The organism is Bacillus cereus group sp. BceL220 (genome assembly GCF_051776965.1).
GTDB classification, from domain to species: Bacteria; Bacillota; Bacilli; order Bacillales; family Bacillaceae_G; genus Bacillus_A; species Bacillus_A cereus.
On sequence record NZ_JBPWBC010000010.1, the window covers coordinates 57,672 to 173,014 of the forward strand.

Sequence of the window (115,343 nt, forward strand, 5' to 3'; positions counted from 1 at the left end):
TGAGAAAATACAACGTATTATCTCGGGTTAGAAAAAAGAAAAAGATATTTGTGCTCGGTCATGAACCAGTGGTAGCTAAAAATAGAATACAGCGGAAATTTAAAGCTACCAAGCCTAATGAAAAATGGTTCACTGATATCACGTATTTGATGTTCGGTAATAAGACTCTTTATTTTTCATCTATTATAGATGGGTTTAACAATGAAATTGTAAGTTATAAAATAGCTGAGACACAGGATGTTTCTCTTGTATTAGATACTCTAAAAGAGGCTTTAAGAAAGCGAAATGTGATTGATACGATTTTACATTCGGATCAAGGAAAGGTGTATACATCAAAACAATTTCAAACATATGCCAAAGAAAAAGGCATTATCACAAGCATGTCTCGTACAGGAAACTGCCATGATAATGCCCTCATAGAATCCTTTCATTCTCATTTGAAATCCGAAGGATTCTATGCGCAAAATATAAAACAATCGAATAATGATAGTATAATACAAACTGTGGATGAATACATCCACTACTATAATAATGAACGGATTCAGAGAAGATTAGATAATATGTCACCTATAGCTTATAGGAAACATGTTATCTAGGTGTTTTTTCTTTGTCTCACCAAATGGGGTCAGACCACCTATGATTCTACAGAAAGAATAGCGTATTTTTACACTTTAAAGGGGGATTGAGAAAAAAATCCAAAAGAAAAGTCGATTTTCAAAAAGGATTTTGAATACTTGATAAAATACAAACCTAAAAATTGTTATTATTTCTGAATATTACCTAATCCTTTTACTAATTCTTTCTCTAATCCTTTATCTAATTCTTTTACTAATTCTTTCTCTGATCCTTTATCTAATTCTTTTACTAACTCTTTCTCTGATCCTTTATCTAATTCTTTTACTAATTCTTTCTCTGATTCTTTCTCCGATTCTTCACTCTTCTTACTATGCCCCTCTAACATTCCCACTAATATTTCTGTTATTATCGACATAGGTACACCTTTATCCAATAACATTTTAAGAAATTCAAATATAGAGAGACCCTGTGAGCTAATTGAATTATATTTGTTATTAATATGTTGTTCTATATTTTTTTCAGAAAGTTGATTATCCCTAGTCTTATTTTCAGGAATATGTTTTTGATTATTGTTCACTATACGTGAAGTTGTAGTACTTGGAGCTGTATTATTTAAAACTGTATTATTTAAAGGGTAAAGCCTATTATTTATGCTTGAACTGATTTTCATCTCTCATTTTCCTCTTTCTTTTGTGCTACATTTAATATGAAAGTGTAACTCCTAGCTATTACAAACGTATAAACATTTCATATTCTCTTTTTACATATTCTTTATGCCATAGTGTTATATCACATATCTATTTATTATAAGTATAATATACATTACGTTTAAACTAAATAGAACATTATATAAATGTATACTGTTCTATTTTACAATATTTTAAAAATCACTATAGATAGATTAAATTCCATTCTTTTTTGCAGGAAACCTATAAGACTGAAATGCGTTTGAATCTAAAATACAAATGCGTATGGAATCGATATTTATTGGTTCGTTATACAAAACGAAATCTCTAGCAAAATCTCGTAAGATCTATTATGATAAAAAGCTTTAAATATCTCGAGAAAATAATGTAATTTATCAGATACAAATTTAGACATAAAAAATGTGATCTATTCTTATGTTTCTACAGAAAGAATAGATCGCGTTTTTTCATTTTAGGGGGTATTTTATTTTGTTAGCTTGATGGGCATGGGGTACAGCCACATTGCCATCAATTTAAGAAGAATAAACGCCACCAAAACAAAAAAAGCCCCAACTTATTTTTCTTGAAAATAAGTTGGGGCTTTTGAAACAGAAAAGTATATTTTTAACTATGAAAACTACGATAAATTTTTCCTTTTTTCCTACTTGCTAAATTCAGCAAGTAAAATATTTTTAAAAGGATTAGGACTGCCAGTTCTACCCAAACTATTCCAATTGACGACCAACGTATGCTTGCCTCCAAGTTTACCTCCAACTAGAGTTGTAAACCCTAGAATGCCACCTGAGTGTCCCCATATCGAGACACCGCTTGGAAGCTTAGTTTCATAGATTCCAAGACCATATCCATCGATTCCTTCTTTTCCTGTAGGAACTGTAGTAAGCATTTGTTTTAGTTGCTGTTCTTTCAGTAATTTGCCACCGAGCAAGTAAGAGAAAAATTTGTTTAAGTCGTCAGCAGTAGAAATCATATCTCCAGCAGAGCTACCTGCACTTGGGTTATAATAAGTAACGTCTTTTAGCTCACTTGCTCCGTCTGGTTGGACATATCCACGGGCATGGTTAGTGCCTGGAATAACACTTGAGTTGCCTGGTAGGAATGTATTCGACAATTCAAGTGGTTCAATAATTCGATTTTCAACCTCTTCCGCATAGCTGTTTCCAGTTACTTTTTCAATAAGCATACCCAGTAATACGTATCCTGTGTTTGAATAAGACCAGCCCTTTCCTGGAGCAAAGTCTGGGGGAAGAGAAATCCCCATCTTCACTAACTCTTCAGCCGTATACGATTTTTTTGTATCCGTAAAATCAACGTCTTTTGACCTTGAGTATTCAGCGATACCACTTGTATGGTTCAATATCTCCCGGATAGTAATCTTGTTACCATCATATCCATTTCCTTGAATGACACCAGGCAACCATTTTTCGATGTAGTCGTCTAGCTTCAGGCGATTCTCTCCAACTAATTGAAGTACAACTGTTGCGGTGAACGTCTTCGTCACACTCCCAATGCGAAAGCGAAAATCTGTTTTCATTGGTTTCTTGGTTCTCAGATCCGCTATTCCAGCGGCATACCCCCACGTTTTTCCACCCTCAGAAGTTTTAGCAAGTATCCCCGGGTATCCAAGTTGCAATGTATCCCGCATTGCTTGCTTGACAGAAGTACGATCTCGTTGAGTATTTGTTTGTAACGAACTAGATACATTTTGAGTGGGCTCTGCTTTTACAATTGAGGTTGGTGTTGTATATAACAGGGAACTTCCAGCTATTAAAAGGGCCAGACTTGCACAAGTAATTTGACTACGTATTTTCATAAGGCATTCCTCTCCTCTATTCATATTGTATAAGTGTTTGCTTACTGTTCCTTACTTCCTGACAAGACTTAGGGAAAAGCCCTCACGCATATAGATTAAAGCCCCAGTACAAAGGTATCTATCAATACCAACAATTTGAGCCATTTAAATCTCCATCCCTTCTATAACAAAATTATTCAAAGGTATGAAAGCATATTATGTACCCTTAGTTATTGTTAGGATTAACACAACATGAGACATAACCCCAACCCATATTTTACTTTATTTATCCATAATATGTATTGAGAAAGAATGTAAATTCGAATCCTTTCCGTACCCCAGCTATTGATCGTTTTTTTCACCTATTATAATTAGTTATTTAGAATTTCATAATAAAAAACTGTAAAAAAATAACGAGTCCCTTAACGTACAGGAAGCGGTTGAAAAATATGTCTATACGCACAATTTTCTTGTTTTGATATGGTGAACCCATCGCCATCAAGCTAAGGTTTTGAAGTACCTCTAGTTATGCTCCCCTTTATAAATGATCAGCATACGATTGCTGAGCGAGTATACGAACTTGGCGCAGGATTTATGTTAAATATCCAGCAATTATCGGCCGAGGATTTAAAACATGCCGTTAATGAAGTGTTGCAGCATTCGATTTACAAAGAGAATGCCAAAAAAATTAGTCAATCATTCCGTGAGGCAGGTGTTTATATCAAAGCTGTTGATGAGATTATTACATTTACTCGTTAATTCTGCTATGTATGCCACTCAAGGCCTATTAACTTAAGAATTTTATAACACCCTACAACAAGAATATAGAAGATAGAAGAAATGCTGGCAGTATCCCATACTCATCAAGATAAGAAATTAAATACCTCATTACTATCAATTCTTAAGTTGATAGTAATGGGGTCTCGCCACACATCCATCAACTTAAGAATTCAGAATTACCCCAAAACGAAAAAATGAGCTTTTTTGCTACAAGTTAGCACAAAATTTCGTTCTGGGGGCATTTACCTTTCTTAGATTGATAGCAATGTGGCGGTACCCCTACTTGTATATTAATTTAGCGAACCTCCTATTTAGGGGATTTTTATTATGGTGGGGACTGGTAGAATAGGCCCTATTGCAGAATTTGGTTTTACACATCGGATATAGTACGTGAAATTTTTGGTGTAGAGATATAACGATAATCAGGGGTTTCTGTTATAATCAATTGAGCACAAGTGCAAAATCACATGAAACTCACCTACGGAAATAGGTGGGTTATTTTATATTGGTGAGATTGTACTAGTATGATAGAATAAGAACAACTGTATATTGTAGGGTGGGTGGTTACGACTGTCCTTTTCTCATTTGATGGGGAAAGGAGGTGTAGCCAATGGATCTATTTCTTCAAATAGTATTAGAGGTAATTAAGACGATTGTACGAGAACTTGTGGTTTTCGTAGTTAAGAAGATTACTTCTAAAAACAAAAAGAAGAAGACCACCCGTCAGCCTCGCAAGCGTGGGAAGTCTTCTAAATCTAAAAAGTAGTATTTAGTCGCAACCACTCACCTTGCGGTAGCAGTTACTTGAAGAGATGTTGACGCATCTCTTCTTTTATTATATACGTACAGAAACATTGAAATACCTTTAAGGAAATTATAACAAATGTAAAAACAAAAGAAAAGCCCACTGAATTTCCGTAACAGTGGGTTGTTGGTTGGGTATTTCTATCTCATTGCACAAAAGGGAATTTCTATTAAAATTATAGCATGCATTTATAACTCTTATATTGAGAAAAAGAAAAGACACCCATAGGAGAGTGCCTTTTCCGATAGTTTTTTAGCATAAGCAAGAAGCTCCAACAATTATTAACAGTATAAAGAGTACAACGATTAAAGCAAATCCTCCAGCGAAACCGCAGCCTTCGCCGCAACTACCACCATAGCCCATAACAATAGAACCTCCTTTAATAAGAGGAGAAAACAAGGGTGTACGCATGTATTTAACGGATTTAATATACCTTATGTTTTTAGGCATTAATTGAGCAGGTCCTTTTAAAAATAAAGAAAAGACACCCTTAGGTGCCTTCCTCCGACTTGAACCACTTTAATTTTAATAATATGTATTGGAATCCCATCCAATATTATTTTACCACATTAAGTTATTTTAGACATTGAGAAAGATGATTCAAATCTATATTTTGTTAGGTAACTACTTTTAAAGTTAATTCTTTATTTCAGCTTGTAGGGGTCACCATACATGCCCATCAAGCTAAGATTTTAAAGTATCCCCTAAACGGAAATTCTACATTTTTTATAGTACAAAAGTTTAATTTTATCGTTTTGGGGAAGAATGTGTTTCTTAAGTTGATAGCGATGGGGACGACCCCTCTAACCCTTTAACTGAAAGAAAACTTGTTCAATATTGCCTCAGTACCAAGTATGACCGTGTTAAGCTCATTCCCTCGGCTATCTTGTCCCCTTCTGAAATAGAGACTGCGTAAAAAATTCTTGCTGTTCACGCGAGCAATCACCTGACTGCGACTTCTCGGCAAATTGCAGCATTGCGCTAAGCCGCTAATCCAATCAGCGAATTCTTGATGTGGAAGTAACTCTTTGTCAATCATCGTATCCACGATGTTTACCAACCGCTCATCATCCTCATCGCTAAAAATGTGTCTACCATTATGAAGCATGCCAGAAATAGCGACAAGAACCTCACGCAGCATTGCGACGCTGCTCTCCTCGCACTGCACTAGCTCAACAAAAACATCCGCACCATGAGACGCGCTGTGAGCCCAGCCTCCTACTGAAAGGTAACCTCGCAGATCCTTCTCCTCTTTATAATAACGTAGCATCGCATGCATTAATTGCTCAATTTCCGCTTGATTAAAAAATGGATTCTGTCTGTGGCGTTGCACAATCAAAGCGATAGGTAAGGCAGAGAACGTCCTTGTAAAAACTGACTGATCATCCTCGCTACCAATACTATAGAACAAATGGTTCTCATCAGTCAGAACAGTTAAGAGGCTTCGTAACTCCTCTTCACTGAATCTATTCTCTTCCTTAATCCACATATAAAACATCGAATAAATCAAGTTATCCCGTAATTCTGGCTGAGGATCGCCAATATATTGAAGTAACAAAGGTAAGAAATCTTGATGCTGCTCACCTTCGCGTAACTGATACTCATCCTTCTCAATTCTTTGTAAATCCAGCATCAATTTAATCCTTGTATCGCTCATTTCCCCATCTCCTTCAACATTAACATAATCTCCTCTATAACAACTTCTGGCTCATCATGATGAATATAATGTCCACTTTGACTAGCAATCCGGTACTTGCTTGACGTTGATAGCCATTGGAATTCTGCTTGGAGTCTTTGCTCAATTTCCAATATTTCTTGAGATGGCCATCCCTCTTCAACATTGTCAGGTAAACCTCTTGTAATAATTGCAAGAGGGAGGTTACTTTGCTTTGAATGATCAACGATTTGCTTATAACTTTGTATTTTATCAATCTTCTCATTATTCAACATAGGATTCTCGTAATATTCCCTATTTCTTGCAAGCAGATTTTCGGGTAGAACCTTTTCATAGGCAAGTTCTTTATATTCCGGTGCAGCGTCAACCAAAACCATACCACAGATGTTCAGTGGATAAAGGCTGGCATATAATCTAGCGACCAAACCACCAAAAGAATGCCCCACTAATATATAGGGCTTCTCCACTTCAAGCGCTAGCAACAATTCGTTGAGCTCCTCGACTAGATCATAGCAAGTCGTCGGGACGGATGCGACTTGACTCCTGCCAATACCAGACCTGTTATAGGAAAAGGTTGATGTTTTTTGCGATATTCGGTCTTGGACTTTTTTCCATGTCTCATAGCTATCGCCTAACCCTGCTATGAAGATTACGCTAGGAATACTGTTACGTGAATATTTATTTAATAGTCTGCGGTTATCACAGATATCAATTATCTTTTCATTTTGTATAGTCACTTTTAATCACCCAGTTCAATTATAAGCTTCACACTATCAATATTTCCATAATAATTTGATTATTGTATTTTTTGCGAACTTTCTCGTTTTTCATTTTGTAACTTCAGCTGAAACCACTCCAAAAGAAATCTGTGGAATTCCAATTGATAATTTGCTTACTTCCAAGTTTTTGGTCGTTTTAAACATTTCACACTGAATCGCCGAAATCTATTTGATGTTCTGTACATAAAAATAAACCATCGAAATGATGGTCTTGGAGTTCTCCCCCCATCGCTATCAAGCTAAAATAAATTTGTATCCATATAAACAAAAAAAGCTATTCTTTTTGTAGAAATATACAGAAAGGATGGCATTTTTGTATGAATCTATCGATTCAGGATGAGTTTCATTTATTCGCTGAAGAACTATAGCGATATCTATCCCCACATATTCTTCAACAACTTGCACAAGAGGCAGGTTTTGTAAAACGTAAAAGCAAGTATGGTGCACAAGATTTGACTGCTTTATGTATCTGGATTAGTCAACACGTAGCAAGCGATTCTCTGACTCGATTATGTAGTCAGCTTTATGCAAATACAGCTACACTTATGAGTCCAGAAGGACTTAATCAACGTTTTAACCGTTGTGCTGTTTTATTTCTACAGCGTGTATTTTCCCTTTTAATCCAAAGTAAACTAAATGATTCTTCTCAAATCTCAAACCAATACATTTCTTATTTTCAACGTATACGTATTTTAGATGCTACTATTTTTCAAGTACCCAACCATTTAGCTTCTATTTATCCTGGTTTAGGAGGATGTGCACAGACAGCTGGTATTAAGATTCAACTAGAGTATGATTTACATAGTGGGAAATTCCTCAATTTTCAAATGGAACCAGGTAAAAATAATGATAAAACCTTTGGTACAGAATATTTGGATACCTTACGACCAGGAGATTTATGTATTCGAGATTTAGGATACTTTTCTCTAAAAGATTTAGACCAGATGGATCAGCGAGGGGTATTCTATGTTTCGCGGTTGAAATTAAATAATAGAGTATATGTTAAAAATGAATCTCCAGAATTCTTTCGGGATGGGTCAGTAAAAAAGCAATCTTTATATGCTTTACTTGACCTTGAACATATCATGCATCAGATAAAACCAGGAGATACTTATGAAATCCGAAATGCCTATGTTGGACAACAAAAATTACCCTCACGAGTTGTAATATACAGACTCACATCAGCTCAAGTTCATAAACGTAGGAAACAGCAAACTTATGTTGAAAAGAAAAAAGGGGTTACATACTCTGAAAAAAGTAAACGTTTAACAGAAATCAATGTTTATATTACCAACATCCCATGGGAAATTGTTCCGATGGAACATGTTCACGAGATTTACTCTCTACGTTGGCAAATAGAGATTGTATTTAAAACATGGAAATCTCTTTTTGGTATCAATCATTGTCACAATATTAAGCGAGAGCGTCTAGAATGTCATCTTTATGGACAGTTAATCGCTATTTTTCTTTGTTCTTCCACTATGTTCAAAATGCGACAGCTGTTACTACAGAAAAAACAAAAAGAATTAAGTGAATATAAAGCAATTTATATGATTCAAGATTATCTGCAACTAGTGTATGAATCTATACAAAAAGACACCCAAGAAGTATCAAAAATTTTCCTTCGTCTGTTTGACCTCTTACAGAAAAACGGACGGAAATCGCATCGATATGAGAAAAAGACAGTCTTTGATATTTTAGGTGTCGTTTATCAGTGTACTGTATCCAATCTAAAGCAGAAAACTGCATAAAATTTAAAAATACACCTTATCAAGGTTTATTTGGTATGTGTATTTTTAAGAACAAATAAACAAATTATCAAGCATGTAGGCAACAAGAACGGAAGTTCATGAAAGACCCACCCTTAGCTTGATGGGCATGTATGGTGACCCCTAATAGATGAAACGATAATTTATAAGCTCCATAAATTACATCTGGAAATAAAAGTAAGGCTATGACCTATTTTTATACGTATCTCGGCTGTACCCCCCCTATAAGGAAATTTTCATATGTTTCGTTTTTGGGGATTCAAACTTTTTGTTAAATATTCTGCTTAACAAAATATTTATATTCAAATTATATTTGTAAAACCTCTTCATAAAAGAACATAGGTTCGTGTATAATGTTAGCGAACCTATGTTCTTATTATATTTAAGGGGGAATCACAGTGTATGACTATTCAATCCTACCGAATAGAATCATCTTGTGTGTTGATTTAAGAAGCTTTTATGCTTCAGTGAGTTGCATTAAAATAGGATTAGACCCAATGCATACAAAATTAGCTGTAGTTGGTGATGTGAACAGGAGCGGCTCAATTGTATTGGCTGCCACTCCACCATTAAAAGCATTGGGTGTAAAGAAGATGGCCAGATTATACGAGATTCCTCGCAGAAAAGACATTCTTGTTGTAAATCCAATTATGGGAACATACATTAAATGTTCTAATTACATAACAAAGTTAGCTTTACAGTACGTTCCTATTGAGGATTTTCACCAATATTCCATCGATGAGTTCTTCATGGATATTACGGATAGTATTCATTTATTTGCTAACGATCCCTATGAGTTTGCGTTGAAATTTAAACGTGAAATATATGCGAAAACACGGATCGAATGCACAATAGGAATTGGCCCTAACCCTTTAATGAGCAAAGTAGCTTTAGATATTGAAGCAAAGAAGAATCAAAACGGCATTGCTTATTGGAAATATGAAGATGTCCCAACAAAATTATGGAGCATACGACCGCTTCATACATTTTGGGGCATTTCTTACAAAACGAAAGAAAAGTTGAATCGAAAAGGAATACATTCTATAGGAGATTTAGCCAATTACCCTCTTAAATACTTAAAACAGAGCTTCGGTAAGATTGGAGAAGAATTACACTTACATAGCTACGGAATTGACTTTAGTCGCATTTCAGAAAAATATGTTCCTGCCACAACTTCTGTTGGGAAAAGCCAAATACTCATGCGCGATTACACAATAGAAGAATTTTCGATTATTTTACTGGAACATATTGAAGAAGTTTGTTATCGGCTTAGAAGACAAAATAAATTTGCTCAAACCGTTCATTTTTCAGTCGGTTATAGCAAGAGTTATAACGGTGGTATTAGAAAAACACATACTTTAAGTCGTCCAACTAACCTAACGATGGATATTTATAAGATCTGTACATACTTTTTACATCAACAATATACTGGAGAACCCATTCGCAGCATAAGTATTTCTCTAACGAATCTAATCCAAGAAGGAGAGGAACAAATTTCTCTTTTTGATAACATAACGCAGCGAGAACAAGAAGTAAAATTAACAAAAGTAATGGATGAAATACGCACAAGGTTTGGAAAGAACAGCATATTGCGGGGAATTTCCTACACGCATAGCGCCACAGCTAGATATAGAAACACACTGATAGGAGGACACAAAAAATGAGCAACGCTAATATGCCAAAGGGGCGCGGAATGGTGAAATGGGCTCCGTTCGCCGCATTAACACCCCAATTTGATGGGATACGTGAAATCATTAGGGAACAACACAAAGTTACCCGTCCGATTTTAACAGCTGAAGAAAAAGAACGAATTGAAAATATGTTATTATGTTCCTTAGTATCTGAAGAAGAAATAATGATCACATATTATGAGGATGGCTATTTGCTCTCTAGTTATATGACTGTTGTTGATATTGACCCTTCAAATAGCGCTGTTGTATGTACAGATGCTTTTTATAACAAGATGAAACTGCATTTCTCTAATATAATAGATGTTAAATAGCATAAATTGATGTTATCAAGTTTAGATCATTTAAAGGAGTGTAAAAATGCAAGGGAATCAGATAAGAAAGAACGCCGCAGGAGCAATTATTCATAATAATATTAATAGCTATCCCTTTCTAAATATACCTATGATTATTAATGAGAAAGACGGAGTGATTTACGAGGTATTAAGTGCTGGTTTTCAAGCTAATGATGCAGTACCAATGATAACAACGGATGGTTTTTCTACAACCAGGGTAAATGCACCGATTGTAACAGTAAAAAACAATGATGGTAGTCTTCAAATATACCGCTTACCGTTAGAACTGGCATATTGGGTGCTTTCTTGTATGCATGCTGCTTCAGAAGGAAAAAATCCATTCCCTTGTAAAGTCGCTTTTGGAATTATAGATACAAAATTTTTTGCAGGATTCAAATGAAAAGGTCTGCTTATTCAGCGGCCCCCCAATTATAGTTTTATCCCTTTTTGCGTTATCCTTCTTACATTTTAGATAGAAAGGATTTTATTATCTTGATAGCAATGTGGCTGTACCTCCTGTAGAAGTATTACAGGAATACCTTGTGTTTATAATAAAAGAAGAGATGCTGGTAACATCTCTTCAAGTAACTGCTACCGTCAGGGTGACGGTTATTATAAGCTATTATTTCTTTTGAAAACCACTTCTGTGCTTGCGATAGCCAGGAGTGATTTTTTCATTTCTTATTTATACTATTCCATAGTACGAGCGCCTATATGAATTTTTCCCGTTCCCTTACTTTCACTAACAACTCTGATTTTATACTTACCTTTTTCACGGTAAACTGTTTCCTTACCTATTTCGCCCTTCTTTATATACCCCTGGCTCACCACTCTGTCCTTTGAATTTTTTAGATACCATTTTACATCACCAGTAGAGTTATTCTGGATGCTAATTCTCATCTCTGCACCTTTTTTATGGTTAAGTGTTGGTGTTGTCACTTCGCCATCTTTTAAGGAAAACGACTCGCTAACCATCAAATTGGGGTCCTTTTTTTTACTTTTATTTACTGCTTTTACCGCTTTGTTTTGTGAAATTTTCTCCGGTGTACCGCTTATATTCTCAGTGCTTGCAAATGATGAGCTTGCTCCTATACTTGTTAAGGCTAAAGTGAGTGCAGAAATAACTAACGTTTTCTTCATAATAAAAATCCTCCTTAATATTTTTAAATTTACACAAAAACATGATCAAATTTTATAAAATACTGCATTAATTTAATAAACCAATATTATGGATTAATAAATAGAATTTTGCTTAGCGTACGAAATTCGTATTTTGTTGTTGATCCCCTTGAACAAATATAATAGTATTACAAAATAGTATATTATTTAGGCACAAAACATTGACTCCCTACCATAGTACATCTTTCAAAAGTTGGGATAGTGTTACCATTTTCGTCCCTCTCATAGACCATAACTGTTTTGTTCTTAGCATCAAAAACAATATCATATGCATTTGGGTATTTATTTCTAACCCAAATCTCCCCCGAATCAGCACTTGCAGGCATTGCAGAAATAAATAATGCTGATGTTAAACCTAGTACCCCAATTGTTTTTTTGAATTTTGATTTAAACATAAAATTAACCCCTTCCCTATTTGGTTTGACTATTTAATTTTCAGAAAAAATAGTACAATAAAAACATATCATTTTTTACAAATATTGTTAACCTATTAAATTTGATAAAATAATATTATAATATTCTGTAATTTAAAATTAAAATTATGAAAATAGTAGTATTGATTCTTGAGAATCCCTCAGTATATAAGGGATACCGGCAGCATAAAAAAAACCCACGCTAAGCCAAAAATACAATAAGCTGCCCATGTAGGCAGCTTGTTTACATAATTTTCGAAAGCGGAAGTTAAAAGTTTTTAGTTTCTTGCTTAATTAAAGCACCCTTTTGTTTAAGTATATTTTTTCACAAACTCACATTAAAAAGCATTTATTTACCTATTTTAAATGCGGTTTCACTAATAATTAAACTAAGTTGAAGCCTTCTTAACCACTTTTCAGAATCACTTATAATCCTCGTAATTCCGTTAGTATCTTCGTGGTACTCTAACCCTTCAACTTGAGCGTACTCCACATTCAACTTAGCAATTCTATGAATTATCATTACCCACTCTGCATCTGTCATCTTTTCTTTCGAAAAATTATTGATATTATTCGCACATTCCCTTGAAAAAGAACAAGAACCTGCTGTTATATCAACTTCCTTACCTAGCTCTAAAGAACAGATTTTGTTTGTTATCTTTTCCGTTTCAATCCATTCCAATGGGTGTGTGTTCATTGCACGTTCAGTACGTCCTAAAATAAGGTAATCGTAATTCGGCATATCTGACACCATATTCTTTAATTCATCTAAATGATTCTTACTCCAAGTTAACAAACGGTCAAAGTCACAATAATGGAAATACTGACATTGACCTGTAAGACCAAATTTCACAACTTCTCTTCGTGCCTGAGCCGCTCCCTTCTTCGGAATTATCTTCACATTAAATTGACTTCTTTCCATCTCTTTAACTAATTCAATTGACGACAAATCGCTAATGGTAATGAAAAGTTCCCCATAAATACCCTCAAGATCCTCTTGTAATTGTTGAAAAAGCTCAATGTTTATTCCCTTGGGGTCGTGAGTGACCGTTAAAAGTGCAACTTGCGACACAATATCCACCTCAAATTTTTATCTTTGAATTCTTAAATTCAACAAAAAACACAAACATTCCTGTTTCTTGTGGAACTAAACTGCCATTTAGTTGAATAAGGAAGAGTGTATATCCTATACATGTTCAATTAACATAACGTCTCATTATCGGTAGCGAAGAAAAAAGTGTCCTCTTACTCTTAGAAGGGATTCGCCTTTTTCTTTTTCTATGACTCTATACATCTTTTTATACATTCCTATTTTAGAGCGACTTTTGGCTTACTTATTGTTCCCTATGTCTCCCTATTTTTTGCATAAAACTTTGTATACTCTTAGCGGGTTTTTTTACCAAAATGCTGGAGGTTACCCCTTCTTGAAACAATTTAACTGTTTATAATGCACATAAGTATGTTTGACAAAAATCCCTTTTGAAACGCTTTTTTTAAAAGGGATTTTATTTTTTTATTGTAAAATATAGCAACTCTTAAAAAGAGAGTCTTGCTCTCTATTTAAGTACTCAGCAAAACCTAATTAAGTTTCTAATAAGAATGCACCATTCTTCTCTATTTACTTATACTTGTATTTTTTATAAATTATTACGATATAGATATTGATTTAAAATGTTTTGTTCGAAATATTAAATTAGGATTTTCAGGGGTTAAGACAGTTATTTATTCTCCTATTTTAAATTCACATAATTTTCAAATATTAAAAGTGCATACGTTAAGATTTGGTATATAATAAAATCAACCCGTGGTTATAGTGTTTGCTCTGATTCAAATTATGAGATAGTTTGTTTCACCTTTTATACATTATCTAAAAAAAGAACTTGTAGGATTCCTACAAGTTCTTTTGGTTTTTCTTATTTAGGTATCATCAACACAACGCGAAGTTCGTATGCTAAGCAAAATTTTATAAAGAAAAAGCCGATTTCTGTATAGTAAACTAATAAGGCTAATGATATAAAAAGATTGTTAACTGAAAATTGATTAGCTGTAAATTTTTTGACCGTAGATAATAATGGTTTAAAATTAAGATAGTAGGATAAAGTTAATAAAGAAACCGGAGGATTAAATGTATAAATTATTGATTGTTGAAGATGAAATGAATATTGCAGGTACGCTAAAAAACCACCTTGAAAAATATGGCTATCATTGCCTCATTGTAGAAGATTTTCAAAGAATATTAGAAGTTTTTCAAGATTTTCAACCCCACCTTGTCATAATGGACATTACTCTTCCTGCCTTTGATGGTTATTATTGGTCTCGTAAGATAAGACAGCTATCCAATTGTCCTATTGTGATGCTATCTGCTCGTATAAATGAAGCAGATCAAGTGTATGGCATTGAAAATGGTGCGGATGATTTCATTACCAAACCTTTTTTATTAGGAGTAGTACTTGCAAAAATTAATGGACAAATTCGTCGTATATATGGCGAATATGCAAGAAATATACAGGCGAAAATTTTAAAAATAGGAAATACAATTTTAAACTTAGACACTGTACGATTATGCACACCTAATCAGGAGGAGCCATTAACGGTAAAAGAACTCCAGCTATGTACAATGTTCTTTGAAGCGTATCCTAATGTTGTAACAAGACAGCAACTACTTACAGCCATTTGGGATGAGGAAGAATTTGTCGAGGAAAATACCTTAACAGTAAATATTGCAAGACTACGTAAGAAGTTAGAAGCCATTAATTCGACTTTAGAAATTACAACTATTAGAGGAATTGGCTACCAATTAACGGAGAGACTCACATGAAGTTATTTTTAAAAGACCATTTGAGCTTTATTATCCTTTATATTATTACATTTATTAGCTTACCAATTGTGATTCATCGATTAGATGGTTTTGAAAATCATTATACCTATTTTATATTTCTAGCCTTCTCTCTATTAATTGTACTACTTTTTTGTCGTTATTTACGTCGTAAAAAAATGTATATACATATTGAGAACAAGAACATCCATACGGACAATTTCATGATTTATCAGCCAATTGCTCCATACGAGAAAGCATACGCAACTCAATTGCAATATATTCAATCCTTATTTCTATCAAAAGAAGAGGAGTATAAGAGTTCTTTACATGATCAGCAATTAATGATTTCTAATGCAGTTCATCAAATGAAAACGCCACTTTCTGTCATTCAACTGCTTATACAATCCAATCAGTTTAAGGAACCAAATTCCCTTGCAGAATGGCAAAAAGTAAAAGTTGAATGTGATAAACTGAACTTCTCTTTAAATCAGTTACTAACGTATAGTCGCTCTACTAAATTATTAGCAGATTTAAAAATAGAACCAATTCAGTTAAAACATATCGTGCAGGAAGTTATTAATGATTTAAGGGATTATTTTATTGAGGAAGAAATCTTTCCAAAAAGCACTATAACGGAGGATATATTGCTTTATTCAGATCGTAAATGGTTAAAGGTTGTGGTTTACCAGTTATTAAGTAATGCTGTTAAATATGGCGAAAAATACTCTTCTATTATGATCCATTATGAAAATGGACAGTTATTTATTAAAAATAAAGGAGAAACAATACCTGAAAGTGAAATAAAACGTGTTTTTGAATTATTTTACACGGGAACGAAAGGACGTACAAAAGGAGAAGCAACTGGTATCGGTCTTTATTTAGTAAAAAGTATCCTTACTACATTTAATCATCCATACCACCTACATTCTAAAGATAATGAAACAACATTTACAATAGATTTCTCAAGAAGTATAGAAACGGCTACCAAATAAGGTAGCCGTTTTGAATGTGACAATTTTGTCATATTGCTGTCACATTGAAAGATATTAAGAAGTAAAAGGCCCATCTATAATCAAATACTGAAAGATACAAAGGAGTGAGGTACTGATGTCAGACACCATTTTAAATGTAAAAGAGCTTCAAAAAGTATATACAGGAGAAATTTCCTATCAAGCATTGAAAGGTATTGATTTTAATTTAAACAAGAGTGAGTTTGTTGCGGTAATGGGGCCTTCTGGTAGTGGAAAAACAACTTTTCTTAACTGCATTTCAACAATCGATAGCCCAACTAATGGCTCAGTTACAATTAATTCAAAAAATCCTTATGAATTAAATGATAATGAACTAGCGAAGTTTCGTCGAAAAGAATTAGGGTTTGTCTTTCAAGACTTTAACCTTGTTCATACCTTAACAGTAGAGGAAAATATTTTATTACCTTTGGTACTTGATTCTGTAGATGATAAGGAGATGAGCAAACGTTTAGAGAAAGTTGCAATTTTTTTAGGTATTAAAGAAGTTTTAAAGAAACGTACATTTGAAATTTCAGGTGGACAGAAACAGCGTGTAGCAATTGCTCGAGCTGTTATTCATGAACCAGGGTTATTATTAGCTGATGAACCAACTGGAAACCTAGATTCTAAAGCGGTAAATGATGTTATGACATTGTTTGAGTCAATTAACAAGACCTTTAACACAGCTATTTTAATGGTGACACATGATGCCTATGTTGCTAGTTTTGCACATCGCGTAATCTTTATAAAAGACGGTATTCTTTATAATGAGGTGCATCGAGGCAATAATAAACAGAAGTTTTATCAAGAAATTATGGACACACTTACATTTTTAGGTGGTGGACAGCATGAGTTTTAATCATATTGTCCTTCAAAACATTTTGCGCGATAAATGGACATATATTTCTTATTTTTTAAGCAGTGTATTTTCCATTTTGATATTTTTCTTATTTTCGATTGTAGCATTTCATCCTATGTTAGCGAGCATTCAAACAGGAAGCACACTTAGCCTTGTAATGATACTTACGAGCTTTATTGTGTATATTTTTTCATTCGTTTTCATCATTTATTCGATGTTTTCGTTTTTGAAAAAGAAAACAAAAAGTCTTGGCATTTTTATGATTACTGGAGCATCTATGAAGCAAGTGCGTAAGATGGTGTTCAAAGAAAATATGCTTATTGCTAGTGTAGCAATTATAAAAGCGATTGTGCTTGGTCTTGTAATCGCCCCGTTGTTTTTAATGGTCACCAAAAGGGTGTTACAAGTGAATAGCTTTGGTATGTATATACCAATACAAGCTATCGCATTAACTATTATTTTATTTGCAATTTTATTCTGTATCGTTTCTAAATTTATAACACGTTTTATTAACAAAGAAGAAGCTGTACATCTGTTAAAAGCAGATGTAACACAGGAAAAGTTAATTGTGCCTGCACCATGGAAGTTGTTACTATCAGTAATTACCAGCGTATTCTTAGCACTATCGCTCATATTAGAAATGAATTGGGTTGAATCATCTGGAACCATCCATTACATTTTACTATTTGTTAGTTCGCTATTAGCCATATATTTTATTATCACGCAGGGAATGTTTGTATCGATTCATGTTTTACAAAAACGACCGTCGTATTACAAAAAAACAAATATGCTTTACGTTTCGAACATAAAGGCCAAAGGTCGCTCACATTCCCATCTTATCTATTTATTAACAGTCTTGTTGCTAGGTGTATTTGTATGTACAAATGTACTGTACAGTTCCTATTACAATATAAATACGAGAGCAGAATCAATAGATCCGTACAGCTTTGAATATATCTCACTCTCAGGTAATACACCTGAAGTTGAAAAGAAAGATATTTCATTTATTGAAAATGCATTAGCAAAACAAGGTAAATACGATGCATATTATTCTGCATTTAAAACAGATAAAAATCATAATATTGGCTTTATGTCGGTTTCAAATTATAATGCTCTTGGTTTTCATAAGGCAATTTCACTAAAGGATGATGAATACTATGTTGCAGCAGGAAATAACTATGCTCTTCCAAGTATAGAAATTATTCGTGACTACCCGTTAGGAAAACTTAAATATGCGGGCCTTGAGAAACGAAATATTTTAACTTCAGGTTTCCAAAAGATGTACTATATCGTCCCAGATACTGTTTATGAAACTATTAACTATCCTGTATTTAAAGTATTTGCTTATGAAATTGATAATTGGACAGAAAAGCTCGACTTGTCCGAAACGATTCTTTCCAAAATTTCAACAATACCAAATGAGCGCCTAATTTCTTCTAAAATTAATTTTTACGAGATTGAAAAAACTACAGTGAGTCTTCTATTCTTTATCGGTTTCATGTTGAGCCTTATCTTCTTGAGCGCGGCAATGAGTATTCTTTATTTCTATCTGCAAACGTCATTTGAAGAAGAAAAAGAAAAATATACAGGAATCCGAAAGCTTGGCTTTTCTGTGAAAGAATTAGTTGCTGTTGTGACTAAGGAGTTGGCAACTTTAATTTTTGTCCCGTTTACACTTGCATCTATTCTTCTATGTGGAATAATGCTTGCAATGCGTAACCATTTTTCATCTGCACTTTATGGAGTCACAGCAATAGGTGTAGGAATATTTTTATTGCTATTTGTTATAAGCTTTTTCATCATTCGACGAAGTTATTTGAAAAAACTTATGAATTAAAAATGCATGTTTCTAATAATATAGGTGCTTGATCTAAAAATAACATAGAAAGTATACCTGAAATTATACTTTTCAAGGGGTTCTTTTCATGAAAAAGAACCCCTTGGATAAATAAGAGATGCTCTTACTATAGAAACTTTATATAAGTATATCGTTGATGTAAGAAACAATATAGTTTTCCTAGAGGACTAATTGTATTTGAGTAATATATAAAGTGGAGGTTTTATATTTTTATGAGGTTAAATGCTTTTCAATTAAAGATTTTTGCAATGGTCCTTATGGTCATTGACCACGTGTATACTTACATTCCAGGTATGCCAATGTGGATGCATCATCCAGGACGTATTGTGGCACCAATTTTCTTCTATTTTGTAGTGGAAGGATTTTTCTATACACGAAATCGTAAAAAGTATGCTACGCGTGTGTTTATATGGGCAGAGATTATGTTTGCGGGTTCAGCACTAATTCAGTATATGTTCCCAAGAGAAGGTGAACTCCACAATAATATTTTCTTGTCGCTTGGGTTTGGAATAGTGTTATTATGTGTGATTGATTATATAAAGTGCACAAAAAATTATCTACTAGGAATTCCAGCTATAATTATTGTAGCGTTATTAGGAATGTTTACAGAGGCAAATATTTTTGGAGTGACAATGACTCTAATTTTCTATTTCTTTAGAGAGAAGAAAATGTGGTTAATTATCACATATGTATTACTCTCATTATCAGAAGTTCCGACGTTACTTATGATTGAAGAACTCTTTACAGATATGGGTCTGTTTGGTTACGGTAATCAATGGATGATGGTATTTGCGTTGCCATTCTTCTTTTTATACAATGGAGAACGTGGTGTAAATAATGCATTCACAAAATATATGTTTTATATTTTCTATCCGGCCCACTTATGGATTATCTATACAATTGGATATTTTGTGAGTAAATAAAGACAAAAGCTTTGCATATTATGCAAAGCTTTCTCTTTTATTCTAGTATCCTCATCTTACTAGTAACTTATCCCCCAAGCACAAATACTGATATCAATGGCTTTGGGTATAGATATATAGTAATCAGTCTTACAAATTATTAAAAAACATATGCTCTTAATTTATCTTTCTTGTCCATCTGTTTGATTGGCTTGGAACTCCATTTTTAGCGCAATACTATCCCCTTGGAACACGTTTTGACCTGTTCCGTTGTCCTCAAATATAAACTTTATCCAAAACCAATCCATTTTCCCATAATATACTTATTCAATTATATATAATTAATAATACCATTAAACATTCCTAGAAACATCCAATATATGAATTGCTTTTTTTGTCCCAAAAGGTATAAGTTATAGACTGGAAATTTTATTTGTACTTATATTATAACATGTACATAAGAGTTTGAAATTTTACATATTTTTTAACATGAACCTAATTATGACTTGTAAATTGATAATTAGGCTTTTACTTTACTGGAATAAATTCAACTTTATCTATATAAACTTCCTCGTTAGATTTGAAAGTATCTACACCCACTGTTACGTTATCAACTTTTTTTGAAAATGTAAAAGAGGTTTCAATTGTTCCCAAATTATATGATTCATATTTAACTGGCTGATTTTTCACTCTAGTTTTATTAACAGTAGTTGCATATATACGTTGCCCTGAAACTTTTATATAAATTCGCATGTTTGTAGTAGAGCAATAACGTACTCTTACTTTATATCGTTGTGATAACGACGAATTCACATTCACTTCCAATTGAGCCACTACGCCAGGAGTCTTTCTACTAAGTAGATCTCCTCCGGTAAACCCATTACCACGTATAACTGTAGTGCCAGAATCTTTAGTATACGCCTTTACAAGTGGTATTTGTGTAATTTTATCTGAGGAAATTGCATTGTTAAGATTTGCGCTCATATGCGTCCATGTAAAAACAGGGAATCTGAAATATATACCATTAGCTGGTGAAAAAGAACTGAAAGTTATATGAGATAATCTATGACTAAATACACCTCCATTTTCCCGGGGTATTTCATCGAATGAATTATAGCGTTCTATTGAATTTGAAGAGGTTGTATGTCCTTTCAAATAAACATAGTTACTAAGGAATCCATTGCCTTTTCCCGTATAGAAATTGCCTATTGGAATTCCATAAATAGACCCATAGGCATTTGATAAACATGCTGCATCAAAAAAGGTCCATACAGCATCATTATCATGTAAATCCATCTTATCTTTGTCAGAACTATTGATAAAACCATAATCATATTTATTGGTTGTAGATCCATTTATATTTGTGCATGTTAAAGAATGGCCAGACCAATGATTGATATACTCCTTATCATTAAGGGGTAGTTTCTGCTTAATGGTTGCAATTTCTATTGACTTTAATAGCTCAAATAAATGTGGTGGACGAATAAAATCTTTTTCAAGTCTATCAAATAATGATGTTGTGACAACATTGCTCCAAGGACGACTCCATGAGGAGCCTTCTGCTGGATTATATCCATTTGGACTGGAATATAAGTCCCTGGTAAGTTGAACAGCCGTCGGAATTGGATATGTACGTATGTCATAATAAGGAAACACTGAAATTAGATCTAATAAAATTAGTGTCATTTCTCTACGAAAACGATGGTAAGTTAACCATCCTTTAGCAGTTTTATCCTCACTTAACCTACTTAGTTCACGAGTATACCATTCCAAACAATGATTAATATATTTTCCTGTTGCTTTTAATTGTTCTTCATGGAATAAATTAATTTCCTTTTGTTTCATTCCCCAATCTTCCCCAAAAATCTGAGCATCTTTTATTAAATACAAATGAAGGTTTGCAGCTTGGGCGTATATCGGTAACAATAATACTTCACCATCTTTTACTGCAAATTGAGGTATGGTGGTCTTAAAAATCATATCTAATGCCACAAATCTATCTTTTACTAATAATTTAGTTTGAAAATCTCGAGTATTTCTTTGCCAAGATTCGAGTGCATTCATGTAACTTTCTAATCCTTCTTGCAATCCCTTTAACTTTGATATGGCATCTTTTTTTATATGTTCAGCTATTTTTCTATCAATGAGACTTTCCATTTTTTTCATAAAAGTTTCCCAAATTTCATTTGAATTACTTGATGGCCATAATTTACTAACTACCCATTTGTAGTATTCAGCTATCGCTCCTGTGAACGGAATACCTAAAAATTTTAATATTCCCGCAATAATATCAATTCCAATATTCACCCCATCTTGCGGGCTCAAATATGATTCAGAGGATGAAGTTAAATAATCTTTATAATCAATGTTTTGTTCTGATGTGATTGGATTATTGGCTAAAGGGTGTTTAATATCATTAGTTGATAAGGAAGGATTTATTAAAGTACCCATAGTATTGTTTTTATTATTATTAGAACACATATTTGTTACCTCCATTTTATATATAAATAATGTTAAGATAGATACATACATATATATATCTATGTATGGTTTCAATAAAGTTAGAGAACATACGTTAAATACAGAGGAACTTAAAATTAATTTAATGTATGTAAACTAATTGACAAAGGATGATCCCATATGAATATAGAACAATTAAAATTAATCGTAACCCTCTCCGAAGAAAGAAAGCTTTCGCGTGTAGCGAAAAAATTAAACCTCACCCCGTCTGCTGTGTGTCAAGGTATTAAAAAGTTAGAAAAAGAGTTGAATACATCCCTTTTTAATAGAACTAAAGATGGTACATATCCAACGGTAGAAGGATTACATATTATAAAGAATGCTTATGATGCTTTAGAAAAAATTAATGAAATCTTGGAATATACAAAAGATAAAAGAGTTTATCCCAAATTACACATAAAAATTGCTGTTGTACCAGGCGTTATCCCGCCACTGGTTGAAGCAATTAATAAGTTGAAAAGTGAATTTCCCTTTATAGAAATGGAGATAGTGCAAGAGAAAACTCAACAAATTTTTTCAGCTTTACAAATGGAACAAATTGATTTCGCACTTATAATTGATTCTGATAATATAAAAAAACAAAGTTTTCCTTATAATATTAGGAAAATATGTGAAGGGAAATTTCATATTGCAATGAACAGACATGCAATATTATCATCATATGATCAGATAGATTGTAAAATGCTTATCAAAGAACCTTTAGTGTTATATCAAGATGAATATATCCTTAATTATGTGAGACATATAGAAACCAAGACAGGCGAAAATAGCAATATTCTTTTTCTAACAAATAATACAAGTTCCATCATTTATGCTGTTAAAAACGATTTAGCCAATTCTATAGCGTTAGATTTCACATTTGAGGATAAATACAGAAACTTTTTTAATGAAATAATAAAAATTCCTATCAAAGGTGATGAGAATCAAGAAAAAATCTCATTATGGTTTGCTTCCCCTATAAAAAATGGTTTTGCAGAAATTACAGAGACTTTTTTTCAACTTATTAATTACCATGTAAATGGGCACTAACTGTTTGGTTTCTATAGAGATAACAATTATTTTTAAAGTAATTAAATTTTAAAATGCGAATATAAAGTTAAATAGATTTTTAGTTATTTTGATTAATTGCTAAGTTATAACTCGTTTTGGGTACCCGAAAAAGTTATATACTTATCCTAACAAAAATAAAATGCTGAATAAATTTAATGTTTTTTAACAAATGATTAAGTATAAGTTAATGTTTAAAGGATATAATTAATTACTTAAAAATATAAAGGTTTATCAAATAAATTTTCGGATGAGTTTTACAAAAGATACAAAATGTTAAACTCATAAAGCCCAGTAATATCGGTACGTATGCATGATATTGCTGGGCTTTTATTTGGATATTCAACGGCGTGTTTTACAAATTATATAAATACCTAAACTTAGTTTTACTTTTTACATATGAACATCTAAAAAAACACTTCCAAAAGGTACAACTTTTAAAACATGTTTAATGTTCATTTAGTGAAAACGAGTTTTACAAATGTATGAAAATAGCAAACACCCTTCTAACCACTTTATATTTTTCTACATATACCAAAGCACCTAAACATAAAAAAATCTCTCAGGCAATCCGAGAGATTTTTTAAAATCATCATATTTATATTTTATCAAAACTACAAGAACAACCAATCTTGTTAATTCACATTACTTCTAATTACCCATTCTATTTCTGCTAATTCTTGTTTTAGAGTATTTTGAGTGTGTGGTTTGGTGAAATGAACATTAAGAGCTTCTTCGTTTTCCCAAATCTCCCACAGCATTAATTTTCGTTCTGAGGGTTCAAGAGGGTACACATGAAATTGAATACATCCTTCTTCTTTAATAGTTTCTTTTTCAAGTTTTTTGAACTCCTCTATTATTTCATTAAGGTCTTTATCACTAATAATTTTCAAGCATGCAGTTATGTAATGCATCAGATTGCCCTCTTTCCATTCCTAAATTTTAGTCGGTATCAAAAAATATATTCAATTAATATTTTATAATTCCTTGTTTTTAGATGTGAGGTGATGGCTGGGTGAAGCAAGCCGAGGAGCTAACCCTTCTAATTTCCCTTTCCTTAGACCTAAAACATGAAAGTAAACTTTTGAATAGAAGTTTACTTACGGTTTCATCAATAAGAAAAACCACAACAATTGCTGTGGTTTTTCTTATTGCCCTGACTAAAACTATGTTGTAAATGCTCATGGCATCATATGTTGGATTTCAATTATAAGTTCCAATGGAAACTTTATATTTTCAGTTTCCATTCAGTTCCTTTTAAATATTTACTTCTCCCCGAAATTCTTGATATCCTCAAAATCAACAAAAAAATTATACATTCAAAACAGTATAAATAAAGAGGTCAAAAATCCATGCACAAAAAATTACATTGGAATCAACAAAGAAGAAAAAGATAACGCTCTAGATATATTTTGTATTTAATTATGGACAAATGTATTCTGTCCAGCAGCGACCTGCCACGTTCCGAGTTCTTTGACCATCACATAAATAGCAAGGCTGCCTTGCCCGTTTTCTATTATTGTCCCTTTAGAGGTTGTCGGGTATTGCCTAATATGTGTAATAGCTACATCCGAGCGCACAAAGTTAATGCTTTCAACTGTATAGGAAGCATATGAGTTGCGAAGTGGTCCTGCCAAGATAGTCTTGTGTACTTCATTGATTTGCTTCCAACCTGATAGCCGTTCACCAAGCACATTTACCCATGTAGCGTCTGAAGTAAAGTGACGATCTAATTCATCCGCATCATGTTGATTAAATGCAACCTCAATCTCAGTGATCGTTTGTTGAATGGCGTCAATTTCTTCCTGCTGATTCTCTTTTAAACCGTGAACTTTAGACTTGTTAGACATATTCGTTTCTCCTCCTATGTTAGTTTGATATCTATAGTTTATTCAAATAAAATTATAATAACATCCAACAATAGTAGTATCTTTCTAAAGGGGAATTCATACCACGGTAGGATGGCAAGACATATTTTGTATACCTTTACTTATATTTTTCTGCAAATTCCCCTTGTATATTATATACACGTCATGTTTACATAACTTCACTTATCAATAGTCAATCTATCTAGAAATCTATAAAATTCCCTTCAGAAAACCCTTAGATGTTTTACAGTTCCAAAAGGTATACCTTTAAGGACATAACTTGAATCCTTAAGATAAGGATTCATTTTTTTGTATCAAAAATCCAAAAATAAAAAAAGATAAGATCGGCGAACACGATCTTATCTTTGGCACAAGGAGTAAACAAAAGGATAACCATCATATTTTTATTATAATTTATTTTTTGTTAATTTTGAATATTAAAACCATAATTAACAAGTATATCAATATTGAGAAATTTATTACAAAATTAGTTATAAATGATTCCAAAACCGAATGTAAACTTTTACCCATTAGTTTACTTTCAAATTCACTTAAGGTACACATTTTCTCGTTTCAAAAACCTCATGTTTATAAAGATATACTTTTAAGGACATAACTTTAATCCTTATAAAATCAAGGTTTGTTGCGTTTATAAAGATATTACAAAATATTTATAAACGTTTATTAAATCTCAACAACCTTTATAAATTCCTTAGCGTACAATTTTCTTAAAATGATATGGTGACCCCTATATGGTAACAATCAATATCTACTTATAAATGCTTTTCTTCAAGAAAAGTTCTCTGCATTTTTGTGAAATTCTTCAGCTTCCTCACGAATTACACTCCAATTTTCAAATGCTAATTCAAGCTCTAGTGCAGCAATAATATCAGGAAGACTAACTAAATCCTCACTCATGTTCTCCCCTAATTCTTTTAAATCATAAGAGATAGCACTCCATATTAGATGGATTTTTCGAATTACAGGTAAAATCTTTGTTTCAGAAGGAATTACACTGCTAATTGCACCTAATAAAAAAGTTCCCGTATTATGTACAACGGCATATTCAAGATGATCTCTTATTGCTATACGTGGAATCAGATTTAGGCAACTTTGATGTGTATCTTTACAAGTTCCAATTACTGTATAAAAATCAGATAGATATGTCAGCATCGTTTGAGACTCTAGATGATATTTTAGGGCGTGTTCAGATAAATCCTTACATACATTTATAAACTTAGTTTTAGTACTTGGAGACATATTTCCATTATGTGCTTCCAATAGAACTTGATTAAGATCATCACGGTGTTTAATACAAATCAGATTTGCATAAGCTATAATATTTTGAGCGAGAGCAATTATTGCTGCACGTCCTCCAGTGCCCCAAAATCCAGAGGCTTCTTTTACCCTAGTAGTCATTTCTGTACCTGTTAATACCAATGTAGAATATGCAGTATCTCTTTCTATGAGGTTAAACCAACTTTGTGTTAATTGTCCGTTATTTATATTAGATATTCTCTCCTGTAGAATGCTTTGAGTAGTTGGTAGTGAGATGCATCTTTTCATATAATTAGAAAAATTTCTCCATTCTTCTACTGAGAGGAGAAATGGAGAGCTTTTCCCTCCCAATTCATGTGTTGAAAAGGCTGCAGCATAATTCATATAAAACCCCTCACTATTCATTTTTTGATTAATGGATCATTTTATTTTAAAAATTTATCTGTACATGTTTAATTAAATTAGGGATTTTTTCTTATAATTAGTAACAAGAGAACCTGCTAATTCCATTCTGATTTTTGTCACGTTAGAAAGGTCTGGCCCATCCTGAACTTTAATTGTCCTAGTTGTGTAAGGGTTTGGAATAAAGTAATCGTAAACAAATTCGTCCGCAATGATTCCATCAGTAATAATGGTAGTTCCTTGATAACTAAATCCTCGATTAAAGGATTCCGAATTAAATTGAAACTTTTTCTCCATTTATAAATGTTTTTCTTCAAGAAGAGTTCTCTGCATTTTTATAAAAATTTTCCGCTTCATCCCGAATTGCTTTCCAATCTTCAAAGGCCAATTCTAGCTCTAAAGCAGCAATGAACGCTTCTAGATTTTCGATATCCTCAATATTGTCTGCCAGTTCTTTTAAATCATAAGATATAGATCCCCATATTCTATGAACTTTCCGAATAACAGGTAAAACGTACTCGTTATACCGAACCAATTGCATGACTGGAGCTACTAAATTGACAACTGTGTTCTGTGCAACAGTAAAATCATCTGAGGTGTGCAGTGCGAATTGTGACATCAGATGCGACCAGTTCTGTACTGTGCCTTCATGTTTTTGAATCTCTGAATAAAATTCGGAAAGGGATGTTGCCATAGCTTGAGACTGTTGATAAAATGTCTGTGCGTGATTAGATAAATCCTCACAAATATTTATAAATTTAGATTTAGTATTTGGAGATAATTTACCATCTTGAGCTTCCGAGATTATCTGATTCAGATCAATATAATATTTAATAGTAATCATATCTGCAAAGGATACAATGTTTTGAGAAAGAATAAGTATATCTTTGCGTCCCTCATTGTTCCAAAACTTACATTTTTCTCTAACGATTAACTTAGTTGCAAGTGCTTCTTCAACTACTCTACGAAATGCAGAAGTTGTGATGAGTTTATCCCAATTTTTTTTGTACCTCTCGCCGTGTATGTCCCTTACTTGATCAATACTAGTGGGGTCTGAAATCCATTTTTTTAAATAATTAGTAAACGTAAGCCATTCTTCTATTGTAAGGAGAAAAGGAGAATCTTTCCCTCCTAATTCACGTGGAGAAAAGGCTAAATGATTCATATAAACACTCCTCTAGATATTTTCCAGTTATATTATTCATTCCATTTTAGAGTGATTCTATTAAATGATTTAAAACAGAATTATTTTTCTTATAATTAGTAACAAGAGAACCTGCTAATTCCATTCTGATTTTTGTCACATTAGAAAGGTCTGGCCCATCCTGAACTTTAATCGTCCAAGTTGTGTAAGGGTTTGGAATAAAGTAATCGTAAGCAAATTCGTCCGCAATGATTCCATCAGTAATAATTGTAGCTCCTTGATAACTAAATCCTCGATTAAAGGATTCCGAATTAAATTGAAACTTTTTCTCCATATAATTATCATAATAGTGTCCTGAATTCGTAATCCGTATTTGCACTTTAGAAGTAGTATCAATTCCATCTAACCAAATTCGCATTAATTTGAGGCGAACACGATACTCATTTTCAAAAAGAGTGTCGTTTAAGTTGATTTCCCACGAAGCTTCTCTTTGTTTCTTTAGTGAATCTAGAATTTTTGAATCTGTAATTTCTACTATTCTATTTTGAAAGAGTTGAGGAGGTGGATTAAATTGTTTTAAAGCCTGCATACAATCCGTTTGTATTGTAGTCACATCCACTTTTAGTTCGGATACATCTTTTAAGATATTTGGGTTTACATCTGAGTCTCGGAGAGCCCAATATTTATAAGCATGTTTGTAATTTGCTAATGCCACAAATAAAATTTGCTTCATGTCTATATAACGTTGATACAACTTTTGTTCCATTTCTTCATTTTCAGATTCTTGTCCCTCTAGATTTCTAATATACTCTTCTAATCTTGCAAGGTCCGCTTGATGGATATGTTTTTCAATTAACAGACGGAATAGTTCTTGACCACAACGAATGACAGCTACTTGATTTGAAGCAAGTGTTTGCCCATAAACAGCTAAAATGTCTAACTCTAGTAGATATGCCCTAGCACCTTCAATTTCTTTCTTAATTGCATCGTCTAAAGCAGCAGCTGTCTTTAACTTAAATATGTCCCAAGTTGCTTTACCAGTTAAATCTTCTTGAGGAATATCCCATTCCGTATCTTTAATTTTTTCAAATAGATCATCTGTGAATTGCATATCTTCTGATGCCTCTGATATATCTTCTGCTAATGCATATACCTTGTTAATTAATTCAACGAGTTCATTTAGTTTCTCCATATTTTCTTTTAATGCTTGAGCCAATGCTGATAGCTCACCACCAGCTTCTATAATTTCCGTTAAAGCATTAATTATCCCTATTATCTCTCCAGGGGCAGAAGCTCCTCCTGAAGCAATTATGGAACCCATAGATTGTGCGAAATTTAGTACAGTACTTACCATTTTAAAAGCTAATCTCATCTGTTGTTCATATTCATATTTCTTAAGTCCATACTCGAACTCAATTTTAGATAATGTTAAGACATGTTGCTGTTTGTCAAATTGACGTAAAGATGTCTCAATTGCATCTCGAGAATTTTTCAAATTGTTTTTTGCTTGATTAATTAATGTTTCTTTAAATAATAGGGTATCTTGTTCATGTTTTAGCATGAGTAAAGCTGCATTTTTACGATCATCAATTGACAATTTTTTATCTAAGTAACGATGATATTGCTCCTCAAATTGCTGCGCGGCCCCCAAAAAAGCATTAATTTCATCTCTGTATAGTTCTTTATCTAAAAGGGGCACAAACGTATTATCACCACGATTAGCAGTTAAAATGGCCAACAATGAAGTGCTTTGTACACACAATGAAGTTAGCCCGTCATATTGAGTAGTAAATATCTTTAACCAATTTAACTGATTGGCTGCAATATCCGGTCTTGATTCAAAAAATAGACATGCTACTTGGAAAACTGAAGTAAAAAGTTTTGGAAGTTGTGTTGTTGGGACTACGTGTGTAATTTCTTCTGCAGTAAACATTCCATCCTTATCGGACAATCTTACACCTTTATTTTTGAGTTCTATAGAATAAGGAGGTGGAGAACTTTGATTATAAATTGGAGTTGCATGTAAAACTCCAGAAAGTTCAATACCATATATCGTCAACTGAGCTAACTTGCCTCCATTCTTATAGTCTAGTAAAATCTCTGCGGTTCCTTCTGATTGTATTTCCACTCTTCTTGCTCGAATAACTAATTGCATATCTTTTAAAGTACAGCTGAATCTGTTAGGAATTCGGACTACATCCGCAAAAATTGAAACCATACTTGGCGTGAATTCACTGTCCTCAATAGACTTAAATACTTCGCCTAAGTCAACGAATAAATCACGAATCTCATATTTTGTTCTTGTTGCCTTTAAGTAAGACGTTCCTGGAATTGGTTGATTTGTTAATAATTCCTCATACAAAGCTTTATAATCAATACTACTGACCATTATGAATCCCTCCATTTAAAAAACGAGAGACAAAAGAAAGAATGTATGGAATAAATGAAAATTTATCCTTTTTATTCTTCTTTTGTCTCTAGATTTATAGTCCGAACTGTATTTATTCCTATATTAGAGCTGTTTATATTATAGGTGACATGAATATTTCATACTTAAGCTGTGTATTGTTCAACAACAAACCCAACATCTGCATTAACTCGGAAGTCATCCGCTTGTTTCCCAACAGCTTCCCACTGCATAATAGCCAATTCAACTCCAAGATCAGCAAATTCTGGATCATCACGAATATCTTCCATAACAATTTGAGATAGTTCATCAAGATCACTATGAAGGGAATTCCAAATACCATGAATTTTCTGTATGATAGGTAACGCAGCAGCCATTTGTTCTTGGATTTTATCCGTGCCTGTATCAGTTTTATCGAGTAAAGACATCAGGTAAACATTCCTTTGTATTATTTTACCAGATGCCTCGATTTGTTGTTTTGTAGCATCTATTCTCGCTTTTAATGCTTTACCTTTTGTACTGTCGAGAATTCCTTTTAATGCAAATCCAAAAACAGGACCAAGTAACAGCGATAACCATGATTGAGATTGATAGTCCTCATACTCATCCATATACTTCTCTAAATCTTGTCGCAGTCGCTCTACCGAAGCTCTAAGCTGTTTTACTTCTTCACTATGTTCTCCGTACAACTTATCATATTTACCTTTAACTTCTGTTAAACTCTGATAATCATTTGCCGTATCAGTTGCAAATATTCCAATCATGGTCGCCAATGCACCGGCATGATCACGAAATTCAGCTGCTTCCTTTGCTAACCTCTCACAAATTTTCTTAAACATTTCTAAAGCTTCAGTATCGCCATCTATAATAGCTGGTAAATAATCGAGTAATGGCCTGTAGTAAACTTTTGCTCTCCTTGCATAATTTACAATTTCATTAGCAACTCCAAGAACTTCTCTATATGTGTTATCTGTCCAGTTTTGACAGTGATTTTTAACATTTGTATAAACAGAATATAATTCATTAAAATCGGGCATCTCGTCTGAGGCTGAAAGTGCTAAAGTTTTACGCATTTCGGCTTCATTCACGGGTACATATGCTCCATCACCTGTATATTTTTGAATCGTAATCCATTCCTCTTTAGAAAGTAAAAATGGGGAATCTTCTTTACCTCCAAGATCTCTTGGAGAAATATCTCGTTTTACCATTACAATACACCCTCTCTAATTTATGAAATTATATATATATAAACTTTCTATTTATAAATTCATATAATTACCTCCATTGTTAATATTTGATAATAAAAATCATATATGAATCCGAAGAGAAATATATCTATGATATGAGAGGTATAGATTTTTTTCACTAAAATTCATAATATTCAATTAATTATTAGGGGTAATTATGTGCAATACATCTTTATCCCAATAGAGTCTACTCTATTAAGATATTTCTATAAGTCTGGTATAATGCTATCTCGGAGTGTCCCATATGACTTGTTTCAAAATAGGAGTATGAAATATGAGAAAAATAGGGTATGTACGAGTAAGTTCTGTAGATCAAAATCCAAAGCGGCAATTACAGCAGATGGAAGAAATCGGAGTAGATATCATATATCAAGAAAAAGTATCAGTTGCTATCCAAGATAGACTTGAACTTCAAAACATTTTAGGTAATCTAGAGGAAGGAGACATTATTTATATAGGAAGATACACGATTTAAAATAAACGAATGTATTATATCCCCACCTAGTCTACTTATTATGGAAACGTTACTACGGACTAGAGCAGGAACCCTGCCACTAGGCCTATTTCTTGTTCGTAAAGCTTGGCAGCCACTCACCAGAACCTAAAAAAGAAATGAGCAGTGTTTGCTCATTTCTTTTTTTGTTAATTTTGTAAAGTTTGGAATTTCACTTTAAAAGTCCCATTCCCTGAATAACCACCTGGATTAGCGATATACAGGTTATTTTTATTTGCACCTGAAGCAATCGTTACGATAGAACCATGTCTAACATTTGACCAAATTGTAGGGTCTGTATCACCTGATTTATCACGCATTACTCTGAAGTTAAGTGCTGATGCACCAGCCCCTTCTATCGAAACTTGAACTCTTGTGCCGTCAGCAAGATGCCCTAATGAGAAATTACCACTGGATCTATTCTTTTGACCAGGTTGTGGTCTGTATAAAGAATCAATTTGTCCTTCTAATTTTTCATTACGATGAATCAACTTAAATTTTTGGTTTTGTGCCCCTTGGACCTGTCCCCACACATTAATGTTCGTGCCATTTGCAGTTCCTCCACCAGTTACGTCTAATACCGTTTTACTGGCCTTGTTTTCTAAATACAGGTATCCATTCCCAGCTCGTTTTAATACCCAATAGGCTCCATCATATGTCCCCATAGACGGTGAAGTGTACACGTTGATTGAATCTTGCGTCCAAGTTAATGCTTCATCTATTTTCCATGCACTTTTAAGTTGATATGCTTTTTTATTGGAATCATATACCAAATTCCATTGTCCATTCAGTTCCCTGTTCGTATGCCCCCATAAAACTACATTGTACCTATTATTTGAAAGTGATGTCTGCATAGCTACTTCACTGCTATTGTTTAAAGCAGAGACAATGCTATATTTGCCATCAGGTATTCTTACTTCTTCACCTTCCTGTTCATCTACAGTTAGCGTTTGACTTTTAATTAGTGTTGAACTGCCACCATTCTTTACATAAACGTCAATCTTATCACCCGTAAATAGAGCCAAACCTTCAAATCTAAGATCGTGTCCCACATCCGTTTTATCCCAATAACTATAATAAGGACTTCCACTATCGACGTGACCAATATAGGTACCGTTTCGATACACCACATAACTATTACGTAAATATGCATCCCCACCGAAGCCAACACGTAAGCCTGAAGATCCCTTTGGCGTTATGTAGAGAACATCTCCACTATTGTGCCTTTCATTCAAGCGAATAACACGATCAATTAAGCCCTTTCCAGGGAAATCAGCTGCAATAATTCCGGTATGACGAATAGGCCACTGTTGGATATATTGAGTCGTTAATAGATTTGTTCCACCATAAAACACCTGACCATAGTATCCACGTGGATAGTCGGGCCATTTATCTGTTCTATGTTCCGTAATCATTTTCATACTTTCATTTGTACCACTACCTCGATACCCACTTGCTACAAAATAAGGTGCAGCTCCCATTGAAATAAATCTCCATGCTCCGTTACCACTTAAATAATTTAAATAGATAGACTGCTTGTCACTTACATTAGCAGCTTTCAAATGATTTCCTACGGCGGTCCATTTCGCATACATGGCATCTGCGCTATCATCTATATCAAATTGGTCTTGCTTATTTAGAGTATTATAAGGAATACCAAATCTTTTTCCGTCTGTCGGAAAATCTGACATTACTACAATTTTTCCTTTCACTTCATTTAGCGTCGGATTATTGGATGCGCCTTTCCAAAAATAATTACTATAGCTAGCGTTGTTATAATAGTTATCTTCAAAAACTTGCGCCCACGTTTTTGTTGTGCTAGCGTCTGTACATTTTCCTGTACCAGGACCATTACACTCATTTTTCACGCGCATAAATATTGTCTCTCCTGGATTTGTTCTTAAAAATGCAGTGATTTTATCTAAAATATCATTACTAAAAATTGCATTTTGATTAACAGATCCATGATAAGCCTTTAAGAGAGTGTTCGATTCTTTACGTAAACGAATATCCAAATATCGAACACCAGAATTTAATTGTGTGTTTACATCCATTGTTTGCGTTTTAATATAGTCATCTGGATACAGGCCACCACCACCATATCGTGACATGGAATTATGGGTTCCAGGTATAGACAGCTCACTTATTTTTAGAGTGCCTGGCATTTTATTCATCCAGTTTGGATTCGAATACCCAATACTAGAATCATGAGAATATCCCTTTTCATTGCTCACAATTTCGATATCGTTCACCTTTAATTCCATATTACACAACCTTCCTCTACTTATTTTTTTATCTATTTTTCTAATCCTGATGATACACAATAATTATAGATTAATAACTTTTTATTTAGAATATTCACAATAAAAATAACCATAATATCCATATTGAGAAAATCTTTTCAAATATGAAACTCGAATACAAAATTTAGAATGTAAACTAAGAAGGGGATATCTGTAAAAACTTATATTTATGAATAATTTTTATTTTCAAATATCTAATGATGAAAAGAAACTACGATACCTCTTTAAAATCGTTGCAAAAGGTACACCTTTAGACAAAGTATACTTTTCACAGCATAAACTACTTCAAAAGGTATGAAAATGTACTTAAGACAAACTTCATAAGTACACACACTTTTTGAGATATGTTTGTTGAATGATTTTATGCTTATTGGAGGGGAATAGTGTCCCTATCAGTTGGATACAACACAGAGAACCCCCTTATTGTAGTGTTTATAAATTTTTAAAAACACTCCGGTACGTGAAATTACATAAACTAATGTGTTACTTTGCTACTCTTTTAAAATTCCTATAGCATTCTATATAAATCTTATGGTATTATAGAGATAGAAAATTTGTTTCCATTGTTTATACTCTATTGTACGTAGCGTGAAGGACAAACCTTACGCCCTGTTAACTCGGGCGAGGTTTGTCCTTTTTTTTACTTTAAGGAGGAATTTACTATGAAAAAAGTCTACAAAATTGGAGCAGTTATCACAACTTTATGCGTTGTATGTATCGCGATCTTTACTTTAACTAAGAATGAATCGGTCAAAACAGAAACTATAACACCAGAAAAAACAATTGTATCTGCTGCAGATGTAAAAGGATTACCTGAAAATATAAAAGATATTTCAAAAGAAGAATTAAAGGAAAAAATACAATCCCATGAAGAGTTCATTGCGTATTACTATCAACCTACCTGTCATTTTTGTAAAAAAGCTGCACCAGATATCAATCGTATGTCAAAAAAGCATGATAGAACCATTTATCGTATTGATATCTCTACACCAGAAAATCAAAGTGCCTTTCAAGAGTTCGACATTCCAGGTACTCCAGTTGTTGTAGCTTATAACAGAGGTGAAGAAGTTGAGCGTTTAGAAGGAGCTGTTTCAGCTGCTACATATGATGGATTCTTTGCAAGACGTAATTCGAGCGCTAGCTAGTATAGTGCTCGTTTTTCTTTGTAAGAAAGGAGAATTAACATGCAACAAAACGTCCGGATTCATTCGTTAGACATAATAAGAGGTATCGCCATACTATGTATCCTATTTGCGAATCTACCCACTATGACGGGACTAGATCCCTTTAATCAGGCAGGTTACACCGGTACAAATAAAACGATTCGTTTTTTAGTAGATTTGTTTATACAAGCAAAGTTCTACACTATTTTCGCATTCTTATTTGGAGTAGGATTTTATATCTTTATGAAAAATACAGAAGCAAAAGGATATCATATGTATAAGCTATTTACCCGGAGACTATGTATTTTACTAGTCTTCGGTTTACTCCATTTCACCTTTCTATGGTATGGAGATATTCTACATGCGTATGCTATAGCTGGATTTATTCTATTGTTCTTTTATAAGCGATCTACTAAGCTTATTTTTATAGCTGGTTGTAGTTTCCTAACGGTTAGTTATGTATTACATATTATTGTATTTTTACGAGCAAGTTCTTCTATTACTGAAGTACCAAATTACTATCAATATATGTTTACAGGTAACACTACCAATCACACTGTAAATCTATTTATACATTATTCTCATCAAGTAAAAGCACGTCTTTTCTTTCTAATGACTCAGGAATTCCAGCAACTACTAATAGGAATTCCTGAATATATAGGCTTATTTTTAATAGGGTTATGGGCTGGTAAGAAAAATATTTTTAAAAGGGTACCGGAATTAATAAAGAAAATTAGATTTTTACAGTGGAGTTCGTTATGTATCTCATGCCTTCTCTCTTGTCCTATTCTCTACTACTTTATAAAAACGAATGTCTATTACTCTCAGGATATACAACTATGGATTTTATTTGGAGGGAAAATGCTAGCTATATTCTATATTTGTACTCTACTGAGAGTTTGTGAGAATAAAAAATATATAGAATGCCTGCACCCCTTTATGAACGTTGGCCAGTATGCTTTAACGAATTACATCACTCAAAGCATAATTATGCTTGTCATTCTTTCGTGGTGCTTTAAAGATATCTCACACGTATATTACTGGCAACTATGTATCTTTGGGCTTGTAATTATTTTTGTACAAATCATATTCAGCAAGATTTGGAGTAAATATTTCCGTTATGGTCCTATTGAGTGGGTATGGAGAAAAGGAGTTTACAAGAAATAGACTATTTTTTACCAGTTACATGCAATTAACTGAAAAAAATGTTAAAATATTATATGAAAGATTAAAGATATATTTGTAGTTGTAAAATGGTGTTATTAAAATTAAAGTGGTTCAAGTCAGAGAAAGGCACCTTGTGGTGTCTTTTCTTTATGCATAAAAAAGCCTTATCTTCCTATAAAAAAGATAAGACCTTTATATACTACCTATTATCCGATTCATCAGTTTCATAACACATTTAGCTTCTCCAAAAAGACCACCAGTGTCCTATTCTCCACCATAATACGCATACTTCCCAGGTGAACCATTATCTCATATACTTGGATATGATTTTAGTTTATATTCATAAACCTAAACCATAAAAATATAACCAGATTACCATGATTAGAATTCCCATAACAGTAACTAATAGGAGTTTACCATCCGCACCTGTAATAACTTTTTTTAGATTTTCTTTTGCTTGTTGTTTCTTTTCTCCACTTGAAAAGAGATAAATAATGAAATAAGTAACCACTATGAAGAATGAGAATATTATATCTATCATTACTTATGTACCTCCTAATATATATGTACCTTTAATTAACCAATAATTGCCTTATACATTATATCAGCTAGGGTACATAGAAGTATAACAAATTATTTTTATAATTTAATTTATTAATAGATACGACATTAATACAGGATAGTCCAAGACGGAGGAAGGCACCTTAAGGTGTCTTTTCTTTATGAAAATTAATTATAAATAAACAAAAAAGCCTCAAATATTGAGGCTTTTTAGTATTTTCTACCTTCATAATAGGCAAAATATCCTCCGCAGTACCTTGAAATTTCATATTTTTTAAAATACCATGTGATACCTTCATTATCAGTGTATGCATTTCTGAATACATTTTCGGTATTAAATTCCTGTTTGTAGTATATACCATTTTTATATGTAATGTCTTCTAACGGTTTATAACAACGTTCATAAGTCTCTGAATGTGCTGATGCAGCACCAATTCCTCCAGTCAATGCAATACCAGCCGCTAATGTTCCAACTACTAATTTCTTGAACATAATAAATCCCCCTCAAATAGTTTTTATAACTTGCACCTTAAATGTATCACTTTTGAGATTTTTGTAAATATTTTGAATTTGTAGAAATATTTATTTAAATTTTGGTAATATTGGTAATATACTTTATCAAATGGAAAATAGAGGAATTTATGATGATATGTAATAATGCATGTTCATTCAGCAAAAAATCGTGATAAAATCTAAGCACCTGTTCTATTTTTTTCAATTAAAATGGAAACCTTACTTCTTATTTACCCAAATGGGAGGCGCTTTATGGCGTCTTTTTTTTATTTTCAAAAGACCATGCTCATTTAATCCATAAAAACATAAAGTAATTTGAATCCATTAAGATACATGAGTGACTCCTTATTTTTCTCCTACTATTTAAAGGAGGAATTATTATGGGCTTTGGTGGTAGCTGCGGTGGCGGCTGTGGCTTTGCAGGAGGATTTGCTTTATTAGTTGTATTGTTTATATTATTAATTATTGTTGGAGCTTCTTGCTTCTGCTAAAAAACTATGAGAAAAGACACTCTTATTTGGGTGTCTTTTCTTTATGCATAAAAAAAGAGAAACAGTTGTGTTTCTCCTCCTTTAATTTATAAATAGTTACAACTTAAAATTGCAGATGATACTTAATACTTACTTACAAGGAATATTTTCTCCAGTCCAACTCCCCTCATAAGTACCTTGGCGTTTTCTAATGCGTAAGAAGAATTACAAACCTATGAAGTTTTTAGTTCTTCTTACAACTTTTAAATCACTGCTCTTGGACAAAATCCTTGTATTGGTACTTCTTCTGATGGAAGTGCTGTTATTTTATAAAATATTTCACATTTAATTTCTGGGTTTTCTATAATTGAGGTACTTAAAACACCTTGAGGATTAGTCCCCCATGTACTGTTTTGGTTAAATGTTTTCGAAAACTCTGGTAACTTATCATCAGGTGATAATTTATCGAATTCCTTCCCGGTTATACTGATTGTAATTACATCAGAAGGATTGTTTATAGAAACAATAGTTCTAACACCTATGTGATAAGGAATTGGACCATCTTCAATTTGATGATGTTCCCATTGTAATTCAGTACCGTTAATATTAAAGTACCATCTTATTTCAAGATCATTGTCAAGTTCAACACCGTCATCCACTTCATGAACACCCATACTTAGAATTTCAACTTCAAATCTTTTGGGGAATTCTGGGATAAAAGCAACAGGCAGAAATTCTTGTTGTATTAATTTACTTCTATTAATTATTTGGCATTGATCATCGGTTATGTTGGTTTGAGTAACTTTAGGATACATAATATTAGTAGTATCACTTTCTTCATGTCCTAATCCTAAAGTATGTCCTAATTCATGAGCAAGAAGTTTACCACTTGTATTTGCATGCATCATAACAAAATATTTAGGTATATTACTATCACCTATTCCAAAGCCATCTTGACCACTTTTGAATCCTGTGCCTCTAACATAGTGAAGGGTTACATGTGGCCCTTCCGTGCAACAAGGTTTTAAATAATGCCTCTGCTTCTGGATATTTAGGAGGTATCGTAGGACTATCATATAAACTATCTCTTAAATCATTTGCGTCTAAAATGTCATCAAGTAAAAAATCATAATGAGCCACATTATCAACTATATCTTCAAGCTTTTTAATCTTTGTAAGATTAAAGAAGATACCACAGTCACACCATATCCTATTAGCTTCTTCCACCTGTTTACAAATCTTTTCCTCTCCAATATCTACCCTAGGAGATATAAAGGCACATATATTCACAACACGACACTTCTTTGAAATAATTTCTTTAACATTAGCAGGTAGCTTTGTACAAATATTAGACATAATTCATCTCTCCAATACTATAAATGTATACATATTTCCATATACACCTGTAGTATTTACCAAGTTAAATAATAATATTAGGATGGGAGTCCAATACACATTATTAAAATATGGCGGTTCAAGTCGGAGGAAGGCGCATTTGGTTTTCTTTTCTTTATAAAACATATAATGTATTATTAATATAAAATGATTTTTATTAGAAAGGAAAGTAATATGGATTTCCAAATAAATATACCTAATCCATTCCAAGGAGTTCCTGAGATTGCAGGGATTGCAGGGATTATTTTAATGATTTTTATCGCGTTATGTGTTGGACTTACGATTTTCTCAGACTGGATTCGAAGTATAATTCCTAATCAAACTAGACAATATATTCAACTGGTTTTTATGGTACTGCTATTTGCATTTATCGTTATAGCAATTAAAAACCCTGAATATATTACAGCATTATTTTAAGAGCACTTGTAAAGGTGCTCTTTCTTTATAAAAAAAATCCCTACACCATGTGCAGAGAACAAAAAATGTATTATAACTACATATATAAATTCTTTACCAATATAAATACGGAAAAGGAATCAGATAAACTCTAGGATGATAACCACCTGGCCCTGCAGGGGGCAAATAAGGATGAGCTGTTACTCCCCCTGGATTGGTTGGCACGCTAGGATGAGTAGGATGGAAATGAGGATAAGGATAAAGATGAGATGGAACAGTATGAGCCGTTACACCTAATTGCCAATTACAAGTAGGAATGCCAGTAGGAGTATACCTAGCCATATGAACATGAGGATTACAAGAACTACCTGACTGATCAACTGTACCAATTTGTTGACCTACATTTACCTGATCCTTTAATTTAAGACCAGGAAGCGGAGTTACATGGACATATTGAGTAATAAATTTATCACTAAAACTTCTTATCGAAACTAAATTACCCTTATTACACTCGTTTTTACATCCACATGGTTCATTACCAGATGATAACACATTAATATACCCTGCTTCTGCAGCATATACAGGAGTACCTATTTTAATATTTGGAACCTCCAAATCAAGTGCTCCATGATGTGCAGCCCCACATCCTGTACTTTGTTTTATTTTTCCCAATAAAGGAACTCCTGGATAAGTATAAAATGGAGTATTAGCTAGTGAACATTCATTACAAATTTTAAAATCAATAACATCCTCCTGACTTGTATATCCTGGCATAAATTATCACCTCTCTAAATACAAAATTGATCAATTCCAATTTTGCTCTGTTATCTTAAGAGTATATTTAAAACTAACATATTTAGAGAATTGTCCATACATAATTAAGTAAACAACCTATAAAAGCCCAAATTACCAGGGGTCACCATATTAGTCGTATTATTTATTTTATTAATCATAGTTGGAGCTGCTTGCTTCTGCTAAAAAACTATTAGAAAAGGCACCCTTATATGGGAGCCTTTTCTTTATGTATATTATTTATTATCCGATTCATCAGTTTTATTATAAACACATTTGGCTTCTCCAAAAAAACCGCCAGTGTCCCATTCGCCACCATAATGAGCACATCCTAAAGGATTACGATCGTCTCGTATACTTGGATGTGTATTTGGTTCATAGCCATTATTTACAATACTACCAACAATAAATACCCCTCCGATTACAAATACCACAGCAACGATTAAGAGTGTTTTCCCATTAGGACCGGTAACAATGTCATTTACAACTTCTTTTGCTTCTTGCTGAGTTTCACCTTTTGAAAATAATGAAAGAATAATAGAGATTATAAATATGAAAAATAGCACAATTATAAATATCATTATTTATGACTCCCTACTATATGTATACTATTAATTTCTTTATACGATTTAAGCTAAGGTATTTGAAATCATAATGATAATAAATATATCCCCCCGATTAAAAGTGCCGCAGCAACGATTAATATTATTACTCCATCCGGACTATTGAGAATTTCTTTTATATGTTTTTTTGCTATTTGCTTTGTTTCTCCACTTGAAAAGAGATAAACAATGGAATGGAGAATTAGTAAGAAAAATGCTGTAATTGCCTCTAACATGGCTTATGTACCTCCTAATATATATGTACCTTTAATATATCCAGTAATTTTCTTGCACCTTGTATCAGCCTGAGTAACCGGAATGCTTAGTTCAATAAAAGCCAAATGACAAAAATTACTCCTATAACTGCTAAAGTTCCAAAAAAACCTACCAACATTTTCCCCTCAGGACCATTAATAAGCTCTTTTAAAACTTCTTTTGCTATTCGCTGACCTTTACCACTTAAAACTATCGAAAGAATAAAGAATACTACCACTAATACAAATGAAGAAACTATTAACTCCATGACTTATGTACCTCCCTAATATATGTACGCTATTCATTAACCAATAATTGCCTTATACATTATATCAGCTAGGGTACACGGAAATATAACAAATTATTTATATAGCTCATTTTATTAATTGATATATTAAAAAAAGACACCGAATAATTCCTTAGCGTACGAAATCCGCGTTTTGTTTGCAAGACCCCTTATAGAACTAATTGGGTTAAAGATGAAAGAAATGAAAGTAAACTTTAATTTTGCTAGTTACAGTATTTTTATTATGGGATTTACGCTTTTTCTATTCTAAAACCAAATACTCCATCTTTTACTTTTACTAAATGTTTTCCAAACCAAAAAGTATGTACTTTAAAATAGTACTAATCTCCATTTTTTCTTAAATATTCTTTAATCTCATAACCTTCTTGTATAAGGTATTCTTTAATTTCATTTTCTTTATTACCAAACATACTAATTTCCCCCTTCCAAATAATTAAACTAATCCTATTAATCAATAAATAAAAAAGTGCAAAATCCATCAACAGATTTTGCACCAAAACATATAAAAGATATAATCACTAGAAACATAGGAGAGTGTTTCACCACCATTATAAACCATATCCTCACATTTTTGAGTGAAATTTTAAAAATATGTAAATATTTATCATTTTATTTTGAACTTTCTTTTTATTTGAGTTATACTAAACTACAAAGAAACAACTCTCCTTTAGGCTGTCAATAATTATGCTAACAAAACACACACCAAAAAAACAAATTCCCGTGTAATGGAATTTGTTTTTTTGGTGCAATTCAGTCAATACAGCAACTTGAACCCACATTTTCAAATATAGTCTTATTAAGTCTACCATAATTTTAAATTCATAAACATAAAAAAACTAAATCACTAGTAAGTTGCGCGAATCCGCTGCTTTTTCATCAAGAAATCTGGAGTATAACAACAATTAAGTTCATACTAGCATGGACAACAAATGATACTAGTAACCTATTGGTACGCACATATACTACAGCAAGTACAAGTCCAATTAAAAAATATCCAAATATAAATGGAAAATCAAAATGCATGATAGAAAAGAACAATGCGCTTATTAGTATGCTCCAAGTTTGCTTAAATTTAGATATTAAAATGTTTATGGCCGCATAACGAAAAACAAACTCTTCTACTAATGGTGCAAGAAGAACAATTGAAATAAGTGCCACACGAGATATTGCTGCAGCAGCGACTGTATTAGACGTATTTGCTGATTGCGTAGTTAGCTGAAATACACTTTTATCTAATATACTACCAACCATCTGCGCAAAAAATACGAATATGATCCCAACTAAAATCCATATGAATGAATTTCTTGATAATTTAATCGATAACTTTGGATCATTTATTATTTCTTTATTATATATAAGAAAAATGATTATCAGCATAAGTGAAAACCCAATTAGTTCCCAGTGCACAAGAAGTTGTTGAATTGCGTGCTGCTGGTTTCCCTGAATATCATACCAACCTGTCTTCGCTAGCAATAGTACACCTATTATCCCCACAAATTGTGTCATAACAAAATAAATCAAAATGACGAAACCCGATTTATATCTAATACCACTACTCATATTCTTAATCCCATCCTCCACTTTCATTATGTTTTCGCTACTGCTGATCGCAGTAACAATAAGTAAAAAAACTTTTATAAGTGTGCGCTCTTTTTTACTTACCCCAAAAATATCCGTACATAAGGTAAGAATATTTCTTTCATTTCTAAAATGAATTGAAATTCGATGCTTTCTTTCCCTTCTGGTGGAAATAATACATATATATCTTTAAACACTATCTTTCTCCACTTTCTTTAATATTATATATATTAATTTAACAATTATAATTCCATAGATATGTATCAAACCTCATGCAGCCTTCAAATGCTTTAATCCCATTTCAAGCGCACCCGTTCCACCAAATCCCGGATTAAATAATAGTGGGATATCATACTTCTTTGCGTACTCTTTTGCTACATCAATAGATACATGGCCACATGCACCTTTTTGAATGACAATAACATCACATTTTTTTATAACACTTCGAAATGTTTTCTTTACGCCTCCGTGATTTTTCCCATCATGGAAAATAACGTGGCAGTCTCTTTTTTTGGCCAACTTCTCTAATATTCTTCCATTTGATCCACCTAAAACTAGAATTGTACTCATTCCCATTCACTCTCCTTATCTTTCTTCTTTATGTATGTACTTGGTGATGTTAATAACACAAGTGTACAAGCAACAATATTCATTAACACGAAACAAACTATTAATAAAATAATGAAAATCGGGGACAACAAGATGAGAATAAAGCCACTTACTACCAAGCAGATAAAAATAAAGCCATTGCTCATATCTTCGTAACCATCTAGTCCTTGTACAATATTTAAACTATGCATCCATACTGTGATACTATCCCAATTCTCTATTAACAGATAGCCACCACCCAACAGAAAAGCCCAGCCTAGCAACGTTCCTAATAATCCAGAATTTCGTCCTATATAATACCCCGAAACAAAATTCGCAGCTGTTCCAATTAACATCCTCATTTGTATTCCCCCATATCTATCTCATTTTAGCGTTATATGCAAATTTCATTTAACCATGTTTTTATTGTATTGGAAAATTATGAATATTTAATAAATAATTTTAGGTACTCTTTATTTTTTTTATAAAAGGGTTGTGTTTTTTCTTCCACAACCCTCATTTCCTTCTTAATCCACAGGTACTTCTTCTTGTCCATGTGGAATTTGTGCAATTGGTGTTACAATTTGTGCATATTTATTTACCTGCACTTTAAATTGTCGTGGTTCTAAGAAGTTTACCTGTTGAATTAAAACTTCAATATGAAACGTATCTACTTTTTTCCCACGGTCAATTTTGGTAATTCGCGCATTGTAAAACTGATCCCCATTTAGGAAGTATCGTTGTACAGCTTCTGTAGCCAGCATACGCTCATTACTTGTCATTTTCATTGGTTCAATACCAAATCCAGCCTTTGTAAACAAATACGGGACATCATAACTACTATTTGAAATTTTTCGTAGTAAATCCTCTACTGTTTTTGTCTTTGCGATATATTCTTCTTCTTTTGTATCAAATCCCTTTGGCTTATCTCCAAGTATCTCGATTTCATCTTGATTTACTTGCTCTTCCTCTTGTACTTGAGATTTCATCATGTAACGATGAATCGTATTATAGGTAGCAACACCTACTACTAACACTATAATTCCCAATATAACTAAGTACTTACGAGGCAGATTCGCTAACACATTCATGACTTTCTTCATTTCTTCACATCCCAAATCAGTCTATAACATTACGGATTTGCGTCATATGTTGTCCTCTCGCCGTATAGTTTAGACCTGTAATTTGTACACCCTTATTATCACCAATATGAATCATTTTCTGATTTCCTAAATAAATAGATACATGGTTCGGATTTTCATAGAAAATTAAGTCCCCTGGCTGTGCACGACCGATATCGGGTACCTGTTTTCCCTGTCCAATTTGAGCACCTGTCCAATCTCCTAGTTGGACACTTATACTGGTTTTAAACACGTATTGTGTAAATCCCGAACAATCGGCACTACCTGCAGCTGGATTTCTAGCACCGGATACGTAGCTCACTTTCCCTTGTCCAAGCCATTTTTTCGCTTCTTCCAGTACCTTTTGTCGTTTAGCATTTGTCATTGTAGGAGAGCCACCTGATGATAACCCTGGATCATCATTTTTCTTAAAGAATTTCATTGGATCCGTTGGTTGGTCGTTTATACGAATTTGGAAATCTAAATGGACAGCGTATCCAAACATATTAAGAACACCACCAACATAGTTAGAACCACCCATTTCCCCTATAATCTGTCCTTTTGTTACCATAGTTCCTGGTGCAACTAAGATTTTACTCAAATGTAAGTAACGAGATACAACGCCATTTCCATGGTCAACATAGACCCCTAAACCACCGTTGTTTACATTTCCCGTTTTATCCGTAACCATACCAGCTTCCATCGACCATACGGGGTCTCCTGGTTTTCCAGCGGTCATGGCCCCAATATCTACAGCATTATGCGGTTTGCTAGCATGAATTTCATCAAATGTACCTGTAATACGCCCGCTTTTCGTTGGCCATTTCCAACCTTTATCAGAAATCCATTCTCCAGATACATCCGCAACACATCCCAAATCTTTGTAATATTTCAAAACTTTAGAAACGTAAGTGTAATCCCCATAGCACGCATTAACCTTTGTCCTGAAGTTATTCGGATCCTTACAACCATCTGGATTTAAATGATTCTTACTTCTTGAGAACTCAATAGCTGTTTCTTCTGAATAGCCACCCTTTGCTAAAGCGTAACTAATAAAACCTTCGCCAAAGTTGTAAGACTGCAAAGCGAGTGCAATGTCACCATTGGCCTTTCCTAGTACATCTTTAAATTCCCGTACACCTGCTTCTATAGAAATATTGGGATCTTTAATACACCCTACACGAGCATTTCCCTTTACACCTATACAAGATGAGCTCATGTCTCCATATTGCCCCTCTGAAGCCTGCATCGGGTCATTTCCTGCTCCACCTGATTCCTGCATCATTTGGGCTGCGAGAATACCAACATATTGAGCAACACCATGTTTTTCTGCCATTTCTTTAATTTTAGGAAGGTATCCTGTAACTTTTGCATTAAGGTTAACAGGCTCTCCACCAGGACTCACATTACCTACACACATACCACCAATAAATCCACCAGTAGTAGGAGCAAGATGTCCATACATTCCTTCTAACATCCCCGCTTCTAATATCTCACGAGCACGCTCTTTTTGACTTTTACTAAACTTTGCGAGTTCCATCGCTTTCTCTAGCCCATGAGAAGATGTTGTCACTTTTTTACTTCCACTCGCATTAATCTCATCTATTTTTTTCTTAAAATCTGTATCTCCTAATATCTTTTTTACATCTGGTCCGGAGTAACTTTCAGATTTTGTTTTTTGCATCTCTTTTTTCTTTTTTTCACAAGGACCATTCGGTCCCGCCTCGCATACCTCATTTTCCGTATATTCTTCATATTGGATATCCAAGAAATATGATATAGCATCATGCGGATCTTTACCAGTTAAATCATTATCATATCGTGCCATGTCAAAGGCGACGACCTCTTTCCAATCCACATTCAAAGCCATTGAGACTTCCATATATTTTTTTACTTGTTCCTCTGTCTTACCTTCATCATCGGTAAAAGGTACAAAAGAGACTAAAATCACACACACAGCAATAATTACTCCCATAATTAAAGCGGCAGGTACTCCAACCGCTGCTATAACGGCACCCACAATTTTTAGTATACCTGCTTTTAGCATTTTGGCAGCAGCTTTCGCTGCCGCCTTTCCTGCTTTCCCTGCCAATTTTGCCATCTTCCCACGCGCTTGCATTCCTTTTTTCTTAATAAAGTGGGAAGCTACATCTTTTAAAGGATTACTTTTTTTCTGTTCATTTGGATCGTTAGGATTTTGACTCATAGACTTATCACACCATATTTTCCATTTTGAGAATTTCTTCCTCTTCGCTGTGCTAAGCGAGGATTTGGTGCAAATGGAATCAGATTTTGTGGGTCATGTTCTGATAAATTCAGATGCGTCTCTGTACGAACAACTTCATCCTGTGTATGTGTTACTAAAGTTTCTTCTCTTGGCTTAATACTACTGTCTTTCACTTCACAAGCTCTTTCAATCCTTTGGTTTGCTTGTAAGCGCGTATCTCCTTTTCCAAACGGCGAAATACGTGACACTGTACCGTCTGTTGTTGTCGCAACCATATAACTACGATCTCTTTCTACCACCATTTGTACATTTTTATAACCACCTTGGTCTAAATCAGACATATAGAAGTGACCATTGTCTACCTTGTGATTGACCGTAAGTGGTGGTTCATTAAATACCGGTTTCTGTTGTAACGGTCTTTGATTTTGGTTTCCTACTAATTGATTTGGATTTACATTGATCGAGCGATTGATATTGATTTTGCCACCACTTGAATCTTGTATATAAGCCGGAGATGCTTTCGTACCATTACGGTACTGCGTTAATTGTCCATCTGAAATATTTAAGTCCTGATATACAACTTGTCCAGATCGTATACTGCTATCTCCACTACCATAACGAGATACAACTTGCGTCATACCACTAGCGTCTTTTGCTTCAATCCAAGATTTATTATTTGTCGTCACAAGACGTACTGCACCTTTTACAACCGATTGCGCGCCTGTATGATCTGTTGTTGTCGGTACCATCTGTTGAATTTCCTGAATCTCTTTTGCTTCTGTACGAACTGCACTGTTATACGGATTATGTTTACTTACCATACGTGCAGTTGCTTGATAAGCACCCGCACCACCAATCACATCTGCGGCGTAACTTAAGCCTTTTGTCACATTATAGTGACGCTCTGCTGCATTCCCACCTAATGATGTATTAACAGCAGCATTGGTCCCACTTATTACTCTTTGTACTGCATTCCCTCCGGATTGTTGAACAGCACTCGCGGCACTAAAGTATGCATTTGATACCGTATCAATGCGATCCGCAAGCATAAGGTGTTTCGCACCTTCCATTACACTCATACCAAGTTTTGAACTCTGCTGTGTCATACGTCCCACTGCAGATGTTGGGATAGACATTTTACCAGCACTTTGTGCAATATTTGCTACACTTGTTGATGCATCTGCATAAGAGCGTTCAATTTCCCCAACGGAAAGATCTCCTGCACGTGCGATACTGGCTTGCGTTTGTGTCGCTGCATATACAGCTTTATTGATTGCGCCACCTGTTGCAACGCCATGTGAACGAACACCTTGAATCGCACTAGTAATTCCAGAACCTACTTGTTGACTCACCGTTCCAAGACTTGCATGGCTTTGTAATCCTTTCGTTAATTGCGAAGCAAAGGCATCTTTATTAATATACGATTGATTATGTAGACTCTTACCACTCGTATCTTTTGCCTGTACGGGCATCGCTCCTGCTTGTACCGCCGCTTGTTGTGCGACTGCTTTAAATTCATTTCCTTTTTCATTCAGGTGTGACTGCCACGCTTCTAATTTTTGCTTTGGATACATAGTTGGAGACAAGTTTTTCATAAAGCTTGCCTTGTTCTCAGCTGCATATCCTTGTTTAAAGGATTCTGTAGAAGCTTGTACCAGGTTCCCAACATTACTTACTTGTTTTGCTTGCTGACTTCCTGTTCCATTTGTCAAACCGTGCGTTTTCACAACGTTGACTGCCTGCTGAATGCCTGCCGCACTGGATATACCCATCGCATTTAAGTCAGGATCTTTTTGTAACTGTTGTGATAAATGAGAAGCGAAAGCTTCTTTATTCGCATAGTTTGTACCATCTTTTTGCTGTACAATACCAGCTGATTCCGCCGCTTGTTGTGCATGATTTTGAAATCCTTGTACTTTTTGACCTAAATGTTTATTCCATGCGGCTTCTTTTTCTTGCTGCGGCATATCTGCAGGGAATTGTTTCATGAATCCTGCCTTATGGTCTGCACTATATGCTTTCTTAAATGCAGCAGTAGAAGCACCGACAAGAGCACCGACTTGTCCCATATTTTGATGGCCACTTTCTAACGTTTCTCCTTTTACATCCTCGACTGCTTTTCCGACTTTTCCTAATGCAAGTCGAGAAGCAAACGCATCTTTATTCACATAGGACTTATCAAACAGATTGTTTCCTTGTTTGTCCTTCGCATCAACTGGCATGGCTCCTGCTTTTGTTGCCACCTGTTCTGCGTGGTTTCTAAATCCTTGTACTTTTGTGTTCAGATGGTCGTTCCAATGTTTCTCTTTCTCTTCCGCTGACATATTTTCTGGTAACTGACTCATAAACGTATCTTTATGGTCTGCCTCATACCCCTTTTGGAATGCATTCGTTGCAGCGTTAACTAAATCTCTAGCATTTCCATATGGTGTAGCGGTTTTCTTCATATTTTGTAAATCTTGTTTCCGCTGATTTGAGAAACGAGACATTTGATCACTATTTGTTTTCGCTACTTTTTTAGCAATATCTGCATCGGACGCACCAGGGAATGCTTGTTTTAAGCGACTCGCAACTGCAGAATCAGGATTATCCGCTTTCCAATTTTCAAAATCTTTTGTAGCTAAATCCTGTGCGATATCTTCATCGGTTAGTTCCGGATACGATTCGCCATTTAGATTTGAATACGTGTCCGCACCCTTCTTTATACTCGAACCAATATGTTTTCCTAAGGCTACAGCCCCTTCGCCAACTGCAGCAACACTTCTGCCAGCCACTGCACCAGGAGCACTACCTAATGCACTTCCAACTTGCGAGCCTGCTACCATCGCTCCCGGTCCAAGACCAGCTCCCGCTGCCATACCTGCAAGTCCTGTCGCTGCTTTACCAATTGAACTTCCAATTTGACCTGCTTTTAACATACGAGCTGCACGAGATGTTGTACCAACATCTGTCCCTAAATTTGCTCCTAATGCATTTTTCGGGTTATCCGCATCTTCTTTATTATCTTTCTCTCCATCTTTCTTTTCTTTCCCTTTATCTTTTGCACTACGGTAGTCGTCACGAACACCTTTAACCAAACCAGCCACACTTGCTAAAGCACCCATACCCATCATCGTACCCGCTCTATGAATACCAGCGGATGCATTGGTGCTAAGGCCAATAAAACTTTTCACAATTTCACCAACTGGGATAAACATGGTAAGCAATACTAATTTTATGATAGGATTTTGTGCACCTCCAATAAGTGTAATGACTAACCATAGGGTAATTGCGTGAATCGCTTGAATTAATACTGCTCCCATAAACTCACGAATCCAATATAACGTCTGTTGTTTCTTTTGCGGGAACAACCACATTCCTACCATTACAGGGCCTAGTAACATTAATACGTATAGTGTCACAGCACGCATTAAATAATAAAAGTTTGCCCATATCATTAATCCAGCTTCAATAAATAGTCCGAATATGATAAACATATAATCATTTTTATGGCCTTCCATTGAAAGTTCTGTAATCGTCTTATTGTCAGACAGTCCAGACTTTAATAAAGGTATTTGTTGATCCGGGTTGAAATTCCCGTTATTTACTCCATTTATCGCCTCTTTAAATTCCAATGTAATCCAAGAATTTAGATCAAATACAAAATTATAAAAGAAATCTAAATGCCAGAGGCAAATCGAGATAATCATTAAGTCTTTTGCATATTCAATTAATGCCGTGCGATTATTTGGATTCATAGTCGTTGCTGAATATTTTGCTGCTGTAATTACTACACTGACGAGGACACAAAAAGCAACAAATTTAAACATGACAGGCATACCGGTATCTAATACATTCGTAACTGCATTCTTTGCATATAAAAAATCTAGATTAGATTTATCTCCACCAAAGACTAGAACTGGAATAGTATCCATAAATCCATAAATAGGCGCTAGGAGGGCCTTTACCATATGGATAACAAGGCCACCGACCCAATCTATTATTTTCTCAAGCATAATTTCACCTTCCTTTACAAAAGTACGCTACTATCCTGCGTACCCTTGTACTTTCTTCATATTGTTTAGAAGCTCTTGAAGTACCGCTTCATTCGATTCAATAAACATCATTTCTTTATCTGATGGATCTGTTTGAATCCAAACCGAGCTATCTCCTACACGGAAAATCCCTTCTCCTTTTCCTGGATTGTTGAGAATAATATCAAGCTCCCCAGCAGTTAAGTTAAAGTTCTCTTGAATTTTTTTCTTATCAATCTTATTTTGTTCTAAGAAGAAATAAGAGAAAGTAGATTGCAAGATACCACGAGCTTTTACATTTTCTAAGATACGAACAAAGTCCTGACTTGCCCAACACATACCGGCATTTCTTTTACGTGAACGACGTGCTACTTTTTCTAAGAAGTTAACCGTTTGTTCATAATCGATAAACTGCCACATCTCATCCACATACAGTACTTTTCGTTTGATAGCATGTTCTGGACTCTTAATCCAATGCTCCCAAATATAGTTCAAGATAACGTGGAAAGCGATTGGTTTTAAAAATCCTTCCTCTAAATGGCTAATGTTGAAATTAACAACGCGTGATTCATTTAACTGTGTTTCTACACCACGACCAAAATGACTTTGTCCATCAAATAATGGTTTTGAACCATCACGTAAGAACGGACGAATCGCGGCGATTAACTCTTCTGCCTTCACATCATCTCCATGATTTTCTACTATGACATCGTAGATTTCTTTTAACTCTGGCTCTGGCTTTCTCACTTGAGACTGAATTAATTGTCCATCCACCTTCTTCACTTCATCCGTATATAAAGATGAAGGGTGAGAAGTAATACCATGTCTCTCAAACACTTCACGAATTGCATCCTCTAGCATTGTACGCTGGAATACATTCAATCCTGGTTGATCAAAGTCTTGCCCGCGAATAATAATGTCAAAGAATCCGAGTATTTCATTGATTTTCTCTAAAATCGGTACAAATCTTACATACTTTACACCATCACGTTCTACGAGTTCTTTCTTATCGTATTGTTCAAGTGCTTCTAGTTCTTCATCTTTATCTGTAATTTGCAATTCTGTTACAGCAATTGCACAAGGGTTGATAATGATATTACTTTCAGGTGAAATGTTTAAATTAATACCACCTAAGCGTTTTGTAATTTTTACGAATTCACCTTCTGGATCGATAATCATTGCATGTGTATCTGCAAGTGACGTTTCACGAGCTAGCTTCATTTTTAAAAGTAAACTTTTCCCGGAACCTGAGATCCCTGTTACCCCAATGTTATAGTTTGGGGGACGATAATCTGCATTCCCGAATGAATTTAAAAATTCTACTTGCCCAGTAATTTTGTTCTTTCCTATTGGTATCCCACCATTAAATCTTCCTGAACCTGACACAAAAGGTGCAAATGTACATAACGCACGTCTATCGATATTTCGATAGGTATCTTGCAGCGTATTTGGTGCCCCTAGTGGCATAGTAGCTTTCAAACCACTTTTCACACGGTTCCAAGTACTTGCTATCTTAAAGTGAGATGCTTGCATTTCATCTTCAATATACTCACATAGAACGTCCAATTCTTTCTTTGATTCTGCGTAAGCAACACCCATTGTACTCACCATATACGAGTCATTTTCATTGAACTGGATTTCATCCATTAAATTGTTTGTATCTTGAATTTTTGCATCTAAGTCTTTTTCTTGGTCAATGTTTCCTCGTGTACGTTGGAAAGAAAGATTGGAACGTAACATTGTAAGCTGCATATCTAATGATCGCATTGCCTTAGCTTTTGGCTCTTTATGAATATCAATCATGACATCCACTTCCCCAGCCGAAGTTAACATGTTCAGCCAGTTGGTTTGCATCATACGCGGGTACCCATCACGTGGAATATAAAACGGACGGAAGAACGTATTACTTCCTAAAGATTGTTTAATAACTCCATAATCTTCTGCGTCAATTTTCATTCCTTCTGGAGCAATAACATCAAACACTGTTGTTTGATTGTCTAATTGCGTCGGTACTTCCTCTTCTTCCAGCTCTTCCTCCTCTAGCTCCAATTCATCCTTCTCTTCGGCTTCTATTTTTTTCTTTTCCTTTTTCTTTTTTCCGAATAACTTCATGTTTACGCCACCCCGTTATTTGATTTTTCTGCTTTTTCTCCTGCTAGCACTTTCTTCATTAACTCTAGTTTTCTTTCATTTGTTTCCCCTGTTGAATAGAGCGAGAAATTCTCGTTTTCAATTAAGTCCTGGAAACGAGCTTTTACGGCTTTCCGACGGTTAAATGCTACGTATAAAAGTTCTATTAATTTATCTTTCGTTAACATTTCTACATTAATTTTTGCTTTCGATAGTAGATTTCGAGAAGCATTATAACGGCGATATAATTCGTTAAACGCCTTATCTACAATCTTTTCTTCTAACTCCTCCTCTGTATCAGCAGTAATCGTACTAATATCAACCTTGTATGGATAAATTAAATAACGTTTTTGTTCATATCGAGGTTGCGAACGCTGCCAGTACTCTAAGTTATCGATAACTTCTTGTCCATATAGAACCGTCTCTGGTGTAAGGTCCTTCGCACCTTTCATCGTTTCTGTCATTTTTCGTACAGGATCTGTTAAATCTACGAACTTACTTTGAATATATACTTTCGTATTAAACTCTAATGTGGTTAACCATGATTCAATTTTGATATCAATCGCTTCTTGTTCCATATTGGAAAGTAAGTAATAGTTAACCGGATGTGCTTCCGCAACCAGGACAAATGTGTCATCATGATACCGAATCATATGATTATCGATTTCCTTAATGTCTTCTACAAAAGCACGAAAGAAGTCAACATTATCCTCATCAATTTCTGTTTCAGCAGGCGTATTTTTTTTATTTTTCTTTCCAGATTTTTCAATAGTGTGTTTCTCTACTCCACCTTGCTTTTTCCCTTTTTTCTTAGAACCAAACAGCGGTTTTCCATTCATTTTTCGATAAAAGAAAAATCCTACAATGGCTATCGCCGCAAAATATATCATTTCTAACATTTACAAATTCTCCTTTGCCCATGTAGTTGCCTCGTACCCTTTTCTCCACTTGCCTTTTTCGGAGCGGCTACGCATTTTGATAAGTAAAAATCTATCTAGATACATGTGTTGTTTTTCTTTATAAATAAACGCAAACGCTATAACACCTATTACCGTTGGTAGTGCTAAAATTAAGCAAATAAAAAATGCTACTACCGCATCAATAGGTGCAAATAGTCGCCATAAAAATGGTACATATAAATAAAGGGATGCTCCGCTACCCAATAGATAAATCAATTGGCGTTTGCTTAGCACACCTAACAGTGTTTTTTGTTCCGAAGTCATATCAACAGGAACGGTTACTTTTCTCATTCTGTTTCCTCCCTTGTATAAGAGAAGCTCTCCCCAAATAGAGGAGAGCTTCTACAAACTCTTATGTTTAGATTGTTGTAACCCAAGAAGCAATGTCGTACGCCTTAATCATGACAAAGCCTCCAATTGCTGCGCAAGCTAAACCAATCATAGCTTGCGTACGGTTCTCAGGGTTCTTCCCTTGGGCACCAGAAAGTTTAATACTTGCGAATACAACACAAGCAACTACCCAAATACCACCAAAACCAATCAATGTTTTTACAAGGGTATTCATGCTATTTTGAACGGTTTGAGCATTCGCACCACTACCTTTTCCAATACCACTCGTAAAACTACTTTTTGCCAGTAGAAAATCTCCTACCGATGTTGTCATAAGTTTTGCAGACAACCAATTCAACATAATTCCTGCACCTCCGGGTGTTTTTGCTCGCAAAACGCAAAAAGACCCCAATACACGCACACGTCCCCTAAGGACATGGCGCATATTGAGGTCTTCTCTTATATGCGAACTGATTAAATTTATATTTTATTGTAAAATCTTATTACGTGTATATTATAGCAATACGATTTTAAAAATACAACCCCTTATTTACACCTTTATTACTTTTTATCCTCCTTATTAGGATCGTACCATACCATTTGAATTTGAAAAATATCACTGTCCTTAAGACCTAAAACATTCTTAAACAGACTATAATTAGAGGTTGAAAGTATGGTCTATTATGTATACAATAATACAAGAACTTGTGTTCGATTTTATATTAGGGAACATAGCCCACAACGTGAGGCGTAGAAAGGTCGAGAGACCGATCGTACAAAGGAGTTAAGAGGTGAAGAACTATGCGTGTACAAGAGGTGATCCTAGAGAATGGAAAGAGATACATATTAGTAGATTCAGATGGGGTTCCTGTGATTCCTGTGGTGAAGTACCTCAAGTATTTGGATGTTACAGGGAAAAGCAGCAACACACGGAAGACTTATTGTTATGTACTCAAACAGTATTTCTTGTACTTACAGAAAACAGAGAAAGATTACAAGCATATAAGATTAGAGGACTTGGTGGAGTTTGTGGGATGGCTTCGGAATCCGTATGAGAGCACCAAGATAATGTCCCTTCGGCCTGTGCAGACATTGACTTTCGAACATATAATGATTCCGTCTAACTTTTTCATCTTTAACATATTCAAAATCTCTATTTCTTTATCCGCGCTATTATCAGTTTGGCAGAGCATCATATTGTAATTATGTTTTACAGCCTCTCTTGAAATACCTTCTATAACTGCACTGTAATATTGATTATTTACAAATGGAAGAAGCACTCCAATAACATTTGTTTTTCCTCGTACTAAATGAATCGCATTCAAATTTTGCGTGTAATTTAACTTTTCGATAATTGCTAATATCTCTTTTCGTTTTTGTTCATTTACATAAGGATAATTATTTAAAACACGAGAAACAGTAGAAACCGAGACCCCCGCCAGTTCTGCGATTTTTTAATATTTGTCATCATACACTCTCCCTTCCCACTACATATTAGCGCATACAAAAAAATTTATAAATGTCCCTTGACCTGGTAAGCATTTCACATCATACCATGTTATGGAAGACTAAATAAGAAAGGATGTATGTTTTATATGATTTTGTAAGTAGAGCACATATTTTTCATAGGTGGATTACCAGGAAAATAATAATAATTATCAAAGGGAGAGATTTACTTGTTATTCTCTGAGAGATGTGAGTTACACGTAATTTCCGAAAATGATTATAAAAACATTAAAAAATTATATGAAAACGAGCTAGTAAGAAAATACTTAGGAGGTATTATCGACGAAGAAGCATATAAAATTAGATTTTATGATATATTAAATTCAAAAAATAGCTCCCTCCACTGGACTGTATTTTTGAAAGATAGTAAAGAATTTATAGGTTTTGTTTTCCTTGATACGTATCATGATGGGATTAATACAGAGATTGGGTATCAATTTTTACCTGAGTTTTGGGGTCAAGGCTATGCAAAAGAAGTGATTATGAAAGTATTAAACCATGGATTTAGTGCATTAAACTTAACCACTATTGTCGCTGAAACTCAGTCACTTAACATGGAATCTTGTGGACTATTAAAAAGAGTTGGAATGAAATTCGAGGGGACATTGGAACGATTCGGTAATCAACAGTCTAAATTTAGTATTTCAATTTCTAGTGGAAAGTAAGCCCGAAATATAAAAAAAAGGACCACCTTTTCGGTACACACGATGAATGGCCATCTATCCTAATTTTTTTCGGATAGATGGCTAGTTTGCACATGTGGCTTGGATTTTTTTCGACCAAGGCATGTAATTATTTAAAATCACTGGCTGCTGGTGAATCGGTAAATATGGCAATTCTGTTATTAACGTCACTAGGTATTGATAGAAATCGATAACGGTAAAAAACGCCCCTTATAGGGGTCACCATACATGCCCATCAACTTAAGAAAACAGATTCACCCCAAAACGAAAAAATAAGCTTAATTCTCAAATATAACTGTCGAGAGGTAAAATTTTTGTTTTGGTGGTGCTTCAAAATATTAGCTTGATAGCGATGGGACTGACCCACTAATACTATATTTTAATAATGACTCTTTTCATGAAACAAAACTCAGTTATTAGTCTAAACCATTTTTTAGATTTAACAATAACAAGTGTGCTTCTTTACCTTTCAGATAGTCTCTATTATTCTAATTTCTTCATTTCTTTCAGTCGTTCTATATCCTTTTCTGAAGCATTTTCTATTTTATACAGTTCATAGCTACCCTTTATCTCATCTATCACTATAAATTCAACTTCATTCCGAACATAGCTTTTGGTTTTCCCCTTTTTATAACCAATAACATTATCTAATATAGTTTTTCCACTATCTTTTTTATATAAATTATAACTAACAGGTGGACGGCCAATTACATACTTATTATCAGAAAACCCGACTATATCATCCCTCCCTAATCCTGTCGAAACACTCAAGACAAAAATAATCTGAAATATAGAATAAACAACCATACCGCATAAGAAAAAAAATAACTTTAAAAGTATCTTGCCCAAAAAACATTCCCTCCCATTTCATCTCGGGATAGCAAGAACAAAACGTGAATTTTGTACGCTAAGAAACCGAATTTTTTAGATTGTTGAACTCAATCCCTGTCAATGCCATAAGAAAAAGAGTTACCGCAGTAACCCTTTTTCTTATAATACACGTCATTTTTGGGAAGCTACAGCTGAATAAAGTCAATCTATGAAATTTCCCACAACCTTTTAACTTCCACCAATTCCTGACCATTGAATTCCATTCTATATATATCTGGTTTTGATGTCTGTAGTAAAAAATTGAAATCATACTTACTGTCATAATACCTCATCATCAAAGTCATTACAGCTCCATGAGTGCCTAATACTACTTTCTGTCCTCGATAGGTGTTTAATAATTCTTTTAAGACTTTTATAGCACGTTTCTGACAGTCGACATTAGACTCTCCTCCCATTAAAGCAAAGTCGGGGTCTAAGAATGACTTTTTTATCAAAGGGAATAATTCTTTATCCGAAATTCGTTCCTCTTCAGCAATAAAAATTCTCTCTTTTAAGTCCTCAAATACTAAAACTTCTTGTCCTATTTGCTTCGCTAACTGCTGAACAGTTAGAATTGAACGATTGTATGGACTTGAGATAACAACGTCGATTCCCTCACCTTGTAATGCATCTGTTATTCGTTGAACATCTAATTTTCCTTTTTCAGTTAATCCTCTTGTTTTTTCTTTTCCAAACTTTGGTGAATCCCCGTGTCTTACCATATATATGAAAGTTTTCATAATTACCTCCATTTATTTTAGTTTTCTTTATTCCGTATATAGCTTATATTAATAAAATGGACTTTCCCAATGACCATAACTAATAATTACTATAAATCTTTCTGCATGCGATATCTTAAATACATTAATTTACAATTCCGTGAACGTAAATGTATTAAAACAAAAGAACACGTAGAATGGAGAGCTAAAAAAGACGAATTCTGTACTAGCTCTTTTTTTCATTTTCTAATTAATAATTCGTTTGCATATTCACGAGCCCAATGATCGGCATCTAAAACTGTTTCCAAATCTGGATTTGCAATACTATGATGAGCTTCAAGAGTAGAATAAATTGTCTTTTCAATATCAAAAAATGAAATTTTATTTTGTAAATATAGCGCATTTGCAATTTCGTTCGCTGCATTTAAAACAGCAGGTGTTGTACCACCAATTTTTCCAGATTCGTAAGCATAATATAGGCAAGGGAATTTTTTTAAATTTGGTTTTTCAAAATGTAAGCTAGCTATCTCTAATAGGTTTAATTTTTTATAGTCCGATTGTAATCTAGTTGGATAATGAAATGCATATTGAATCGGTATTCTCATGTCAGGGGCACCGAGCTGTGCCATGATAGAGCCATCTATAAATTCAACTAAAGAATGAATAATACTTTCTTTATGAATTAAAACATCAATTTTCTCATAGGGGATATCAAATAACCAACGTGCTTCCATGATTTCAAAGCCTTTGTTCATTAATGTAGCCGAATCAATAGTTAGTTTTGCTCCCATTAACCAGTTGGGATGTTTTAAGGCATCTTTAGCTTGTAAGATTTCCATTTCTTCGCGCGTTTTATCTCGAAATGCACCGCCTGAAGCAGTAATAATAAGTCTCTGGATTTCTTGAGTATTTTCCCCATTTAAACATTGAAAAATGGCAGAGTGCTCACTGTCTACTGGGATTAAGCAGCAGCCGTTTCGTTTCGCTAAATCTGTCACAATATGCCCTGCCGCAACTAATGTTTCTTTGTTCGCAATTGCTATATCTTTGTTCGCTTTTAATGCTTCAATTGTTGGAAGGAGACCAGAGACACCGACAACTGAAGATAATACAAGATTAGAATCAGGGTGAGTTGCAACTTCAATTAATCCATCTGTTCCATATGTGACTTTTGTGTCCGTAGAAATTCGCTTCCGAAGTGCATCTGCTAATTCTTTTGTGCTTACGCTTACAATTCGAGGGTGAAATGTATGTATTTGTTGTTCGAGAAGGTCAATATTGTGATTTGCTGTTAAACCAATAATTTTAAAATGTTCCGGATGAGAAGTGACTACATCTAATGCAGACGTACCAATTGAGCCAGTTGAACCAAGAATCGAAATATATTTTACCATGATTATTCCTCCAAAGTTGTATAATCCCTCTTTACACACCTATCCTACAATTCTATAGAAAGAATAGTGTATATTTCATTTTTAAGCATTATATTATATTGAAATTTTATTCAATCTTTCCTGTAATTGACTATTAGTTCTAACAAACAGGCCCTTATATAGGAAAAATGCCCCTATTATTAAAATCATACCAATATAAACAGACATCATCGTAGGAATTAAGAATGCACCGACGATAATAGTCATTCTTGCGATTAGGTCCGCCCCAATATCTGATAGACCCGCAAAGGCTGAATATGATCCTCTCTTGTCAGCCGGAATCATATTAGCTTGTTCTGCATTTCTAATTGGTGAGTAGACAAGTTCACCAACAGTAGCAATAAAGTTAAAAACAATCAGTATGTACCAAGTGTTTGAAGATGTTACTGCCACATAGCCTATCCCATAGAGCACAAGACCTAAAAGTAACGCTTTTTTTCCACTTAGATGATCTGTAAATTTATTTACAATAAAAGTTAAACATACTACTAGAAGCATATTTTGTATGTTAAGAATACTTAGCATCCTCACCCCTACTATTTCAAAGTTCCCAATGCTTATTGGATTGAATGTTTCTGCAAGCCGTACACCAATATAACTGTTTAAAGAAAACTCTGCCGCAAATATGCAAGTAGACCCTATTACAACTCTTAAAAACGCTCTATCTTGAATAGCAATTTTATAATTTTGAATTAGATCAAGTACTATATTTCCCTTCCTTTTTTCTAAGCACCCTTTAACTTCTGCAACTAGCCAAATTTTATAAGCAATCGGTACTGTAGCAGAAACACACGTCAGTAGTATAAACAACTCTTGTTGATGATTAATGTATAAACAACCACCCAATGCTGCACCAATTGCCATAGAAAGATTCATAAGCCAATAGTCAATTGTATAGACAGCCTTTCGATTTTCCGGTGTAGTTGAGTCTATGATGATAGCTTGCATGGATGGGCGCCCAAGACTGCTAGTTATTATAAAACCTACATAAGCGATTGCAAATAACCAAATCACCTTATCTGTCGGATATAAGCTTAGAGTCATGAATAAAAACATCAAAGTACTAGAAAAAGAAGTTAACAATAAGATTTTCTTTCGTTGAAATCGATCTGAAATGTAACCTCCAATTAAATTTGAAAAAAAACTTAAAATAACCGTTAAGATTAAAAATAACCCGGCCCATACTTTATTTATTTCTTGAGCAAAAAACAATGCCATGAAAGGCATTACTGCTGATGTAACAGCACGATTAAAAAATGATGTAATTAAGCGTACTTTTATATTTTGCTCAAATTCTTTCCAATTCATCGTATCTCCTCCCCTTGTCTAATGTTATATTAAACTAGACTTATCAAATTAAAAATGGACACCTTCAGAAAAACATGTCCACTTATAAAAGGAGTTAGGAAAATGGATAAAATTTTACTAAATCTATGGCAATCATTTTCTTCAGGAAATATAAAAATAAAAGATCTAGCAAATTTTTTAAATTTAAGTACAAAGCAAACAGTACGTTACTTACATAAATGGATGGATGAAGGTTGGCTGACTTTCATTTCTGGAAAAGGTAGAGGAAATCCCTCCTCTCTCCAATGGTTGAAAAATATAGAACAAATCTATGAGTCACAAGTAATGGAAATTATGGATCAACAGCCTGTTGAAAAAAGTAGTAAATATTTACTATATAATTGGTCTCCAAACAGTAAACTACGCTTGATGACTAAGTTTCATTCAAAATTTGGCTATATACATAATTCAGATGATAAATTAATTATCCCTAGAAGAAAGCCCTTTTTAACAACACATCCGCTCGAGGCTGCCGATGTACATAGTGCACATATTGTCGCGAATGTTTTAAATCGACTTGTTTATATGGATGAAAAGGGGAACATATTCCCTGAAATAGCCCACAGTTGGGATTTAACTCAATCTACGCTTAGATTATATTTAAAAAAGTCTATAAAATTTCATGATGGATCCATCTTAACAGCGTCTGATGTGAAACTATGTCTCTCAAAATTACGCAATCATAAATACTATAAAGACTTATGGGCGCCCATAGAAAAAATAGAAGTTGTATCACCATTAATTATTGATATACATTACCCAAAGGGATGTAGTTATTGTTTACAAATGTTATGCATGATAAATACAAGTATTTATAAAGAAAATAACGGTCAAATCATAGGAACCGGTGGTTTTTATATAGGAGAGAATAATCTGGAGAAAACATCATTGATAGCATTTCATGATTATTTTCAAGAAAGACCTTTGCTGGATACAGTAGAATTCATTCAGGTCCCCCTAGAATTTGATACTATTTATCAATCTTCCAAACACCATAAATGTAATTCTACCTTTCAAGTAGAAAGGAATTCAGGTTTCGGTGTTATAATTATGAATGCTTGGCGTAATTCTTCAATTCAACACATAGATGTTCGTAATTACTTACATTCTATTATCGCTAACAATATGAATCATATTCATGAATATGATTCTCAAAAAATCCCAAATATTAAAAGCTGTTTGAAAGACATAGATCATCAAGTCAATATTCCAAAAATAAAACGTCCCGAATTTAAAGAACCACTTATTATAAAAGCTACTCAGTATACAGAAGCGACAACAAAATGGTTAATGAATATCTTAGAAAAAGAAAATATACCTTTTCAAGTTAAATGGGTTCCATTTGAAAACTATCTTAGGGATGAAAAACTTAATGAACAAGTTGATCTCTTTATTCATGGTGAAGTATTCGAGATGAATCAAGAGATATCATTTTATTATTTTTTAACAGCTAGATATTCACCATTGGCTAAGGTTTTAAAAACAAATAAATCACTAAGAAAACACCTTTCTAAATACAAACATACACATTTTGAGGAGTGGGCTTCATTAAATAAAAATCTTGAAAAAGAACTAATAGAATCCTCTATTATGATTCCCTTATACCATGACACACGTCAAATTCCTTTTTCATCAGATTTAACGAATATTAAGATGAAATATTTTGGATATGTGGATTTTTCTCAACTTTGGATAAGACCTTTAATTTAAAATTCACAAGAAACCTAATTCACTTATAATAATTATCACCCTATTTAATTTCCCTGATGCCAAAGGTAAAGTTTTTAGGAGTACGGATACATCGCTATCAAGTCAATCAAACTGGTATCTTAGAGTCATCAACTTAAACAACAAATAACACCATCTCCATTTTTTCAATATTTTGAAGGACTCACAAAACAAAATTATTATCTCTCCACAGTTAACTATGAGAAGTTAGCCCGTTTTTTCGTTTTGGGGAACCATCGATTTCAAAGCTTGATGACGATGTGGCGAGACTTCTTAATATAACATCAATTTATCAGTAGTCGTATCTAGAAACCTAAAAAAGTCCATTTAGAAGATCTAAAGGGACTTTTCACTCATATAATCCTATTTATGGTTAAACAAATAAGATTGAATAAATTTAATTTTTCTTGTTTTATCTAATAAATTGTTTAGGCATTTCTTTAACGTGCTTATCATCATCACGCCAATCATAGGTTTCTTTCTGTGAAATATCTAAAGTTTGATCTCCAATTCTAACAATATTCTTATTTACCCATTGGATATATGGATCCGTATCTGGATAGTTCCAATATATATTTTTCTCTGAATCTGTATCAAGGTTAACTAATTCACCATAGCGTATTGAATTTTTGATCACACATCGTTTTTTCTGAATGGTACAATGTAGAAAAAGGAGACTTATTCATGGGTGACTTAATTGGCGATATATTGGCAGGACTCCTTATGTCCATTCCTTCAAAAAAAGAAAAACTGACTCATAAAAACTTTAAACTATTGGAAAAAGAAGCATGGTTTAAAGAAATTGAACAAAGATACGGTAGATTAATGGTATTTAACCATTCCATTAGGGAATTTATTGAAAAAGAGAATCTTGAGACAATCTTAAAGAATGTTGAAAAGACTAATAAATTTCTTTATGAATTAGAGGAAATCCTAAAGCAAGAAAAGATATAATTGCAATCACAAAATGGGCATCAATCAAAACGAATAAAAAACAGGTAATTGTTTGTAATCACAATTACCTGTTCTTTATTATTTATATTTACTCTTTATTTTTTAAAATTTCATTAACCTCTTCCACACTTAATTCAGTGGCTTCCGCTATCTTCTCTATAGGTACACCTACTTTAATTAAATTGTGAATCATCTCTATCTTAGTTGCTATTCTAGCTTCTTTTGCTGCCTTTTCTTCTGCCGTCTCTATTTCTGATATTCTATCTTTTATTGCCTTCTCTCTCGCTTCATATAAGCGTAAAAAGTCCTTATCACTACTTAAACGCTCCCAATCCTCTATTGCCTTTTTCAAAACTGGATCTTTTTCCATCGCGATTCCCTCCAGGATTGTAGTTAATTTCTCATCTTCATATGCAGGAAATAATAATAGCCAACGTGCTAATATATCCTCCCATGGATCCATTCGATCTTCTTGCCATTCTCGAATTACTTTTGGAATCTCAAGAAAGTGCAATTGCATATTCTCTGAAATTATGTGCTCCGATTTTTTGTTCATGACTACACCGACATTATGAAAGTCCTCTTCTCCTGGAAACAGAATGAAATCCACTATATTAATACAAATAGTTGGTCTTAATTCTGTATACTTCATTCCCTGAGTCATTTGAGAATAATACATGCCAGCCCAGTAGAACAAAGATCGCTCGATCATGTCTTTTTTGTCGCGAACCTGTATCTCTATATTTAATTTTATACCACTATTAAGGGTAGCTCGCAAATCTAAAATAGACAATTTATCATCCTTTTGTTCCCTTGGAAGATGTGGATCATCTAAATGCAAAGAAATAATTTCCTCATCTAAAGAAGATTGTAATACCGCATTAAGAAAACCAATGAGTATATCCTCGTTTCCTTCTACTCCAAACAAGCGCTTGAAAGCAAAATCAACTCGTAAATTTACTAGATTTTTTTTCATAGATGTATTCATATTCTCTTCTACCTTTCTTTTAGTGAATTTTTATCCTCTGTAGTAATTGGATATAAGAAAAAGATAGAATTAAAAACTCTATCTTTTTCTATCTACCTATTTATGAAAATACCAACCTACTTTATGAGTTTCACAATCTCTGAAATACAGGTTTAAATCCCGCTTGCATTGCATCATCCAGCCCCTTACCTTGTGCTGGATTCCATGCAGCTATGATTACGTTATAGTCCTCTGTCTTTAACTTTGTCGCAAAGTCTATAAGAGCTTTTCTTACTTTTTGATTCTCTACTAAATCGGCATCAAACGCTAAATAGACATTTTCTACACCCATATCCTTTAATACAGGCATAGTAATTCGCCAAGCATTTACACCAGGAATCGCAAGAACCGTTGTTCCTATTTCAGAAAGCTCCTCTTTATTAAATCTCTCTGGAAGCAAATCAGCAACCAAATCTGCTTTCATAGCTCCCTCTGTAATCATTACTGATTTAGTTTGATGAAGTATACCAGAATTCCAATGTTTTAAATGAGAACTTGGTACCGCCACATGCACAGGAAGTGGATTTTCACTACCTCCTGCCCCAGTTCCATGATTTTTGTTTGCTGATGAGAGCCAGAGATATTTTTGCCCTTTATGTATCTTTACAACAATTTGTCCCTCTTGAAATGGAATCTCTACCTTTTTGCTCACTTCTAGTTCGCCTTTAAAGATACAATCACCATTTTTAGTTATCTTCACAACATTAGCCTGTTCGATTAATTCTGCTTGAACTCCAGTAGGTGCCGATTTCACATGAACGGAGTTTTTCACTTCATCCACACGAACCTGCCATCCAACAATTTGATTGTACTGATTCCGAAAAGGAATCAATATACCAGGAGATCCTGACATCAAACGAAGAGAAAGTTGACCTTTTTTCATCTCATAGAACCCAGGGATTCCCTGCCAGCATTTTTTATTCCCAATCTGTTTAAATAGCTGCTCCCAAATAGTCGTATACGTATTATCCTCCTCTAACACAATTTGTTGTTTTAAGAAAGAACGATATTGACGTACTTGTATTTGTTCTTCGCTCATTTTTCTATCTTTTAATAAATGTGCATGATGATGCTCTTGTAATGGTATAAACTCAATTAACTTACGATTAAACACATTTAATTCCTCATTGCTTTTCTTATCATGAATCTGAACTTCATCCACCTCAGGCAATTGATACTTATCTTTTCCATTTATGTAGTGAATGTAGCTTGGATTGCCTGTGTTTTTTCCATAAATCCATTTACTTTCTACACGTGTACATGCTACCTTATCTTGCGACACGTGCAGCATACAATTGCCTGTATCATAACAAATTGGACAAGGTATACGGTAAAACTCCCACCAGCTACCTCTCGGATAAGCACTTGTTAAACGAAACTGTCCTTTTTGAATGTTATAATTCATTTTTCCCCACTCCTTGTATACTGTTTATTATATATGGGACTATTACTTCCGTTAAATTTTTTATAATTACATTAGGATATTACGTATAATCACCTAATGGATATACAAAAGGATACGTATTACAAACTAAATAATCATTTCTATGTTCTTGATCTTGCAAATCCGATTCTACGTATGCTTCAAATGCTCTAGCAAACAGCTCGTGATTTGTAGACCAATACTTTTTGCTTCTCTTCTTATCTAACTTAATTGCTGTATCAAAATACACTGACACTGGTTAAAGGGAATAAATCCACTTTTATCAGATTAAGTGCTTGTAATGCACGTAAACTTTAAGTAGGATCATTTGGATGTGCAGAATAAAATAATGATACTTCACAACTGATTATCATAATTAAATCTCCCTAAAAAAATTTTTGCCCAATGTAATAAGGGTTCTCCGATCAAACAGACTTGGAAACAACACAAAAAGGACTTCTTCAAGTCGATTAAAAATGTGTATAGCAAAATAAGCTATATATACACTAATCGGCTCAAAGAAGCCCTTTCACAATTGAAACAAGACGCAACTTGCTTCTACAATTCAACCACAACACAATAAGGTGTGGGAATAAACGGAATCAATTAAACAATAAATATAATTCCATATTAATGAATTCACAAAAAAATTTCAACAACCTTATGTTTCCTTAAGATTTTTCGCTTCGTTCTATTTTCCAGTGAATATTTTTGTACAACTATATGTTCCTACCGTTTCAGATTGCAATTCTAGATCTTGCTCTCTTATACTAGCTCGTGCATATCACACTAATTTCATCAATCATCCCCTAATACTATTTAAAAGTTATCATTGTTTTATATATTCTATTTCAGACTAACCCTTAGATGGATTTAAGATATGATTTCAATGATTTTTCACATCATTTCCCCGCATCATCTAAAAGTATCAAATTTTAGACAGTTAAGTAGGACATTTATTTTCGTTCGTTGTGTTCGTTTGTTTTGTAAAATGTTAAATAAAATCGAAACAGCATCCTTCTAATTAATAAGTACTGATTAAAAAAATAATAAAAAGAGTGCTATTAAAATATGCACTCTTTCAAAAGGCTTTACCAATCTCGATGGTCACCATGTTCATGCTCACGATCGCGATCGCGGTCATGATTACGTCTACGACGACACTCATCACAATCGCAGTCACGTCTACAATGACAGTCGTTAAAATCGTTTCTTCTTCGTCTACGGCCGCAACCGCAAAATACTAAATCATCCCAAAATCTATTACAATCTCGAGAATGTCCAAAATTATTATCCCATCCCATAGATATGATTCCCTCCTCTAAAATAGAATTCATCATATTCTATGATTAAAAGGTAGAAATAGTTTGTTTACTAGTCTATGTTTCAAACTAATAATATTTCAATTTGCAAGTCTATCTCACGCCTTATCTTTCCTTAACAGCAAATAAGACGCCACCCAGATTACGGCAGCGCCTACGATAATTGCTATACACATGTTTGTTCTATCTACATAGTAAAATAAAACAACCATAATGAACACATCATAAGATTAGTAACCCTATTTTCTGTCCGTTGATTATTATGTTTATAAACCTAGATTATGCACATCTATATTCAGTAAGTGCATACCCTATTACATGAATGCTACTTTAGGAGTGATTATATTATGAATTCTTTCCCGATGAGGATTTTTGTAGCTCCAACTTCGACTTGGCAACATTTACTTCACCATCCTTCATATGGTCAATATGGTATGCAACCTGGGCATATCCCCTTTACTCCTACAATTGCGCCTTCTTCTGTAATATATCAATATCATTATATTTTTCCAGCATTGTATTTCCAAGAGTTTCACGGTACATTTAACATCTAATCTAAATAGAAAAATATCCGTTATCTGTACTATTGGAGAATCAATTCATGTTATACCTAAAACAGTATTTAAATACGTTTAATGTATAATTTCTATATAACAAAGAAAAAAGCACCCGTTATGGATGCCTAATCTTAAAAGCTTATGGCCACAAGCTCTTTTTAACTCCTTCACTTACTACATCAACAAGAATATCTTTGAATGCAGTACCTATTCCCGAACCAAATTTGGTAGCTAATTTTTTAAATCTAGTAGTAGCTACTACTGTTTTTGGTCCGTTTTTTACTATCTCATCAATACTTTTACTTAATAATTCTTGTTCTTCTGGAGTTAACCCCTCTACCTCTTTAGCTAACTCTTTCGCGGCTTCTATAGCAGCCTCTGTCCATGGATACGCTTTTCCACATTCATGACAATAACCTGGTGGCGTATATGTGAAACCGATAGACGCTACCCCTGGTACATGATATTCTCCACGTATGCTCGTGTTACATCCTTGACAAGTTGTTATTGTTTTTTCTCCACACTTATCACAGAACTTTTGATTTCGATCTGGATATTTTATATAAGTGTCATTAATAGTATGCCCATTCACGCATACTTGAGCAGTATCAAGTTTTGACGATCTTTAAGTACCAGAATAATTTTCATTCAATCATGAAAACCATCCCCATTCTTAGAAATCAACATACAGGACGAAAATAGATATATTTATATCCATTTCCATAACATAAAAAGGTGAATGATTATATTATGGATAATAGATACAAATTAGAAACAGCATGACGAATGCGAGTTATCTCACACCCGCCACACTGGAATATGTCTTCATTTGTTTTAATTGGTCTTTTCTTCTTAACGCGGGTTCTTACCGCCTTGCCCGCCCTACTATGCGGTATACGTTACCGAGGCATTCTCGCATCAGAACGTTTCACTTATAGGTGTACTAATCCTCTTCGATATGCGGTTGTCAAAGGGCTTGTACATTAAGAATAACGTTGATTTCATTATCAAAATTCCCCCTATTTAGTCCCCATTTTTGTCGGCATTTTGTCGATGTTTTGAAAAACATAAACATTCCAATTTATTATATTTCTTCTTTTTTTGATAATATATGTATCTTGTTTGGGTATTAATATCATATAATTGAACTATTATATTTTTATAAAAGTAAGGATGGTTAGACATGACGGTACAACAAGAAAAAGTAACACGGCGCGTTGTTTGTAGGAAATGTAAATCAGATCAAATAGTCGGTAATAAGCGTGGTTATAATTTCAAAAGGGCGTTTTTTATTCTGTTTCTTCTGTTATGTACACTTATAACTATTGGAATAGTTTCTAATTTTTTATATGTTATAGTTCCTCGAAATTCTATGGATGGAGTTGTTGGACTTTCTGCACTTGTTGGTCTTCTTATTATACTTCTAGGACCACCGATAACTTTATTCAGTGGATTTGTTGGTAGAAAAAATATTGTTAATGGTTGCATGAATTGCGGACATACATGGATGCCTAAAAAATAAAACATAAAAAGCCAAATGGATAGTTAATTACAAACTGTTAATTTGGCTTTTTTTGTATTATTAAATCATCCCTAAAGATGTAGCGATCAATCGAATCGCATTTTTCTTCTTATAATAGAAGTGATCTTTCTTCATCGATAATTCAGTGTAAATAAAGCTGTCTTTCGGTTTATCTGCGTTTAAGTACTTTTTCTTGATGGTTTCTGCCTCGTCATAGTCTAAAACGTACTGTAAAGCCTTACCGATCTGCTTGAACTTGATATTGCTAATATGTCTCGTGTCTCTAATCTCCGGAAACAAACTGATTCCTTCGTGTTTTAGCTCCACTTCATTTTCAAAACGAGTTTTCAACGTGCGGTATTCCTTTAGTATTTTCACTACTTCTTTCTGAACTTGTTTCTCTGTCTCTCTATCGATAGCTGGTAATAAAGTTAATTGTCTCTCCATGAAGGAACCCACCTATTTTTGAATTTGTCTTTTTAACATCACGTAAGGTACGTGAAATTTTACTATCTCTTTATTGAATAAGGGAAACATGCTTAGTAAAGTAGCCCCCACCAATCTACTCTGCATGGTTCCATTATTCATTAAGCTTTTAATAATTTGTGTTTCCTGTTGGCCATCTTCTCTTTTGCTGTTTCAATGTTATTTGCTACTTTCTTATGATCCTGATCAAACTGAATCATTCCATTAAACATAACTGACACTACTGCTTCATCAACGTATTGCAAGTAATCCACTGGTGCTCGCTCTGTCTGTTCTACTACATATCCATAAATATCAAAATCTGCTTTTGGTATAGACTTCTTGCCTTTAGGTTGATGAGACATCCTTACATAAGATTGAATGACTGATAGTGGTACCACGAATACTGACTTGTCCTTGCTAAACTCAATAAGGAAGAAACATATTGCTCCCATCTTCTCCGCTTTCTCCAGGTAATCCAATTGATGCTGTGCAATGTTCTTCAAATCAAAACGTGTATCTTTCTCTGTAGACTTCGCTTCAAATGCGATAGCTCGTCCCTTATACACACCTTCATAGTCAACTGTATTTTTAGCTTCATAGAATCCATTTAGTACACGGCCACCTTTACTTTTTAACACCTTCACAGGAGTCGGACGCTTGTTTATAAGCGCCACTCCCCCCCTCTTTGAGACATTTCGTCCGCTAGATTGATAAGCATTTCAAATACCATTCCGCGGTTTCCTAGTCCCATTGTTATTCCTCACTTTCTATTAAAAGTATTATTTTGTTAAAAAATTCATTTCGATTTATAATCGCTATCTTTTTCTTTAATTTTCCAGTAAAATCAAATGTAAATATTTTAATTACATAGGAGAAAGCAATGAAACATAACATCAATCTATGGTCCTTTATTTTTTCTTTTATTTGCATTGGTTTATTCCTCTTATATCTTGAAATTGGTTCGATAGCCTCATCTGAAACGAAAATGTTTATTATGAATTCGCTACCTATCCACCCTTTATTTTTTTTACTAGTTTTAACAATAGGTACTTTTTTTGCTGGTATGAAAGGTTTTTCTAAAATAAATAATTGGGTTGCGATGCTTAGAAGCATAGCAACCGTTCTACTAACACTTTTATTATCAGTGTTTTTAACACTAACTTTGATCGTTGGCTATGCATTAAGTTAAACGTAATTCTTCACGAATAAAAACCACTATTCCGTCAATACTGTAGACAACCCATTTCGAACCATATTCCATTACCTGAGCAGTTAGCTTTTGCTAGCTGCTCTTTTGTTTTTTATCACTTTTTCATTTTAAAGCTCATATATTATTTTGAAGCAAAAAAATCAATGCTTCTCAAATGAAAAAGGTATTCTTTTTACATTCTTTTAATTAACTTAATTAGCTCCTCTTTGAAGAGCACTGTTAATAGGTGCTCTTTTTATTCACCCGAATAATCCTCACAACTCAGTACATACTACCCGTAAGCAGCTTTTTTAACAGTGACTGCAGCTTGGGACCTTTCGGCAGTTAGCCTTGGCTAGCTGCCCTTTTGTTTCGTTCCTGCTCCTGTTTCTTAAAGGATTCTTTATTCTTTCTCGAATAAAATCAATAACTCGGCATATAATATCTATGCATCTAGATTATAACCTTTGTATCAAGCAGTTAGACTGTGCTAACTGCTCTTTTATTTGTCACAAAATGAAATTTTTATTAAGTTGCACCCACATAACATGTTGAGTTTTGTGCATACTATAACTGTAACTTAAAGTTACATATCCGAACTTGTAGGGCCTAATTTCTTTTGTACAACAAGTAGTTAGCTATTTAGAGCTGACTGCTTTGTTGTGCAAAATAAGATTTTTATTTCTCAACAACCATTTTTGGAATTAAAACCCTAATAATGGTATATAGTGACTAACTAGTCACTATATAAATTCAAAGCGTTCATAAAGGCACACTTATATGTGTGCTTTATTTTTTATTACAATTAAACTTTCAAACTACAACATTCTAAAACAGTATGCATATAATGCTTTTATTCCTCTTTCAAAATATATCTTGTTTTAGAGCGCCTTAAAAAGCGCTCTTTATATTTGTAAATAAACATTTTTCTCAAATATACTCACGACATGCATATTTACTAGGATAAACATTATACTAGTGCAAGAAATATTTTATCCATATTTATAAGGAGGGTTTTTTCATTAATACAACTTTAATTTCCCATTTCTACAATGAAGAGTATCTACTCCCATGGTGGCTAATGCACCACACAAGACTATTTGATCACGGTATTCTTATTAATCGAGGCTCTACTGATCGCTCAGTAGAAATATGTAGATTATTTGCACCTCATTGAGAAATCCGCGATTCAAAAGTAGTAGAGTTTGATGCCATATTAGTTGATCAAGAAGTAATGAACATAGAAAAAGAAATTACAGGGTGGAAAATGGTATTAAATACCACTGAATTTCTTTGCTGTTTTGATAAGGAAGCCTTTTTCTCATCTCTTGTCACTTTAGGGCAAAACATGTATGCTATTAGGACTATTCTGATGGTAGATGACCCTACTCATGGTTATTCAAATCCAAGATACGGAATTCCCCTTGTCAAACAGCGTTATCATGGGAGAATAATCCATCCTACTCCACCTGCCCCTTACTACGGAGGTAGACTAATCCACAATTATTCGCATGGTAACTATATAGCCGGAAGGCATTGGTCAAATCATTCACTTATCGTTTACATGTACCCTGCTTTCGTTTTAAAATTCTTTTACAGTCCATGGAACATAGCTATGAAAAATCGAAAATTACAAATTGGTCCAACCCTTTCTAAACATAGCATACAGAAGGGCTTAGGTACGCATCACCTAGTTACACTAGCTGAATTAGAAACAAAATATAAATTCTTTGCAAATACAACTGTTGACCTTCGATTAATCCCAGAATATCAAGTTTTATTTCCAGAGTTATGTTTCCCTAACTATTAATACATCTAAAAAGAACATTTTGGAACTTCCTATACAACCCTTGCTTTCGAGTGAGAACCAACTCTTATTGAAATAGCGTTTTTGTTCAAATTAACGACCATATAATTGGACACATTTACCAGTATTTTTACCAAAAAATTCATGATATGGTTAATTAGTCGAGTACGTCATTACTTGGCACTTACCCTTAGAAGCCCCGTCGACAATCGGGGTTTCTTTTATCAATATATATTTGTCAAAATAGTTAGTTGAGTGTTAAAATATCATAGATTCTCCTTAGGGAGTTTTCATGTAATTAAACAAGAGTTTACAGGTTCTCGAATCTTAGCCCCTTGGAGCGCCCTTCAAGGGGCTGAACTAATTAAAATAACGATTTTATTAAAACTTTTCACCTTTTAACTGGACAAGCATATAGTATTTCATAGAAATCTACCTTTCTTGTCAAAGAGCATACTTACATGTGTGCTCTTTTTTGTTCACTTAAATTTTTTACCTTTACTCAAAACATACATAAGATATAATTGCTAGTTCACAAGTCGATCCACCTATTCTGGTTAGCTTGATGGGTATGGGGTTGATTTATTTTCTTAGGTTGATGGCGATGTAAAAAGATTTAAATTCTTACAAAAGAACAAGTGCAACAAACTTTCCCTTCTTAAAGTATTCTGCTACCGTTAGCTGAATAAGAGAAAGCCACCAAGAATTATTGGCAGCTGCATATTCAACTCTTGCCCCCGTCAACTAAATAAGAACTACGTCTGTGCCGTCAACCATCAAAAGTAAACGCGTCTTGAAAGATAGTCTATCAGACACTTTATAAACCATTAGGATGACTCAGGTGAATCGAACTCCCGTCCCCATGGCGTATTTCAGCGTTTTCCCAACCGTATATGCGATGTGGGCATTACCGAGATTATCATAAGCCAAGGACGGCATGTCGCCGCCGTCTGGATCGACGACTTCTACGACCCATACGCCGAATCGGTTGCGAGAGGCTAATTTAAGGTTGTTTCCGTCACCAAAGGCTATTCGATAACCATGCCTAGACCCAGGTTCTAATGCGACCGATGGAACAACCGGAAAAACAGTGTCCGTTACAATTTCTTTGTGTGGCTCTGCTATACTAAGGTCGAGAACTGATGCCTTTAGCTTGCCGTTAGTTAGGTCTGCGTAGGCTACACACCATTCTGTGCCTCCTACTATGGACGTAGGTCTATTCACTACGAAATGGCCGATATCAGAGATCGACGTAAAACCGACAATACCTTCAGTAGGGTCGTTAATTCTCGTCACCCGAACGCTTGTAGAAGGCACCGGCCCGCCCTCATCGCGTACCGCGATATATGCAATGAGGCATGTCTCAGAATCACCGTCAAACACCATTGAGGGACACAGACCTATGTTCCATAAGTTATCTTCAGGTACTACCAACATTCGCTTAAATCGCCCCGCAACTTTTCTAGTAAAGCCCAGTGAGCTCGTGGTTAAATCGTGAAATGCAAAGTACGGAGTATCGCGAAGTTCGGGGTTTAATCGTCCCAAGTGAAGACTGAAATCAAAGCCTGAAACACCACGTGAGTCGTCCAAAATGCTCGTCGGGATAGGCGTGAACTCCCAGTGTTGGTCTCGCTTGAAACCATAAGTGAGATGGCCGTCATCATTTAAATAGGCAATGTGCGGATTACCCTTGGAGTCGATTTTGAGGCAGATTCGGGCTTCTTCGCCACTGACGAGACCAGCGCTGAACACTTCCTCCCGAACCCATGAACCAGCAACCCTATTGGCTAGCATCAGTTGTCGGCCAATTCCAGCATAAGCTACATAAGGATTGCTGTTCTTATCGAGTGCCAAACAAGCTTTTCCTGCAACGGTTCCTGGACCGTCAATTATCTCAAATGTAAACTGCGCCATGTGGTTCCCCTCCTTTGTTTTTATCGTTTTCCGACAGAAGACTCCTTCCTCAAAAATGTGAAGGTGTAAAACACCAATTTTAGGTGGGAGATGAATGTCGGTTGGCATAAGCCAACATGTTTGCTACCATATACTTGTACAGATTGCTCTTTGAAAACTGAAGATATGAGGTTGGTTGCAGAAAAACGTTGCAACCGTAAAATCTTCAACGTTCTTTCGCCCCACGTTTGCTGAAGTTGCGAAAACCAAGCTAAAGTAGGAAGCGTGGTGAGTTAACGTACAAGACATTTCAGTTCTCACCGTAGGGACTACGGGTAGAGCCTGCTAAGATAACCGGTGGATACATTGGTGTTCGCAGGAATCTTCCACTTCAAAAAGTCCGTAAGGACGTTAAGTGGTGAGTAGTTCAAAGTTTTTAATTAAAGATCTATATCCAATAATGTATCTGCTAAAATTGTTTCAAAAATCGCATTCTAATATATTTTTGAAATTGTAACTAAAGAACAAAAAAAATAACTCCCAGTGGTTTCTTATAAAAAAAGGAATTTACAATTTCTTGTTAAACAAACCTGTCCCGTTCGTTTAACAAGAAAATCAACAACATTTTTTAATAAAACCATTTTCTGAGGTCCTCGAGTGGATACGCCTCCCGCTACGGGCTACGTTCTCCTCCAATACTAATCAACCCTTTATACATAATTCCCCTGCTTTATACTCTTACCCGTATAGTATGTATTTGTTTTAAACAATTTTTCATTCTAAATCGACAGTTGCTTTTTCAACTAACGGATGTTTTAATTTAAGAAAAAAATAATAAAGGTATATACATATTAGTCATATCTAAAATGTATATACCTTTATGTATTAAGAGTTTTTACAATTTAGGTCTTGATAACGAATGGATTCTGTCTTTTATATTTGCCTTAAAGTAATCCATTCATAGCTTGCCCACTCTTTTGGTTTTTTATCGTACTTAATACGACCCGTCGTACAGAATGAAGCAATCATCCATTGTATGAGATTCATCTTTGCATATGGATCAACACAATCCTCTATTTTTTTCAATTGATACCCTGTACTATTTTTCTGCCAAATTGTATATAAACGAAAATGTGTTGTCGTAACTAGTCTAGCTCTTGTTGTAACTTGCCATTTTGCAATTTTCGTTAAATCCTCTTTAACTTTTCTATCATACTCTTGTTTTATGACTTTATAACTCTTATCTTTATTAATTAATCCATTCGAAAATGAAAAAGGCATTTGATGCACCTCATAGACAGTTCCTTCTTCGTCTCCTAAAATGTTTGATTCTACTAGAAATATATTTTTTAGTTTTAACTGTTCCGTTAATTCTTTTCCACTCCGATAAAAAGGTTTTTTTATCTTCTGAAGCAGAACAACCTGTACAATTAATCCGATAAGTAACGGATACGCTAGTATAAACACCATATGAATAAACATATTTGCAATAAGTACCCCTACTATTGCGAATATCGTAAAATAAATATACGTTTCTCTTTGATGAATGATTCTACTATTCAAGCTAACATACCTCCGTTTTGATAAATAGTGAAAGTAATATACACAATTGCTCCTAATAAAATAGAACAAGCCCCTGGAAAGCTTTGTATTAGCTGTATTTCTTTCTTTGGTAGTTTTGCCCCAAATATAGAAGCAGCATGCTCTAATTGGTCTTTAATCGCTCCTAAAAATCCTAAAATTTTAATTAATTGATAAACACTAGCAATCCAAAAGAATAGTAAATGGAAAGCTGTTAATGTAATTGCGGTAAGCATAGCCGATTCTTCTACTACATTACTAACATATAAAGCTACCACCACAAGCATTTTCGTATCACCGGGTGAAGAGAATTTAAACGTCTCTAGCAATAAACCGCATGCTAAGGCCATAACTAGTACAATTACAATCTCTTTTCCTGTTCTTATTCCGGCAAAATACGTGATTCCTATACCGACAATTAAGAATAATAGATGCCATATATTTTTCGTTTTTCTATATTTCAAATCAGTAAATACATTTAGGAACATGTAACTTAGTAATAATCCCACAATATACAGACCCATTTTCTTTACTCCCCTCTTAATTTCATAAAAAATGCTGTGTAAAAAAGGGAACCACTTTTAGAGTAGCCCCCTCGTTTATTTTTATATTTATTTTTTATTCCAAGAATCTATATCTGCATTGCTTGATGCTTTTGTGAATCGAGCTAGAATTGTATCATACCCACCTTGGATTGCTTTCCATACAAATGGCCCAATTACTAGCACAATAATTACCGCTAAGGCGATTAACATTCCGTTTTCTGATGACAACTGTGAATCCTCATTTTTTAACCAATTCTTCATTTTTGCTAACATTGAATTTTATCTCCTTTATACATATCAATTTTTAGAATTTACTAAAATAAAAATTTATCTATTTAAATCTTTTATTACTTATTCCAAGAATTTACGTCTGCATTGCTTGATGCTTTTGTGAATCTTGCCAGGATCGTATCATAACCACCTTGGATTGCTTTCCATACAAACGGGCCAATTACTAATACGATAATGACCGCTAAGGCAATTAACATGCCGTTTTCTGATGATAGTTGCGAATCCTCGTTTTTTAACCAATTTTTCATTTTTGCTAACATGATTGAATCTCCCTTATCCATTTATTTGAGCTATACGTAAAAAAATCATTAATCTAAAACTTCTATTACTTGTTCCAAGAATTCACATCTGCATTGCTTGATGCTTTTGTGAACCGAGCTAGAATCGTATCATAACCACCTTGGATCGCTTTCCATACAAATGGGCCAATCACTAATACGATAATGACCGCCAAGGCGATTAACATACCATTTTCTGATGATAATTGTGAGTCTTCATTTTTTAACCAATTCTTCATTTTCGTTAACATATATTTTGCTCCTTTACCTATTCCCTTTTTGATAATATCTTCTATAGACTTGCAAATCCTTGCATTAAAGATTGAATAACAATCACCATTGGATAAATCACAATACATCCAATAACTGCGACGTTAAATTTATTCATTTCCATTGGTTTATTTTGAATGAGACGGTTATAGTTCTCATGTTTTAACTCACGCATCATTTTAATCTGCGCATCCATAATGCGAAGACTCTGTACCTTGTCCGTTTTTTGCGCTTGTTGCAATGCAATCGTAAAGGTATTTACTTCTGGACTATTTAAGGCTGCTGCAAAGTTTCGAAATGGTTGATCCGATCCTGCATACATTTCTAATTCCGCTGTAAGTGTAGATACATACGGACGAAGATGTCTTCCGGCATATATTTGCGCCTTTTTTACTGCTTCTAATGTTGTATGTGTTTTTAACAACTGCAGCATAGGAATTAGATACTCTGGTAATTCGAACTTCCTAGCTTCTATCGCCTGCTTGATTCTTCTCTTTAATAGATAATCAGGATAGAAATAAAGTAGCGGTGAAATCAACACACCCACTTTAAATAAGTAGTAATCATGGAACACCGTACATATCAAGAAAACAGAGGTGAAAATGATGGGATATGCTACCTTCATTTTTAAATATTCTTCTGGTTTCGTATCCAGGCCAGCTTCTTCTAATTTTTTCTGAATCTGCTCTTTCTTTTCTTCTATCAGATACTTATGTGCTAACGACTGGAAGGGCGCGAGCATCATTTGATTTAAATTCTTCTTTTCAATTCGTTTTGCATTTTCTACATAATTCGTAAGTAAGCTACCGCTATCTTTTTTACTTTGTAGAAAGGTAGAGAATACCCAGTACATGACAACGAATACCACTGCAGCTAAAATCGTAGCCACCTTATTCCCCTCTTTCTGTTGGATTATAATTTGCAATTTTTTCTACACGGGTTGCTAAGAAAAAGACAATTAACTTATTTACCGCTAACGCGATTTTCCCCATCATAGAACCTGCTAAAAATCCATATGCTTCTTTTGACATCAACATAATAACTATCGGCATAGCGATAACGATTAAGCAGTTCTGTACAAAAGCACGTTGTGCTTGTGACAAACTAGAACGCAATCTTGCCAAATACAGCTTTTGTTTTTCGAAATCTTCTGCAATATCTAGTAAGACTTGTACTGAATTTGTTCCACCTTCTCGGCTACACACTTCCAACATTTCATGGAAGAAAACCAATTCTCTAAAGTTAAACGTTTCATTAAATCCTCTAAATGCACGATGCATTGTGGTTCCACCTTCTAATAAAAGAGAAACTTTCTCTATTTCTTCTTGAATGCTTTCATGCATCATTGGTTTCACCTGAACTAACACCCGTTTTGCATTGTTACTAATTTGAAGTGCATTTGCTACAGCTTTCATATAGATAGAAAGACGGTCAATGACAACCAAGTAGTAACGTTTTTTTCTTCGATAAAGAAGAAACCTTGGAACTAAAAATCCAGATAAAACGGTAATCAGTGTAAAAGGATCTCTACCAAAAGAAAAATAGAATACTGCTGCAATACTCATCCCAGAAAGAATCGTATATATCCAATACATACTCTTTGTCAATTTCCATTCGTACTTTTGAGCTTCTTGGATAACGGATTGTGGTAGATACATTCGTATCCCTTTAATATTCCTTAATTCCAAGCGCCTTTCTTCTTTCTCGTTTTCTTGTACAAATTGAGAGAGAGCAGAACCCTTAGATTTTGCAAAAAGTAAAACGAGCAATCCAACACTAATAAAGATTAAGAATATGCATCCATAAGCTAACAAACTATGCATACTGCACCTCCCTTTGTGAAAGGAATGGCGCATAAAGAGCTGGATTTACAGTAGAAGAACGGAATTTCTTCTCCATTTCAGCTGACATTTTGGCTGTAATGATATGCTCTCCATGAATCTTTCCTACTCTTTCATTCATTTCATCGTATTCCTCACCCGAAGGAATAAATTGAGAAAGCTGATTGAACTGTATATCATCTTGATAATCCAATAACTCAATCATCTCTGTAATATAGCGATTTCCATCGTCTTTCTTTTCTAAAAAGACAATCACATCAAATGTCTGTGAGATTAATTCATATAAATACTGAGCATCGATATTTGCACCACTTTGCAGACACATAAGCATTAAACGTCTAACTGCTTCTTTTGCACTTCTTGCATGGACAGAGGTGAAACCAGGATGTCCTGTTTGGAAGAAGTTAATCATTTTTAACGCTTCTTTCCCCCTCGATTCCCCTACAATTAATCGCTTTGGTCCTTGACGTAAAGCATTTGTTAACAATCTATCAAAGTCTATTGCATTTTCCTCTACTTCCGATGCCCTACACTGCATCGGAACAAAGTGATGTTTCGGAAATATACGATGTAAATAAAGTTCAGGGTTATCTTCTACTACGAGAGTACGCTCTTTTTTCTTTCCTTTCGGAATATGAGAAGCAAGATATTTCATAAACTCTGACTTCCCTGTACCTGTTGCTCCAGCGACTAAAATATTCATTTTTGCTTTCACAGCTGCAGCCAAAAAGTTCAACATCTCTTTCGATGCTTGATTTGTAGATAACATACGCTCTTCAGAGGCACGAAGATGATCTGCATTCTTACGAATCGTTATCGTAGTTCCTAGTCCCCCTAGTTCATCTAGTGCTATATTGATACGTATATACGGAAATACGCAGTCCACATATGGCTTTGCTGTATTTAATGACTCTGACGTACTGTTTACCATCTTATAGGCTAAAGCCTTTACCTCTTCTTCTGTCTCAAATCGGTAAGGAAATGTACATTCTCCCTCTCCAATTTTTTCGTAAATAATTTCTTTTGTGCCATTGATATAAATATCGGTTACATCCTTATCTTCTTTTAAAGGTTCTATAATCCCAAATCCTACAATATCGTCACATACCATATTTAGTAATTGTTCAGAAGGTACCTCTGAAATGACGACCTGATTACTTAGTAGAAAGCTTTTAATAATTTGTTCTACAGCTGCTCTCTTCTCTTTATTCATAAAGGATTCGCTTAAGATATCACGATGGTCTTTTACTAAAAAAGCACGAATTTCATCCGTTATATCTTTAATCTGTTGAGCTGTAGTTGTTCCTAACTTTCGAGCCGATTTGGAACGAATCATATAACCAAAGTGATATAAATCCACTCGATTGCGCTTTAAGGCAACTTGTTTTTCCTGTAAATAGCCCCACATACTACTGCCTCCCTTTTAATTTCGTAAACCAAAGAGACCCTTTTTCATAGAGGATGTATGCTGGAATGGAATATCAAGACCAGCTGCTTCCATAATGTGATGGACCTTTGTATTAATTTGCGGAGAACCAAATTGCATCCCCCATTCGTAACTCGTCCGATCTCTGTCATACGGAATTGTCACCGCAATGTTTTGGGAAGAAAGCTTTTCAATATCTTCTACATAATCCTCATCTCCCATATTCAAAACATGGATCATACGAGGCAATGTTAACTTTGCTTCTTCTATTAGTTGTAATTCACGTTTAATCGCTATTGCACCACGAGGGTTGCCATTTAGCACATGAACAACAATGTCTGATTGATATAAGATTGGATAACTCAGCACCTCGGATAATTCAGTTGGTACCGATAGAATGATATAATCGTATTCTGTATCTACAAGTGATTCTATCAATGTCGTTACAAACAATTCTTTGTTTTGAATCTCTGGGAATTGAGCTAAGCTATAACCTGATGGAAATACTAGAAAATCCATCTTATCGTGCAATTTTTGCATCAACCTTGGATTCACTTTTTTCTCTAATAAATCTCGCTTGGTACAAATATACTGCGAAAGATTATATTCATATTCTTTTCTTACAAGCTCTAGGATATTTTTACTCTCATGACTAAGACCAGTTCCAATTGCAAAACTTGGTCTTACTTGGTCCGCTTCTACATAAAGCACCTTTTTCCCTAGATGAGCTAACTCATTTGCCATCGTAATACTTAATGTGCTTTTTCCTACGTTTTCATTTGTGGCATAAAAAGCAATAATTCTTACTTGCCGATCCATCCTAAAAACTCCTTTCTTACTTAGATCCGTTCAGATACTGTGCTACATACTCTTTTACATTTTTAGAAATTGGATTGGTCGAATGCTTCTCTACATAGTCTAAAATGTTCTTTTGATCAGATATTTGCGAGAATCCTTCAGCTGGTTCTAGTTCTTTCCCTGTTTGTTCTACTTTTTGTCCGACTGCAACAGGAATTACATCTCCAAGTGTTTTTGCACGATTTAAGTATTGAAGCTGTTCAGGTGAAACAGCCAGTGTATATAATCGCGTTACCTTTGGCTTTTGTTTTCCTTCTTGTTCCTCTTTTGATTCTTTCTTTTCTAATACAAATGCATCTTCTGTATTGCTATCCTTTGCAGCCGTAACACGTACACGTTGGAAAAGACCACCGAATACTACCTTCTCATTGTCCCCGTCCTTCACAATCTGCTTAAAATATAAGTCCACATACGTGTTAGGAATGATACTATTACCTGAACTTGTTTCCAAATCAACGAGTAACGGGAATGCAACTTCTCCATCTTTCAAATTTAAAATTGCAGAGTCAGGTAACTCATCTTTCTTTACTACTTTATTTTTAAAAATATAGCTATTTTCGGTGATGGGCTGCCCATCATTTGTCCACTTACCTATAACCTCTTTTTTACTTACACGTAATGCATTTGGAGGAATCCCATCACCAGGTAATGTTCGTTCCACTAGCATGTCTTCTTTAATCTCTGTATGCGCAGGTATATCCTTTGCGGCTACAACAATCTTTGTTGGTTTTACTGCATTTTCGACTGCGAAATGATTGTACCCATAGATACCCGCTACTGTTGCAGCAGCTAAACCTACCGCAGCAATCTGCTTCTTTTGAAACTTAGATGGCTTCAATGTTTGTATTCCTCCTTATGTAGCCTTTAAACGCAAAAAAGGACACACCTATGGCATAATGCGCCTTAGGTGTGTCCTTTTAGCTAATCTAAAGTCTATATGAAAATGTTGGATTTATTTTCTTTAATATTACAATTTCAATATTATGATATATAGAGTTTCATGTCAATCATTTCTAAAAAAATATTATTTTCACCATTTTAAAAACCAAATCACAAAAATAAAAACCGCCTCAAATCGTTGTTATATCAAGGTTTTTAAGCCATTAAACACCTCATAAATATGGTATAATTAATCTAACGTAACTGAATATTTCAGGGTGGTCGGTTGCTATCCTTTCTTTTTCATTTTATGGAAAAAAGAAGTGCTAGCATAGAAATACTTTTCACGATAGTTGATGAAAGAGACACAATTATTATTAAAACGAAATCAATTTTGTTCCTGTTTCAAAATACTTTGCAGGAGCATAACCTTTCCCATTCCGATCTTGAAATTCACTTCCAATATATAACGATACAATCATTGCGATAATTCCAATAAAAATTACACATTTCATACGTTGTTTTTTCTTTTTATCCATTCAAACTTCCCCTTTCTACGAAAAAAGGCACATCCCATTAAGGGATGTGCCTTTGGTTTATCCATTCAGCTACTAGTTTAAGAAGGATTATATACCTTTATTGATTCAACTTATTATACAATACTATTTAACTAATTTCTATTCTTCATATAATACCAGTTTGACAAATCAGTAATAATATGTTCCTTTCCAACCCAGTTCCAACCTGGTGTTTGTACAGGAAATGGAAGATCAGCAAGCACCCTTCTCTTTTTAAAATCATCGTACGCAACACCTTTAATTTCCACTTCATTTGTCAGGCACAAACTCATTTCATTCACGCCCGCTGGGTTTGTTTCAACATTGAACGAATATTTTCCATCTTTCGTTTTTAATGGCGCATACCATTTACGCTGGCCATCAATAATTTTTTCTTTCCCATCCCAATATAAAGACTTAGTTGGTCTTTTACTATCGAAGACATGTCCTGTTACTTCAGACAAATACATATTTTCAGGTAGAAACTTTGATGTTAAGCCATTATTAGAAACACTCTCTAAATCATTTGTTGTTTTTAGTCCTTCATCTGCAAATGGGTATTGCGCCGTTGCTTTTGTAAATACACCTGGATAATTGGCATTCCAATCATTTTTGTATTTTCCGTTTAATTCATAAGAAAAACCATACCCAGCATGGAGCTTAGATGGTGCTAAATTATCAATACTTCCACTTAATGTTTCATAGAACATTTCTCCCACTGTGTCCTCTTTTGAAACACGTTCACTTACTGTTTCTACCACACCTTTTACACTCGTTACTCCGCACATCCCTTTTTCATGAGATGGTGCATAGATAGCTGTTTTAATAGGATTATTTTTGTATGTGGTTTCTTCTATATCTAGACGATCACCAGTAGGGTTAATTTCTGCCTGAATTGTTCCTTTCCCCCTATGTTGCCAGCCAAGGTTCAAGGTTTTCTTTTCTCCCTCTGTTAATCTTACCTTTTGTGATACCACTTGTTGTCCGTTATGTTTTAACACAACTACTGTATCCGGATTCTTGTATTTTTCTTCTAATACATCTAACTTTTTAATTTTATTCTTCTCCTTTTCTAGTTTCTGTCTTGCATTATCTAGTCTACTTGCTGCACTATCTAGTTTATTTTCTTCCCAAGAGCAGTCTCTATCGTAATAGTGATGGTTCCCTTCTGCATCTACCTCATGAATTGGATTACGACGGCAATAACTAAGACTAGACTGCGCACTATCTCTATCAGATTCAGAACTATTTACTTCTTGCTGGGACTTATTAATATTGTTATTTACCTTTTCTCTATATTGGTCACGTTCTGATTTAAAATTATCACGTGATACATCTATTCTTGTTTTTATATTCTTTCCTTCTCTTGCTGTTTCTCCTTCGATTCTGTCACTAGAAAAGTCAATTTTATATTTAAAGTCATCTTCATCGCCTGGATCTGGGTTAGGTGTTACTTCAGTACCACAGTTACCATCTATAGTGAAATCAACAGTTTTCTCGTTTGATTCCCTCTGAACAGCATCAAGGACTTTAATTTTCGCAGTATATCGGCCACACATTTGTGGCTGCCACTTTAATTCTTCTGACTTAAATTGCCCTGCATCACCTTCATTTGGTTTTTGATTATCTTTTTGCGGAGTTGAACGCAGGTAATTTTCTTGATGATATACAGTTTCACCATCTTTTGTAATATCTAACATCCATTTAACTCGGTTTCTTTCCCCAGCAGCTTTTTGATAAGGGTTTATTGTTGTTCCATTAGGATCTCGGTCATTGTATCCTTTATTTTTACTTACATATTCAAAACCGTTAAATGTAAATTTTACGGGTATATCTTTTTTCCCACTCGTAGCTTTAAAATCCTTTATTTGAGGTTTACTTGTGCGTACATACCACAAGCTATACCTATTCACATCATTTACACCACCAGCCCCTGCATATCCGCCAGAAAGATAGGCAATGTCCCTAATCCAATAGAAATGTCCATAAGATTCAAAGGAATCTTGATTTGTAATCTTATGTGGAATTAAATATTTTAAAACAAACTGAGAGTTACCCCAATATTTCTCTGTAATTATGCTATTTGTAATTCTCTCCACTTCAGTTACCATTCTATCTCCCACTACAACTGAAGGATTAATGTAGCCGTCATTTGATATACGCACATAAGGCTCTGACTGTTCTTCATTTTGGATAAGGTTTTCCCTTGGATTCCCCCAATTAAAAGAACCATTATAAACAGCAGGAAAATGTATATCAGCTTTATATGCGAACTCTTTTGGCTTATAACTACTTCCAGGCCTAAGTAGTTTTCCCTTCAATTGTAATTCGTCTGATGCTAAAATCGTAGTTTCATTTCCATCATAAAATGGTACATCACTATTTCCCGCACTTGCTACTGACGGTAATAACAAAATTAAAGAAGTACAGGTTAATAATATATTTTTTTTCAGTTTCATAAAATCCCTCCTTTAAACATAAAAAAGGACACACCTGTACCTTGGGAGGTACGTAAGGTGTGTCCTTTACGTAAATAAATCAAATTTATTCATTAATTGTTATATTACATATTTCAATGTATCAAATGAAACATTGAATTGCAATAATATTATACACGTACTTGAATGTACATCATGTGGTCAGCTGTAGAATGCCCTACACGGATCTTATATTTTCCTTTTTCATAGTTATTAATTTCTTGAGCATCTACAGTTTCTTGAATTTCTTTATCTAGAACTAAATCAGAATTTAACATTGTAGTCCACTTTTTAGCTAATTCAATAGTTGCTTCGTTATTATCTAAGAAAATAATTTTAAAATCATTCTCATTAGTTGCATTAACGTAGACTTGTGCCCCAATTGTACCTTCTGGTAAATACATGTTTTTATCAATTATTCTAATAGTTCCATTTAAATCTGCATACTTAAGGTTAGTGCCATATTTAACATTCACACTCTTGATAAGATTTTGCGCTTCTGTAGAAATGGATTTTTGAGCAATCGGGTTTTTCATAGCGTTTGGATTATACGTAACTTCCTCTGTAACTAAATCTTTATCTATATTTGATGGTAAATTTGTATCTGGTTTTTCTTCTGGTTTTGTTTCAGGTTTTAGGTCTGGCTTCACTTCTGGTTTTTCCTCTGGTTTTGTTTCAGGTTTTGGATCTGGCTTCACTTCTGGTTTTTCCTCTGGCTTTGTTTCAGGTTTTGGATCTGGCTTCACTTCTGGTTTTTCCTCTGGTTTTGTTTCAGGCTTTGGATCTGGCTTCACTTCTGGTTTTTCCTCTGGTTTTGTTTCAGGCTTTGGATCTGGCTTCACTTCTGGTTTTGTTTCAGGTTTTGGGTCTGGTTTTGGGTCTGGTTTTACTTCTGGTTTTGTTCCTTTTTCAACTGCATTAATAGAGTTATATAAAAACTGACTATACGCTTCACGTGTTACAAACATTTTTGGAGAATACATATTACCTCCTGTACCAATTGTAACCCCATTTTCCTCCAATGCACTAATTGCACCATAAGACCAAGAATTTTTATCAACATCTGCAAATTTTGATGTTTTCGTTGCCTTAAATTTAAAAGCATTTGTAAGTACTTGTGCCATTTGTTCACGAGTTAAAATATCATCTGGACCATATTTTCCATCACCAAATCCATTCACAAATCCTGCTTTAGCAAGTGCTAAGATTTCTTTTTCAAACAAATGTCCTTTAATATCAGTAAAAGGATTTTTGAAGCTAGCATCTGCATCTGCTGGTTTTACGTACATATAAATCATACGAGCAACTTGCCCACGAGTTACATTGTCACCAAAACCAAAGATATTATTTCCGTACCCTTGCACTACTTTACGATTTGTTAAATCATAAATTGCTTTGGTAGACCAGTGATTTGCTGGAACATCATTGAATTTTAATGAGTCTGTGTTATCAGCCTTAGCAGTAAATGCTCCTGCTCCTAGTAATGATGTACCCATAATTGTTAATGCTGTTGCTGTTTTTAAAAATTTGTTAGCCATTGTTTGTTCCTCCAAGTATATTAGTTTTTTCATAGATTCTTTTATTGTACCGAATTTAAACATAAAATCCAGATAATTTAACATATAAATTAATTAATTTATGTTTTTTTTATAACTACTGTTTTATATAGAAAATATAATCATTAGGGAATTGATTTGCAAAAAAATTCTATATATTTTATTTATAAATATTTTTTTAGTAAAAAAACTACACTTTTCAGTATAGTTTCTTACCTCTTTTTATACATATTGATATTTTTAACGGAAATAGATTTGTCCCATTCCTTCTTTGTTAGCCCATATCGGTGCTTTCATACTATCTATCCCTATCATTTTAAAAATAAGGAAGTGATGTTCAGCTTTTATCTTAAAATTCAATGGCTGATTATGATTAACGCGCCCTTTTGTATATTCATATTTCCAGCCATCCATCTTCTGCTCTTTCATTTTCTTCTCTATATCAGGAATTAGATTTACGTTTTTCCCTTCATACGTGTACTGAAAACCACCTGTTTGTTCTGCTAACTCTACTGTACTAGAAGCAAAATCATGTGCCTTTATTAACTGCATTCCATACAGTACACCCTCTGGTATAAGAGTTATCAATAGTAAAGAAAGCGTTAGAAAAAGCGCTGTTGTTACTGTATTTTGCATTTCTTACACACCTACTTTTTCTTATTTATTTCACGTTTCCTCCAGCTTTCTTGTTGTCAGAATCTGCTTCATAAATAAATATGTGTTTTGCGTTACTCTTAATGCTGCCTTTCTTTTCATCAAATTGTTTAGTATAACTAGCAGCTTCGGCATCTCCTTCAACGGCAATCATTGCAGGTTGCTCTTGTACGGCATGTGCAGAAAACTCTCGTTTTGATGCAGGGTCCTTAAATGTTGCATTTTGTTTATAAGACTTTTCAAATTCTTTCTTTGCAATTTCTGTGTCAATAGCAATTTCTTCTTGTGCTCGCAAAACACCTACTTTTACGGCTTTATCCATTGCTGTACTTCCAGCACGTTCTAATGCAGACTTATTATCTGTGTGTGTTGTATCTCCAATAATCATATCTGTCATTAAGAATAAACAACCAACAAATAATAATAATGAGGCGACACCTATAATAAATTTTTGCATCTTTCTTCACCCCTCCTTAATTTTCAGACTTCCGAAATCGAAATCCACTTAAAATGGAACTTTTCTTTTGGTTCAACAATTGGTTTGGTAGTAATAACCCTGCTATTTCCTTCATTATTGCTTCTAACTCTTTATAATAGTTCCGACTAGATAGTAACGTACTACTATTTAATTGAGATTCAAATACATCTTCTATCTCATATGGTGGTAAAGCAGTTAATACCTTATCTCCAAAACATTCTTCTACTACTTCATGCTTTAAAAGTGCAGGAGAAAACTTATTCCCAATGATTCTCGTTTTCTCTAAATCTAAGTAAGAAACGAGCTTTCTCTCTTTTGTTGTAAGAGGATGCGCTATCTTTAGCAATTGATGCAGATCTGGTTCCACTACAAAGAAGATATAATCTGCCATTTCACATATCTCATGGTATAAATCTTTATCCCAATCGCTCCCTGCATCAATAATAGATATAGGTGCTTCTTGGTTAGCCAATAAAACCTTAATAAAATGGTCAAAGTCCTGCTCTGTTTCGTTTTTCAGCTCTTGGTCCACTATAGGATTCTTTACGATATAATTTATTCTTCCTTGCTTCCATTTTGGAATTGATAATATATTAGGTTCCTTCTGTAGCATCTCTTTATATCGCTGCAACATAAATTCACTACGATAGTTTTCTGGTGCTTCTGTATATCCCTTTAATAACGGATACGTATAACCATCATCATATAAATTCTCTATATAATTGACATCAATCTGTAGTTCATTTAAATAAGCAGCTAAAAGATGCGAAACAAAAGTAGCACCACTTCTTCTGTTCATACTGGCTACAACTATTGTTCTTCTTGGAATGGCAATACCAATTTGTTTCTCATATACCGGCTCAAAAGCCAATTTATACTGTTTTTTTATAATTGGTGCTTTTGGCGTTTCCTGCTGGATAGACTTACTCTTTGGTTTGTTTTTAAATAATTTAGATTTAGAGGGAAGTTTACTGTTGCTACCTTCCTCTAATTCACTTAATACTTCCTCTTCTTCCTCATCAACAGGACCTTCGGGCAATTTCGTATGTTGCGGTGCCTGACTTGCTCCTACAATTTCCACTACATTTTTAATATCCGATTCCTGTAGCAGCTGCGGTATGACTTTATTATCAATATCAATTTTACGAGAGTTAAAAATGTCATAGATACCTAGATAAATCAGTTTCGCTAAAAATTCATCGTCATTTTCACGCTCTGTAAATACTACAATGCGAATATCCCGCTGAAAGCGAATGTCTCTTAACTTCTGTAAAATAATTAATTCTCGCTTATCTTCGTGTCCCGCATCAATATTTAATCGTTTGTCATTAATACATAAAATATCAGGTTGCTCCGTATCTAGAATTTCATCTAAATACTTTATGTGCATGACATCACTATCAGCTACTTCAAATCCTGCACCAACAAAATCCTCACGTAAATATGCCGTATACACAGTATCGCTAATAGCTAATACAATCTTTTTCATTATAAAAAACTCCTCTTTGATAGAAAATCGCTTTAAAGTAATAGCATGTTTTCAAAAGGCACTTTTGTTGCGTTTTGTATTTTTGTTAATAGTTCGGTGAGAAGTGATTCTATTTCAAATCCCTCCAAATTACATGGCATATTATCAATAAGGTTGTATTTGACTCTAACCTCTAAACGATCCTCGATTTCTTCTAACGGTACCGCACTAAATAAACTTTGTTCATATATAAATCCATCTCGAAGATTTTTTTGTATTTCTGTCTTGTCTTTGTAAACAATGGTTACTTGTGCTAATTCAATAAAAGGGTTATCTAAAGTTAATTTCGTATTCCAGTTTAGACTCCAGATTTCACAACGACCGTCTGCATGCACAACATTAGCAGCTACAGATGGAGTAATTGTAAATAAACGATCTACTGGAACATTTGTAAATGTAGTTTTTTTTCCTTCTACTACTTTCAGTCCTCTTTCCTCACGTTCATGCTCAAGTGCAATTTCCGCACCAAACAATGCAATTTCACAAAACACTTGCTCCATTATGGGTTTAATGCTTTCATACGTTCGAACAGCAAATACACTAAATTCTTGTGTTTCATCCGTTCGAACTAATTCATAAATGCTAAATTCCGCTGCATTTACAATTGCAAAAGGAATATCTTGTACAAAATTAGGATTTGTAAATAGCGAATCCGGAATCACTGTCTCTGGATGTTTGAAAAACTCTAAACCAAGCTGATATCCTTTTAGAAATGCATTCTTAGCAGCAGCTGGGAATAATGTTTCAAATCTTTTGAGACTGCTTTTAAATTGCTTCTCTTCGACCTCGTTATTAAATTCTCTATCTTGTAAAATGTTTACACGATCAGCAAGCAGTAAAAAATAGTAGTTAATAAGAGAATTAATTCTCTCCTCAAAAACTTGATTATCTTTACAATATTTATCAAATCTTCTTTTACTTTCATTAATAATTTCATTCATTCTTTAATACTCTCCTTATCATTTTCTAGTTATTAAATAAAAAAGACACACCAATGGCAGGTATATGCCCTCGGTGTGTCCGTTTAGCAAGAATTAAATATCTCTCGATTCGTATATTAATTTTAAACAATAAAACTTATGTATAAGATTATCTCTATAATATCTAAATGTCAATACTACTTCGCAACTATTAATTAAACTCACAAAAATAATGCTTCTAATTGATTAACCTTTTTCTTTTTTTGCATATGTCATTTAATCACCTAATTCAGGTAATACTATTAGTATATCTAAGTACAGGGTTTTCATACCAAAATTTCGATTTATATTTAAAACTAAATTTCAAAAGTAAAAAACCATTCATTTAATATATTCCTTACTTAGAGAACTTTAGATACAAAACAATCTTTATAGTACTCATAGCATAACTAACAGCAAACAACTAAAACATATTAATGTTATGTAAACAGCAAGGTAGTACAAACACGTTCAGTTGACATTAACATATCAACTGACATTGACATGAAATTACATATTGAGAGATGAATATAAGTTAAACTAACCCATCCAGTTCATACCTAAGCCAACTTATTAATTACATATTTCGCAAACAAAGATTATAAAATAACTTTTGAGTTCCTAATTTAATTATTAGACAAAAAAGCATGCAAATGATGAATATACATCCATACCATGTTTTCCTCGTAAGAATTAAAATGACTTTTAGTTTGCGCATACTTAAATTTGAATGATGTACAAAATCATTTCTATTATAGCTAAGTTTCAAAACCATTTCTTCCACTCAAATACTATAAAAACTACAATCTATATTTATAGATTATAAAGATATTAGCTGCACTTTTTATCATAAAAAAGAACTCATACTTATAGTATGCCCAACTAAATAAGTCTTATACCTGAACATTACAACTGCTATTTATAACTAGATTTCAAATATGCTACACCATTCTTCTTATAAACCTCATTGGTCAAGAAGGTTTATAAGAAGATCTATCTCCATTTAATTTTCAACACAATTTGAAGTACACAACCCAGGCGTGTTAATGTCATATAAACAATTAACTAACACTAATGCCTATGATTGAGATTGACACATCAATCGAGATTGATATGAAATGAAACAAAAATGCGTATATGTTAATTTCATATCAATATTTAAGATGTTATATCACTCTGATGATATCCAGATATAACTCAACGCAAAACTATTTGGTAGATCTACATTTAAGTTAATAGAATGTAACAACTAGCAAACCAGCGCATGCTATATTTTATTACCAATTACTTTTATTAACTTTTTAAGAGGTTTAAGTCATAAACAACCATTAGAATAACTAGTATCTCTAAGTCTAAATAGTAGTTTCTATCTCTGATCGACATGACATTAACAATTAGGATGATCCGTCCTTAGTTTGAGTAACTTTTGTTAATGTTATATAAACAATTAACTGTTACTAATACCTATGATTGAGATTGACATATCGATTGATATTGATATGAAATCAAACGAAAATGTGTAGATGTTATATTACTCTGATGATACCCAGATATAAATCAACACAAAACTATTTGGTAGATCTACATTTAAGTTAATAGAATGTAACAACTAGCAAACTAGCGCATGCTATATTTTATTACCAATTACTTTTATTAACTTTTTAAGAGGTTTAAGTCATAAACAACCATTAGAATAACTAGTATCTCTAAGTCTAAATAGTAGTTTCTATCTCTGATCAACATGACATTAACAATTAGGGTGGTCCGTCCTTAGTTTGAATATCTTTTGTTAATGTTATATTAATCTCATAGCGATTTCTTATTTCATGTCAATGTTATCTTTATGGATATTCGAAGTATACTTATCTAATTTCGGTTAACATGTCAATCTCATCATCTTATTTATGATTTTATTAATATATGCAAGCGTGTACTAGAGATCGGATATCTACAAAAACACATCATCAGGATTATTCTAAATCAAACTTTAGTATCTTAAAAACTTCCTCAAAATTCCCCATAAAATTCTTCGTTTACGATTCACATTTCATGTTAAAAGGTAATCTTTTTAGATCAACATGTAAACATAGGGTTAATATGTCTATTATAGTTAACAAAACATTAACAATATGCACTTGTGTGTTGTTAGAAGGTTGTTTTAGTGTTGATTTCATGTCAATGTCGCATTTTATATCAATGTTAATTCACGGGCTCAGTTTGTTCTTAAATACTGGTACAGATCGTTTTGTTGATACTGACTACATAAATTTCTATCATGACATGCAATATACAGCTTAAATTGTACATTCTATACTAAATTAATATACATAAGTAGATCCGTAGCAAGTAAATAGGGGGTAGGAACGAACCTCTTCGAAGTATTATGATTGTGCTCCTATATCCTTAAATACCGTTTTGTTTATTGAACAATACTAAATCTACATTAACATTATTTACTTTTTACTAGTTTTTATACGTGATAATTACATTTTGGACGTTACTATGTGTATTTTCCGTTATATACCTGGATTATATCCTTATAACTTATTTACAAAATAGCTTTATTTCCTTATCATTAATATTAAGTAGCCTAATTTGTTAATCTCATAGAAACTATCAGTAGTGCTACTAACATAATAAATATATTCCCATTAACAAAACATTACCAATTTGAAATATATAATTGGTAATAAAGTTACTAATTCAAATGAATTTTATACTGAACGTTAATGTTTTGTTAACAAGTGTATGTTTACATGTTAATTTCATATTTCATATAATTCACTGGATTGGTAGGGATTTTCACCAATATTATCGAAATACTAGCTAACATGTTAATTTCAGCTCACATGTTAATTATAATTGGTTGTTTATGAGTTGATTTTTGAGGAGGTAGTTACAATGATTGAGCAAAAAAATGAAAAACAAGACCATCAAATTAACGATGATGATATATTAGATGATAATGTTTTCGAAAAAGCATGGCGGATAACAGAATTCTCAAAACTAGTAGGACGTCATCATAATACAGTTTATAATTGGTTCAATATCCTAGAAGAAAAGGGACTTCATGAAACTTTAAGAACTCAAAATACAAATGAAAAACTCTATAATGCTTTAGACCTTGAAATTGCTCTATTTATAAAGCAGAAAAGGGATGAGAAATGGTCTTTAGATGCAATTATTGACCTTTTACCACACCAGTTTGATTTAAGACCAGTGTCACCAGAACATCAAACAAATGAGGTATCCACTGAATTAAACCTTCAAGCTACTGCAGAAATTATTGAAAAAATGGTAACTAAACAGTTAGAAGAAAAAATAAAACATATTGAATCTCATTATGAAGAGAAGGTACAGAGTATATTAAAGCAGTTACCACAACCAGAAGATATAGAAACGTTAAAATTACGCCAACGCCAAGATAGGCTTGATAATTTTATTATTGAGCATAGAGCACGCCAAGAATTAAGAAAACAAGCAGAGAGCTTATGGAATAATAAACCTGAGGAAGAGCGTACTAGAAAAGCAGGCTGGTTTAAAAAAGAGGAAGATTTGAGTAAAAAACAACTCTTCATAGAGCAGTACATACAAGATAATATTATTGAGCATATAAAATCTCTTATGAATTCAGTAGAATAATAAAAAAGTCTGGAACTTAGTCCAGACTTTTTTATTATTTTGTAGTACCAAACATTTTATCTGGATCTAAAAAATCTGCTAGATCTTCATCTTCATTTGCTCCAGCATTATTATTTTCTTCGTCACTACCCATATCGATAAAATCTCCAAATGCAAAACCTAAATCCTCATCCTCATCTATACTTTCAATCGTACTAATTTGAGACTTTTTATACTGAATTTGACTTTGTCTTTCTTTAAACTCATTAAATTCTTCAACTAAACCTTTAGATAATCTCGATGGTAATGCATCAGTTTTATAGAACGTATATACACTTCCTAAGAAATCATTCTTACTCACCAAATATCCATTAAAGACTGTTCCATTTATAGGTAAATTATTTGAAACTTCTACCTTAGCGTCATCCATAAAGGAATCATTAATATTCTTTTGCTCATCTAGGATTGCAAGCATACCAAAATGATGTACTTTTGATGCTTCAACTGAACCATCATCGTTCTTCTTCATCAAATCAATTGGGGGATGGAAAGAGCTTCCTCTTAACGATTCTTGAAACATTTCTATAATTGCATGACTATTTTCTATTTGATTCATATTACGTGAAACCTTATTAATTACTAAACAGCCCGTTTTCTCAAGTAAAATACGTTTAAAGTCTTGAGAATCCAGTATTACAGATGTACCAGATCCATTAGCAGCGGTATTTAACTCATGAATAATTTCACTAATACGTTGATTTGCATAATCTCGTGAGTTAGCGACACCTTTTTTCTCATTTTCATTTAATTCCTTAAATTCATCGTAAAAATGCTGGTTATCAGCAAATACTACAAATGCTACACCTTTTGATTTATCATTTGCTAATTTCCAAATTTCCTGTGAAAATTTATTTACTTGTCGTAATACATCAGGCCCATCCGCTCGGACGGGAAGAGTTACAACAATCCCCATTTTAATAAAGTCTTTGCGCTCAATAGCATTTTCAAAGGCTATTCTTGCAAACTTTGCCTGATTCGCCTTAATTTCAGCCATTGGATATAGCTGCGCAACCTTTTGTAATTCTTGTCTGATTACTGGCTTGTTATGAAAAGCCGAAAATTCTTCAATGGCCTTAATGATTGTAGAAGTTCCAGTTCCTCCACCTAAACCTGCAAAAAATAAAACAAGTTCATCCGTAGGTCTTACACGTTCAGTAATAAATTCTTTTAGCTTTTCTTTTGCTTCCTCATTTGAATCAAGGACTTTTACTGCACGCTCAGGGTTCTTACCTAAACCACCTAATTTTAGTGAAACTTGATTACTTTTTGGTACATTTTTTAATTCAGCTAGATCTCCATCATTACTATTTAGTGCTAAGCAATTATATACTGCTGTGCCATCTGTATGTGTATATTCCGCAAATTTATCTACCATTCTAGTACCAGCTTGACCAAAACCGATCATCGTCATTTTAACTGCCACTTCATTCTTTAAGAAGTTTTTTGCCATTATTTTATCTCTCCTTATTTATCTTTTTTCTTTTTCCTAACTCAATCAGTACTTGTTGCCCTCTATAAGTTGAGATCAAAAATTTATATGGGTGCATGGTTTTTTCATAGATTAAAGACATTGATGATAGCGTACTCACACTTATTTCAGCTGAACGTCTAGATATATTCGTACGTTCAACCTCTAATGAATAGGATTTTCCCTTTTTTTTCTTTACTCTCCTATCAATAACTACATTTTCCACTATTTCATTAATAGATATGCCCCTCATGTACTTCGTCTCTTGAAATTGTTTATTTACTATGTTTCCTATGTATAGAAATACACTATAGAGTATCTCATCTTGTTCAAGTATATCAGCAAACATGTTTACTACTTCATCTGCAAACTTGATTGTTTGATATTTTTCACTTAAAACTTCGTTCAAGTTGTCCCCCCCTTAAAACATTGGTTAATTATTCCTAGAAATATAGTACATCATTACACGTCGTATATCAAGTCATTATAAATAAAACTTATATAAAGGTCTTATATATAAGACTTATAAAAATAAAATTGGAATTAACCTATATATTATAAGGGTTTAGATGTACGACGTATATATAATGCGTATACATGTTATATCAATCTTAAATTTCATGTGATTTACATTTCAACAAAGATCATTAAAAAATCTAGATTAAAATTTCAAAAAAATGATTAAAAACCGCCTATTTTTTCAATATGAAAATCCAAGAAAAATTTATACATCTTATATATAAGTTTTATATATACAATGTATAAAAAAATGCTTTTATATCAATATAAAAACAAAAATGTTCTTATCCAATTAACATAAAAGTTTTATATAAGACTCTTATATACAACTTTTATATAAAACGTATTTATACAGCTTACATAATCCAACTTCACTTTCCGTAATTTTCTAACATCCTATATTGGTCGTGTGTATTTATATTACTAGGGAGATTTCAAGACGTTTTTATAGCAATTCACACTAAGGTTTGCTTTATTAACTAGCTGTTTTAACAGGATTTATTACTTATAAGACCGCTCATTGTTAATGTTATGTTAATGCACTGTTCTTCACTTAGTACTTGTTAGTTCACATTATTATATATGTTATAAGAAAAATTACCCTCTGTTCCTCATTTGAATTCAATTCCTTGTCAATTTCATTCATTCCTTGAAAACCAGTAGAAGAGGTTGTTAATTTCATATAAACAGCATCAATACCCTCAATATTCAACATATTAAAAAGAGAATACTAAGATAAATCAACTGTGACATTCTAAAAGTAGTGGGCTAACAATCACATCACTACTATGAAAAAGAAACATTTCTTCAAACTAGATTATTAAAAGTAAGATCTCATCTTATTAACATCAAAGTGATACTTACATTACAATAAAAACTTTTGTAATGTAGTAAGAATGATGATAGCAATTATAACCTTACATAAAATTAACAATCGGTTAATTTTACCATTTCAGTTAGGATTACTCCTTTTCAACGAAGCAAAAGGGGAAGTAGTTCAAGTGACTAAAACCTATATGTTAAGTACCTGTAGATATATCTCTAACTTATTTTTGATTTGGTAGAAACAATTAATAATATTTATCTAAGTGAATTTATCATTTTAGCCAAGAAGACTCCTTCCTCAAGGAGCGTGAAGGGTCACAGTCCAGTGAGTAGGTGGGAGATAAATTGGCTTCGAACAAGGGATGGCAGGAAGCCATCTTAATTGTTCGACATATAGAAAGTATTACTCTACCGCTTACCGAATGTACGTTTGGTGTATAATAGTCATATACCGAAATGGAGGTGAACCAAATAATGATTAATAAAGCCTATAAGTTTCGTATCTATCCAAATCAAGCACAAGCAATTCTAATCAACAAAACAATAGGTTGTTCTCGCTTTGTATTCAATCATTTTCTATCCCTATGGGATCACGCATACAAAGAAACTGGGAAAGGTTTAACATATGGTACATGCTCTGCCAAACTTCCTGCTATGAAGAAAGAGTTTGTTTGGCTAAAAGAAGTGGATAGTATTGCGATTCAGTAGTCTGTTCGCAACCTTGCGGATGCGTATACACGCTTTTTCAAAAAACAAAACAGCGCACCGCGCTTTAAATCTAAGAAGAACAACGTACAATCTTATACCACAAAACAAACAAATGAAAACATTGCCGTTGTAGGGAATAAAATAAAGTTGCCGAAACTAGGCCTTGTTCGATTTGCTAAAAGTCGCGAAGTAGAGGGGCGTATTGTAAATGCTACAGTTAGACGGAACTCTTCTGGTAGATATTTTGTGTCACTATTAGTTGAAACAGAAGTACAAGAACTTCCGAAAACACATTCTTACATTGGAATAGATGTAGGACTAAAAGATTTCGCTATTTTGTCAGATGGAACACACTATGAAAATCCGAAGTTTTTCCGATCATTAGAAGATAAGTTGGCGAAAGCACAGCGTGTGCTTTCTAGAAGAACGAAAGGATCTTCTCGCTGGAATAAACAACGAGTAAAGGTAGCTAGAATTCATGAATACATATCAAATACTAGAAAAGATTACTTGGACAAACTTTCAACTGAAATCATCAAAAACCACGATGTTATCGGTATAGAGGATTTGCAAGTATCGAATATGTTAAAGAATCATACGTTAGCAAAAGCAATTAGTGAGGTATCTTGGTTGCAATTTCGATCAATGTTAGAATACAAAGCAAAATGGTATGGCAAACAAGTCATTGTCGTATCGAAAACATTTGCTTCCAGCCAATTATGTTCTTGTTGTGGATATCAAAATAAAGACGTTAAAAATCTCAACCTACGTGAATGGGACTGTCCTTCTTGTCGTACAAACCATGATAGGGATATTAACGCAAGTATCAATCTAAAGAATGAAGCGATAAGGCTTCTAACCGCAAGGACTGCGGAGTTAGCCTAATCAATTAGAGTTCGATAGAACTCTTTACTTAGGAATCCCTTACTTCTAAACGAAGTGAAAGTGGGGGTAGTTCAAGATTCTATACAATAAAAAACAACTAAAGGAAAAAGTTGTTTTTTAAATTGAGCCAATACCATAATTTAGAAAGGGCGCTTCATCACAAATAAAAAGTTGAATTTCGAATTAAAGATAGAGAAAATTACTCTTTATTATCAATAAGCCTTTTTATAATTCTTGAATAATTTTAATCAATTAAAATGGTATTTTTACTATCTATTAAATGTTAGGACGTCATAACATTATTTTATAAATGGAATCTCATTATAACTATTGTTAGGTGTCTAGTAGTAGCTCGTCCTAACAAAACAAAGGATTTAATAGAGCCTTATAAATCAATAATTTATAAGAGATTTATAAGAGTAATTATCATCTCAACTTCGATGTACAAAATGAGGTATCTCTAAAGATTAGAATCTCTTATTCATTTTTTCTTGTTTTACAACTACCACATCAATGTAATAGTATATTAAAAATAATAAGTATTTAATTTAAGTTTAATTCAATATAAGAGGTGTATGCATTGTCCGGAAAAGTGTATAAATATAGAAGATCAGGTACCAAAAAACATTTTCACTTAAAAGAAGCTGACATATTTGTCTTTACAGTTTTATATTACAAAAGAGCACTTACAACAAGACAAATCACTCAGTTATATAGTGCATTTGAGGGAAAAGAATGTTCTGAAGCTAGCATATTTACAAAGCTTGACCGTTACTCACAATATGGAGCTATGCTAACTAAAAGAATAGATAAAAAGGCTGACAGTATTACGAAACGTGCTTTATTTTCCTTAAAAGAAAAGACAATTGAATTCTTAATGGAAATAGGAAGAATTTCTGAAAAAAGTTCAAAAAGACGTTACTCTAAAGCAACTTCTTTTCACACAATGTGTTCACGTGAGGTCATGATCCGTACTCTTTTAGTGACTACAAAGAAGACACAAACCAATGAAGTATTATATGAATTGGATATTCGTTCTTTTTACCAGAAAAAAAATGTAAAAATTGAGGACAACCAATTAGCCTTGATTCCTGATGAACATATTTCATATCAAGATAAAAATATCCATATTGAGATGGATATGTGTAAAGAAACCAATTCTACCTTAGTTGAAAAAGTAGAGAAGTACATAGAATATGCAAAAAAAACAAATGAGGATGTAACGGTTGTCTTTGTTATGTACGACAAATCAATGTTCCTTGCAGAAGATGCAGAACCGCCATACATACGTATGAAAAATCTATTATTTTCTATGCGGAAGTATCATGAACTATTAATGAATATACCAAATCTAAATGTACACATTTGCTCATTGAAAGATGCTGGAGATGTTATTTCAGATATCCTTCTAGGAACAGACGATAATCAAAACTTGGAACAAGATATTCTTTTTCCTTTATCTCAACGTACAGTAGGAGATGTCACTTGGCGTTACACATTTGTCGAAAAAATTCAAACGTTTAAAGAATCAATAGATGGTGGCCTTCGACGAACATACAGGAGAGATAAAGATTCTATTCAAGATTTCTTTTTTATTTTTGGAAATGAAAATGATTACCGAATGATTGCAAGATTAGATGATGTCGTGTTTTCAAGAAGGGATGGAGATGAAGGCGTTCCGCTTGTAGTTATCTATCCTAAACGTGAAAATCCTAGGGATATTCTACTGATGAATACTTATGCTAATGTACTACTTCTATCCATTCAAAATACAAATATAGCAACCGATGAACAGATCATGGTACATACTGCAAATAACGTTAATCCGAAAAGACGTAAACTTGTAGAATTATATTAATCGTTTGTTTTTTATATACCTTTATATAATTTTATTGATTTTTATTATTTAAGATGCTAGAATAACGTTTGAACTAAACACTCAAAACTACAATCAAATCAGAACATATGAAATTAAGGCAAGCGACACACGCTGTTTTTACAGTGGGTGTCGCTTGCCTTTTTTGTATGGAGAAAGGTGGAAGTGGAAAATGACAATGAACTTACAATTTGCAACAACTACTGGGGGAGTGCTCTCAGCAAGAGAGGCACTTAAAACTCCAGAACTAGTCCTTAAACATATTACAGAAGGGGGAGCTAAATTTTGCGTTTCCCTACAAGATATTAAAATCCCAGGAAAGCCTAATTATTATTGGTACGATGTAATAATTGAAACTGCAACGAATAACAAACTAGAGATAAATATTGCCGTACTTTCTCAAGAAGAATATAACCAATTGTGTGAAGGAGATAGTATTGACTTATATTTAAAACAAACTGAAGATACAGCGAAATTCTTTCTAAAAAAATCAAAGGAACAATTCAAGTCAGAACTTCATAATCGTTTTACATTACACCATAAAGCTCAACTATGTCTTTAAAAGGTAGGTGAACCTTTATGGAAACATCTAAGCAAAGATTACCATTATACTCTACAATCGCCTTAATTAGCGGATTTATCCTTTCATTTGGATTTGGTGTAGCAAACTACATACAGTTACTCTACTATGCATTTGAACCACCGTCTTATCCTATAGAAATTACATATGTACCACTATTTTTAATGTTCTTCTCTTTGCTACTAGGAGAATTTAGTTTTAGGTTCTACAGCCGTATCCCAGCTTTACAATTTCAAAATGGCAAGTTATTAATTTTAATTGCTTCTCATTTTGCAGTAGATATTCAGTTTTTATGGTTTGCAACTGCTCCTATCCATGCGAAAGTTATTCCTTATCTTATGAATAAAGCAAAACATGTTAATTTTGGTGAATATCAAGCAATAGGGGATGTATTAACAGGAAATTTCCATACACTTACCATGATATTTGTATTCTTACCGACCGTATTTATGATTTTGTTTACTCTTTGGTATAGTGGCCATATTATCCGTTACAGAGAAGAAATCTTAAAGTGGGTACAAAAATACGAATATAAAAATCATAAGTTGCAAAAGTGGTTTAATAGCCAAGAGGAACAAATATATCCTGATGTTGAGATAGGTCCTCATATTAAGCACAAAGAAATGATTCGAATCAAGGGGAAAGATAGAACCCTAAATGGAATTATTATTGGTCCTATTGGTTCTGGTAAGACATCTAGTTTAATTATTCCAATGATTAATCAAGATTTACACTGGATGGTACGTTTTATAAATAAGTTTGAAAATACGTATAAAAAGAATAATTATGATACAGAAGAAGTAAAAGGAACATTTTTAAATGGGATAACTGTTATTGAACCGAGTAATGATTTATGCCAAAAGGTATTTAAGTTAGTACAAGCACACAAGATTCCTGAAAGTTCAATTTATTATATTGATCCCACAAACCCTGATACCAAAAATATTAATATTTTACGTGGACCAGTTGATAAAGTAGCCGAGGTTTTTGCAATGGTTATCCAGGGTTTGTCGGAATCTAATAATGCATTCTTTGAACAAGCACAACGGAACCACCTTAAGCAACATATTTATTTATTAAAACTACATAACCCACAAAAAGATGTGACCTTTGATGACTTAATAGATATGTACGACGATGTAGAACGTGTACACCGTATGCACAAACTATTAAAAGTACAGGTAGAAAAATTATATGATTTTGTTCAAAGTGGTGTTGCTTCACGTGACCAAAAAAACGAATATAAGATTATAAAAGGTATCGATGAATGGTTCGATAATACTATTCGTGAAAAAACGGGTTTCCAAGGGGAACCGTCCGTTTATAAATCAGGAAAATATCGTGGAAAACCAATGCATTATGACCGGGAAGAAGAATATGTAAAAGGTTTGCGTAACATCTTAAAAGATTTAGCCTCAAATGTTTTAATACGACGTGTTTTATTTGGAAAATCAGATTTTGATTTTGATGTTCACGTGCGCCCATACGGGCATTTAGAGATCCAACTCTAGCAAAGTTGTAGGCTCAGGTCTCACAAAAGCCTATCATCAACCAACTTATCCATGAAGGAAACTGAACGGGGAGTGTAGCATGTTGGTAAAGCCATAAGTTAATTAGTTACCCAATTACGACTGAATGGCCAGATGAAATGTATAGACAAGGATGAAAGCTAAACTGCTTAAACGATAGTCCAAAGGGGGATATCGAACCCCATGACGAAAGGTAACTAGTAACGTTGTGTAGTAATGACCATTTAATCAGGTGGATGTTAAATGGTAAAGAAGGTCGAGCTCTGTAACCTTAGACTCATGCCCCAGAGATCCATTACTAACTATCCACTGTAGGTGGAAAAGGACGAAAGTCGCATCCGACACTATATCAAGCTTATCTCTAAATGCACTAAATGGGGATTACCTAAGTTGGAACGCCAACACAAACTGGCTATTAAGGATGATACCAAGTGCAAAACAAGGTATGTGGCTTATGAATATCCAATAAGGTAACGGAGTTTCCGTAGTAGTCAGAGATAGGGAAAGCCTATTACAAGGCGAAGGGAAACAGTTTATCAGTTTAATACAAATTAGGAAGGAGCGCGAGGCTCTATGAGAAATCCAAATGAGGTATTAAACAGCCTACGTACCATGGCTAGTAATACAGACTACAAGTTCAAGAGGCTATACAGAAACCTGTATAACCCAGAATTTTATTACATGGCATATTCTAAGATATATGCCAAAGAAGGTAATATGACCAAAGGTACGGATGGAAAGAATATCGATGGAATGAGTATTGAAAGAATTAACACTCTTATAGACAAAATTAAACACGAGACTTACAACCCTTATCCAGCTAGACGAGTTTATAGGGAGAAAGCTAATGGTGGTAAAAGACCACTAGGCATCCCTTCTATGGATGATAAAATTATACAAGAAATAATACGAAGCATCCTTGAGAGTACTCATGAATCTACGTTCTCAGATGATTCACATGGGTTTAGACCTAAAAAGAGCTGTCATACTGCGTTAACTCAAATTCAAAAGACATATAGAGGTGTACGATGGTTTATAGAGGGAGACATAAAAGGTTTCTTCGATAACATAAATCATCATACACTTATAAACATCCTTAAAAGAAGGATTAATGATGAAAAGTTTATAAGGTTAATCTGGAAGTTTCTCAGAGCAGGTTATCTCGAAGAATGGACATATAACAACACATTCTCTGGCACTCCACAAGGAGGCATAATCAGTCCCATACTATCAAACATTTATCTAAACGAATTAGACAAATTTATGAAGATTTACAAACAACAATTTGATAAAGGGTCAACAAGAAAAACAAATCGTGATTATGGGTACCTATCGGAAAAGAAATACCGATTACGAAAGAAACATAAGGAACAATGGGGACAAATGCCAGAGGAAGAAAAAAGAGAAGTTAAACTACAGTGGAACAAACTACACAAAGAACAGCTCTCTATCCATTCAAAAGAACCTATGGACGAAAACTACAAAAGAATTGTATATACCAGGTACGCAGATGATTTCCTCATAGGAATTATAGGTAGTAAAGAAGACGCAATTCAGGTCAAAGAAAATCTCACGATTTTTCTTAAAGAAACCCTTGAACTCGAGTTGTCACAAGAAAAGACTCTCATAACCCATAGTGAAAAATTAGTACAATTTCTCAGTTACGATATTACAATTTCAAGAGAAGAAGCCACAGCGAAAACAACCCATAGAAGGACGAAAAGGCTATTTTCTTACACGCCTAAACTATACGTACCCAAAAGCAAATGGATAAAGAACCTATTTCAAAAAGATGCACTAACAATTGACAAAAATACAGGTACTTGGAAACCTAAGCACAGAACCTATCTAAAAGATAATGACGACTTAGAGATCTTAAGTATATACAACGCAGAAATTCGTGGTCTATATGAATACTACAAATTGGCGAACAACGTAAGTGTTATAAATAAATACAAATACATAATGGAATATAGTATGTATAAGACGTTTGCTAGCAAGTACAAAAAAAGTGTTAAAAAAATACTCAACAAATATAAAACTAATGGGAAATTTGGTATACGATACAAAACTAAAAACGGTGAAAAGATAAGATATCTTTATGACCAAGGATTTCAGAGACAAAAAAGTATAGATACCAACATAGAAGTCGATATTCTCCCTAATACCTTAAAAATGTCTGGAAGAACAAGTCTCATTGAACGATTATTAGCTGAAGAATGTGAAGTGTGTGGCAAAAAGAATCAAGCAATCGAAATGCACCACATAAGGAAGTTAAAAGACCTAAAAGGTAAGAAAATGTGGGAGCAAATGATGATTGCTAGAAAAAGAAAAACTATGGCACTCTGCCATCAATGTCACGTAGATTTACACTCGGGTAAGTTGGATTGATAAATGGAGAGCCGTATACTTGGAGACAAGTACGTACGGTTCGGGGGGGAGTACATGGAAACCTATCATAGAAATATGATAAGGCGCTGGGTACTTACCCTACCTAGAGCAGGGTGGTATTTTACTAGTAAATACAGCCAAAGGAGAACTTGCAGATCTTTCTAATGTACTAGGAAAATTCGTATTACTAAGTATGCAAAATGCTGTATTCCGAAGAGAACCAAATATTTCACCGTACCATCATATTATTGTGGATGAATTCCCTGATTATGTTGTGCGCCCGTTCAAAGAGTTCCCTGCACAATCTCGTAAATATAAAGTCATTCTGACAATTGCAAGTCAAACACTATCTCAATTAGCTTTGGATTTCACAGAGCAGTATATGTTTACTTTACTAGGTTCGTTCCGTAACAAGATGATATTTGGTGATGTAACACCATATGATGCAAAAATTTTCTCTGACATGTTTGGTGAAACAGAGGAATTTAAAGAATCCGAATCTGAACAAGGGATTTCTCCTATGCAAGAGAATCCCGTTAGTCGCTTAGGTTCAACATATCAAAAATTAAAAGAAGTCGTTATGTCACCAGGAGATATCATGGCACAAGGTGCCTTCATTTGTGCTGCGCGTATTGTACAAGACAATCATGTACAACCTGTACAACAAATTACTAGTAACTTTGTACCCAAAGAGGAATTTGCTCAAGCAATCATTCAAGTAGAGATCAAGTCTGGACAATATTGGGAAACTGAACGTCTTCGACTCATCGAAGAATCTATCGCAAAATCAAATCCTATGAAACATGTAGATGCAAATAATATAAAACAGATAGAATCATTTCTACCTATGTATGGTGATAAAATAGGGCAAAATAATTCCATAGAAACAAACAATAAGAACCAACATATTGTACCGTTGGAGAATTATAAAGAACACAAGTCCGAATATGAAACAAACACCGTAGAAAATGTAACTTTTCCTGATTATTTTAAGGCTGTCAGTCAACAGGGAAATGTTATTGCAGAAACTGAAATTAAGTTGTATGAAGAAATTAAGGCATTCGTTATTGAATTACAACAAATCTCACCATCACTTTTGGAAAGAAAATTCAGGATTAATCATATGAAGGCTGCACGTTTTATTGAGAAGTTAGAACACAATCAAGTTGTGAGTACTTACACAGGGAATGGCCCTCGTAAAGTTTTAATTTCAAACAATAATAGTACATCGATATTATCAAAGGACTCTCAAATTAATACTACTCCTTCATCTAATACAAATTTAAATAATACAGATTTAGATAATACAACTTCACGAGAAAAGAGGATTCCAAACGTAAACATAGAAGTCAAGCAAGGGGAAACAAGCTTTTTTAAAGATATCCTATACGATGATGTAGTATCCTTTGTTAAGGAATCAGGGACTGCTTCTATAAATGCACTACAGAGCGCATTTAAAATCGATTATACACGTGCTTCAAGATTACAAGATGCCTTACAACGGAATGGCGAGCTGCCGGGTATAACAAAGGAGACACATATGGAAAGTGTAAGTCCTAAACAAAATATAGAGCTAGCAGAACGGAAGAAAGAGGTATCTAATACTATGTTGGAACCAAAAAGGGATGTAGAATACCCAATTCATTTAGGAATTCCTGTTGAGACCGATCCACTGCAAAAAAAGCTTCCAACAGGGGGACTTATAACTACAGTATTAGAGGAAACAAAAACAAATATGAAAACTAATTTAATACCAACTACAAAAACAGTTACTCCCACTCAAGAAAATAAGCTTGATGAAGAGGTTGCAAAAGTTTACGAATCTATTGGCATTACTGTTCATCAAAACTTAGAAAAGAATATGATAGAGAACACTAGAAATAGTGAAGAGCAGCCTGAATATAAACATATGAGCTATAAAGAACGCCAAAAGGGCTTAAAAGCCAAACAAAAAAATAAGTATAACAATACGAATATACTACTTAACAAAAACAAGCAACAAAAGAAAAATACATCTAATGTAATGAGTAAGGAATTAGATGATTTTTTTGATTAATACCTATAATAACTTTTAATTCAAGATTTTATTTCCAGGAAAAGCTAGATATAGTATTTTAGCTTTTCCCTTTTAAAAAAATAAGACTTGCACAAATTACTTAAAAACGTTATATTAAAATTAATAATTATACAAACAAAACATGACTTACGTGAAGGACACACCTTACGTACCATTCCAACGGTACAGGTGTGTCCTTTTTTTACGTTCTAGGAGGGAAATATAATGGTAGAAGGTAAAGTAAATACTCAAATTGCAAAAGAGCTAGGGATGGTATTTGAACCGGATAGCATGCTAGAGGAAACCTTTATAGAAACAACTTTCAATCAATTTGAGCGAATACGTGAACATGAATTAGATGAATTAGCTCGTATGAAACGTGAACGTACTGTAGGGAAAGGCTTAATTACCGTAGTATCTGAAAAATTATTCCCAACTAAAAACGGGACATCTGAGCGAATACAAGTGCTCACAATGCAAATTGGTACTCATACGACAGCATATTGTCCAATTACAGAGGCAGGTATAAATATTCCTAAAAATCCTCAATGGCTGATAGGTAGAACAAAACCTGTTATTATTGAGCATTTCCAAAAAACTGAGGAAGGGAACTTTGCTGTTGTATCTATCACTGCGGGAGAACTTGCACTGCAAAGAAAATTATATGAAGAAATAGTAGAGCAAGAGGGGAATAAAGTATACACAGGAACAGTTTCTGGACATATTCCATCTGCACAAACTATTCTGGTTGAAGTTCATGGTGTAACAGTAGGAGTAAGATACTCGCAATGGTCTCATTCATTCGTCCGCTCGACGGATATTATTATTGGTGATGTTGTAGAGCTTATCATCGATAAAGTAGTGGAAAGGAATGGGCGATATGAGTTTAGAGGAAATAAAAAGAAACTAGAAACAGATCCAATGGAAAAACTATTAGAATTAAACAAACGACGTGACCGATTTATAGGTAAAATTGTAGGGATAGATGCTATTGCTGGAATTTTCGTAGAGGTTGCACCAGGTATTCAGTTTAAAGGACTAAAAGGTCGTAATCTGGCAAATCCAACCATGGATGACGCAATAAACCAAACAATTGTTACATGTGAGCTGCTTAATATTGATGCTAAAAATAGAAGAGGAACAGTACGTATCCTAAATTATCCGCAAGGCCAAAGTAAAAAATCTAATTCGTCAATTTACCAATTTTAATGGATGATTATGCATACAATAGAGAAACAAATGTCTACTTATATCCCTTCTATTCCTCATTTATCAAGTGAGGATGCACAAGGACTTCAAATATATCGAATACATGATTTGGATAAAACCTATGTATTCCACTCTTATGACGAATTAGTTAAGTTTAAGCAACTTTTAACAGAGGAACAATATGCTATACTCAATTTTATTGGTGTTCATACATCCGTTCGGTTTAATCATTTATTATATCTATTCAAGAATAAATTTTCGCGGAAGAAAATTAATAATGCACTTCAAGGATTACTTTACTATCAATTTATCGAAAAATGGCAAGTAGAAATTTTTGATATGGAAATCTTTGAAGAAACATATACCTTATCCAACAATGGATTTAAACTACTAAAATACTGGCAAGGAAATATGTTCTTCTTTGCCCCAGAGCGTCTTGACAATCATGGTAAATATATTCACCTGCGTTATTGGCATGATATAGACCTACTTTGCCATTTACGCTATGCTCCTTCATTTTTAGGGCATATTATGCATCCATCTATTAGTAAAGGGGTTTTTACCCCTTCTTTAAGTTTTATAGTAAATGGAGGAAAAGAACGTAAATTTAATTTTGTTGTATACTCCACCTTATTATCTGATCAAAAGGATCGATTAAAACGAATAATTGCTAGATGGAAGACTTTTGTAGATTCAGGAAAAGATGTTATTATGCAGGACTTAGGGAATAACCCTACAATCTTAGTTATTTATGTTTCTACTAAAAAACAAGCAAAGCAAATTAATAATGAACTATTACTTGATTTAATTCCTGGTAAAGTATTGTTATGCATAGGGGAATCTTTACATTTTCAAGGATTACAACACGCTTTTTATCAACCTCTTGCAGAAGGGGAGATCAAACGATTAGATACAAAGCTATTTATAGAAAACTAAGCCACCATACAAGCTTTCGCTTTAAAGGTGGCTTGTTTATTTTATAATTAGCTTGGAGTATTCAAAAAAACTTAACAAAATTAATAATCCTATATCTACCTCTATACAAAGCACGGATTTTGCGAAATAATATTCTTTGACACCTGTTAATAAAATAACATTATATACAAATATAGTTATTTCATTGGAGGAATATAAAAGAAAGGAGTACTATATTGCTACGTATACAAAGAGGGTACATGTACGATCCTGATGATAATGAGGTAATAGTAAATGAAATTTTCTATGATGGTACATCAGAAAAAAAGTTAGGCAGTAAAATGGGTGTATTTGATGCAGTTAAAGTACCTGTTGCTATTTTTCAAAAGGTCCAGGAAAACGAAAGTATGACCTATATGGAAAGTGTTGAAGTAGAAGAAAAAAATATTAAGGAAATACTTTGTTATTTAGTTCAAAATCAAAAGCCAGAAAAGCTATATTTTGAAATACAGTACATGAAGTAACTCCAGGGACTGAATATAAGAGGGGATTTATAGCAGAGGATTCAGGGGCATTATTATACAATACATGTGGGATCTGCATATAAACTTCCTTCTTATCCCTTTTCTATTGAAAACAATTGAATATAATATAAAAATGGTTTAATATAAATCTATATTTATTGTTTAATTGATTCCGTCTATTCCCACACCCTATGTGTTGTGGTTGAGTTTTAGAAACAAGTTGTATTCTTGTTTCAATTATGAAAGGGCTTCTTTGAGCCGATTAGTGTATATATAGCTTATTTTGCTATGCACATTTTAATCGACTTGAAGAAGTCCTTTTTGTGTTGTCTTCGAGTTAGGAATCACTTATACATAAACCTTCAGGACTAAAAGTATGCTAAATGAGAAAACACATATTTTGTGCTTTTTGTTTAATTTAGAGGAGAGATTATATGAATTTTTACAGAGTATAGCTTGAACTACTCACCACTTAACGTCCTAACGGACTGTTTGAAGTGGGAGATTCCTGCGAACACCGATGCATCCACGAGTTATCTTAGCAGGCTCTACCCGCAGTCCCTACGGTGAGAACATAAGTATCTTGTACGCTGACTCACCACACTACCTACTTTAGCTTGGTTTTCGCAATTTTGAGAAGCGTGGGGCGATAGAACGTTGAAGATTTTACGGTTGCAACGTTTTTCTGCAACCAACCTCAAATCTTCAGTTTTCGAAGTGCAACCTGTACAAGTAAATGATAGCAAATATGTTGGCTTATGCCAACCGACATTCATCTCCCACCTAAAATTGGTGTTTCACACCTTCACATTTTTAAGGAAGGAGTCTTCTGTCGGAAAACGATAAAAAAATATGGATGAAACGCACATATTTCGTGCCTTTTATTTAAAAAAGAGGATATTTATGATGAAATATGAACATGCAATTACTTTAGATAAGTCAACATTATCAATAGGGGAAATGATTTAAAACTTTCAAAAGAAAAAAATTAATTACCACGTTAAAAGTTATGAACTTACTATCTATAAAATCAAACCTTTATCGCTCCTTTATACTGTTGGAAATTCCAACAGTTTACGATGAAGTAAGATAATAAGTATCAATTCATAATGGCATTCGAAAGAGAAGAACAAGGGAATCTAAATATGTAAAGTACTTGTTGCAATGCTAAAAGCACAAGAAATTAGAATATGAAACTTGAGAGGAGTTATATAATATGATTACAGTTAATCGAGGATACATATATGATCCAGATGATAATGAAGTCTTAATTACCGAAATTTATTATGAAGCTGCTACAGATACTAAACTAGGAAGTAAAATGAATAACTTATCTTACTCAGCCATTCCTAATGAGATTAAACAAAAAATAGAAGCAACTGCTTCATTATCCTATGTGGAAAGCATTGAGATGTCTCAGCCATTAGCTGTCGTATATCAAAATGAAATTAACATGTATGGAAAACCAGAAAAATTATACTTTGAGTATACAAACATTTAAAAAGAAAAAAGACATTGAACAGTTTGTTTCAATGTCTTTTTTCTTTTTAAACTATAGAGGAACAAATGTTTAAGGTTTTGTTCCTCTATAGTATTTTAGGTGTGTTATACTTATATTTATAAATTATAATATTTCGTATAAGTCTAGGTTTGTTTGCTACTATTCGATATATATAACTGGAGGAAGAATTATGGTTTTTTTTTAAAAGATAGTATGTGGTGTTTGTGATAAAAAGGTTGGTTTAAATCGTTATAAAATACTAAAATCTGATGCATGGCTATGCCCAGATTGCTTTCATAAAGCAGGTGGCTTGGGTGTTGTAAGTGTAAGTACGGACACTATCGAAGAATTGAAAGCTACAATCGATGCAAAGATAGCAAAACTTGCTGAGGATCCATTGTCATGCGCTGAAGGAATGTATCAATTCTGTATAGATAATAAATTCGGTTCTGGCTTTAATGAAAAGTGGGGTGTAAAACACTTCAAGGTACTAGAAGATAACTTGATGAATGGCGAAAAAATTCATATGACTTATATCGGAATGCATGATTATCAATCTACAACAAAGCATGATGGTAATTATGCCTACGCCATAACTAATAAACGCATTATGTTCGGACAAAAAACAATGGCTGGTGAAAAATTCAAAGCAGTAGATCATGAAAAGATAAATGATATATCTTTTGAAACAGGGATGTTGTTCGGCTTTCTAACAATTGATACTCCGCAAGAAAAGATCAAAGTTGCGTTAGATAAAGATTCAGCAAAATCCATTAATAATCATATTCATCAAGTTCTAGATACTTTAAAAAATAAACCTAATGAAGCTCAACCACAAGCAGTATCTGCTCCAATATCAACAGCAGACGAATTAAAGAAATTCAAAGAGCTGTGCGATATGGGTGTTATTACAGAAGATGAGTTTAACGCCAAAAAGAAGCAGTTGCTTGGTATATAAATACAAGATAAACAAGACAAGTATATAAGAGAGAAAAAGACATTGGACGTATTTGTCCAATGTCTTTTTTATTACACTGCAGAGGAGCATGTATAATGAATATTGTAAATGAAATAGAAACTGTACCCTATACAAATTATTGGCTAACCTATAGTTTCTTTTTAGGTGACAGTTTATTAAATTATTAGCGATAAAAGCCAATGATTTAAAATCGAGACATACTTTTTCTTATAATCTGACTAATAATTTTTGTTACCTAGGGCAAGGATATCAAGGTGTTGAGGAGGTACTAAGAAATGTACGAATTTGCCCAAAGTCATCATAAATATTGCGTGGAATAGGCCACGTGTGCGTGACAGGATAGTTCTTTAAGCTACAATCAGGTGATACAATATCCCGCCATTTAGTAAGGAAATCCTCCATCTTTAGTTAAATAAAGAATCAAAAAACCAGATTCCACACTGCGTCCCCTAAGACGGTCCTGTTGTTATTTAGGATGTATGAAAAACTAACTTGATTACTCTTATCAGAATTGAGCATAACTGTACACGTAACGTTAGATATAGACATACAAACATCACTTTTATCTCCAGTATTACTGTTGAATACAATCCAACCTGAGTCAAAGTATGTTTTAGTTAAGCGTTTATTATCCGCCTCAGCAACTTTTAAGGCTGTTTCTTTTGGTTCGAATCCCATAAAATATCCCCTCTTACCCAATTATATATTCATTGTACGAATGTATTTTTGTCCTAGTAAATTGGATTTAACTATTTTTAAATATTAGGCAGTATTACTACTTTACTTAAATCTAAAATACATACATTGTCATGAACGAATTATTATTTTGAAGGAGATGAGATATTAATGCATATAGTTCCATGTTGTCATCTACAGATATATACATCATTTACACCAAATCCTATGCAGTATATTCCATATGGGTCATGGGATACTTTTGTACAGCTCAATCCGCAACCACTACCTCCTGGTACTTTTGTAGAACTCAATCCACAGCCACTACCTCCAAGGTATCATTATTAAAAACAAAGGCCTTCTAAAAAACTTAAATTGCAGAGTACATCTAAAGATCACTGGAAAGGTAGTCTTTAGATGTATTTACATACAGAACATTGCTTTATATACAACTACAGAGGAACACACCATTCTATTACACGTAACCCCCAATTTAACTTTCACTTGCCTTTGGACTTTCGACCTTCACCAACTTGAGTAATAAGGTATCTGTGATGATGGATTCTAACAAAACTTCAAGCAGGTATACAAATGTTATTAAGCATTGAAAGAAGTTGGGAAACTTCTAAAAGGATTTCTTGCACTAAACGGTAGAACAGTCCCTAAAACTTATAACCTTTTAATGCTGTAGATATTCGTTACCCGTATTTTAAAGCACTTGCTGCGCCAAGATACGTCTATTCAACCTTGCATGTTTTACTTCAAATCGTATCATCTTTTGTATAACAACCTCAGACAAAGCCTTTGGCTCATCTTTTTCGTACATCTAACGATATGTCCCCTGATTAAAATCAAATGCCACAAATAGGGGATTATCTGTATACTTTCTAGGTCTTACAGGTTCCGGAATAGTTTTATAGTACTTCTAGAGTAGTTTCGTATAATTCTTTTATGATGATATATAAATTTATGCCGTGTTCACCACGAACCACTAAGGTATTTCTAACCAACTGTATATCGCTCATATTAGGCGATACAAGCTCTTGTAAGGACAACCCATAGTTTACTACTAAATCTATTATAAAAGCGTTTCTATCCACAATAAGAGGGCCAGGTTCAACTTGTCTTCCTGTTAATCCTTTTGTTGAAAGGATAGTTTGTTTTAATAGTTTTTCTTC

92 protein-coding genes and 18 pseudogenes (2 of these 110 cut by a window edge) are annotated in these 115,343 nt (G+C 33.7%); 39 read left to right on the forward strand and 71 right to left on the reverse strand.

The window, feature by feature from the left end:
- Positions 1-596 (forward strand): annotated as a pseudogene (locus ACS2FK_RS22235) (IS3 family transposase) (it extends 567 nt beyond the left edge of the window).
- 167 nt (positions 597-763) lie between these two features.
- On the opposite strand, the gene ACS2FK_RS22240 reads toward ACS2FK_RS22235, so the two are convergent.
- Positions 764-1,246 carry a hypothetical protein gene (locus ACS2FK_RS22240; protein ID WP_063549503.1) on the reverse strand — a complete coding sequence of 161 codons (483 nt, stop codon included), beginning with the start codon at positions 1,244-1,246 and terminating at the stop codon, positions 764-766.
- A 677-nt stretch (positions 1,247-1,923) separates the two neighbouring features.
- The gene (locus ACS2FK_RS22245; RefSeq protein ID WP_063549505.1) at positions 1,924-3,093 is read right to left on the reverse strand and encodes a serine hydrolase domain-containing protein; all 1,170 of its coding nucleotides are present in this window, start codon (positions 3,091-3,093) and stop codon (positions 1,924-1,926) included.
- 504 nt (positions 3,094-3,597) lie between these two features.
- On the opposite strand from ACS2FK_RS22245, the pseudogene ACS2FK_RS22250 reads away from it, so the two are divergent.
- Positions 3,598-3,831: pseudogene (locus ACS2FK_RS22250) on the forward strand (macrolide family glycosyltransferase); the annotation flags it as partial.
- A gap of 1,078 nt (positions 3,832-4,909) precedes the next feature.
- Here the strand turns inward: ACS2FK_RS22250 and ACS2FK_RS22255 are convergent.
- The 3 genes from ACS2FK_RS22255 to ACS2FK_RS22265 form a co-directional block, all read right to left on the reverse strand.
- Entirely contained in the window at positions 4,910-5,020 is a 111-nt protein-coding gene (locus tag ACS2FK_RS22255; protein ID WP_080470016.1) for a YjcZ family sporulation protein, read from the reverse strand.
- A 448-nt stretch (positions 5,021-5,468) separates the two neighbouring features.
- On the reverse strand, positions 5,469-6,314 hold the full coding sequence (locus ACS2FK_RS22260) for a DUF2785 domain-containing protein (protein ID WP_001285739.1): 846 nt from the start codon (positions 6,312-6,314) through the stop codon (positions 5,469-5,471).
- Positions 6,311-7,069: an alpha/beta fold hydrolase gene (locus ACS2FK_RS22265; protein WP_000155199.1), complete on the reverse strand. Its 759-nt coding sequence runs from the start codon at positions 7,067-7,069 to the stop codon at positions 6,311-6,313. The genes ACS2FK_RS22260 and ACS2FK_RS22265 overlap by 4 nt, the downstream gene beginning before the upstream one ends.
- Before the next feature lie 359 nt (positions 7,070-7,428).
- Here ACS2FK_RS22265 and ACS2FK_RS22270 point away from each other — a divergent pair.
- The 4 genes and pseudogenes from ACS2FK_RS22270 to ACS2FK_RS22285 all read left to right on the forward strand — a co-directional run bounded on the left by ACS2FK_RS22270 (position 7,429) and on the right by ACS2FK_RS22285 (position 11,303).
- Positions 7,429-8,862 (forward strand): annotated as a pseudogene (locus ACS2FK_RS22270) (IS4 family transposase).
- 416 nt (positions 8,863-9,278) lie between these two features.
- Positions 9,279-10,544: a Y-family DNA polymerase gene (locus ACS2FK_RS22275; RefSeq protein WP_063549511.1), complete on the forward strand. Its 1,266-nt coding sequence runs from the start codon at positions 9,279-9,281 to the stop codon at positions 10,542-10,544.
- Positions 10,541-10,882 (forward strand): YolD-like family protein, encoded by a 342-nt coding sequence (locus ACS2FK_RS22280; protein ID WP_063549513.1) that lies wholly within the window; start codon positions 10,541-10,543, stop codon positions 10,880-10,882. The genes ACS2FK_RS22275 and ACS2FK_RS22280 overlap by 4 nt, the downstream gene beginning before the upstream one ends.
- A 46-nt stretch (positions 10,883-10,928) precedes the next feature.
- The gene (locus ACS2FK_RS22285) at positions 10,929-11,303 is read left to right on the forward strand and encodes a hypothetical protein (protein ID WP_063549515.1); all 375 of its coding nucleotides are present in this window, start codon (positions 10,929-10,931) and stop codon (positions 11,301-11,303) included.
- Positions 11,304-11,593: 290 nt separating this feature from the next.
- Here the strand turns inward: ACS2FK_RS22285 and ACS2FK_RS22290 are convergent, their stop codons facing one another.
- The 3 genes from ACS2FK_RS22290 to ACS2FK_RS22300 all read right to left on the reverse strand — a co-directional run bounded on the left by ACS2FK_RS22290 (position 11,594) and on the right by ACS2FK_RS22300 (position 13,567).
- Positions 11,594-12,043, reverse strand: a complete 450-nt coding sequence (locus ACS2FK_RS22290; RefSeq protein WP_063549517.1) for a hypothetical protein — start codon at positions 12,041-12,043, stop codon at positions 11,594-11,596.
- 182 nt (positions 12,044-12,225) lie between these two features.
- A complete protein-coding gene (locus ACS2FK_RS22295; protein ID WP_063549519.1) occupies positions 12,226-12,477 on the reverse strand; it encodes a hypothetical protein in 252 nt (83 codons plus the stop codon).
- Positions 12,478-12,844: 367 nt separating this feature from the next.
- Positions 12,845-13,567 (reverse strand): hypothetical protein, encoded by a 723-nt coding sequence (locus ACS2FK_RS22300; RefSeq protein WP_080470013.1) that lies wholly within the window; start codon positions 13,565-13,567, stop codon positions 12,845-12,847.
- Between the two features lie 1,053 nt (positions 13,568-14,620).
- Between ACS2FK_RS22300 and ACS2FK_RS22305 the strand changes: the two genes are divergently transcribed.
- The 5 genes from ACS2FK_RS22305 (at position 14,621) to ACS2FK_RS22325 (ending at position 19,963) form a co-directional block, all read left to right on the forward strand.
- Positions 14,621-15,313, forward strand: coding sequence for a response regulator transcription factor (locus ACS2FK_RS22305; protein ID WP_063549523.1), 693 nt, complete (start codon positions 14,621-14,623; stop codon positions 15,311-15,313).
- Complete coding sequence (locus ACS2FK_RS22310) at positions 15,310-16,305, forward strand: sensor histidine kinase (RefSeq protein WP_063549525.1); 996 nt, start codon at positions 15,310-15,312, stop codon at positions 16,303-16,305. Before ACS2FK_RS22305 ends, ACS2FK_RS22310 begins: the two co-directional genes overlap by 4 nt.
- Before the next feature lie 115 nt (positions 16,306-16,420).
- Positions 16,421-17,182, forward strand: a complete 762-nt coding sequence (locus ACS2FK_RS22315; protein ID WP_063549527.1) for an ABC transporter ATP-binding protein — start codon at positions 16,421-16,423, stop codon at positions 17,180-17,182.
- Positions 17,172-19,019 (forward strand): FtsX-like permease family protein, encoded by a 1,848-nt coding sequence (locus ACS2FK_RS22320; protein ID WP_063549529.1) that lies wholly within the window; start codon positions 17,172-17,174, stop codon positions 19,017-19,019. The genes ACS2FK_RS22315 and ACS2FK_RS22320 overlap by 11 nt, the downstream gene beginning before the upstream one ends.
- Positions 19,020-19,252: 233 nt before the next feature.
- The gene (locus tag ACS2FK_RS22325) at positions 19,253-19,963 is read left to right on the forward strand and encodes a TraX family protein (protein ID WP_063549531.1); all 711 of its coding nucleotides are present in this window, start codon (positions 19,253-19,255) and stop codon (positions 19,961-19,963) included.
- 161 nt (positions 19,964-20,124) lie between these two features.
- Here the strand turns inward: ACS2FK_RS22325 and ACS2FK_RS22330 are convergent.
- Both ACS2FK_RS22330 and ACS2FK_RS22335 read right to left on the reverse strand, forming a co-directional pair.
- A pseudogene (locus ACS2FK_RS22330) lies at positions 20,125-20,253 on the reverse strand (TasA family protein); the annotation flags it as partial.
- Positions 20,254-20,470: 217 nt separating this feature from the next.
- Positions 20,471-22,423, reverse strand: coding sequence for an insecticidal delta-endotoxin Cry8Ea1 family protein (locus ACS2FK_RS22335; RefSeq protein WP_063549533.1), 1,953 nt, complete (start codon positions 22,421-22,423; stop codon positions 20,471-20,473).
- Positions 22,424-22,582: 159 nt separating this feature from the next.
- Here ACS2FK_RS22335 and ACS2FK_RS22340 point away from each other — a divergent pair, with 159 nt between their 5' ends.
- A complete protein-coding gene (locus ACS2FK_RS22340) occupies positions 22,583-23,491 on the forward strand; it encodes a LysR family transcriptional regulator (RefSeq protein WP_063549535.1) in 909 nt (302 codons plus the stop codon).
- A 653-nt stretch (positions 23,492-24,144) separates the two neighbouring features.
- Here ACS2FK_RS22340 and ACS2FK_RS22345 read toward each other — a convergent pair.
- The 7 genes and pseudogenes from ACS2FK_RS22345 to ACS2FK_RS22375 all read right to left on the reverse strand — a co-directional run bounded on the left by ACS2FK_RS22345 (position 24,145) and on the right by ACS2FK_RS22375 (position 31,816).
- Complete coding sequence (locus ACS2FK_RS22345) at positions 24,145-24,423, reverse strand: putative quinol monooxygenase (protein WP_002169788.1); 279 nt, start codon at positions 24,421-24,423, stop codon at positions 24,145-24,147.
- A gap of 504 nt (positions 24,424-24,927) precedes the next feature.
- Positions 24,928-25,359, reverse strand: coding sequence for an SgcJ/EcaC family oxidoreductase (locus ACS2FK_RS22350; protein ID WP_063549537.1), 432 nt, complete (start codon positions 25,357-25,359; stop codon positions 24,928-24,930).
- An 807-nt stretch (positions 25,360-26,166) separates the two neighbouring features.
- Positions 26,167-27,039, reverse strand: a complete 873-nt coding sequence (locus ACS2FK_RS22355; protein WP_063549539.1) for a hypothetical protein — start codon at positions 27,037-27,039, stop codon at positions 26,167-26,169.
- 72 nt (positions 27,040-27,111) lie between these two features.
- Positions 27,112-27,354, reverse strand: a pseudogene (locus tag ACS2FK_RS22360) (hypothetical protein); the annotation flags it as partial.
- 16 nt (positions 27,355-27,370) lie between these two features.
- Complete coding sequence (locus ACS2FK_RS22365; protein ID WP_063549543.1) at positions 27,371-28,222, reverse strand: hypothetical protein; 852 nt, start codon at positions 28,220-28,222, stop codon at positions 27,371-27,373.
- A gap of 46 nt (positions 28,223-28,268) precedes the next feature.
- Entirely contained in the window at positions 28,269-30,590 is a 2,322-nt protein-coding gene (locus ACS2FK_RS22370; protein ID WP_063549545.1) for a hypothetical protein, read from the reverse strand.
- Positions 30,591-30,754: 164 nt separating this feature from the next.
- Positions 30,755-31,816, reverse strand: coding sequence for an alpha-xenorhabdolysin family binary toxin subunit A (locus ACS2FK_RS22375; protein WP_063549547.1), 1,062 nt, complete (start codon positions 31,814-31,816; stop codon positions 30,755-30,757).
- Positions 31,817-32,129: 313 nt separating this feature from the next.
- On the opposite strand from ACS2FK_RS22375, the pseudogene ACS2FK_RS22380 reads away from it, so the two are divergent.
- Positions 32,130-32,312: pseudogene (locus ACS2FK_RS22380) on the forward strand (recombinase family protein); the annotation flags it as partial.
- 185 nt (positions 32,313-32,497) lie between these two features.
- On the opposite strand, the gene ACS2FK_RS22385 reads toward ACS2FK_RS22380, so the two are convergent.
- Complete coding sequence (locus tag ACS2FK_RS22385) at positions 32,498-34,612, reverse strand: phosphatidylinositol-specific phospholipase C domain-containing protein (RefSeq protein WP_063549551.1); 2,115 nt, start codon at positions 34,610-34,612, stop codon at positions 32,498-32,500.
- A gap of 701 nt (positions 34,613-35,313) precedes the next feature.
- Between ACS2FK_RS22385 and ACS2FK_RS22390 the strand changes: the two genes are divergently transcribed.
- Together ACS2FK_RS22390 and ACS2FK_RS22395 are read left to right on the forward strand one after the other, a co-directional pair.
- Complete coding sequence (locus ACS2FK_RS22390) at positions 35,314-35,796, forward strand: thioredoxin family protein (protein WP_063549553.1); 483 nt, start codon at positions 35,314-35,316, stop codon at positions 35,794-35,796.
- A gap of 39 nt (positions 35,797-35,835) precedes the next feature.
- On the forward strand, positions 35,836-36,981 hold the full coding sequence (locus ACS2FK_RS22395; protein WP_063549555.1) for a DUF418 domain-containing protein: 1,146 nt from the start codon (positions 35,836-35,838) through the stop codon (positions 36,979-36,981).
- A 340-nt stretch (positions 36,982-37,321) separates the two neighbouring features.
- Here the strand turns inward: ACS2FK_RS22395 and ACS2FK_RS22400 are convergent, their stop codons facing one another.
- Both ACS2FK_RS22400 and ACS2FK_RS22405 read right to left on the reverse strand, forming a co-directional pair.
- On the reverse strand, positions 37,322-37,522 hold the full coding sequence (locus ACS2FK_RS22400) for a hypothetical protein (protein WP_063549557.1): 201 nt from the start codon (positions 37,520-37,522) through the stop codon (positions 37,322-37,324).
- A 230-nt stretch (positions 37,523-37,752) separates the two neighbouring features.
- Entirely contained in the window at positions 37,753-38,034 is a 282-nt protein-coding gene (locus tag ACS2FK_RS22405) for a hypothetical protein (RefSeq protein WP_016084101.1), read from the reverse strand.
- Between the two features lie 401 nt (positions 38,035-38,435).
- On the opposite strand from ACS2FK_RS22405, the gene ACS2FK_RS22410 reads away from it, so the two are divergent.
- Positions 38,436-38,546 carry a YjcZ family sporulation protein gene (locus ACS2FK_RS22410; RefSeq protein ID WP_000505681.1) on the forward strand — a complete coding sequence of 37 codons (111 nt, stop codon included), beginning with the start codon at positions 38,436-38,438 and terminating at the stop codon, positions 38,544-38,546.
- Between the two features lie 242 nt (positions 38,547-38,788).
- Here ACS2FK_RS22410 and ACS2FK_RS22415 read toward each other — a convergent pair whose 3' ends face one another.
- Entirely contained in the window at positions 38,789-39,433 is a 645-nt protein-coding gene (locus tag ACS2FK_RS22415; RefSeq protein WP_154816445.1) for a matrixin family metalloprotease, read from the reverse strand.
- A gap of 70 nt (positions 39,434-39,503) precedes the next feature.
- Entirely contained in the window at positions 39,504-39,881 is a 378-nt protein-coding gene (locus tag ACS2FK_RS22420) for a hypothetical protein (protein ID WP_063549561.1), read from the reverse strand.
- 213 nt (positions 39,882-40,094) lie between these two features.
- Here ACS2FK_RS22420 and ACS2FK_RS22425 point away from each other — a divergent pair, with 213 nt between their 5' ends.
- Positions 40,095-40,337, forward strand: a complete 243-nt coding sequence (locus ACS2FK_RS22425; RefSeq protein ID WP_063549563.1) for a hypothetical protein — start codon at positions 40,095-40,097, stop codon at positions 40,335-40,337.
- 93 nt (positions 40,338-40,430) lie between these two features.
- On the opposite strand, the gene ACS2FK_RS22430 is transcribed toward ACS2FK_RS22425, so the two are convergent.
- Positions 40,431-41,090 (reverse strand): M23 family metallopeptidase, encoded by a 660-nt coding sequence (locus tag ACS2FK_RS22430; protein ID WP_063549565.1) that lies wholly within the window; start codon positions 41,088-41,090, stop codon positions 40,431-40,433.
- Positions 41,091-41,228: 138 nt separating this feature from the next.
- Here ACS2FK_RS22430 and ACS2FK_RS22435 point away from each other — a divergent pair.
- Positions 41,229-41,294 (forward strand): annotated as a pseudogene (locus tag ACS2FK_RS22435) (YjcZ family sporulation protein); the annotation flags it as partial.
- A 50-nt stretch (positions 41,295-41,344) separates the two neighbouring features.
- Here ACS2FK_RS22435 and ACS2FK_RS22440 read toward each other — a convergent pair.
- The 13 genes from ACS2FK_RS22440 to ACS2FK_RS22500 all read right to left on the reverse strand — a co-directional run bounded on the left by ACS2FK_RS22440 (position 41,345) and on the right by ACS2FK_RS22500 (position 55,663).
- Positions 41,345-41,689 carry a hypothetical protein gene (locus ACS2FK_RS22440; protein WP_063549567.1) on the reverse strand — a complete coding sequence of 115 codons (345 nt, stop codon included), beginning with the start codon at positions 41,687-41,689 and terminating at the stop codon, positions 41,345-41,347.
- A gap of 68 nt (positions 41,690-41,757) precedes the next feature.
- Entirely contained in the window at positions 41,758-41,946 is a 189-nt protein-coding gene (locus ACS2FK_RS22445) for a hypothetical protein (RefSeq protein WP_063549569.1), read from the reverse strand.
- Between the two features lie 86 nt (positions 41,947-42,032).
- Complete coding sequence (locus ACS2FK_RS22450) at positions 42,033-42,233, reverse strand: hypothetical protein (RefSeq protein WP_000420484.1); 201 nt, start codon at positions 42,231-42,233, stop codon at positions 42,033-42,035.
- Between the two features lie 915 nt (positions 42,234-43,148).
- Positions 43,149-43,832 (reverse strand): CPBP family intramembrane glutamic endopeptidase, encoded by a 684-nt coding sequence (locus ACS2FK_RS22455; protein ID WP_063549571.1) that lies wholly within the window; start codon positions 43,830-43,832, stop codon positions 43,149-43,151.
- 288 nt (positions 43,833-44,120) lie between these two features.
- Positions 44,121-44,426 (reverse strand): DUF2325 domain-containing protein, encoded by a 306-nt coding sequence (locus tag ACS2FK_RS22460; RefSeq protein WP_080470006.1) that lies wholly within the window; start codon positions 44,424-44,426, stop codon positions 44,121-44,123.
- Complete coding sequence (locus tag ACS2FK_RS22465; RefSeq protein WP_063549575.1) at positions 44,417-44,800, reverse strand: hypothetical protein; 384 nt, start codon at positions 44,798-44,800, stop codon at positions 44,417-44,419. The genes ACS2FK_RS22460 and ACS2FK_RS22465 overlap by 10 nt, the downstream gene beginning before the upstream one ends.
- 165 nt (positions 44,801-44,965) lie before the next feature.
- Complete coding sequence (locus ACS2FK_RS22470; protein WP_063549577.1) at positions 44,966-45,541, reverse strand: hypothetical protein; 576 nt, start codon at positions 45,539-45,541, stop codon at positions 44,966-44,968.
- 16 nt (positions 45,542-45,557) lie between these two features.
- Positions 45,558-47,765, reverse strand: coding sequence for a lysozyme family protein (locus ACS2FK_RS22475; protein WP_063549578.1), 2,208 nt, complete (start codon positions 47,763-47,765; stop codon positions 45,558-45,560).
- Entirely contained in the window at positions 47,762-51,781 is a 4,020-nt protein-coding gene (locus ACS2FK_RS22480; protein ID WP_063549579.1) for a type IV secretion system protein, read from the reverse strand. The genes ACS2FK_RS22475 and ACS2FK_RS22480 overlap by 4 nt, the downstream gene beginning before the upstream one ends.
- Before the next feature lie 30 nt (positions 51,782-51,811).
- Entirely contained in the window at positions 51,812-53,848 is a 2,037-nt protein-coding gene (locus ACS2FK_RS22485; RefSeq protein WP_407708843.1) for a VirB4 family type IV secretion system protein, read from the reverse strand.
- A gap of 65 nt (positions 53,849-53,913) precedes the next feature.
- Positions 53,914-54,828, reverse strand: a complete 915-nt coding sequence (locus ACS2FK_RS22490; RefSeq protein ID WP_063549583.1) for a hypothetical protein — start codon at positions 54,826-54,828, stop codon at positions 53,914-53,916.
- On the reverse strand, positions 54,829-55,179 hold the full coding sequence (locus tag ACS2FK_RS22495) for a PrgI family protein (RefSeq protein WP_063549585.1): 351 nt from the start codon (positions 55,177-55,179) through the stop codon (positions 54,829-54,831).
- 67 nt (positions 55,180-55,246) lie between these two features.
- On the reverse strand, positions 55,247-55,663 hold the full coding sequence (locus ACS2FK_RS22500) for a hypothetical protein (protein ID WP_001216650.1): 417 nt from the start codon (positions 55,661-55,663) through the stop codon (positions 55,247-55,249).
- A 356-nt stretch (positions 55,664-56,019) separates the two neighbouring features.
- Between ACS2FK_RS22500 and ACS2FK_RS22505 the strand changes: the two are divergent.
- Positions 56,020-56,284: pseudogene (locus ACS2FK_RS22505) on the forward strand (site-specific integrase); the annotation flags it as partial.
- A gap of 25 nt (positions 56,285-56,309) precedes the next feature.
- Here the strand turns inward: ACS2FK_RS22505 and ACS2FK_RS22510 are convergent.
- Positions 56,310-56,686: pseudogene (locus tag ACS2FK_RS22510) on the reverse strand (LacI family DNA-binding transcriptional regulator); the annotation flags it as partial.
- 208 nt (positions 56,687-56,894) lie between these two features.
- Between ACS2FK_RS22510 and ACS2FK_RS22515 the strand changes: the two are divergent.
- Positions 56,895-57,389: a GNAT family N-acetyltransferase gene (locus ACS2FK_RS22515; RefSeq protein ID WP_000899000.1), complete on the forward strand. Its 495-nt coding sequence runs from the start codon at positions 56,895-56,897 to the stop codon at positions 57,387-57,389.
- Between the two features lie 501 nt (positions 57,390-57,890).
- On the opposite strand, the gene ACS2FK_RS22520 is transcribed toward ACS2FK_RS22515, so the two are convergent.
- From ACS2FK_RS22520 to ACS2FK_RS22535, 4 genes are all read right to left on the reverse strand, one after another.
- Positions 57,891-58,256, reverse strand: coding sequence for a hypothetical protein (locus ACS2FK_RS22520; RefSeq protein ID WP_063549587.1), 366 nt, complete (start codon positions 58,254-58,256; stop codon positions 57,891-57,893).
- 188 nt (positions 58,257-58,444) lie between these two features.
- Entirely contained in the window at positions 58,445-59,017 is a 573-nt protein-coding gene (locus tag ACS2FK_RS22525; protein ID WP_063549589.1) for a histidine phosphatase family protein, read from the reverse strand.
- 218 nt (positions 59,018-59,235) lie between these two features.
- Positions 59,236-60,390, reverse strand: a complete 1,155-nt coding sequence (locus ACS2FK_RS22530) for a 1-deoxy-D-xylulose-5-phosphate reductoisomerase (RefSeq protein WP_063549591.1) — start codon at positions 60,388-60,390, stop codon at positions 59,236-59,238.
- Between the two features lie 93 nt (positions 60,391-60,483).
- Positions 60,484-61,737, reverse strand: coding sequence for an MDR family MFS transporter (locus ACS2FK_RS22535; protein ID WP_063549593.1), 1,254 nt, complete (start codon positions 61,735-61,737; stop codon positions 60,484-60,486).
- Between the two features lie 102 nt (positions 61,738-61,839).
- Here ACS2FK_RS22535 and ACS2FK_RS22540 point away from each other — a divergent pair, with 102 nt between their 5' ends.
- On the forward strand, positions 61,840-63,486 hold the full coding sequence (locus ACS2FK_RS22540; protein ID WP_063549595.1) for an ABC transporter substrate-binding protein: 1,647 nt from the start codon (positions 61,840-61,842) through the stop codon (positions 63,484-63,486).
- Between the two features lie 430 nt (positions 63,487-63,916).
- On the opposite strand, the pseudogene ACS2FK_RS22545 reads toward ACS2FK_RS22540, so the two are convergent.
- Positions 63,917-64,117 (reverse strand): annotated as a pseudogene (locus ACS2FK_RS22545) (DUF5412 family protein); the annotation flags it as partial.
- Between the two features lie 71 nt (positions 64,118-64,188).
- Between ACS2FK_RS22545 and ACS2FK_RS22550 the strand changes: the two are divergent.
- Positions 64,189-64,458: a hypothetical protein gene (locus ACS2FK_RS22550; RefSeq protein WP_063549597.1), complete on the forward strand. Its 270-nt coding sequence runs from the start codon at positions 64,189-64,191 to the stop codon at positions 64,456-64,458.
- A gap of 88 nt (positions 64,459-64,546) precedes the next feature.
- Here ACS2FK_RS22550 and ACS2FK_RS22555 read toward each other — a convergent pair whose 3' ends face one another.
- The 4 genes and pseudogenes from ACS2FK_RS22555 to ACS2FK_RS22570 all read right to left on the reverse strand — a co-directional run bounded on the left by ACS2FK_RS22555 (position 64,547) and on the right by ACS2FK_RS22570 (position 68,212).
- Positions 64,547-65,446 carry an Rpn family recombination-promoting nuclease/putative transposase gene (locus tag ACS2FK_RS22555; protein WP_001098034.1) on the reverse strand — a complete coding sequence of 300 codons (900 nt, stop codon included), beginning with the start codon at positions 65,444-65,446 and terminating at the stop codon, positions 64,547-64,549.
- A 130-nt stretch (positions 65,447-65,576) separates the two neighbouring features.
- The gene (locus ACS2FK_RS22560) at positions 65,577-66,890 is read right to left on the reverse strand and encodes a DUF3854 domain-containing protein (RefSeq protein WP_063549599.1); all 1,314 of its coding nucleotides are present in this window, start codon (positions 66,888-66,890) and stop codon (positions 65,577-65,579) included.
- Positions 66,880-67,161 (reverse strand): annotated as a pseudogene (locus ACS2FK_RS22565) (LPD1 domain-containing protein); the annotation flags it as partial. The pseudogene ACS2FK_RS22565 and the gene ACS2FK_RS22560, both read right to left, overlap by 11 nt.
- Before the next feature lie 838 nt (positions 67,162-67,999).
- Positions 68,000-68,212: a hypothetical protein gene (locus ACS2FK_RS22570; protein ID WP_021036248.1), complete on the reverse strand. Its 213-nt coding sequence runs from the start codon at positions 68,210-68,212 to the stop codon at positions 68,000-68,002.
- A gap of 365 nt (positions 68,213-68,577) precedes the next feature.
- On the opposite strand from ACS2FK_RS22570, the gene ACS2FK_RS22575 reads away from it, so the two are divergent.
- Positions 68,578-68,784 carry a hypothetical protein gene (locus tag ACS2FK_RS22575; protein WP_001084042.1) on the forward strand — a complete coding sequence of 69 codons (207 nt, stop codon included), beginning with the start codon at positions 68,578-68,580 and terminating at the stop codon, positions 68,782-68,784.
- Between the two features lie 142 nt (positions 68,785-68,926).
- On the opposite strand, the pseudogene ACS2FK_RS22580 reads toward ACS2FK_RS22575, so the two are convergent.
- Positions 68,927-69,385: pseudogene (locus ACS2FK_RS22580) on the reverse strand (DUF2321 domain-containing protein); the annotation flags it as partial.
- Between the two features lie 585 nt (positions 69,386-69,970).
- Here ACS2FK_RS22580 and ACS2FK_RS22585 point away from each other — a divergent pair.
- A complete protein-coding gene (locus ACS2FK_RS22585) occupies positions 69,971-70,309 on the forward strand; it encodes a hypothetical protein (RefSeq protein WP_000218075.1) in 339 nt (112 codons plus the stop codon).
- Between the two features lie 60 nt (positions 70,310-70,369).
- Here the strand turns inward: ACS2FK_RS22585 and ACS2FK_RS22590 are convergent, their stop codons facing one another.
- Positions 70,370-70,756, reverse strand: a complete 387-nt coding sequence (locus ACS2FK_RS22590) for an ArpU family transcriptional regulator (protein WP_043939374.1) — start codon at positions 70,754-70,756, stop codon at positions 70,370-70,372.
- A gap of 140 nt (positions 70,757-70,896) precedes the next feature.
- Positions 70,897-71,528: pseudogene (locus tag ACS2FK_RS22595) on the reverse strand (Holliday junction resolvase RecU).
- Positions 71,529-71,657: 129 nt separating this feature from the next.
- Here ACS2FK_RS22595 and ACS2FK_RS22600 point away from each other — a divergent pair.
- A complete protein-coding gene (locus ACS2FK_RS22600; RefSeq protein WP_016083183.1) occupies positions 71,658-71,966 on the forward strand; it encodes a hypothetical protein in 309 nt (102 codons plus the stop codon).
- A gap of 1,081 nt (positions 71,967-73,047) precedes the next feature.
- Positions 73,048-73,776 (forward strand): annotated as a pseudogene (locus ACS2FK_RS22605) (glycosyltransferase family 2 protein).
- Positions 73,777-74,610: 834 nt separating this feature from the next.
- Here ACS2FK_RS22605 and ACS2FK_RS22610 read toward each other — a convergent pair.
- From ACS2FK_RS22610 to ACS2FK_RS22695, 18 genes are all read right to left on the reverse strand, one after another.
- The gene (locus tag ACS2FK_RS22610) at positions 74,611-75,687 is read right to left on the reverse strand and encodes a hypothetical protein (RefSeq protein WP_063549601.1); all 1,077 of its coding nucleotides are present in this window, start codon (positions 75,685-75,687) and stop codon (positions 74,611-74,613) included.
- A gap of 912 nt (positions 75,688-76,599) precedes the next feature.
- Positions 76,600-77,229, reverse strand: coding sequence for a hypothetical protein (locus tag ACS2FK_RS22615; RefSeq protein ID WP_063549603.1), 630 nt, complete (start codon positions 77,227-77,229; stop codon positions 76,600-76,602).
- Positions 77,226-77,771 carry a hypothetical protein gene (locus tag ACS2FK_RS22620; RefSeq protein WP_063549607.1) on the reverse strand — a complete coding sequence of 182 codons (546 nt, stop codon included), beginning with the start codon at positions 77,769-77,771 and terminating at the stop codon, positions 77,226-77,228. Before ACS2FK_RS22620 ends, ACS2FK_RS22615 begins: the two co-directional genes overlap by 4 nt.
- Positions 77,772-77,858: 87 nt before the next feature.
- On the reverse strand, positions 77,859-78,065 hold the full coding sequence (locus tag ACS2FK_RS22625; RefSeq protein WP_000879952.1) for a hypothetical protein: 207 nt from the start codon (positions 78,063-78,065) through the stop codon (positions 77,859-77,861).
- Between the two features lie 74 nt (positions 78,066-78,139).
- The gene (locus ACS2FK_RS22630; protein WP_000879955.1) at positions 78,140-78,343 is read right to left on the reverse strand and encodes a hypothetical protein; all 204 of its coding nucleotides are present in this window, start codon (positions 78,341-78,343) and stop codon (positions 78,140-78,142) included.
- Between the two features lie 65 nt (positions 78,344-78,408).
- Positions 78,409-78,612: a hypothetical protein gene (locus ACS2FK_RS22635; protein ID WP_000956353.1), complete on the reverse strand. Its 204-nt coding sequence runs from the start codon at positions 78,610-78,612 to the stop codon at positions 78,409-78,411.
- Between the two features lie 41 nt (positions 78,613-78,653).
- Positions 78,654-79,520 carry a hypothetical protein gene (locus tag ACS2FK_RS22640; RefSeq protein ID WP_063549609.1) on the reverse strand — a complete coding sequence of 289 codons (867 nt, stop codon included), beginning with the start codon at positions 79,518-79,520 and terminating at the stop codon, positions 78,654-78,656.
- A 1-nt stretch (position 79,521) separates the two neighbouring features.
- Positions 79,522-80,454 carry a type II secretion system F family protein gene (locus tag ACS2FK_RS22645; RefSeq protein WP_063549611.1) on the reverse strand — a complete coding sequence of 311 codons (933 nt, stop codon included), beginning with the start codon at positions 80,452-80,454 and terminating at the stop codon, positions 79,522-79,524.
- A complete protein-coding gene (locus ACS2FK_RS22650; protein ID WP_063549613.1) occupies positions 80,447-81,880 on the reverse strand; it encodes a CpaF family protein in 1,434 nt (477 codons plus the stop codon). Before ACS2FK_RS22650 ends, ACS2FK_RS22645 begins: the two co-directional genes overlap by 8 nt.
- A gap of 15 nt (positions 81,881-81,895) precedes the next feature.
- Positions 81,896-82,717: an AAA family ATPase gene (locus tag ACS2FK_RS22655; protein WP_063549615.1), complete on the reverse strand. Its 822-nt coding sequence runs from the start codon at positions 82,715-82,717 to the stop codon at positions 81,896-81,898.
- 16 nt (positions 82,718-82,733) lie between these two features.
- The gene (gene cpaB / locus ACS2FK_RS22660) at positions 82,734-83,594 is read right to left on the reverse strand and encodes a Flp pilus assembly protein CpaB (RefSeq protein WP_063549617.1); all 861 of its coding nucleotides are present in this window, start codon (positions 83,592-83,594) and stop codon (positions 82,734-82,736) included.
- A gap of 418 nt (positions 83,595-84,012) precedes the next feature.
- Positions 84,013-84,174, reverse strand: coding sequence for a hypothetical protein (locus ACS2FK_RS22665; protein ID WP_000358414.1), 162 nt, complete (start codon positions 84,172-84,174; stop codon positions 84,013-84,015).
- A gap of 131 nt (positions 84,175-84,305) precedes the next feature.
- Positions 84,306-86,651, reverse strand: coding sequence for a hypothetical protein (locus ACS2FK_RS22670; protein ID WP_063549619.1), 2,346 nt, complete (start codon positions 86,649-86,651; stop codon positions 84,306-84,308).
- Between the two features lie 149 nt (positions 86,652-86,800).
- The gene (locus tag ACS2FK_RS22675; protein ID WP_063549621.1) at positions 86,801-88,207 is read right to left on the reverse strand and encodes an S-layer homology domain-containing protein; all 1,407 of its coding nucleotides are present in this window, start codon (positions 88,205-88,207) and stop codon (positions 86,801-86,803) included.
- Between the two features lie 258 nt (positions 88,208-88,465).
- Positions 88,466-88,861, reverse strand: a complete 396-nt coding sequence (locus tag ACS2FK_RS22680) for a DUF4320 family protein (protein WP_063549623.1) — start codon at positions 88,859-88,861, stop codon at positions 88,466-88,468.
- 25 nt (positions 88,862-88,886) lie between these two features.
- Positions 88,887-89,336 carry a hypothetical protein gene (locus tag ACS2FK_RS22685; protein WP_001168875.1) on the reverse strand — a complete coding sequence of 150 codons (450 nt, stop codon included), beginning with the start codon at positions 89,334-89,336 and terminating at the stop codon, positions 88,887-88,889.
- A 16-nt stretch (positions 89,337-89,352) separates the two neighbouring features.
- Positions 89,353-90,846, reverse strand: coding sequence for a hypothetical protein (locus ACS2FK_RS22690; RefSeq protein WP_080470000.1), 1,494 nt, complete (start codon positions 90,844-90,846; stop codon positions 89,353-89,355).
- Positions 90,847-90,878: 32 nt separating this feature from the next.
- The gene (locus ACS2FK_RS22695) at positions 90,879-91,826 is read right to left on the reverse strand and encodes a hypothetical protein (protein WP_063549627.1); all 948 of its coding nucleotides are present in this window, start codon (positions 91,824-91,826) and stop codon (positions 90,879-90,881) included.
- Between the two features lie 2,919 nt (positions 91,827-94,745).
- On the opposite strand from ACS2FK_RS22695, the gene ACS2FK_RS22700 reads away from it, so the two are divergent.
- Positions 94,746-95,486, forward strand: a complete 741-nt coding sequence (locus tag ACS2FK_RS22700; RefSeq protein ID WP_063549629.1) for a hypothetical protein — start codon at positions 94,746-94,748, stop codon at positions 95,484-95,486.
- Positions 95,487-95,520: 34 nt separating this feature from the next.
- Here ACS2FK_RS22700 and ACS2FK_RS22705 read toward each other — a convergent pair whose 3' ends face one another.
- Positions 95,521-96,975 carry a cell division protein FtsZ gene (locus ACS2FK_RS22705; RefSeq protein ID WP_001097011.1) on the reverse strand — a complete coding sequence of 485 codons (1,455 nt, stop codon included), beginning with the start codon at positions 96,973-96,975 and terminating at the stop codon, positions 95,521-95,523.
- A 4-nt stretch (positions 96,976-96,979) separates the two neighbouring features.
- A complete protein-coding gene (locus ACS2FK_RS22710; RefSeq protein ID WP_001006726.1) occupies positions 96,980-97,402 on the reverse strand; it encodes a hypothetical protein in 423 nt (140 codons plus the stop codon).
- A 1,409-nt stretch (positions 97,403-98,811) separates the two neighbouring features.
- Between ACS2FK_RS22710 and tnpB the strand changes: the two are divergent.
- The 11 genes and pseudogenes from tnpB (at position 98,812) to ACS2FK_RS22765 (ending at position 113,469) form a co-directional block, all read left to right on the forward strand.
- Positions 98,812-99,930 (forward strand): annotated as a pseudogene (tnpB, locus tag ACS2FK_RS22715) (IS200/IS605 family element RNA-guided endonuclease TnpB).
- Positions 99,931-100,510: 580 nt separating this feature from the next.
- Positions 100,511-101,788, forward strand: a complete 1,278-nt coding sequence (locus ACS2FK_RS22720; protein ID WP_063549631.1) for a replication-relaxation family protein — start codon at positions 100,511-100,513, stop codon at positions 101,786-101,788.
- Positions 101,789-101,978: 190 nt separating this feature from the next.
- Positions 101,979-102,368 (forward strand): hypothetical protein, encoded by a 390-nt coding sequence (locus ACS2FK_RS22725; RefSeq protein WP_078994304.1) that lies wholly within the window; start codon positions 101,979-101,981, stop codon positions 102,366-102,368.
- A gap of 17 nt (positions 102,369-102,385) precedes the next feature.
- Positions 102,386-103,897 carry a conjugal transfer protein TraG gene (locus tag ACS2FK_RS22730; RefSeq protein ID WP_080469993.1) on the forward strand — a complete coding sequence of 504 codons (1,512 nt, stop codon included), beginning with the start codon at positions 102,386-102,388 and terminating at the stop codon, positions 103,895-103,897.
- 591 nt (positions 103,898-104,488) lie between these two features.
- Positions 104,489-106,306 carry a reverse transcriptase/maturase family protein gene (locus tag ACS2FK_RS22735; RefSeq protein WP_063549633.1) on the forward strand — a complete coding sequence of 606 codons (1,818 nt, stop codon included), beginning with the start codon at positions 104,489-104,491 and terminating at the stop codon, positions 106,304-106,306.
- Between the two features lie 100 nt (positions 106,307-106,406).
- Positions 106,407-108,362 (forward strand): annotated as a pseudogene (locus ACS2FK_RS22740) (DNA translocase FtsK); the annotation flags it as partial.
- Positions 108,363-108,587: 225 nt separating this feature from the next.
- Positions 108,588-109,571, forward strand: coding sequence for a hypothetical protein (locus ACS2FK_RS22745; protein WP_063549635.1), 984 nt, complete (start codon positions 108,588-108,590; stop codon positions 109,569-109,571).
- Between the two features lie 9 nt (positions 109,572-109,580).
- Entirely contained in the window at positions 109,581-110,507 is a 927-nt protein-coding gene (locus tag ACS2FK_RS22750) for a hypothetical protein (RefSeq protein WP_176328742.1), read from the forward strand.
- Between the two features lie 215 nt (positions 110,508-110,722).
- Positions 110,723-111,010: a hypothetical protein gene (locus tag ACS2FK_RS22755; protein ID WP_002083359.1), complete on the forward strand. Its 288-nt coding sequence runs from the start codon at positions 110,723-110,725 to the stop codon at positions 111,008-111,010.
- A gap of 1,216 nt (positions 111,011-112,226) precedes the next feature.
- Positions 112,227-112,511 (forward strand): hypothetical protein, encoded by a 285-nt coding sequence (locus ACS2FK_RS22760; protein ID WP_063549639.1) that lies wholly within the window; start codon positions 112,227-112,229, stop codon positions 112,509-112,511.
- 310 nt (positions 112,512-112,821) lie between these two features.
- Positions 112,822-113,469, forward strand: coding sequence for a PH domain-containing protein (locus ACS2FK_RS22765; protein WP_080469984.1), 648 nt, complete (start codon positions 112,822-112,824; stop codon positions 113,467-113,469).
- Between the two features lie 441 nt (positions 113,470-113,910).
- Here ACS2FK_RS22765 and ACS2FK_RS22770 read toward each other — a convergent pair whose 3' ends face one another.
- Positions 113,911-114,168, reverse strand: a complete 258-nt coding sequence (locus ACS2FK_RS22770; protein ID WP_223618214.1) for a hypothetical protein — start codon at positions 114,166-114,168, stop codon at positions 113,911-113,913.
- A gap of 610 nt (positions 114,169-114,778) precedes the next feature.
- Between ACS2FK_RS22770 and ACS2FK_RS22775 the strand changes: the two are divergent.
- Positions 114,779-114,853: pseudogene (locus ACS2FK_RS22775) on the forward strand (HEPN domain-containing protein); the annotation flags it as partial.
- 27 nt (positions 114,854-114,880) lie between these two features.
- On the opposite strand, the pseudogene ACS2FK_RS22780 reads toward ACS2FK_RS22775, so the two are convergent.
- Positions 114,881-115,343, reverse strand: a pseudogene (locus ACS2FK_RS22780) (integrase); its annotated part runs 343 nt beyond the window's last position; the annotation flags it as partial.

Excerpts from the sequence above, each read along its gene's own strand:
- ACS2FK_RS22240 (WP_063549503.1), bottom strand. The coding sequence starts at position 1,246 with ATGAAAATCAGTTCAAGCATAAATAATAGGCTTTACCCTTTAAATAAT.
- ACS2FK_RS22245 (WP_063549505.1), bottom strand. The coding sequence starts at position 3,093 with ATGAAAATACGTAGTCAAATTACTTGTGCAAGTCTGGCCCTTTTAATA.
- ACS2FK_RS22255 (WP_080470016.1), bottom strand. The coding sequence starts at position 5,020 with ATGGGCTATGGTGGTAGTTGCGGCGAAGGCTGCGGTTTCGCTGGAGGA.
- ACS2FK_RS22260 (WP_001285739.1), bottom strand. The coding sequence starts at position 6,314 with ATGAGCGATACAAGGATTAAATTGATGCTGGATTTACAAAGAATTGAG.
- ACS2FK_RS22280 (WP_063549513.1), top strand. The coding sequence starts at position 10,541 with ATGAGCAACGCTAATATGCCAAAGGGGCGCGGAATGGTGAAATGGGCT.
- ACS2FK_RS22285 (WP_063549515.1), top strand. The coding sequence starts at position 10,929 with ATGCAAGGGAATCAGATAAGAAAGAACGCCGCAGGAGCAATTATTCAT.
- ACS2FK_RS22290 (WP_063549517.1), bottom strand. The coding sequence starts at position 12,043 with ATGAAGAAAACGTTAGTTATTTCTGCACTCACTTTAGCCTTAACAAGT.
- ACS2FK_RS22295 (WP_063549519.1), bottom strand. The coding sequence starts at position 12,477 with ATGTTTAAATCAAAATTCAAAAAAACAATTGGGGTACTAGGTTTAACA.
- ACS2FK_RS22305 (WP_063549523.1), top strand. The coding sequence starts at position 14,621 with ATGTATAAATTATTGATTGTTGAAGATGAAATGAATATTGCAGGTACG.
- ACS2FK_RS22310 (WP_063549525.1), top strand. The coding sequence starts at position 15,310 with ATGAAGTTATTTTTAAAAGACCATTTGAGCTTTATTATCCTTTATATT.
- ACS2FK_RS22315 (WP_063549527.1), top strand. The coding sequence starts at position 16,421 with ATGTCAGACACCATTTTAAATGTAAAAGAGCTTCAAAAAGTATATACA.
- ACS2FK_RS22320 (WP_063549529.1), top strand. The coding sequence starts at position 17,172 with ATGAGTTTTAATCATATTGTCCTTCAAAACATTTTGCGCGATAAATGG.
- ACS2FK_RS22325 (WP_063549531.1), top strand. The coding sequence starts at position 19,253 with ATGAGGTTAAATGCTTTTCAATTAAAGATTTTTGCAATGGTCCTTATG.
- ACS2FK_RS22335 (WP_063549533.1), bottom strand. The coding sequence starts at position 22,423 with ATGTGTTCTAATAATAATAAAAACAATACTATGGGTACTTTAATAAAT.
- ACS2FK_RS22340 (WP_063549535.1), top strand. The coding sequence starts at position 22,583 with ATGAATATAGAACAATTAAAATTAATCGTAACCCTCTCCGAAGAAAGA.
- ACS2FK_RS22345 (WP_002169788.1), bottom strand. The coding sequence starts at position 24,423 with ATGCATTACATAACTGCATGCTTGAAAATTATTAGTGATAAAGACCTT.
- ACS2FK_RS22350 (WP_063549537.1), bottom strand. The coding sequence starts at position 25,359 with ATGTCTAACAAGTCTAAAGTTCACGGTTTAAAAGAGAATCAGCAGGAA.
- ACS2FK_RS22355 (WP_063549539.1), bottom strand. The coding sequence starts at position 27,039 with ATGAATTATGCTGCAGCCTTTTCAACACATGAATTGGGAGGGAAAAGC.
- ACS2FK_RS22365 (WP_063549543.1), bottom strand. The coding sequence starts at position 28,222 with ATGAATCATTTAGCCTTTTCTCCACGTGAATTAGGAGGGAAAGATTCT.
- ACS2FK_RS22370 (WP_063549545.1), bottom strand. The coding sequence starts at position 30,590 with ATGGTCAGTAGTATTGATTATAAAGCTTTGTATGAGGAATTATTAACA.
- ACS2FK_RS22375 (WP_063549547.1), bottom strand. The coding sequence starts at position 31,816 with ATGGTAAAACGAGATATTTCTCCAAGAGATCTTGGAGGTAAAGAAGAT.
- ACS2FK_RS22385 (WP_063549551.1), bottom strand. The coding sequence starts at position 34,612 with ATGGAATTAAAGGTGAACGATATCGAAATTGTGAGCAATGAAAAGGGA.
- ACS2FK_RS22390 (WP_063549553.1), top strand. The coding sequence starts at position 35,314 with ATGAAAAAAGTCTACAAAATTGGAGCAGTTATCACAACTTTATGCGTT.
- ACS2FK_RS22395 (WP_063549555.1), top strand. The coding sequence starts at position 35,836 with ATGCAACAAAACGTCCGGATTCATTCGTTAGACATAATAAGAGGTATC.
- ACS2FK_RS22400 (WP_063549557.1), bottom strand. The coding sequence starts at position 37,522 with ATGATAGATATAATATTCTCATTCTTCATAGTGGTTACTTATTTCATT.
- ACS2FK_RS22405 (WP_016084101.1), bottom strand. The coding sequence starts at position 38,034 with ATGTTCAAGAAATTAGTAGTTGGAACATTAGCGGCTGGTATTGCATTG.
- ACS2FK_RS22410 (WP_000505681.1), top strand. The coding sequence starts at position 38,436 with ATGGGCTTTGGTGGTAGCTGCGGTGGCGGCTGTGGCTTTGCAGGAGGA.
- ACS2FK_RS22415 (WP_154816445.1), bottom strand. The coding sequence starts at position 39,433 with ATGATGCATGCAAATACAAGTGGTAAACTTCTTGCTCATGAATTAGGA.
- ACS2FK_RS22420 (WP_063549561.1), bottom strand. The coding sequence starts at position 39,881 with ATGTCTAATATTTGTACAAAGCTACCTGCTAATGTTAAAGAAATTATT.
- ACS2FK_RS22425 (WP_063549563.1), top strand. The coding sequence starts at position 40,095 with ATGGATTTCCAAATAAATATACCTAATCCATTCCAAGGAGTTCCTGAG.
- ACS2FK_RS22430 (WP_063549565.1), bottom strand. The coding sequence starts at position 41,090 with ATGCCAGGATATACAAGTCAGGAGGATGTTATTGATTTTAAAATTTGT.
- ACS2FK_RS22440 (WP_063549567.1), bottom strand. The coding sequence starts at position 41,689 with ATGATATTTATAATTGTGCTATTTTTCATATTTATAATCTCTATTATT.
- ACS2FK_RS22445 (WP_063549569.1), bottom strand. The coding sequence starts at position 41,946 with ATGTTAGAGGCAATTACAGCATTTTTCTTACTAATTCTCCATTCCATT.
- ACS2FK_RS22450 (WP_000420484.1), bottom strand. The coding sequence starts at position 42,233 with ATGGAGTTAATAGTTTCTTCATTTGTATTAGTGGTAGTATTCTTTATT.
- ACS2FK_RS22455 (WP_063549571.1), bottom strand. The coding sequence starts at position 43,832 with ATGAGTAGTGGTATTAGATATAAATCGGGTTTCGTCATTTTGATTTAT.
- ACS2FK_RS22460 (WP_080470006.1), bottom strand. The coding sequence starts at position 44,426 with ATGGGAATGAGTACAATTCTAGTTTTAGGTGGATCAAATGGAAGAATA.
- ACS2FK_RS22465 (WP_063549575.1), bottom strand. The coding sequence starts at position 44,800 with ATGAGGATGTTAATTGGAACAGCTGCGAATTTTGTTTCGGGGTATTAT.
- ACS2FK_RS22470 (WP_063549577.1), bottom strand. The coding sequence starts at position 45,541 with ATGAAGAAAGTCATGAATGTGTTAGCGAATCTGCCTCGTAAGTACTTA.
- ACS2FK_RS22475 (WP_063549578.1), bottom strand. The coding sequence starts at position 47,765 with ATGAGTCAAAATCCTAACGATCCAAATGAACAGAAAAAAAGTAATCCT.
- ACS2FK_RS22480 (WP_063549579.1), bottom strand. The coding sequence starts at position 51,781 with ATGCTTGAGAAAATAATAGATTGGGTCGGTGGCCTTGTTATCCATATG.
- ACS2FK_RS22490 (WP_063549583.1), bottom strand. The coding sequence starts at position 54,828 with ATGTTAGAAATGATATATTTTGCGGCGATAGCCATTGTAGGATTTTTC.
- ACS2FK_RS22495 (WP_063549585.1), bottom strand. The coding sequence starts at position 55,179 with ATGAGAAAAGTAACCGTTCCTGTTGATATGACTTCGGAACAAAAAACA.
- ACS2FK_RS22500 (WP_001216650.1), bottom strand. The coding sequence starts at position 55,663 with ATGCGCCATGTCCTTAGGGGACGTGTGCGTGTATTGGGGTCTTTTTGC.
- ACS2FK_RS22525 (WP_063549589.1), bottom strand. The coding sequence starts at position 59,017 with ATGAAAACTTTCATATATATGGTAAGACACGGGGATTCACCAAAGTTT.
- ACS2FK_RS22530 (WP_063549591.1), bottom strand. The coding sequence starts at position 60,390 with ATGGTAAAATATATTTCGATTCTTGGTTCAACTGGCTCAATTGGTACG.
- ACS2FK_RS22535 (WP_063549593.1), bottom strand. The coding sequence starts at position 61,737 with ATGAATTGGAAAGAATTTGAGCAAAATATAAAAGTACGCTTAATTACA.
- ACS2FK_RS22540 (WP_063549595.1), top strand. The coding sequence starts at position 61,840 with ATGGATAAAATTTTACTAAATCTATGGCAATCATTTTCTTCAGGAAAT.
- ACS2FK_RS22550 (WP_063549597.1), top strand. The coding sequence starts at position 64,189 with ATGGGTGACTTAATTGGCGATATATTGGCAGGACTCCTTATGTCCATT.
- ACS2FK_RS22555 (WP_001098034.1), bottom strand. The coding sequence starts at position 65,446 with ATGAATACATCTATGAAAAAAAATCTAGTAAATTTACGAGTTGATTTT.
- ACS2FK_RS22560 (WP_063549599.1), bottom strand. The coding sequence starts at position 66,890 with ATGAATTATAACATTCAAAAAGGACAGTTTCGTTTAACAAGTGCTTAT.
- ACS2FK_RS22570 (WP_021036248.1), bottom strand. The coding sequence starts at position 68,212 with ATGGGATGGGATAATAATTTTGGACATTCTCGAGATTGTAATAGATTT.
- ACS2FK_RS22575 (WP_001084042.1), top strand. The coding sequence starts at position 68,578 with ATGAATTCTTTCCCGATGAGGATTTTTGTAGCTCCAACTTCGACTTGG.
- ACS2FK_RS22585 (WP_000218075.1), top strand. The coding sequence starts at position 69,971 with ATGACGGTACAACAAGAAAAAGTAACACGGCGCGTTGTTTGTAGGAAA.
- ACS2FK_RS22590 (WP_043939374.1), bottom strand. The coding sequence starts at position 70,756 with ATGGAGAGACAATTAACTTTATTACCAGCTATCGATAGAGAGACAGAG.
- ACS2FK_RS22600 (WP_016083183.1), top strand. The coding sequence starts at position 71,658 with ATGAAACATAACATCAATCTATGGTCCTTTATTTTTTCTTTTATTTGC.
- ACS2FK_RS22610 (WP_063549601.1), bottom strand. The coding sequence starts at position 75,687 with ATGGCGCAGTTTACATTTGAGATAATTGACGGTCCAGGAACCGTTGCA.
- ACS2FK_RS22620 (WP_063549607.1), bottom strand. The coding sequence starts at position 77,771 with ATGGGTCTGTATATTGTGGGATTATTACTAAGTTACATGTTCCTAAAT.
- ACS2FK_RS22625 (WP_000879952.1), bottom strand. The coding sequence starts at position 78,065 with ATGTTAGCAAAAATGAAGAATTGGTTAAAAAATGAGGATTCACAGTTG.
- ACS2FK_RS22630 (WP_000879955.1), bottom strand. The coding sequence starts at position 78,343 with ATGTTAGCAAAAATGAAAAATTGGTTAAAAAACGAGGATTCGCAACTA.
- ACS2FK_RS22635 (WP_000956353.1), bottom strand. The coding sequence starts at position 78,612 with ATGTTAACGAAAATGAAGAATTGGTTAAAAAATGAAGACTCACAATTA.
- ACS2FK_RS22645 (WP_063549611.1), bottom strand. The coding sequence starts at position 80,454 with ATGCATAGTTTGTTAGCTTATGGATGCATATTCTTAATCTTTATTAGT.
- ACS2FK_RS22650 (WP_063549613.1), bottom strand. The coding sequence starts at position 81,880 with ATGTGGGGCTATTTACAGGAAAAACAAGTTGCCTTAAAGCGCAATCGA.
- ACS2FK_RS22655 (WP_063549615.1), bottom strand. The coding sequence starts at position 82,717 with ATGGATCGGCAAGTAAGAATTATTGCTTTTTATGCCACAAATGAAAAC.
- ACS2FK_RS22665 (WP_000358414.1), bottom strand. The coding sequence starts at position 84,174 with ATGGATAAAAAGAAAAAACAACGTATGAAATGTGTAATTTTTATTGGA.
- ACS2FK_RS22670 (WP_063549619.1), bottom strand. The coding sequence starts at position 86,651 with ATGAAACTGAAAAAAAATATATTATTAACCTGTACTTCTTTAATTTTG.
- ACS2FK_RS22675 (WP_063549621.1), bottom strand. The coding sequence starts at position 88,207 with ATGGCTAACAAATTTTTAAAAACAGCAACAGCATTAACAATTATGGGT.
- ACS2FK_RS22680 (WP_063549623.1), bottom strand. The coding sequence starts at position 88,861 with ATGCAAAATACAGTAACAACAGCGCTTTTTCTAACGCTTTCTTTACTA.
- ACS2FK_RS22685 (WP_001168875.1), bottom strand. The coding sequence starts at position 89,336 with ATGCAAAAATTTATTATAGGTGTCGCCTCATTATTATTATTTGTTGGT.
- ACS2FK_RS22690 (WP_080470000.1), bottom strand. The coding sequence starts at position 90,846 with ATGAAAAAGATTGTATTAGCTATTAGCGATACTGTGTATACGGCATAT.
- ACS2FK_RS22695 (WP_063549627.1), bottom strand. The coding sequence starts at position 91,826 with ATGAATGAAATTATTAATGAAAGTAAAAGAAGATTTGATAAATATTGT.
- ACS2FK_RS22700 (WP_063549629.1), top strand. The coding sequence starts at position 94,746 with ATGATTGAGCAAAAAAATGAAAAACAAGACCATCAAATTAACGATGAT.
- ACS2FK_RS22705 (WP_001097011.1), bottom strand. The coding sequence starts at position 96,975 with ATGGCAAAAAACTTCTTAAAGAATGAAGTGGCAGTTAAAATGACGATG.
- ACS2FK_RS22725 (WP_078994304.1), top strand. The coding sequence starts at position 101,979 with ATGACAATGAACTTACAATTTGCAACAACTACTGGGGGAGTGCTCTCA.
- ACS2FK_RS22730 (WP_080469993.1), top strand. The coding sequence starts at position 102,386 with ATGGAAACATCTAAGCAAAGATTACCATTATACTCTACAATCGCCTTA.
- ACS2FK_RS22735 (WP_063549633.1), top strand. The coding sequence starts at position 104,489 with ATGAGAAATCCAAATGAGGTATTAAACAGCCTACGTACCATGGCTAGT.
- ACS2FK_RS22745 (WP_063549635.1), top strand. The coding sequence starts at position 108,588 with ATGGTAGAAGGTAAAGTAAATACTCAAATTGCAAAAGAGCTAGGGATG.
- ACS2FK_RS22750 (WP_176328742.1), top strand. The coding sequence starts at position 109,581 with ATGCATACAATAGAGAAACAAATGTCTACTTATATCCCTTCTATTCCT.
- ACS2FK_RS22760 (WP_063549639.1), top strand. The coding sequence starts at position 112,227 with ATGATTACAGTTAATCGAGGATACATATATGATCCAGATGATAATGAA.
- ACS2FK_RS22770 (WP_223618214.1), bottom strand. The coding sequence starts at position 114,168 with ATGGGATTCGAACCAAAAGAAACAGCCTTAAAAGTTGCTGAGGCGGAT.